This is a genomic window from Serratia sp. 4542 (assembly GCF_016805595.1).
Lineage (GTDB): Bacteria > Pseudomonadota > Gammaproteobacteria > Enterobacterales > Enterobacteriaceae > Serratia > Serratia nevei.
On sequence record NZ_RXKV01000002.1, the window covers coordinates 114,606 to 227,009 of the forward strand.

A 112,404-nucleotide genomic window follows, 5' to 3' on the forward strand; every position below is an offset into this window, starting at 1 on the left:
CAGCCACGATCTGCGCCAGCCGGTGCACGCCATGGGCTTTCTGATCGAAGCCATCATCCACAAAAACCGCGACGACAGCCTGACGCCGCAGCTGCTGGATCTGCAGCAGAGCGTGCGTTCGGTGCATTTGATGTTCAATTCATTGCTCGATCTCAGCAAGATCGAATCCGGCAACGTGCGCACCGCCGCCACCCATGTGGATATCGGCGCCCTGCTCGACTCGGTGATCACCCTGTTCCGCGAAGAGGCCAACAGCCGCGCCCTGGCGCTGCGCACCTGGCGGCCCAAACGGCGCATCAGCGTGATGGGCGATCCGCTGCTGGTGCGGCAATCGCTGATTAACCTGATCCAAAACGCCCTGCGCTACACGCAACAGGGCGGCGTGCTGATCGCCATCCGCCCGCGCGGCGCCGAGTGCCTGGTGGAAGTGTGGGACACCGGCGTGGGCATCGCCGACGAAGAGAAAAGCAAAATCTTCTCCCCTTACTACCGCCCCGAACTGGCGTGGAAAATCGACAGCGCCGGCCACGGGCTGGGGCTGGCGGTGGTGGCGCGCTGCGCCAAGCTGATGAAGGTGAAGTACGGCATGCACTCCGTCGAAGGCAAAGGTTCGCGCTTCTGGATGCGCTTCACGCAATACATCGGCGAAGATAAAGCGCCGGAAACCGCGGCCGCCTACGACAACACCGCCACGCCCATCCGCTATGCGCCGCTGCGCGGCGCCTGCCTGGTGGTGGACGACGATCCCTTGGTGACCTCCGCCTGGGAGAGCCTGATGAGCACCTGGGGCATCACCGTGCGCTGCGCGGCCTCCGCCGAGGAAGCCTTCGCCATTGTCGACGACGGTTTTACGCCGTTCGCCGTGCTGTGCGACCAGCGCCTGCGTTCCGGCGAGAGCGGTTTCGACATCCTGAAAGCGCTGTTCGAACGCCTGCCGGACGTGAGCGGCGCGATGGTCAGCGGCGAGTTCAACTCGCAGATATTGCAAGAGGCCGAGCAGGAAGGCTATCTGGTGCTGCGCAAACCGCTGGAGCCGGCCAGGCTGCATGCGCTGCTGACGCAGTGGGGGGCGGCATCTTAGCGGGCCAGATGACGCAGCAGGCCTTCAAGGTTACGCTCCCCCTCCGGGGTTTGCGCACCGGCCTTCAGCCCGCCGCGAATCAACCGCTCCGCGGCCGGGCGTGCGAACAATCCCGCCCAGGCGTCGTGCTCGCGATAAAAACCGGCCTGCAGATCCGGCGCAGGCATCGCCTGTTTGGCCGCCGCAATCACGCCCTCTGGCAATGCCGCGATGTTGCGCGCTAACCGATCGACGAAATCATCAAGCTCGGCGGCAGGCAAGGCGCGGTTAATCCAGCCATAACGCTCTGCGGTAGCGGCATCGATGAGATCGGCACCCAAGATCGCCTCCAGAGCGCGGCCGCGCGTCATTCGGCTCGTCAGATACTGCGTCGCGCCACCGCCGGGCGTAATGCCCATCAAGGCCTCGCACTGGGCCAGTCCCGCCGTTTCCCGTGCCGCGAAAGCCATATCGGCCGCAGCCACAAACTCGGCGCCGCCGCCGCGCGCCAGCCCAGCCAGCTTAACGAGAGTGACCTGCGGCTGGCTGCGCAGCAGTTCGCCAAACGCCTGGAACGGATTAAGCCCCTCCGGCGCGTTGCTCGCCAGTTCGTCGAAAGCGTGCGGCTCATCGATCAAGGTCATGTCGACGTGAGCAATGAAAAACTCTGGGTTCGCGCTCTGGAACACCAACACGCGCGTATCCGGATCGTCACGCACCGCGAGCAATAAACGGCTGATTTCCGACATCAGCGCCACATCAAGCACGTTTACCGGTGGGTTATCGATAGCGATCGTCATCACGCCGTGCACATGAGACAGCCTGAGTTTGCTGAAATCTGTATCTGTCATCTCAATGTCCTTTTACCTGGGGTACAAGTGCGGGTTATTCGCGCCCTGTTTCGAATGGTATACTTTGCATACCTGGCGTCAATTACGCACCTTAAGCATCCCAGGGATGCAGGAGGATACCGATGGATAAGACCGATGTTGTTTACCGCGCCGACTGCCCAAGCCGCATCGTGCTCGATCAGATTGCCGATAAATGGTCCATGATGGTGCTGGAAGTGCTGCGCGAGCCGCAGCGTTTCAACGCCATCAAGCGCCGTCTGGATGGCGTCACGCAACGCGTGCTGACCCAGACCCTGCGCAAACTGGAACGCAACGGCATGGTGCATCGCAAAGTCTTGGATGGGCGAGTGCTTGGCGTCGAGTATTCGCTGACGCCGCTCGGCAAATCCCTGCAGGGGCCGTTCTCGATACTGTTCGACTGGACGTTAGGGAATATTGAGGCGATTCAGGAGTGCCAGCGCAAGTATGATGAGCAGGACGGGTGATGCGATCCCCAAAGTCTTTCACTTGCAGGTAAACGAGGGTTAGGCAGCCATCGGGCTATCAGGGCATGATGAATCGCTTAAACAGCAGCTGCTGGATGTCCTGATGGTGTGACAATGGAGTCAATACAGTGCCTTACGGTACGCGTGTGCTCAAAGGCCACCTGCTGTTCCAATGCAATCCCTTAATGTTGAGCACTGTAATGCTTAAAGCCCATCCAACAGCTGTTCCTTCGAGAACACACGCCCTTCCGCTTTATCCTTCGCTGACAGCATCAGTAATTTCAGCAGAGCAATGGCGTTCTCTCGCTTCTGCTGCTCATAGGATTCTATAACGTAGTTGATGGTCTCTACTTTCATCGTATCCCAGTCGCTATCAATCATACCAAGGTCTGAACATAGGCCATATTTCGACCACAAACAATGTTCGGCTTTACCCAAGGCTGGAAGCATGGCGGAAAAGATATGGCCAAATAAAGAAAAACCCCCTGTAAAAACAGAGGGTCTTAGTCACTACGGCCTAGTTACGAACAGGCTGCAGGAAGTGTTAAATCACTCCCACTCAATCGTCGCCGGTGGCTTGCCGCTGATGTCGTACACCACGCGGGAGATGCCGTCCACTTCGTTGATGATGCGGTTGGAGACGCGGCCGAGGAAGTCATACGGCAGGTGCGCCCAGTGCGCGGTCATGAAGTCGATGGTTTCTACCGCACGCAGGGAGACCACCCAGTCGTATTTGCGGCCGTCGCCCATCACGCCGACCGAACGCACCGGCAGGAACACGGTGAACGCCTGGCTGACTTTGTTGTACAGGTCGGCTTTGTGCAGCTCTTCGATGAAGATGGCGTCGGCGCGGCGCAGCAGATCGCAGTACTCTTTCTTCACTTCGCCCAGCACGCGCACGCCCAGACCCGGGCCCGGGAACGGGTGACGGAACAGCATGTCGTACGGCAGGCCCAGCTCCAGGCCGATCTTGCGCACTTCGTCTTTGAACAGCTCTTTCAGCGGCTCGACCAGGCCCAGCTTCATCTCTTTCGGCAGGCCGCCCACGTTGTGGTGCGACTTGATCACGTGCGCTTTGCCGGTGGCGGAAGCGGCGGATTCGATCACGTCCGGGTAGATGGTGCCCTGTGCCAGCCATTTCACCTGCTCTTGCTTGCAGGCTTCTTCGTCGAACACTTCAACGAACACGCGGCCGATGATTTTACGCTTGGCTTCCGGCTCGTCCACGCCCGCCAGCGCGGTCAGGAAGCGGTTTTCCGCCTCGACGTGCACGATGTTCAGGCCGAAGTGGTCGCCGAACATTTCCATCACCTGCTTGGCTTCGTTCAGGCGCAGCAGACCGTTGTCGACGAATACGCAGGTCAGGCGTTTGCCGATGGCGCGGTGCAGCAGCATCGCGGTCACGGAGGAGTCGACGCCGCCGGACAGGCCGAGGATCACGTGGTCTTCACCCACCTGCTCACGGATACGCTCAACCGCATCTTCGATGATGGTGGCCGGGGTCCACAGGGCTTCACACTGGCAGATGTCCAGTACGAAACGCTCCAGCATGCGTTGGCCCTGGCGGGTGTGGGTCACTTCCGGGTGGAACTGCACGCCGTAGAAGCGTTTTTCTTCGTTGGCCATAATGGCGAACGGACAGGTATCGGTGCTGGCGATGGTCACGAAGTCGGACGGGATCGCGGTCACTTTGTCGCCGTGGCTCATCCACACGTCCAGCAGCGGTTTGCCGGCCGGGCTGATGGCGTCTTCGATGTCGCGCAGCAGCGCGCTCTCTTTGACGATTTCCACCTGCGCGTAGCCGAACTCGCGTTCGTTGGAGCCCTGCACATGGCCACCCAGCTGCATCGCCATGGTCTGCATGCCGTAGCACACGCCCAGCACCGGCACGCCGGCGTTGAACACGTAGTCCGGGGCGCGCGGGCTGCCGGCTTCGGTGGTGCTTTCCGGGCCGCCGGACAGGATAATGCCGCTTGGGTTGAATTCGCGGATCTGCTCTTCGCTAACGTCCCAGGCCCACAGTTCGCAGTAAACGCCGATTTCGCGCACGCGGCGGGCGACCAGTTGGGTGTATTGCGAACCGAAGTCCAGTATCAGGATGCGATGCTTATGGATATTTTGTGTCATGTGAGGCGAATTCCAGCAACAAGAGAAAAAGAGCGAAAATGTGTGTTTCGGGATGGGGCTTAACGCCCCACCCCGGCCTCTCACTCAGGAGAGGTTAAGGCATTAGCCCATGCGGTAGTTCGGCGACTCTTTGGTGATGGTCACGTCGTGCACGTGGCTTTCCTGAATGCCGGCGCCGCTGATGCGCACGAACTCCGCCTTGGTGCGCAGATCGTCGATGGTGGCGCAGCCGGTCAGGCCCATGCAGGAGCGCAGGCCGCCCATCTGCTGGTGCACGATGGCTTTCAGCATGCCTTTATAGGCCACGCGGCCTTCGATACCTTCCGGCACCAGTTTGTCGGCGGCGTTATCGGTCTGGAAGTAACGGTCGGAGGAGCCTTTGGACATCGCGCCCAGCGAGCCCATGCCACGGTAAGATTTGAACGAACGGCCCTGATACAGCTCGATTTCGCCCGGGGATTCTTCGGTGCCCGCCAGCATGGAGCCGACCATCACGCAGGATGCGCCCGCAGCGATCGCTTTGGCGATGTCGCCGGAGAAGCGGATGCCGCCGTCGGCGATAACCGGGATGCCGGTGCCTTCCAGCGCTTCCACCGCGTCGGCGATGGCGGTGATCTGCGGTACGCCCACGCCGGTCACGATGCGGGTGGTGCAGATGGAGCCTGGGCCGATACCCACTTTCACCGCGCTCACGCCGGCTTCAGCCAGCGCTTTGGCGCCCGCAGCGGTCGCGACGTTGCCGCCGACGATCTGCAGATCCGGGTATTTGGCGCGGGTTTCGCGGATGCGCTGCAGCACGCCTTCGGAGTGGCCGTGCGAGGAATCGATCAGCAGGACGTCAACGCCTGCCGCCACCAGCGCGTCAACGCGCTCTTCGTTGCCGGCGCCGGCGCCGACCGCCGCGCCTACGCGCAGACGGCCATGCTCGTCTTTACAGGCGTTCGGTTTGCGTTCCGCTTTCTGGAAGTCTTTAACGGTGATCATGCCCAGCAGGTGGAAGCTGTCATCCACCACCAGCGCTTTTTCTACGCGCTTTTCGTGCATCTTCTGCAGCACCACGTCGCGCGCTTCACCTTCTTTCACGGTGACCAGGCGATCTTTCGGCGTCATGACCGCGGTGACCGGCTGGGTCAGATCGGTCACGAAGCGCACGTCGCGGCCGGTGATGATGCCGACCAGCTCGTTGTCTTCGGTCACGACCGGGTAACCGGCGAAGCCGTTGCGCGCGGTCAGCTCTTTCACTTCCTGCAGCGTGGTGGCCGGGGTAACGGTCTGCGGGTCGGTGACTACGCCGCTTTCATGCTTCTTCACGCGGCTGACTTCTTCAGCCTGGCGCTCGATAGACATGTTTTTGTGGATGAAGCCCAGGCCGCCTTCCTGCGCCAGCGCGATGGCCAGGCCGGATTCGGTAACGGTATCCATGGCTGCGGACAGCATAGGGATGTTCAGGCGGATGGTTTTGGTCAGTTGAGTGCCGAGCTCTGCGGTGTTAGGCAGAACCGTGGAGTGGGCTGGAACCAGGAGGACGTCGTCAAACGTCAGAGCTTCTTTAGCGATACGTAGCATGGGCAATATCTCACCAGGGTGGGCTGTGAAAAAGATAAAATATTGCCGCGGCATTATACAGAGCGGAATCGGTTGCCTCCAGCACTTTCTTGCAAAAAGTCTTGATTACCTTTTTCAGCCATGTAGTATCGACCAATTAAGTGATTGTTTTGAAATTTGATCTGGGTCACATGTCGCTACCTGTTTCGCCTTCCATTTTTACCGTAAGCCGCCTCAATCAGACGGTTCGCCAACTGCTGGAAATGGAAATGGGGCAGATTTGGCTCTCCGCCGAGATCTCCAACCTCTCCCAGCCCGCCTCCGGCCACTGGTATTTCACGCTGAAAGACGACCGCGCCCAGGTGCGCTGCGCGATGTTCCGCAACAGCAACCGCCGCGTCACCTTCCGGCCGCAAAACGGCCAGCAGGTCCTGGTGCGCGCCAGCATCACGCTGTATGAACCGCGCGGCGACTACCAACTGATCGCCGAGAGCATGCAGCCCGCCGGCGACGGCCTGCTGCAGCAACAGTTCGAGCAGTTGAAACAGCGCCTGAGCGCCGAAGGGCTGTTCGATCAGCAATTCAAGCAGCCGCTGCCCGCCCCGGCCAAACGCGTCGGGGTGATCACCTCCGCCAGCGGCGCGGCGCTGCACGATATTCTGCAGGTATTGCAGCGGCGCGATCCGTCACTGCCGATCGTCATCTACCCCACCTCGGTGCAGGGCGCGGAAGCGCCGATGCAGATCGTGCGCGCCATCGAGACCGCCAACCGCCGCGACGAATGCGACGTGCTGATCGTCGGCCGCGGCGGCGGTTCGTTGGAGGATCTGTGGAGCTTCAACGACGAACGCGTGGCGCGGGCGATCTTCGCCAGCCGCATTCCGATCGTCAGCGCCGTCGGCCATGAAACCGACGTCACCATCGCCGACTTCGTCGCCGATCTGCGCGCGCCGACCCCTTCCGCCGCCGCCGAACTGGTCAGCCGCAATCAGCTTGAGCTGTTGCGCCAGCTGCAGTCGCAGCAGCAGCGGCTGGAGATGGCGATGGATTACTACCTGGCGCAGCGCCAGCAGCAGTTCACCCGCATTCACCACCGTTTACAGCAGCAGCATCCACATCTGCGCCTGGCACGCCAGCAGACGCTGCTGTTCAAGCTGCAGCGCCGGATGGAAGACGGCATGCAGCAACAGCTGCGCCTGGCCGCCCGCCGCAGCGAACGCGCCCAGCAGCGGCTGGCGCAGGTGCAGCCGCAGGGCCGCATTCACCGCTACCAACAGCGCGTACAGCAGCAGGAATACCGCCTGCAGCAGGCGATGGAGCGGCAGCTCAACGCCTACCGCCAGCGCTTCGGCGTGGCCTGCAGCCAACTGGAAACCGTCAGCCCGCTGGCGACGCTGGCGCGCGGCTACAGCGTGACGCAAACCCCGCGCGGCGAGCTGCTGAAAACCACCAAGCAGGCGCAGGTCGGCGAACTGCTGAAAACCCGCCTGCAGGATGGCTGGGTGGAAAGCGAGGTGAAAACCATCACCGTCGCCAAGAAGCCGCGCAAGAAACGCGCGGCCGAGTAACCCCTACTCCAGCGTAAAACGCTCGCCCGGTTCGCCGTTTACCCACAGCGCGCGCGTCTCGCCTTCCGGCAGGCTGAGCGCCAACGTGCGCCAGGCCGGGCGGAAACGCCCTTCCGTCGTGATATCCAGCATGATGCGCTGATTGTCGCAGCGCATTTCCCAGCGCAGCCACAGCGCATCGCCCTGCCGCCAGCCTTCGCTTTCACCGTCGTCCTCAAACAACAACCCACTACTTGCACCGCAGCCCTTGAGCGGAAACAGCCACAGCTCGCGCCGATCGTCGGCGGCCACGTCCACATGCGCCAACCGCTGCGACAGCGGCAACGCCGCCCCGGCGCGCACCAGCAGCGGCAGACGCTCCAGCGGCGCCGCCAGCGTTACCGTTTGGCCGCCGCCGAACCACTGGCCGCTGTAGAAGCAGTACCAGCCTTCGCCGTTGTCCGGCAGATACACCGAACGCCGGCGCTGCCCCGGCTCCACCACGCTGGCCACCAGCAGATCGCGGCCGATCAGAAAATCGTCGTTCTCGTCGAAGGTGCGCGCATCCTGTTCATGATCGAGGAAGGTCGGGCGCAGCATCGGCTCGTCGTCGGCGCAGGCCTGCCATAGCAGGGTGTAGAAATACGGCAGCAGCCGGTAACGCAGGTTGATCGCCTCGCGCACCGCCGGGGTGGCGGCCGGGTACATCCAGGGCTCGTTGACCGTGGCGTCGTCGTTCCAGGAGTGGATAGTGAAACGCGGATGCATCACGCCGTTTTGCACCCAGCGCACCAGCAGCTCCGCGTCCGGCTTGTCGCCGGAGAAGCCGCCGACGTCGTGGCCGAGGTTATACAGCCCGGACAGGCTCATGCCCAGCCCCATGCGGATGTTGTAGCGCAGCGTCTGCCAGCTGGTGCGGTTGTCGCCGCTCCAGGTCTGCACGTAGCGCTGCATGCCGGCGCAGCCGGAGCGCGAGATCAGGTACGGCCGCTTCTGCGGCGCGAAGCGCTGCTGGGCCTCCATCGAGGCGCGCATCATCAGCAGCGGCATCACCGGGCGGATGTGCTTGATGGCGATCGGCCGCCCGAAGCCGTGGCAGCGCGCTTCACCGTCCCACACTTCGTATTCGTTGTTGTCGTTCCAGGTCGAATCGATGCCCATCTCCAGCAGCTGCTGCGTGACGCCCTGCTGCCACCAGCGCACCGCCGCCGGGTTGGTGAAGTCGAGGTGCGATCCCTCATCGTCCCAGAAGCTGGAGCGCTCGGGCGCGTCGCTTTGCGAATCGCGGATAAACAGCCCCTGCTGCGCCACCGCCTGATACTGCGGGTGATCCTGCAGCAGGCACGGCTTGATGTTGGCCGCCAGCCTGAGACCGGCGTCGTGAAACGCCTGGCTCAACTGCCTGGGCTGCGGCACCTTGTCGTAATTCCAGTTGAACACGTAGCGCTTGTTGTTGATCGAGGTGTAGCCCGACGACAGCTGGAAAGAGTCGCAGGGAATGGCGTGTTGACGGCACAGCACAATGAACTGCTGCAGCTGCTGCTGGGCATCCGGCGCGTCGGTGTAGTGCATGGTCGAGCCGCTGTAGCCCAGGCTCCACTTCGGCCCGAAGTGGGTGCGGCCGGTCAGGCGCACGAAGGCCTTGGTGACGTCCACTACCTTCGGCCCGAGGAACAGGTAGTAATCCAGATCGCCCGCTTCGGCCTGATAGCGGCGATAGGCCGCGTGGTAGTTGTCGATCTCGTTGCCCAGATCCAGCCAGCAGCTGCTCAGGTTATCGTAAAACAGGCCGAAGCTCGCCTCCGGCCCGCGGGTGATGGTAAACGGAATGTGTTTGTACAGCGGATCGGTGCTGGCGGCGTTGTAGCCCATGGCGTCCAGATTGCGCATCTCGAAGCGGCGGCCGGTGCGTTCCAGATCGCCGGCTTTCTCCCCCAGGCCGTAATAGCGCTCATCGGCGAAACGCCGCTGGTAGTGCGCCACGCCGTCGCCGTGTGCATTGAGCAGGTAGGCGCTGGTTGGCCGATCCGCCGCCAGCGGCCGCCACTCGCCGGCGGCATTGCAATACTCCCACGCCAACCACAGCGGTTGATGCACCGTCACGCGCAGCCGCGGCGTGCTGACCACCAGCCTATCGCCCTCCTGGCGAAGCTGATAGCCCGGCAGGCTGAAGCCGTCGACGCTGAGCCGATCGCGCCCCTCCCAGGGCACATCCTCCTGCGGCGCGATGCTCCAGGTGCGATCCAGCGCCAGCCCGCCCTCACGTTTGATCAACACGCGGAACAGATCGTTTTCCAGCACGTACAGGCAGAAACGGTGGCGTTCATCGACCAGCAGCTCAACGTGGTCGGCATGCTGCGCCGCCAACGTCCAGTTTTTCAAGGTTTTCATAAGCATTCCACTTAGCTGTGTGAAGGTGTTTTCTTACCGCCGCGTTCGGCGATCAGGGCAATCAGGAACAGGGCGCCGATCAGGTCGAAGAAACCCATGGCGATGAACAGCGGGTTGAAGCCGATGGTGTCGGATACCGCGCCGATCAGCAGCGTGAACAGGAAGCTGGCGATCCAGGCACTGGAGCCGCGCATACCATTGACCGTCGCCATCTGATTTTTATCGAACGACTCCACCACCAGCGCACTGAGCATGCAGGAGATCACCTGGTGGCCGAAGCCGCCGATCGAGATCAGCGCGATCGCCACATAGGGATCTTGGGTGATCGCCACGAACGCCAGCGACACCATCAGGAAAGCGCCGGTCACCGAGCTGGCGACCACCGAGTTGACGCGGCTGCAGCCGAACCATTTGCGGTACAGGGTGGTGAGATAGCCGCTGGCGACGCTGCCGATATCCGCCGCCAGGAACGGCAGCCAGGCGAACATCGCGATCTGTTTCAGGTCCATGCCGCGTTCGGTAGCCAGGTACAGTGGCACCCAGAAGCTGAAGACCGCCCAGGCCGGTTCAGCGAGAAAGGCCGGGATGGCGATGCCGTAGAACTTCTTGTTCTTGCACAGGCTGGCCAGCGAGGTGAGGAACGGCAGCTTCGGCAGCACCGGCTCGTTGTCTTCGCGGATCAGATCCAGCTCTTGCTGGCTGAGGTTCGGGTGCTGCTGCGGCGAGTGGTAGAACAACCACCACAGCACCACCCAGATCAGCGCCAGCGCGCCGGAGAACAGGAAGGCGCCCTGCCAGCCGAAGGAGACGTGAGCGATGACGATGATCGGCGGCGCCAGCATGGCGCCGATGGAGAAACCGACGCCCGCCCAGCCGGCGGCGATCGGCCGTTCCCGCTTCGGGAACCAGTCGGAGATCGCCTTGGCGTTGGCCGGGGTGGCCGCCGCCTCCGCGCCCCCCATGAAGAAGCGCAGAATGGCCAGTTGCAGCCAGCTGCCGGCGCCGGCGTGCAGTATGCATACCACCGCCCAAATGCTGGCGCAGATCAGAAAGCCCATCTTCAGGCCGATAACGTCGATCAGCCAGCCGCAGATCGGCTGAAACACCGTGTAAGCCAGCTGGAACGACGCCACCACCCAGGCATATTGCTCGGTGCTCATGTTCAGGCTGGTTTTCAGCTCCGGCGCCAAAATGCCCAGCGAGTTACGGGTGATGTAGTTGACCGTGACGCCCAGCAAGAACAGCGCCAGCATCCACCAGCGCAGCGATTTGAACTTGCGCCGGCCGCTCTGCGCGACCGCCTGATTGATCTCCACACTCATCGGTTCTCTCCCCGCGGCCGCCGGCGACGGCAACGCGCGTTTTAGTAGGGTACGTTGTGCTATCAAACAAGGGACGGTGAAAACGGGTCGGCGCCGTAGCATTGGCCGACAGAAAATCACAACCCCATGATTTATTTTTTGTTTTCTTTTTCGCACACCGTTAAAATTGGACCGACAGGTCGCTAAAATTGGTGTACCAATGCAGACTACTCAGCGAGAGCGCGCAGCGAAACGGGGTTTTTTGCAAAGATTTTCACAGGCGGGTGAAAAAATAGTCATAATGGGCATGAAAGCCGGTCAAGACGCTGAAAATCCGCGGTGAAAATATTCTCATGGACGAATTTGAAGGAGATCACAGAATGAACGGAAAGCTGAAAATTCAGGAGATCGCTCGCCAAACCGGATTGTCGATCAGCACCGTTTCCCGCGTGCTGGCGGGCAAGGCCAACACCAGCGCCGAGGCGCGCCGCAAGGTGCTGGACTGTGCGCAGCAAAACGGCATTCTGCAGGGTATTTCCAGCGGCCGGCTGATGCTGAACAACGTGATGGTGTTCGCGCCGCAGCGCGCGTTCGACGTGCGCACCGACATCTTCTACTACAAGGTCATTCAGGGTATCGCCGCCGCGCTGATGGAGCACGAGGTGCGCATCCGCTACTGCGGGCTGGAAGAGCAACACAGCGACGGCGCGCTGTTTCTGGAAAAGATGAGCGACCCGCACACCGAAGCGGCGCTGATCATCGGCATCGACGACGAGCATATCCACACCCTGGCCGCCGATCTGCACAAGCCCTGCGTGCTGATCAACTGCAGCGATCGGCAGATGCGGCTGGACAGCGTCTCACCGGATCATCAGCTGATCGGTGATTACTCCGCCAGCTACCTGTTCCAGCAGGGGCACAGCCATATCCTCAATCTGCAGTGTCTGCGCCGCCACACCATGGAGCTGCGGCTGGCGGGCATCCGGCAGGCCTACGCCCGGCATCATTTGCCGTTCGACGACGGCCGCCATCTGGTCACCACCTCCGGCTTCGGCAGTGAAGAGGCCGAGCAGGCGCTGGCCACCTATCTCGACGGCCTCCTCGGCCACTCCCCGCTGCCGACGGCGATCCTGGCCGGCGGCGACTACATGGCGGTCGGGGCGGTCAAGGCGCTCAACAAGCGGGGCCTGAGCGTGCCGGGCGACGTCTCGGTGATGAGCACCGACGGCTTCAACCTGGCGGAAATCCACGATGTGCCGCTGACCTCGGTGCAGGTTCCGCGCGATGAGCTGGGCTACGAGGCGATCCAACTGCTGCAGCGGCGCATGCTGCGCGCCGACGCGCCGCCGTGCAATCTGCTGCTGCACGGCCGGCTGGCGGTGCGCGCCTCGGTGCGGCGCATCAGCCCGCACAAGACCGCGCCGGCGGTGAGCACGCATGACCACAGGCTTTATGACGAGTAGGCTACACTTAGGCACAGTGCATTCATTCGATGAGGTAAAATTTTTGCCTAAGGAGAGCCACTATGCCAGCCCAGCGCATGCGTTCCGTCATTCCTCCCTACATGCTGCGCCGCATCATTGAACACGGCAACGCCCCGCAGCGCGACTGCGCGCTGCACACGCTGAACCACGTGCAAAGCCTGCTCGGCAACAAGCCGCTGCGTTCGCCGACCGAGAAAAACGCCCGAGCCGGCGAAGCGCTCCGCGATATCTACGATGCCCAGAACGGTACCCAGCTGCCCGGCAAACAGGTGCGCAAAGAGGGCCAGCCCAGCAACCACGACGTGGCGGTGGACGAGGCCTACGACTATCTCGGCGTCACCTACGATTTCTTCTGGCAGGCCTACCGCCGCAATTCACTGGATAACCAGGGGCTACCGCTGGTTGGCAGCGTGCACTACGGCAAGGAGTACCAGAACGCCTTCTGGAACGGCCAGCAGATGGTGTTCGGCGACGGCGACGGCGAGATCTTCAACCGCTTCACCATCGCCATCGACGTGGTCGGCCACGAGCTGGCGCACGGCGTGACCGAGAGCGAAGCCGGGCTGATCTACTACCAGCAGTCCGGGGCGCTCAACGAGTCGTTGTCCGACGTATTCGGCTCGTTGGTCAAGCAGTTCCACCTGCAGCAAACCGCCGATAAAGCCGACTGGCTGATCGGCGCCGGGCTGCTCGCCAAGGGCATCAAAGGCAAAGGGCTGCGCTCGATGTCGGCACCCGGCACCGCCTACGACGATCCGCTGCTGGGCAAAGACCCGCAGCCCGCCAGCATGAAAGATTATATCCAGACCAAGGAAGACAACGGCGGCGTGCACCTCAACTCCGGCATCCCCAACCGCGCCTTCTACCTGGCGGCGACGGCGCTGGGCGGCTTCGCCTGGGAGAAAGCCGGCTACGTCTGGTATGACACGGTGTGCGACAAAGCGCTGCCGCAAAACGCCGACTTCGCCACCTTCGCCCGCGCCACGGTGAAACATGCGCTAGCGCGTTTCGACCAGAGCGTGGCGGACAAGGTGCAGCAAGCCTGGCATCAGGTGGGGGTGGAATAATGAAACCGCTGCCGACGCTCAATCAGGATACGGTCATTGAGCTGGCGCGCGAGGGAGGCTTCGCCTACATTCCCAAACTGGCGGGCCAGCGCCGCATCGCGCTGGCCGATATCACGCCGGAGCAGCGGCAGCGCCTGAATCAGTTGCTGAACCAGACGCTGCCCTATGCGCAGGAAGAAGGCCAGCCCACCTCCCCCGGCTGCGGCGACCAGCGCTACTACCGCGTGCAAATCAACTACACCAGCCCCACCCTGAGCACTGAGATCGTGCTGTTAATCCCGGAAAGCAGCGCGCCGCAGGCGCTGGTGGATCTGTGGAAAACCGGTCAGGTGGATGAGTGAGGGCTTACAGCGGCTGATAGCTGAAATTCACCCGTTTTTTGGAGATCAGCCCGTGCCCGTTCTGGCATAGGTAATCCACCGCCCCGCAGGCTTTCAATTCTTGCAGCGGCTGCCCGCACTCCGGGCAGCTCGCCAGCTGCCGATAATCGCTCTGGCAGGTTTCACAATGGTAGTGACCCGCTACCCACTTCATGGTCTGACGGCAGTGCGGACAGTGCGCTTCCATAACGACTCCAGGTTAAATCGCGCCCCATGAGCGCAAGAAATAGATCCCCAACGCGGTGGTGAAGAACGAACCGACGGTGGTGATGGCGATAATGTTGGCCGCCAGCGTGGCGTTGCCGCCCATGGCGCGCGTCATCACATAGCTGCCCGAAGCGGTCGGCGTGGCGGAAAACAGAAAGATAATGCCCAGCGCCGCCCCCTGAAACCCGCACAGCCAGCCGGCCAGCGTCATCAGGCACGGCACCAGAAACAGCTTGGCCGCCGACGACAGCGCCGCCACGTTGGACGAGCGGAACATGGCGCGAAAATCCAGGCTGGCGCCGGTGCACAGCAGCGCCAGCGGCAGCGACAGCGCGGAGATATAGCTGCCGGTCTGGCGGATCACGGTCGGGATGCCCAGCCCGGTTTGCGCATACAGCAGCCCGCACACCAGGCCGATGATCAGCGGATTGGTAACGATGCTGCGCAGCAAAGACAGGTGGCTGATTTTCTTGCCCTGCCCGCCCTGCAGGCTGCGCGTGAGGGTGATGACCGACAGTATGTTGAACAGGATCACCGTCACCGTCAGGTACAGCGAGGCGAGCGCAATGCCTTCGCTGCCGTAGGCGGTCATGGCGTAGGCCAGGCCGACGATGGCGGTATTGGCGCGGAAACCGCCCTGTACAAACACCCCGCGCTCACGCGGTTCTTTCACCAGCCACTTGGCGGCCAGCTCCAAGAGCAGGAAGGTCGCCAGCGTGCCGACCGCGCCGAACAGCACCAGCGGCAGGTTGCCGAGCAGCTGCGGGTGGTTGGTGGCGATGCTGAAAAACAGCAGGCACGGCAGCGCCAGATTGAACACCAGGCGGGTCGCGCCGTCGACAAAGCGGTCATCCATCAGGCGCCAATGGCGCAGCAGGATCCCCAGCAGCATCATCAACAGATTCGGCACGGTGACGTTAAACGCAAAACTCCAGGTTTCCCAGGACATGGTGTTCCTTCAGGCAGGCGAGGTAATCTTCAGATAATAAAACGATTTCGGGCCAATAAAAAAGGGGCGCGGCATCACTGCCGCGCCCCACATGAGCGATTACTTGCTCTTTTTCAGGTGGCTCATCAGGCGCTTGCGCTTACGCATCTGGGTCGGCGTCAGCAGGTTGCGTTTGCCGGCGAACGGGTTGTCCCCCTCTTTGAACTGGATGCGGATCGGCGTCCCCATCACGTTCAGCGAGCGGCGGAAGTAGTTCATCAGATAGCGTTTGTACGAATCGGCCAGATCGCTGACCTGGTTGCCGTGGATCACCACGATCGGCGGGTTGTAACCGCCGGCGTGGGCGTATTTCAGCTTCACGCGGCGGCCGCGCACCAACGGCGGCTGGTGATCGTCAACCGCCATCTGCATGATTTTGGTCAGCATCGAGGTATTTACGCGGCGGGTTGCGCACTCGTAGGCTTCCTGCACCGATTCGAACAGGTTGCCGACGCCGCTGCCGTGCAGCGCGGAAATAAAGTGCACGCGCGCGAAGTCGACGAAGCCCAGACGCAGGTCGAGCATCTCTTTCACGTGCTCGCGATCTTCTTCGCTCATGCCGTCCCACTTGTTGACCGCAATCACCAGTGAGCGCCCACTATTGAGGATAAAGCCAAGCAGCGAGAGATCCTGATCGGAGATGCCTTCACGCGCGTCGATCACCAGCAGCACGACGTTGGCGTCTTCAATCGCCTGCAGGGTTTTGATCACCGAGAACTTCTCGACGGTTTCGGTCACCTTACCGCGTTTACGCACCCCGGCGGTGTCGATCAGCACATATTCGCGTTCGTCGCGCACCATCGGAATGTAGATGCTGTCGCGGGTGGTGCCCGGCATGTCATACACCACCACGCGCTCCTCGCCGAGGATGCGGTTAGTGAGCGTAGACTTACCAACGTTCGGACGACCGACGATCGCCAGCTTGATCGGCAGATCCTGCGGGTTGAACTCTTCTTCCGGCTCTTCGTCTTCTTCGCCTTCCAGCGTTTCGCCGTTTTGCTCGGCCCAGTAAGCGGCGTTGGCCTCTTCCTCGGTCAGCTCGACGTCTTCCGGTTTTTCCGGCACGAACGGCACCAGCACGTGTTCGATCAGCTGGGTCACGCCACGGCCGTGGGAAGCGGCGATAGCGAACACTTCACCCAGGCCGAGCGAGTAGAAATCGGCGGTGGCGGTATCCGGATCCAGGCCGTCGGTCTTGTTGGCCACCAGGAAGGTCGCCTTCTGGCGGCTGCGCAGGTGCTGAGCGATGCCCTGATCCGCCGGCATCAGGCCGGCGCGGGCGTCGACCATGAACAGCACGATGTCCGCCTCTTCGATCGCCAGCAGCGACTGACCGGCCATGCGCGTTTCGACGCCGTCTTCGGTGCCGTCGATACCGCCGGTATCGACGATGATGAATTCATTGCCTTCGATTTCAGCACGACCATACTTGCGGTCACGCGTCAGCCCCGGGAAATCCGCCACCAGCGCATCGCGCGTATGGGTTAAACGGTTGAACAAGGTGGATTTACCCACATTCGGGCGCCCGACCAGCGCGACGACAGGTATCATTGTTGAAGCCTCATTACTTAATAATCAATGCGTTACTGCACTGTGGATAGACACCAGCGGTGCAGCTTATAAAAATACGAAACGGCCCCTGAACATTCAGGAGCCGTTTTCAAGCCTTGCGACGAGCGGCGTTAGCGGGTGAAAGCGTAAACTTTCCCGCCGCGAGCCTGGATGACCAGCTTGTCGCCGGCCACCATCGGCGCAGACAGGAAGCCGGAGCTGTCCACTTCCTGCTGGGCGACAAAACGGCCATCGGTGGTGTTGATCCAGTGCAGATAGCCTTCGGCGTCACCGGTCACCAGATAACCATTATACATCACCGGCGGCGTCAGGTTGCGGTGCAGCAGATCGCTCTGCGTCCACACGGTCACGCCGCCTTCGGTGCTGAGCGCGACGACGCGATCGTTTTGGTCGATCAGGTAGATGCGGCCCGCGTCGACGATGAAATCGTTCACCGACCCCAGCTCGCGTTTCCAGATAATCTGGCCGGAACGCAGATCCAGCGCCGTCAGGTTGCCGTTGTAGCCCAGCGCGTAGACCACGCCATCAACGATCACCGGCGTGGTGTCCACGTCGTTCAGGCGATCGATTTCGGTCGCGCCGCTCGGCTGAGAAATGCGCTGTTGCCAGATCAGTTGACCCTGCTGCATCAGCACGGCGCTGACGCGGCCGTTGTCACCGCCGACGATGGCGGCGCCAAAGGCGACGGCCGGCGCGGATTCACCGCGCAGCGACAGCGAAGGCATGTCCAGGTTAACCGTCCATTTTACCGCGCCGTCGGCCTCGTTCAACGCCTGCAGCATGCCGTTGGAGGTGTGCACCAACACCATGCCGTCGCTGACAACCGGACGGGAGATCGCTTCGCCGGCCACTTTGGTCTGCCAGGCGATGGCGCCGTCGGCGGTGTTCAATGCGTAAACCACCGCTTTTTCGCTGCCGACGTAAACCTTGTCACCCGCGACCGTCAGGCCGCCCGACAGCAGCGCAGACAGGTTGCTGGAGAAGAAACCGGTCTTCTCGGAGAGATTGACCTTCCACTTCTCGTTGCCGCTGTCGGCGTCCATCGCTTTCACGATGCCGAAGCGATCGGCGGCGTAAATGGTGCTGTCCTGATAAGCCGGACGCAGGTGGGAGTAATACTCACCGATACCGTCGCCCACCGAGGTGCTCCACGCCTTGTTCGGCGTAAACTGATTTTCAACTTTCGGCAACGGCGACATGGTAACCACGTCTTCTTCGCTGTTAAACAGCGAGCAACCACTCAGCAAGGCAGCGGAAACCAGTCCGACCAAGAGTGTTTTACGCAATTGCATGGGAATTCCCCTTAGCTGGACAAGTTATTCAATTTCATGCGCAGCAGAACCTGCAGCGCCTGAGAAGCGTTGGATTCAATGCCTTTGCTGTAAGCTTCGCGCGCGCCCTTGGCGTCGCCCTTGGCCAGCAGCACATCGCCGCGCACATCCTGCATCATCGCCGCCCAGCCTTCGCCTTTCACGCCATCCAGCGTTTTCAGCGCTTCATCCAGCTTTTTCTCCTGCAGCTGGACGCGCGCCAGACGCAGATCGATCATTGCCAACAGGTTGTCGTCTTTGGTCTGGCCCTGCGCCAGCGCCAGTTGTTGTTCCGCCTTGGCGAAATCATTCTGTTCGACAAAGTGCTTGGCCAACTGCAGCGCGGCCAATACGCCGTAGCTGTTGCCGTTAGCCTGGACAAATTTCTCCGCGGCAGCCACGTCATCCGGCTTGCCGGCCGCCAGACGATCGCTGGCTTCCTGATAGGATTGCGACGCTGCCATCATGTTGGAGTTTTCATGGCTCTGCCAGTAACGCCAGCCAACCAGGGCACCAATTCCGAGCACCACGCCCACCGCCAGCGCTTTGCCGTTCTCGGCAAAGAACCGACGCAGTGCGTCGACTTGTTCGTTTTCAGTGGTATAGACTTCCACGGTGTCCTTCTCCTTAACCTAACATCAAAGCCAGACGCGCAGCGACTTCGCCTTGCGCCAGCGTTTCTTGTTCACCACTGCGCAGGTCTTTCACCACCACCTGCTGCGCCGCCACTTCGCTCTCACCCAGGATCAGCGCGATGCGCGCGCCCCATTTGTCCGCACGGGTGATCTGCTTCTTGAAGTTGCCGCCGCCGTAATTGGTCATCAGCTTCAGCTGCGGCGCCGCGTCGCGCACCTGTTCAGCCAGCTGCATCGCCGCGCTTTGGGTGCCCGCGCCGGAAGAGATGACGTACACGTCGATAGCCGACGGCGCCTTGAATTCCGGGTTAACCGCCTGCACCAGCAACACCAGGCGCTCGAGGCCCATGGCGAAACCGACCGCCGGGGTAGCACGGCCGCCCAATTGCTCGACCAGGCCGTCGTAACGGCCGCCCGCGCAGACGGTGCCCTGCGCGCCCAGGCTGGTGGTTACCCACTCAAACACGGTGCGGTTGTAGTAATCCAGACCGCGCACCAGGCGCTCGTTAACGGTATATGGGATACCTGCCTGCGCCAAAAGTTCACACAGACCGGCGAAGTGAGCACGGGATTCTTCGTCCAGGTACTCGGACAGGCGCGGCGCGTCGTTCAACAGCGCCTGCACCTCAGGATTTTTGGAATCCAGCACGCGCAGCGGGTTGCTGTACATGCGGCGTTTGCAGTCTTCGTCCAGCACCTCGACGTGCTGCTCCAGGAACGCCACCAGCGCGTCGCGGTAGTTGGCGCGCGCCTCCAGCGAGCCGATGGAGTTCAGCTCCAGCTTGACGTGCTCGGCGATGCCCAGCGCTTTCCACCAGCGGGCGGTCAGCAGGATCAGCTCGGCGTCGATGTCCGGGCCTTGCAGGCCGAACACTTCCGCGCCCAGCTGATGGAACTGACGGTAGCGGCCCTTCTGCGGGCGCTCGTAGCGGAACATCGGGCCGATGTACCACAGACGCTGTTCCTGATTGTACAGCAGACCATGTTCGATGCCGGCGCGCACGCAGCCAGCCGTCCCTTCCGGACGCAGCGTCAGGCTTTCGCCGTTGCGGTCTTCGAAGGTATACATCTCTTTTTCCACGACGTCGGTCACTTCGCCGATCGCGCGTTTGAATAACGGGGTCTGCTCTACAATCGGCAACCGGATTTCGCTGTAACCGTAGCTGCCCAGCACCTGCTTGAGGGTGCCTTCAATACGCTGCCATAATGCCGTTTCTTCCGGCAGGTAGTCGTTCATGCCGCGAATGGCTTGAATGTTCTTTGCCACGTGAGTTCTCTGTCCGTTGTCTGTAAAAATGAACCTGATTATAGGGACTTTGCCGCCCGGTATTCAACGCGGATGCGGTTTTCTGCCCTTCAGGTTCATAAACAAGCGGGCCAACAGGCCCGCCGTGTAGCAATAACGCTTATTTTTCCAGCAGGTTGACCGTGATGCGGTTGCTTTCGTCCATCATCGCGGCCTTGGCGCGAATTTTCGCTTCCAGCTGGTCGATCATCTGTTCGTTGTCGAAACGCTCTTTCTGGCGCACGCCGTCTTCATAGAAGCCGCTCTTCTTGTGGCCGCCGGTCACGCCCATGGTGGACACCAGCGCTTCGCCCGGGCCGTTCACCACGCAGCCGATGATCGAAACGTCCATCGGCGTGATGATGTCTTCCAGGCGCTGCTCCAGCGCGTTCACCGTGCCGATCACGTCGAACTCCTGACGCGAACAGGTCGGGCAGGCGATGAAGTTGATGCCGCGCGCGCGGATGCGCAGCGACTTCAGGATATCGAAACCGACCTTCACTTCTTCGACCGGATCCGCCGCCAGCGAGATGCGCAGGGTGTCGCCGATGCCTTCAGACAGCAGCATGCCCAGGCCGATGGCCGATTTGACCGACCCGCTGCGTGCGCCGCCGGCTTCGGTGATGCCCAGATGCAGCGGCTGATCGATGCGCGAGGCCAGCAGGCGGTAAGATTGCACCGCCAGGAACACGTCCGACGCCTTGACGCTGACCTTGAACTGGTCGAAGTTGAGGCGATCGAGGATGTCCACGTGGCGCATGGCAGATTCCAGCAGCGCTTCCGGCGTCGGTTCGCCGTACTTTTCCTGCAGATCTTTCTCCAGCGAGCCGCCGTTGACGCCGATGCGAATCGGGATGTTCTTGTCGCGGGCGCAGTCCACCACCGAGCGAATGCGCGATTCGTTACCGATGTTGCCCGGGTTGATGCGCAGGCAGTCTACGCCGTATTCGGCAACCTGCAGCGCGATGCGATAATCGAAATGGATATCGGCGACCAGCGGCACGTTGACCTGCTGCTTGATCAGCTTGAACGCCTCGGCGGCGTCCATGGTAGGAACCGAAACGCGGACGATGTCGACGCCCACGCGCTCCAGCGCTTTGATCTGATTAACCGTTGCTTCAACATCGGTGGTACGGGTGTTGGTCATCGACTGCACGGCAATCGGCGCGCCATCACCAATAGGCACCTTGCCGACGTAAATGCGTGTAGATTTTCGACGGTTGATGGGCGCTTGGTTATGCATTACTTACTCTCCATTGCTGCTCTGACATCACGACCGGGGCCGCGCGATTACTGCGCGGCGACGGTCAGGCGAGCAACACGGTTTGACTTAACGAACCGGCTTAAATCAACCGGTTTACCCTGATACTGGATCTGTACTGCCGCCGGCGCGCCGATGGTCAGCTTATACGGCGCGGTGCCGGCCAGGTTCAGCTTGCCGCCCTTCTTCTGGGTGCCGCTGAACAGCGTTTTACCGCTCGCGTCGCTCACCTGCAGCCAGCAGTCAGCGGAGAAGTCCATTACCAGCGCGTTCGGATCGGCTGCCGGCGCAGCCACGCCCGCATCGGCGGTCGGCAGCGGCGCTTGTGCCGCCGGGGTGGTTTCCGGCAGGGTAGTCTGGCTTGGCGACACCACGGCAGGCTGCTGCTGAGCCGTGCTCGGCACCTGAGCGGTAGCCGCCGGTGCCTGAGCCGCTGCGCCGGCATCGGCCGGCGCAGCGCTGTTGTCGGTCAACGGCACGTTGGTGCCAGCGTCGGCGTTGCCGTCGGTCAGCGGCACGGACTGCCCTTCGTTATTCTGTGAAAGCTGCGCGGAGGACTGATCGGCCATGGTGGCGATCTCTTCCTGCTGGGCCTTGTGGTTTTGCCACCACCAGGCGCCGGTCAGGCCGATCACCACAAACACGATAAGCCAGGTGAAGCTCATCAGCCAGCCGTCGCGTTTCTTGCGGCGCTTGCCCAGCGAGAAGCTTTGCATCGGCGCCACTTTCGCCATCTTCAACGGCGCCTGCTTGGCCAGCATCGGCAGCAGTTCGTCTTCCGGCAAATGCACCAGCTTGGCGTAGGAACGGATGTAACCGCGCACGAAGGTGGACGCGAGGTCAGCAGACACGCTGTCTTCCTCAATATCGCGCACGGTGGACATTTTGAGACACAGGCGTTCTGCAACGGTCTGTTGGCTCAGCCCGAGTTGCTCACGGGCCTGACGCAGGCGCTGGCCCGTCGTCATGGATACGGTTTTATCTTGGGAGGCTTCAGTATTCATTAGCTAAGAACTGCTGGTACTGTTTGGATTGTGGAAAACTTCGCGCTAGCTGCTTGCCATAGCGTTGAACGCTATCCTGACGGCCGGCTAACGCGGCGAAACGAATCTGTAACCATAAGCTGCTGGCGCTGGCCGGCAGAACATGCTGATAAACATCCAATAAAAGTTGCGACTGGGCGCGCTTCCCTTCTCCAAATTGCTTTTCGGCCTCCGCCAACAGCGGAGTGCCTTTGTCCGGATCGACCTTCAGCGCGCGGCTCAACAGCGTGCGCGCCTCATCGTTTTGTCCGGCCTTGAGAAAACAGTAACCTGCGTTTTCCAGGCTGTCGGCGACCTGGCCATAATCGGGCGCCAGCGCCGCAGCGCTAAACTGCTGTTGCGCCGGTACATACTGCCCTAAACCGCAAAGAAACGCACCGTAATTATTCAATACGGTGCCATTGCCTGGCGCAAGTTTGAGCGCTTGCCGATAACGCTGTTCGGCCGCGGCATTTTCACCGATCCGCTGCTCATAGAGCGCCATGCCCAACTGCGTGCGGTAATCCTGCGGGGCCGCGTCCAGCGCCTTTTCCAGGTTCTGGCACGCGGCGTCCATGTCGCCTTGCTGCAGGTACTCCAGGCCCAGCTGCAACCGCGTCTGGCCCGCCTCAGAGACTTGTGCATCCTTTTCCGGCGCTGAACCGGAACACCCGGCCAACACCCCGGCCGCCAGCCACACACCCCACAGTTTCAGCTTCATGCCCGCATTCATTTCCTTATCGGCCGTCAGCTAACGCCCGCCAGCGACACGCTTGCGCATAACAGGCTGTTAGATAACAAAAAATGGTGCTATAGGGTTCAGACCGCCCGTACGTTGATAGGTTCCCCGGCCATTTTCTTCTTCAGGGTACGCTTGGTACGGTCGATCACTTCACCCGCCAGTTGCCCGCAGGCGGCGTCGATATCGTCACCACGGGTTTTACGAACAATAGTCGTAAAGCCGTATTCCATCAACACCTTGGAGAAACGATCCACCCGGCTGTTGGAGCTGCGGCCGTAGGGGGCGCCCGGGAACGGGTTCCACGGGATCAGGTTGATCTTGCACGGCGTGTCTTTCAGCACTTCCGCCAGCTGATGCGCATCGTCGGTGCTGTCGTTGATATGATCCAGCATCACGTACTCGACGGTCACGCGGCCCTGATTGGCGTTGGATTTTTCCAGATAGCGACGCACCGCGGACAGGAAGGTCTCGATGTTGTACTTGCGGTTGATCGGCACGATCTCATCGCGGATGGTGTCGTTCGGCGCATGCAGCGAGATCGCCAGCGCCACGTCGATCATGTCGCCCAGCTTGTCCAGCGCCGGCACCACGCCGGAGGTAGACAGGGTCACGCGGCGTTTGGACAGGCCAAAGCCGAAGTCGTCCAGCATGATTTCCATCGCCGGCACCACGTTGTTCAGGTTGAGCAGCGGCTCGCCCATGCCCATCATCACCACGTTGGTGATCGGGCGTTGGCCGGTCACCTTCAGCGCGCCGATGATCTTCGCCGCGCGCCACACCTGGCCGATGATTTCCGACACGCGCAGGTTGCGGTTGAAGCCCTGCTGCGCCGTTGAACAGAATTTACACTCCAGCGCGCAGCCTACCTGCGAGGAGACGCACAGCGTCGCGCGGTCGGCTTCCGGGATGTACACGGTTTCGACCTGCTGATCGCCGACTTTAATCGCCCACTTGATGGTGCCGTCGGCCGAACGCTGTTCTTCCGCCACTTCCGGCGCGCGGATCTCCGCCACGCGCTGCAGCTTGCCGCGCAGGACTTTGTTGATGTCGGTCATCTGCTCGAAATCGTCGCAGCAGTAGTGGTAAATCCACTTCATCACCTGATCGGCGCGGAACGGTTTCTCGCCCATTTCGGCGAAGAACTCGCGCATTTGCTGGCGGTTCAGGTCCAGCAGGTTGATTTTGGCCGCAGCCGGTTGCTCCACGTTAACGGAGGGGGTAGTCAGCGAATTATTTTCAGACACGGTGTGCTCGGACGTGATGGGTTCTAACATAATGATCTCTGGCCTCGTTATTACACGTTATGGCGCTAAAGAATGGACAGTAAGTTGTGCATTTCAGCCCGCATGATTCGGGTGGCGGCACTAAAAACACGCCCCTGACAAGTCGTCTTATCAGGGGCGCGGCATTGTACAAATTTTAGTAGCGGGTGGCTACGGCTGAAAGGCATTCAGGGCATTTTTATTGTTTCAGCCGGTGAATGCCTGGTTATCAGCCAAGAAACGGCACGATTAACGTGCGCAGATTTCGCTTTCGTTGAAGAAGTAAGCGATTTCGCGCTGTGCAGATTCAACGGAGTCGGAACCGTGCACGGCGTTAGCGGTGAAGCTGTCCGCGTAGTCGGCACGCAGGGTACCGGCCAGCGCGTTGTCCGGGTTGGTTGCGCCCATGATGTCGCGGTTGCGCTGCACGGCGTTTTCAGATTCCAGAACCTGCACCATGATTGGGCCGGAGGTCATGAACTCAACCAGACCGTCGAAGAATGGGCGGCCTTTGTGCTCAGCGTAGAAGCCTTCAGCTTGCTCGCGAGTCAGACGCAGCATTTTAGCGGCGATGATTTTGAAACCGGCGCGCTCGAAACGCGCATAGATAGCGCCGATGTCGTTGTTGGCTACAGCGTTTGGTTTAACGATGGAAAAGGTACGTTCTACGGTCATGATGGCCTCTGTATGACTTCCAAAACAGGCCGGTCTGCAATGTTGCCGGCCTTCTCAAGTGGCGCAGATTATATGTGCGCCGTTAACGCTTGCCTACGGGAAAATCAACATTTCATTAAAAAAATATGATCTTCATGGGCCATTTTCGACAACGTGGTGGCGCTACTGGGTCTTGTCGGTAGACGGGATCAAATTGCGCAGCCAGCTGCCCCAGCGGCGCTGATAAAACGGCTGCGTATGGGAGATCAGATAGTGGCTGATGCCGCGCTCTTTCTCCGACACCAGGCAGAAATCCACCGGTTCGTCGTTCGGCGCCGTTTCGCTGGCGACGCTGCCGGCCTCGTTGATCAACGCCTCGATCTCCGCCGGCTCGGCGTCCACTTCCAGCCCGATCAGCAAATTCGGCTTCTCGTCCGCCGCCTGGTCGTGCATCAGCGCCAGAAACGCGCGGCGCACCGGCTTGCGCTGGCTGAACAGCGTGGTCAACGCGTCCACCATCGCCGACGGATATTCCTCGGGCTGCCCTAGCAGGATTTGGGTCTCTTTGTCGACGTAATGCTCCACCGGTTTGACGACGCCGCCGGTCGCCAGCAGCATCGCCACCTCTTCCGGATAGAACTCCTTGCCGTACTCCGCCTTCGGGTTGAGGAACAGATCCGCGCCCTGGGTGATTTCGAACAGCACCCGCGCCGGCATGGCGATAAACGGCTGTTCGTCCTCAACGGCCTTCTGCAGCGCTTCCAGCGAGGTGAAGAACGGAATGATGCTGCCGCCGTCCTGCTTTTCCCAATGCTGGATATTGACCGGCGTATCCGCGTTCAGCGCGATGTCGCCGTCCTGCTGCACCTGCTCGCTGTCGCCGAGGATCAGCACCGTGGCGTCGAGCAGTTCACGGAAGAACGCCGGGCGGTGGGCCGGCTCCGTCACCGCCAGCTTCAGCAGGCGTTCAAGTTCGTTCTCGCTCGGGGCGGCATCGTGATGATGGGCACTCATGGCAAACTCCAGGGATCAAATAGCGAGGCCCAGCATGCTGGGCCCCGAAGATAATGCGCATTCTAGCGCCCGACGTAGCGGGCGTTCAATTATTTGGCTTTGCTCAGCAGCAGATTGGCCAGGGTACGCACGCCCAAACCGGTCGCGCCGGCCGACCACTGCTCCACCGCGCCTTTGCGGTAGGTGGCGGAACAGTCGATGTGCAGCCAGCCTTGCTGGTAATTCTTGACGAAGTGCGACAGGAAGGCCGCCGCGGTGCTGGCGCCGGCGGTGTAGGCCGGGCCGGCCACATTGTTCAGCTCGGCGAAGTTGGACGGCAGCTGGCTGCGGTGGAACTCGGCCAGCGGCAGACGCCAGAACGGCTCTTGCTCGGCGGCGGCGCTGCTCAGCAGCTCCTGCGCCAGCGCGTCGTCGAAGCTGAACAGCGCATGGTAGTCGTTGCCGACCGCGGTTTTGGCCGCGCCGGTCAGGGTGGCGCAGTCGATAATCAGCTGCGGGTTCTGCTCAGAAGCGTCGATCAGGCCGTCGGCCAGCACCAGGCGCCCTTCCGCATCGGTGTTCATCACCTCAACGGTTTTGCCGTTGCGGTAGCGAATAATGTCGCCCAGCTTGAAAGCGTTGCCGCTGACCATGTTGTCGGCGCAGCACAGGTACAGCTTCACGCGCTGCTTCAGGCCGCGCGCCGCCGCCAGCGCCAGGGCGCCGGTGATGGTGGCCGCACCGCCCATGTCAGCCTTCATCGAGTCCATAAAGGCGCTCTGCTTCAGGCTATAACCGCCGGTATCGAAGGTGATGCCCTTGCCGACCAGGCAGGCAAACACCGGCGCGTCCGGGTTACCGGTCGGGTTGAAGTCGAGCGCCAGCAGTACCGGTGGGCGCTCGGAGCCGCGGCCGACGGTGTGGATGCCGGCATAGTTCTGCTCGCGCAGATCTTCACCCTTGGTGATGCGGTAGCTGACGGCATCACAGCCGACGTCGCACATCAGATCGACGGCGCGGGTCGCCAGCTGCTCCGGCCCCAGCTCTTCCGCCGGCATATTGATGGTGTCGCGCACCCAGTCTACGATCTTCAGGCGCTTATCCAGCTCCTGACGCGCGGCTTCCGGCAGCTCGGCCCATTCGACGTTGCGCTGCCCTTTCGGCCCGCGGTAGCCCTGCCAGAACGCCCAGCTGTTTTCCAAGTCCCAACCGTCGCCGGCGAGTTTGACTTTTTTGATGCCCTGACCGTCAATTTTGCGGCCGGCACGCTGGATCGCACCCAGTTTGTCGGCGCCGGTCAGGTGGATGGTCATCCCTTCGCCGTTGGTGCTGAGCAGCGCTTTTTCACCCCAACGGGCGTCGGCAGGTTGTTGCGACAGCGTGACCTGCATGAATTCTGTTGTCATAGCCTTCTTACTCCGGATTATTCTTTTATTAATCTTGTCGGATACAAAATAAACGGGCCGCCCATGGCAGCCCGTTACGCTATTTACTCCGCTTCATCTAACCAGACCAGCAGGATCGCTTCCAGTATTTTTTCGTTGGAAGCCTGCGGATCGTCGTCGAACTCTTCCAGATCGCAGATCCACTGATGCATGTCGGTAAAACGCACGGTTTTCGGATCGGTGTCCGGGTATTGGTCGTACAGGGCTTCGCCGATTTCTCGGCTGTCGGTCCACTTCAGTCCCATTATGATCTCCGGGTTGGCGCTGCGGCTAACAATTAATGCTCACGCGCGTGGTTGACGGTGTAGCGCGGCATTTCGACCACCAGATCTTCGTCGGCGACCAGCGCCTGGCAGCTCAGACGGCTTTCCGGCTCCAGCCCCCACGCTTTGTCCAGCATGTCGTCTTCCAGCTCGCTGCTCTCTTCCAGCGAATCGAAACCTTCACGCACGATGCAGTGGCAGGTGGTGCAGGCGCAGGATTTCTCGCAGGCGTGCTCGATTTCAATGCCGTTGCGCAGCGCAACGTTGAGGATCGACTCCCCTTTTTCGGCTTCCAGAACCGCCCCTTCCGGGCAAAGATCTTGATGGGGTAGGAAAACAATTTTAGGCATGGTTAAACCTCATCCACAGAATGGCCAGCCAGCGCGCGGCGAATGGAAGCGTCCATGCGGCGCGCGGCAAAATCTTGCGTTTGTGCATCTAATGTTTTGATGGCGTCTTCGATAGCGGCGGGATCTTCCCCCTGCACCGCCTGCTGCAACGCCTGGGTGGCGGCGGCGATCGCCTGGCTTTCCGCCTCGCTCAGCAGCGCGGCGTCGGTGGCCAGCGCGCCCTGCAGGCTTTCCAGCACCCGCGCGGCTTCCACGCGTTGCTCCGCCAGCTTGCGCGCGCCCACGTCGCTTTGCGCGTTGGCCATCGAATCCTTGATCATGCCGGCGATTTCGCCGTCCGACAGGCCGTACGACGGCTTGACCTGGATCGAGGCCTCAACGCCGGTGGATTTCTCCATTGCGGTGACGCTCAGCAGACCGTCGGCATCCACCTGGAAGGTAACGCGAATGTGCGCCCCCCCGGCAGGCAGCGGCGGCAGGCCGCGCAGCGTGAAGCGCGCCAGCGAACGGCAATCCTGCACCAGCTCGCGCTCACCCTGCAGCACGTGGATCATCATCGCGCTCTGGCCGTCTTTGAAGGTGGTGAACTCCTGCGCGCGCGCCACCGGAATGGTGGTGTTGCGCGGGATCACTTTCTCCACCAGGCCGCCCATGGTTTCGAGGCCCAGCGACAGCGGGATCACGTCCAGCAGCAGCATGTCGCTGTCCGGCTTGTTGCCCACCAGAATGTCGGCCTGGATCGCGGCGCCGATGGCGACCACTTTATCCGGATCGATCGACGTCAGCGGCGTGTGGCCGAAGAAGGCCCCCACCTGCTCACGCACCAGCGGCACGCGGGTGGAACCGCCGACCATCACCGCTTCCAGCACCTCGTCCGCGGCGACGCCGGCGTCTTTCAGCGCGCGGCGGCAGGCCATCAGCGTACGTTTCACCAGCGGAGCGATCAGCGCTTCGAACTGGGCGCGGGTCACCTCGCCCTGCCAGCCGGCCACCTCGACGCGCACGCTGTCGGCATCGCTCAACGCGATTTTGGCGGCGATGGCGGCGTCCAGCAGCTGGCGCTGCACGCCATGGTCGCTGCGATCGGCCACGCCGGCCTGCTCGCGCAGCCAGTCGGCCAGCAGGTGATCGAAGTCGTCGCCGCCCAGCGCGGAATCGCCGCCGGTGGCCAGCACTTCGAACACGCCGCGGCTGAGGCGCAGAATGGAGATATCAAAGGTGCCGCCGCCCAGATCGTAAACCGCGATCACCCCTTCCTGGCCGGAATCCAGCCCGTAGGCGATCGCCGCCGCGGTCGGTTCATTCAGCAGGCGCAGGACGTGCAGGCCGGCCAGACGCGCCGCGTCTTTGGTGCCCTGGCGCTGCGCGTCGTCGAAGTAGGCAGGAACGGTGATCACCACGCCATCCAGCTCGCCTTCCAGCGCCGCTTGCGCGCGCGCGGACAGGGCCCGCAGGATATCGGCGGAGACGCCGACCGGGTTAACCGGGCCGGCGGCGGTGACGATCAGCGGCAGGCCGTTGTCGCTGGCCTGGAATTGATAAGGCAGGTTCGGGTAACGTTGCTGCACGTCCGCCAACGAGCGGCCCATCATGCGTTTGATGGAGCTGACGGTATTGGCCGGATCCTGCGCCGCCTGTTGGCGCGCCTCCCAGCCGACGCGCTGCGCGTCCGCCTGATAATGCACCACCGAAGGCAGCAAATGGCGGCCCTGTTCGTCGGCCAGCGTTTCCGCTTGCCCGCTGCGCACCGTGGCGACCAGCGAGTTGGTGGTGCCTAAGTCGATGCCGGCGGCCAGACGTCGCTGGTGCGGCGCGGCGCTGAGGCCAGGCTCACTAATTTGTAATAAGGCCATGTTGAAGCTTCCACAATCAGAATCAGAAGGTGTTACTCAAAACCCAGCAGTTTTTCTTCGAGTTGTTCAACCTGTTGCTGGAGTTTGTCCAAAAAGCGCAGCTTGCGCACGGTGTCGGCGGCATCCGCCCACTGTTCACTGTCCAACTGCTGCAGCATCAGCGCGCTGCGCTGCTTGATGGAGACGGCCAGCCGCGCGCCGAAATCGGCCAGCAGGCTTTCCGCCTCCGGCTTGCGCTCAATGGCGTCGAGCTCTTCGCGCAGTTCCAGCTGTTCCATCAGGAACGCGGTGTCGCGCATCGTATGCTGTTCGTTGCCCAGATCGAAGCCGTGCAAAGATAGCATATACTCCGCGCGTTTTAACGGGTGCTTCAGCGCCTGGTAGGCTTCGTTGATGGTCGCCGCCTGCTGCAACGCCATCAGGCGTTCGCGCTCCGGCTGGTTGGCGAAACGATCGGGGTGGAATTGGCGCTGCAGATCCTGGAAGCGGGACGCAAGCAGGCTGCCGTCCACGGTGTAGCGAACTGGCAGCCCGAATAAAGTAAAGTAATCCATAGCGTGCTCTGGGCGTTAGCGGATGAAGTTCCCCCGCCGAAACGGGGGAGCACGATGGACTGTCAGACGTTGAAACTCTCGCCGCAGCCGCATTCGCTTGAGACGTTCGGGTTGTTGAACTTGAAGCCTTCGTTCAGGCCTTCCTTAACGAAATCAAGCTCGGTGCCGTCAAGGTAGACCAGGCTCTTGCCGTCGATGATCACCTTGATGCCTTTGTCTTCAAACACGATGTCGTCATCGTTGGCTTCGTCAACAAATTCCAGCACGTACGCCATCCCGGAGCAGCCGGAAGTTCGCACTCCCAGACGCAGGCCGAGACCTTTGCCGCGGTTCGTCAAAAACGCCTGAACACGCTGCGCAGCGCTGTCGCTCATGGTAATAGACATCACAACCTCACACTTCACATCAAAGCCCGGCGCGGCCGGGCCGACTCAGACAAATTACTTGGCGCTGTGCTTGCTCTTATAGTCGGCAATCGCTGCTTTGATGGCGTCTTCAGCCAGGATCGAGCAGTGAATTTTGACCGGCGGCAATTCCAGCTCTTCGGCGATCTGGGTGTTTTTGATCGCTTCAGCCTGATCCAGCGACTTGCCTTTCATCCATTCGGTCACCAGCGAGCTGGAGGCGATGGCGGAACCGCAGCCGTAAGTTTTAAAGCGCGCGTCTTCGATGATGCCTTCATCGTTAACCTTGATCTGCAGCTTCATGACGTCGCCGCAAGCCGGCGCCCCTACCATGCCGCTGCCGACGGTAGGATCTTCGTTGTCGAAAGAACCCACGTTGCGCGGGTTTTCATAATGATCGATTACTTTTTCGCTGTAAGCCATGACCTTGCTCCTGAAACCTGAGAATTAATGATGCGCCCATTCGATGCTGTTGATGTCCACGCCCTGCTTGAACATCTCCCACAGTGGGGACAGATCGCGCAGACGGCCGATGGATTTACGCACCAGTTGAATGGTGTAGTCGATCTCTTCTTCCGTGGTGAAACGCCCCAGGGAGAAACGGATCGAGCTGTGCGCCAATTCATCGCTCATGCCCAGCGCGCGCAGCACGTAGGACGGCTCGAGGCTGGCGGAGGTACAGGCTGAACCGGAGGAAACGGCCAGGTCTTTCAGCGCCATGATCAGCGACTCGCCTTCAACGTAGTTGAAGCTGACGTTCAGGATGTTCGGTGCGCCGTGCTCCAGATCGCCGTTCAGATACACTTCTTCCATATCTTTCACGCCGTTCCACAGACGATCGCGCAGGGTGCGCAGACGCGCCATCTCTTCGGTCATCTCTTCTTTGGCGATGCGGTAAGCTTCGCCCATGCCGACGATCTGGTGGACAGGCAGGGTGCCGGAACGCATGCCGCGCTCGTGACCGCCGCCGTGTACCTGCGCTTCGATGCGGATGCGCGGCTTGCGGCGCACATACAGCGCGCCGATGCCTTTCGGGCCATAGATTTTGTGGCCGGAGAACGACATCAGGTCGACTTTCAGCTTGCTCAGATCGATAGGCAGTTTGCCCACGCTCTGGGTGGCGTCAACGTGGTAGATGATACCGCGCGCGCGGCACATTTCGCCGATCGCTTCGATGTCCTGCACCACGCCGATTTCGTTATTGACGTGCATGATGGAGACCAGAATGGTGTCATCGCGCATCGCCGCTTCGAGATCCTGCAGGCTGATGATGCCGTTGCTCTGCGGCGCCAGGTAGGTCACTTCAAACCCTTCGCGCTCCAGCTGACGGCAGGTGTCCAGCACGGCTTTGTGTTCGGTTTTGCTGGTGATGATGTGCTTGCCTTTTTTCTGGTAGAAATTGGCAGCGCCTTTGATCGCCAGGTTGTCGGATTCGGTCGCCCCGGAGGTGAAGACGATTTCGCGTGGGTCGGCGCCCACCAGTTCGGCGATTTGGTTACGGGCGATGTCTACCGCCTCTTCCGCCTGCCAACCGAAACGGTGGGAACGGGAAGCCGGGTTGCCAAAAGTGCCGTCCAGGGTCAAAAACTGCATCATCTTCTCAGCAACGCGCGGGTCAACCGGCGTCGTTGCTGAGTAATCCAGATAAATCGGTAATTTCATTGCTCTTGTGCTCCGTACATCACTTCCAAAAACTAAAATAATTTCGCCAGCTGCTTATGCGCGCAGATTAACGTTGATAGTTTCTTGCGGACGACCGTTGGCCGTGCGGCGCGTATCGTTGTTTTGACGATCCGCCACCACCAGCACTTCCTGGTTATTGACCAGTTCTGCCAGCGTAATGTTGTTCAGGAACCCGCTGATGCGCTCGCTCAGATCGCGCCACAGGGCGTGGGTCAAGCAGCGATCGCCGCCCTGACAGCCTTCTTTGCCCTGGCAACGGGTTGCATCTACCGATTCATCGACGGCAGTGATGACAGCGCCAACGGCGATCTCACCCGCGTCTTTACCCAGCAGATAACCACCGCCCGGACCACGCACGCTGGCCACCAGGCCGTTCTTGCGCAGACGGGAGAATAATTGTTCCAGATAAGAGAGCGAAATACCCTGGCGTTCGGAAATGTCCGCCAGTGGTACCGGCCCTTCCTGGGAATGCAGCGCTACGTCAAGCATAGCGGTTACGGCATAACGGCCTTTGGATGTCAGTCTCATAGCTCAATGGTTACCTGTTGGTCAAATATGGCCGAAAGTCTGACATTCCTGAGTAAAACAGTCAACTATTTAACCTAGTAATTGACTCAAGTATTAGCACGTTTTGAACTTAGCAAGAACAAAGGTATATAAAATACATGTTATAACCTTTGGATAACTAATACTATTGTCGCCCACCGTTATGCCACATCAATTAATTACCTTGATGTTTATCCTGTTTCTCGATCGACGTCAGCATGCCGCGCAGGATATTCAGCTCCTGCCCTTCCGGGCGCGCGCGGGTGAACAGCCGACGCAGGCGGCTCATCACCTGCCCCGGATGGGACGGGCGAATAAAGCCGGTGCGCTGCAGCGTCTGCTCCAGGTGCTGATAGAAACGCTCGAGGTCGTCCACCAGCGGATACGGCGTCTCTTCCAGCTGCGGCGCGCCCGCCTGTTGGCGATCGAGGTAAGCCACGCGCACTTCGTACGCCAGGATCTGCACCGCCATCGCCAGGTTCAGCGAGCTGTAGTCCGGGTTGGCCGGAATGGCGACGTGGTAGTGGCACTTCTGCAGTTCATCGTTGGTCAACCCGACGCGTTCGCGGCCGAACACCAGCGCCACCGGCGCGTGTTCGCCCTCGTGCACCGCGCGCACGCCGCATTCACGCGGCTCCAGCATCGGCCACGGCAAGGTGCGAGAACGTGCGCTGGTGCCCACCACCAGGCTACAGCCGGCGATGGCGTCATCGAGGGTATCGACGATAGTGGCGTTGCCGATCACGTCGCTGGCACCGGCGGCCAGGGCGATGGCCTGAGAATCGGGTTTGATCAGCGGATTAACCAGATAAAGGTTGGTTAAACCCATGGTTTTCATGGCTCTGGCGGTCGAGCCCATGTTGCCGGTATGTGAAGTCTCTACCAGAACAATGCGGATATTGTGCAGCATACAAACTCTGAGCGTGGCGGAAAATCGCAGCATCTTAACACAGCCATAGGCAATTTGCCGAACAGCTGCTATACTTCGCGCCGTTTCCTGTTCTTTAACATCCTAGTTGGAAGATACCCATGCATCCGATGCTGACTATCGCCGTGCGCGCTGCGCGCAAGGCCGGTAACCTGATTGCCAAAAACTACGAAACCCCGGACGCTGTAGAAGCGAGCCAGAAAGGGACCAATGACTTCGTCACCAACGTCGATCGCGATGCAGAGCATCTGATCATCGACGTCATCCGCAAGTCTTATCCGCAACACAGTATCGTGAGCGAAGAACGCGGTGAGCTGATCGGCGAAGATCGCGATGTGCAATGGGTGATCGATCCACTGGATGGCACTGCAAACTTCATCAAACGTTTCCCTCATTTCTCCGTTTCCATCGCCGTACGCATCAAAGGCCGTACTGAAGTGGCCGTGGTTTACGATCCGATGCGCAACGAACTGTTCACCGCCACTCGCGGCCAGGGCGCACAGCTCAACGGTTACCGCCTGCGCGGCACCAACGCCAAAGATCTGGATGGCACCATCCTGGCGACCGGCTTCCCGTTCAAGGTCAAGCAGCACGCAACGCCTTACATCAACATCGTCGGCAAGCTGTTCACCCAGTGCGCAGACTTCCGTCGCACCGGTTCCGCCGCGCTGGATCTGGCCTATGTGGCCGCCGGCCGCGTAGACGGGTTCTTCGAAATCGGCCTGAAGCCGTGGGATTTCGCCGCGGGCGAACTGCTGGTGCGTGAAGCCGGCGGCCTGGTGACCGACTTCGTCGGTGGCCACAACCACTTCAGCTCCGGCAACGTGGTTGCAGGCAACCCGCGCGTAGTGAAAGCCATGCTGGCCACCATGCGTGAAGAACTGAGCGAAGCGCTGAAGCGTTAATCGCCAGAAGCGAATCGAAAAAAAGCGCTGCCGATGCAGCGCTTTTTTTATGCCCGTTAGCGGGAGAAGGGCCGGATGCCGCCGCCGAATTCCGGCTGCGCGCTGACGTACAGCAACAGCCCTGCAGCCAACAGGATCAGGCCGCCGGCTAACGCCAGCGCCCCCCAGGCCACCGCGCTCCAGGCGGCGGGGGCACGCGAACGGCTGAGGCGCACCGCCAGCCGGCGGCTGTAATGCACCAGCAGCGCCAGCATCGAGATGGTCAACGAGGTGCCGAACGCCATCGCCAGCGCGGAGATCACTCCCCAGCCGAACACGCCGATCACCTTGGAGAACAGCAGCACCAAAATCGCCCCCGAACAGGGGCGCATGCCCATCGCCAGCACGATGGCGGCCTGAGTGCGCCAGTCGCTTCCCGCCTGCAGCTCGCTGTCGCTCGGCAGATGCCGGTGGCCGCAGCCGCAGTGGGCGCTGTGCACATGATCCGCCGCCAGCGGCGTCAGGCTGTTGATGCGCAGCGCCGGCGCCGGGCGCATCGCCTTGATCGCCGCAAACAGGCGTTTCAGCGCGCGCCAACTCAGCAGCACGCCAAGCAGCATCACCAGAATAAAACTGCCCTTCTCCAGCCAGAAGCTGCTTTGGTGCAGCTGGCGCGAAGAGAGCTGCAATACCACCAGCATCAGCGTGACCAGCGCGATCGCTACCCCGCCCTGTACCAGCGAGGCGGCGAAGGTCAGCTTCAGACTGCTTTTCAGCCGCGCCGGATGGGTAGCCAGGTAGGTGGCGATCACCACTTTGCCGTGCCCGGGGCCAAGCGCATGCAAGACGCCATAGCCGAGGCTGAACAGCATCAGTGCCAGCCCGGCCTGCTGCGGCGCGGCCTTCACCTGCTGCAACAATCCCGCCATCTGCTGGTGCAGCGCTTTTTGCCATACCACGCTCTGCATCAGCAGCTGCGGCCAATAGTGCCACGCCAGCAGCGCGGCGGCCGCCAACGCCAGCGTGAATGGCAGCAGCGGCCACAGGCCGAAGGCCCAGTGGCGTCGGCTCGTCGTCGGAGGTGAGAAATTTAACGACATTGCAGCGTCACCCGCTGGGCGAACTGCTGCCCCAGCGCCAGGTCTTCACCGGGCGAGTCGTTCTTGTCGAGCGACAGCGCATAGGCCTGCAGCGACGCATTCGGCTTCGGCGTCATCAGCTTGTAGCTGCACAGCTGCGCCATCTCCGGCGGCAGATGCAGCGCATTTTGGTCTTTATAGGTCATATCCACGAAATAAGTCGGATCGTAAGTAGAAAGTTCGAACGGCTTGCCCGCCAGCGGCTGTGGCTCGGCCAACGGCAGCACGAACTCCAGCACCGCCTGATTGCCCTGGCGCGACAGGTGATATTCGCTGGGCAAGTTCAGGTATTTCACCGGCTTGCCGTCGCGGTAAAGATCGGTGAAATAGTGCTGCCCCAGCACGTTGGCCATCACTTCCGCCGCCAGCTTTTTCCACACTTCCGAATCGCTCTTGGCGTTTTTCGCATCGTAGAGCAGATCCGCCGAGGTGATTTCATCCATCACCCACACCATTTTCAGGCCGACCAGCCGCTGGTCTTTGGCGACGAAGGTGGTATTCATGTCGATAAAGCTGTGCGGATGCGCGATCGCACCGGCGCTGAACACGGCGCCGAAGGCAGCCAAAAGACGACGTAACTTCATCATTATCCTGTCTTACCTGCATTTGTTATAACGTAACACAAATAAATACCGAACGGCCCGCCTCTCCCGGCGATATTTGTGACGAAAGTTGTAAGCCGAAGTAAAAGGCGCGCGGTAACCCTGCCATTACAAAGCCTTTTGCTATGCTTAGGCATAATCGCAACCTTTTATGCCGGAAGGTGATAATGAGCCTGGACACCTCTCCCGTGCCCGAGCTCTCCGGACAACAACGGCGCTGCCATCTGCTGCTGATGCTGTACACGCCGGAGCCCGAGTTACAGCTGGAGACCCTGAGCCGAATCAACGGCGTCGCCCCCCCGATAACCCGGCAAGATATAGCCGAGGTGGCCAGTGAAATCCAGCGTTTCCACCACCTGGAGATCGCCGTCGATCACGATCGTGGTTACCAACTGCGGGGCAGCACGCTCGACCAGCGCCTGTGCCTGATCCATTGGCTGCGGCGGGCCCTGCGCTGCAGCCCGCAATTCGTTGAAGGCGATTTCGCCCCGCGCCTGCGGCACGCGCTGGCGGCCGATGCCGCCCCGGCGTCTGCGCTGGCAGAGGCGATCGATGCCTGCGAGCCGCTGCTCAACCGCCGCTTCGATGCACGCGACCGCCAATTCCTGCAGCATTATCTGCTCTACTGCGCCTGGCAAAATCGCCTGCGGCAGCATCCGCGTTTCGACGCCGTTCAGCGTGACTGGCTGCGGCAAAAACCGGAGCAGCAGGCCGCCGCCTGGCTGCATCAGGCCTGCAACCGGCTGTTTAATCAGCCGCCGCAGGCAGACGAGCGCGATTTTTTGGCGCTGACGTTTACCATGTTGAAAAATCACAGCTACCACAGCAACGACTCCGCGCAGGAACAGCGGCTGATGGCGGCCATCGACAGCATGGTCGAGCGCTTCCAGCAACTTTCCGGCATGGCCTTCAGCAGCAAAACTGAGCTGGTCAGCCAGCTGTTTGCCCATCTGGCGCCGGCGCTGGAGCGCTGCCGTTTCGCCATCGGCATCGACAATATGCTGCTGGAAGAAGTGGTGCGCAAATACCCGCGGCTGATGCGCACCACGCAGGAAGCGCTGAAACCGCTGGAGCAGGAGTACGGCGTGCATTTTTCCAACGAGGAGGCGGGCCTGGTGGCCATCAGCTTCGGCGCCTGGCTGATGCAGGACAACGCGCTGCAGGAAAAACAGGTGCTGCTGCTGACGCTGGACAACCCGCAGTTGGAAGAAGAAGTGGAATACCAGATTCGCGAGCTCACGCTGCTGCCGCTGAACATCAAGTATCTGCCGCTGAACGACTATCTGCGCGGCGGCGCGCCGCAGGGCGTCATGCTGGTGATCACCCCTTATGCGGCGGTGCACAGCGATCCGCACCCGCCGCTGATCTATACCGAACTGCCGCTGGAAACCCGGCAGCGCCAGGCGATCCGCGCGCTGCTGGAAGCCCCTTAATCAGCGGCTGACGCTGACCGCCGGCGGCCGGATGAACAAGGCCGGCACCGCGACCGCCGCCATCACCCAGAATACCCCGCCCTGCCAATGTTCGAACAGGAACCCGGCAATGACCGTCATGACGGCGATGCCGCCGCCCATCGCCAGCGCCGAATACACCGCCTGCAGCCGGATCACCTCTTGCCCCTGGCGCGCGGCGATAAAGCGCATCGCCGCCAGATGGCAGACGGTGAAGGTGCCGCAGTGCAGGATCTGGATCAGCAGCAGCCAGCCCAGTTCGGTGCTGTAGGCCATCAGGCTCCAGCGCAGCACGCCGCAGCAGGCGGAGAGCAACAGCAGGTTGCGCGCATTCCAGCGGCGGAACAGCACGTTGCTGCTGGCGAAAATAATCACCTCCGCCACCACGCCCAGCGACCACAGATAGCCGATGGTCGAGGCCGAATAGCCGGCTTCCTGCCAGTAAATGGAGCCGAAGCTGTAGTAGCCGGCGTGCGCCCCCTGCAGCAGCGTGACGCACAGCAGGAAGCGCCAGACCGGCCCTTCTTTCAGCAGTGCCCACAGCGAGCGCTCGGCTCCGCTGTGCGTGCGCGCTTCGCCCTGCGGCATGACGCTCGGCTTCAGCAACATGCCCAGCAGCATCGCCAACACGCTGAAGATCAGGCTGTAAAGAATCGCGTTATGGCCCCACACCGCCACCAGCTGCCCGGTCAGCGCCGAGCCGATGACGAACGCCAGCGAGCCCCACAGCCTTACCCGGCCGTAGTCCATGCGGATCTGCTTTTGCCAGGTGCCGGCCAACGCGTCGGTCAGCGGTACCAGCGGCGAGAAGAACAGGTTGAAGCCCGCTATCACCAGCATCAGCCAGCCCCAGCCGTTGCCGAAGCAAAAGCCGACCGCGAAGGCCAAGGTCAGCAGCGCCAGCAGGCGCAGGGCGGAGACTAAATGAGAGGGATCTTTAACGCGGGGTGCAATCAGTAAACTGCCGAGGAAGCGGGCCACCAAGCCGGCGCCGAGCAACATGCCGATGGTTTCGGGTGCGATGCCCTCGCCTTTCAGCCATACGCCCCAGAACGGTAAGAAGATGCCATAGGAAAAGAAGTAGGTGAAATAACTGAGAGCGAGCCAACGCGTTGATTGCAGAACCATGATCCCTCCGGAATGAGGGCAATACTTTGACAGAGCTCACACCGCCCCGCAATCGTCATTCCACTTCAATGCGTTAGAGTGCCAGACAGTTCACAGTTTGCTGCTGGCGGGCATAAAAAAACCCGCCGCAGCGGGTTTTGTCGGGCGAAAGCGGGATTATGCGTAAACCGGCAGGCGGGCGCAGATATCCAGCACTTTCTTCTTGGTGCGTTCGATGGTGGCTTCATCGTTGATGTTGTCCAGCACATCGCAGATCCAACCGGCCAGTTCGCGCACGTCGGCCTCTTTGAAGCCGCGACGGGTCACGGCCGGGGTGCCGATACGCACGCCGGAGGTAACGAACGGGCTCTTCGGATCGTTCGGCACGCTGTTTTTGTTGACGGTGATGTTGGCGCGGCCCAGGGCAGCGTCCGCTTCTTTACCGGTCAGGTTTTTGTCGACCAGATCCAGCAGGAACAGGTGGTTATGGGTGCCGCCGGAGACCACTTTGTAGCCGCGCTGCAGGAACACGTCCACCATCGCCTTGGCGTTGACCGCCACTTGCTGCTGGTAAACCTTGAACTCAGGCTCCATCGCTTCTTTCAGCGCCACCGCCTTGCCGGCGATCACGTGCATCAGCGGGCCGCCCTGGCCGCCAGGGAACACGGCGGAGTTCAGCTTCTTGTACAGCTCTTCGTCGCCGCCCTTCGCCAGGATCAGGCCGCCGCGCGGGCCCGCCAGGGTTTTGTGGGTGGTGGTGGTGACGATGTGCGCGTGCGGTACCGGGTTCGGGTACACGCCGGCGGCGATCAGGCCGGCCACGTGCGCCATGTCGACGAACAGGTAAGCGCCGATGCTGTCGGCGATTTCGCGCATTTTGGCCCAATCAACCACGCCGGAGTAAGCGGAGAAGCCGCCGATGATCATTTTCGGCTTGTGGGTTTGCGCCTGCTTGGCCAGATCGTCATAGTCGATTTGGCCTTTGTCGTCGATGCCGTAAGGCACCACGTTATACAGTTTGCCGGACAGGTTGACCGGGGAACCGTGGGTCAGGTGGCCGCCGTGCGCCAGGTTCATGCCCAGAATGGTGTCGCCCGGCTGCAGCAGCGCGGTGTACACGGCGAAGTTAGCCTGGGAGCCGGAGTGCGGCTGCACGTTGGCGTAATCGGCGCCGAACAATTCTTTGGCGCGATCGATAGCCAGCTGCTCAACGATATCCACGTATTCGCAGCCGCCGTAGTAACGCTTGCCCGGATAGCCTTCAGCGTATTTGTTGGTCAGCTGGGAACCCTGAGCCTGCATCACGCGCGGGCTGGTGTAGTTCTCAGACGCGATCAGCTCGATGTGCTCTTCCTGACGCACCACTTCCTGCTCCATGGCACGCCACAGTTCCGCATCGTAATCGGCAATGTTCATTTCACGCTTTAACATCCGGCATCTCCTGACTTAAATCAGCTAACTAAAAAATCACCAAATAACTACCCGTTTGGGTTCTGGGCCACAGTGTAAACCGTTTCGCCCCACCGAAGATAGGTCTTGACAGAGGTTTTTACGCAAACGATTGGCATAAGGTGGCGCAAGGCTTTGATCCGCGAAACGCCGCCGTTTATCAACGGACATTTCCTCATGCGAACGATGCGCTTTTTTCATGTTCTGTGAGCGCGATCGACGCCCGAAGAACACCGCAACGAAAACAAGGGTATTTACAAGCGACGCGGAACCCAATAAGATGCATTTAAAATACATCATTACAATTATCGTCAAGATCCCAACCCAAGGAGCGCTTCCATGCTGGATAGCCAAACCATCGCCACCGTGAAATCCACCCTTCCCCTGCTGGCTGCGACCGGGCCGAAGCTGACCGCCCACTTTTACGATCGCATGTTCGCGCACAACCCGGAATTGAAAGACATTTTCAACATGAGCAACCAGCGCAACGGCGATCAGCGTCAGGCGCTGTTCGACGCCATCTGCGCCTATGCCGCCAACATCGAGAACCTGGCGGCGCTGCTGCCGGCGGTGGAGCGCATCGCGCAGAAGCACACCAGCTTCAATATCCAGCCGGAGCAGTACAACATCGTCGGCGGTCACCTGCTGGCGACGCTGGACGAAATGTTCAGCCCGGGTCAGGAAGTCCTGGACGCCTGGGGCAAAGCCTACGGCGTGCTGGCCAACGTATTTATCCAGCGTGAAGAGCAGATTTATCAGCAGAGCGAAACCGACAACGGCGGCTGGCGCGATCTGCGCGCATTCCGCATCCTGAAGAAACAGCCGCAGAGCGACGTGATCTGCAGCTTCGTGCTGGCGCCGGTGGACGGCGGCCGGGTGGCGGACTTCAAACCGGGGCAATACCTGGCGGTCTACATCAAGCACGACAGCCTGGAGCATCAGGAAATTCGCCAGTACTCGCTGACCACCTCGCCGAACGGCGAGTTCTACCGCATCGCGGTGAAGCGCGAAGATCAGGGGAAAGTGTCCAACTACCTGCACCAGCAGGCTCAGGAAGGCGACGTGATCTACATCGCCCCGCCGCACGGCGACTTCTTCCTCGACGTGGCGCCGACCACGCCGGTGGCGTTGATCTCCGCCGGCGTCGGCCAAACCCCGATGCTCGGCATGCTCAACACCCTGCACGACAACCAGCATCAGGCGCAGGTCCACTGGCTGCACGCGGCGGAAAACGGCAGCGTGCACGCCTTTGCCGATGAGGTAGCGGATATTGCCGGGCGTATGCCGAATCTGAGCCGCCATGTGTGGTACCGCGAGCCGGCTGCCGATGACGTGGAAGGCCGCGACTACCACAGCCGCGGATTGATGGATTTGAGTGCGCTGCAAGGCAGCCTGGCCGATCCGCAGATGCACTATTACTTCTGCGGCCCGGTGGCCTTCATGCAGTTCGTGGGCAAACAACTGCTGGAGATGGGCGTAGAGGCCGAACGCATCCACTACGAATGTTTCGGCCCGCATAAGGTGCTGTAATGCTTGCGGAGCGCGGCTGTCAGACCGCGCTCCCCCCTCATTTCGCCTGCAGCTGGCGCGCGTCCTGCACCTGCTGCACCGTCACCGGCGCCGCCTGGTTGCCCCAGCTTCCCCGCAGATAGCTCATCAGATCCGCCGCCTGCCGATCGTTCAACGCCCAGCCGTAAGCCGGCATGTCGAACGCCATCGCCTGCTGCGTGGCCGGAGTATGCGCCCCTTCCAGCACTACCCGCAGCGCGGTCAGCGGATTGTCCGCCGTTACCGTGGCATTGCCCGCCAGCGCCGGAATGGCAAAATCGGTGCCCTCGCCCTTGTTGCCGTGGCAGGTCGAGCAGTACATCGCGTAGGTCGCCTTGCCGCCCGGATTATTCGCCTGCACGGCAGGCGCAGCGGCTTTGGCGGCGGTTTCCGGCGCCAGGCTGCGCAGGTACACCGCGATGGCGTTCAAATCGCCGTCGCTGAGATACTGCGTACTGTGGGTCACCACCTCGCTCATCGGCCCGGCGACCGCCGCATGGCGGCTGCGGCCGGTTTTCAGCAGCGCCGTCACCTCTTCCGGCGGCAGGCCGCGCAGATTGGAGGCGTACCAGCCGTCCAGCTCGGCGCCGCTCAGGAACACCGGCTCCTTACCGTCCAGCCCCTTCTCCTGCATCGCCCAGCCGCGCGGCGTGTGGCAGCTGCCGCAATGGCCCGCGCCCTGCACCAGGTAGGCGCCGCGGTTCCACTCGGCGCTTTGCTGCGGATCTGCCTGATACGGCTGGTCGTCGTGGAACAGCTGGTTCCACACCGCCAGCGGCCAGCGCATCGACAGCGGCCAGCTGATGTCGCTGTCCCGGTTGGCGACGTTCTGCGCCGGCACCTCATTCATCAGGTAGTCATACAGCGCGCGCATGTCTTCCGCGCTCATTTTGGCGTACGAGGTATACGGCATCGCCGGGTAGAGCCGGTGACCGTCTTTGGCTATCCCCTGGCGCATGGCGCGATCGAACTCTTCGAACGAATAGGCGCCGATGCCGTGCAGCTTGTCCGGCGTGATGTTGGTGGCGTAGATAGCCCCGAGCGGCGTCGGGAACTTCATGCCGCCCGCCAGTTCAGCGCCGCCCGGCGCGGTGTGGCAGGCGGTGCAGTCGCCGGCCTTGGCGACATATTCCCCGGCCGACATCGCCTGGGCCGAGCCGCCGGCCGCCAGCAGGCTCAACAGGTACAGCGAACGCAGACTCATGCTCCCTCCTTGGCGGCAACCTTGCCGTAGGCCAGTTCGTTCACCGCGCGCCACGCCTGATCGATCGCCGAGTTGGCGTACGGGCTCCAGTCAGAATCGGAGTTGGCGATAACGATCTTGCCGATCGGCTGCCGCGCCGTTTCGATGATTTTCTTGGCTTCTTCTTCATCGTCAAACAGCCCGTTGAGGAAGTAGGAATAACCGTGCGACCAGCGGTTGACGGTGATCGCCTGAATATCGCGCTGATGGTCGAAACCCGCCTCGCCCAGCATGCCCTGCAGCTGTTCGCGGATCATCTGCTCATGCACCTCGAACGGCGTGCCCAGCAGCAGCGCGCGCCCTTTGCGCGACTGCTCGCGCGGGCTGAGGCCGCTGCCCGGCAGCGTCGGCACGTACACCATATGCAGGCCGATTGGCCGATCCGGATCGCGCGGGTGCTGATACCCGCCCATGCTCACCGGGTAGTCCAGCTTCACGCGGCTGTACGGCGCGGCCGGCGAATAAATTTCGTGCACGCCCAGCTTGATGAACGGTTGCCAGTTGCGGATCACCACTTTGCTGTACACCAACGGCGCCTTGACGTTCTGCTTGAGCGCCTCCTGCTGCTCGTGTGACATCTCCGGCACCAGGTACGGGATCATCATGTTGTAGCCGGCCATCACCACCTGCCCGGCGCGCACCTTGGTCATCTTCTCGCCGGTCATATAGGTGACTTCCACCTTGTCGCCGACGTTGGCCGCGTGCAGCCCGGTGCTGTTCAAACGCAGCTTCACCGGCGACTCCGGCCGATCGAGCTGGCTGTAGTCGAATTTGGCCAGCACCACGTCGTTCATGTCTTTGCCGGCCGGCGCCACCGCCGGGATCAGCTTGCGCACCATCAGGCGCGTCAGCGTGGCGTTGCCGTCCGGGAAGTGAAACACGTAAGGATCGTCGAGGTCCGCCTGCGACTCTTCGTCCAGCGGCGGCAGATTCATGCCGCCGAGGCCCGGCAGATCGCAGATACGCGCATCGCTGCACGACGTGCCGTCGATGCCCACCGCCTGGAAGTCGTTGGTGGTCTGCTGGAAATAACGGATCGCCAGCTCGCTCAGGCCCACTTTTTCACGCAGGAACTGGGTGTAGCTGTGGGTATCAAGCCATTCGACCTTCTGCTCCAGCGTCATCTCCGGCAGATAATCTTTCTCCACCGTATGCAGTGCGATCAGCGCCTGGCGATCGCTTTCCGGCAGCGGGAAATCACCGATGAACGCTTCATAAGAGCGGCCGTTGAGGCGATCGCGCGGAATGTCGTCCGCCACCGTGCGGCCCGGATCGCCGCTCACCACCTTGTCGACGCCGAAGTTCTTGCGATCGAAGTAAACCCCGCGGCTCAGGTTCAGATCCGGGTAGAAAGTGGTGTCAAACGCCTGCTCCAGTTGGTCGATATCGACGCCGAGCTTGCGCAGCAGCCCCATCGCCACCGGGCTGAAGTTGGAGCGCGGCGACTGCAGCGATTCGCTGCCGCCGTAGCCGAGCAGCATGCCGTCGTCGGTGTTGAATTCGTTGCGCTTGGCGTGGCCGCCGAAGTCGTCATGGTTGTCGATCAGCAAAATGCGCTGCTGCTCGCCTTTCAACTGCTGCCAGAAGCAGGCGGCCGCCAGCCCGCTGATGCCGGCGCCGACCACCACCAGATCGAACTCTTCAACGGCGGGTACGCTGCCGAAATCAAAGGTTTTACCGTCGCGCCCCAGCTGGTGCGCATGCTCGAACGAGCCCGGATGGTTACCCCGCAGCCCGGTCAGCGCCGGCGGGTAGTACAGGGTTTGATTGGCGGTTTGCGGCGACGCGCGCAAGATTTGCAGCGGCGTCAACCCGGCGGCGATGGTGATCGCCACCCCGTTGAGAAAATCGCGTCTGGTGATACCCATATAGGCTTCCTTTCAATTTTTATTATCATCGGCCGGCCGGGGCCGGCCCGAAGGCCGCGCTATTGTGCGGATAATTATTGTAAAATCAATGTTTGAACATCACATGACGAATGGCGGTGTAATCCTCCAGCCCGTACATCGACATGTCCTTGCCGTAGCCGGACAGTTTCTGGCCGCCGTGCGGCATTTCACTCACCAACATGAAGTGGGTGTTCACCCAGGTGCAGCCGTATTGCAGGCGGGCGCTTAAGCGATGCGCGCGCCCCACGTCGCGGGTCCACACGGACGACGCCAGCCCGTAGTTGGATTCGTTCGCCCAGGCCAGCACCTGCTCTTCGTCGTCGAACGGCGTCACCGTCACCACCGGGCCGAACACCTCGCGCTGCACGATCTCATCCTCCTGGCGCGCGCCGGCCAGCAGCGTCGGCTGGAAGTAGTAACCCGGCCCTTTCACCTTCTCGCCGCCGGTCACCACCTGCACGTGCGGCAACGCTTTGGCGCGCTCGACAAAACCGGCGACCCGCTCCAGATGCTGGGCGGTGATCAATGGCCCCAGCTCGGTGCTCTCGTCGTCCGGCGCACCGATCTTCAGGCTGGCCACCGCCTCGCCCAGCCGCTTCACCAGCTCGGGATAAATGCTTTTCTGCGCGTAGATGCGGCACGCGGCGGTGCAATCCTGCCCGGCGTTGTAGAAACCGAAGCCGCGAATGCCGTCCACCACCTGCTGCAGATCGGCGTCGTCAAACACCAGCACCGGCGCCTTACCGCCCAGCTCCATATGGGTGCGCTTAATGCCAGCGGCGGTGTGGGCGATGATGTGCTCGCCGGTGGCGATCGAGCCGGTCAGCGACACCATGCGCACCTTGTCATGCCCGGTCAGCCGATCGCCGACGCTTGCGCCGCGGCCGAACAGCACGTTGAGCACGCCCGGCGGGAACAGCCCGGCGGCCAGTTCGGCCAGTTTGAAAGTGGTCAGCGGCGTCTGCTCCGACGGCTTGATCACCACGCAGTTGCCCGCCGCCAACGCCGGCGCCAGTTTCCAGGCCGCCATCATCAGCGGGTAGTTCCACGGCGCGATCGAGGCCACCACGCCGAGCGGATCGCGGCGGATCATCGAGGTATGCCCGGCCAGATACTCGCCGGCCGCCATGCCGGTCAGGCAGCGGCTGGCCCCGGCGAAGAAGCGAAACACGTCGGCCACCGCCGGCAGTTCGTCGTTCAACACGCAGTGATAAGGTTTGCCGCAGTTGAGCGACTCCAGCCTGGCGAAAGTCTCGGCATGCTCGTCGATCAGATCCGCCAGCTTGAGCAGATGCTCGGCGCGCGCCTTCGGCGTGGTTTGCCCCCAGGCGGCGAACGCGGCGTCCGCCGCCAGCACCGCGCGATCGACCTGCTCCGGGCTGGCCTCCGCCACCTGCGCAATCACTTCGCCGGTCGCCGGGTTATACACCGGCTGGGTCGCGCCCTGGCCATTCACCAGTTGGCCGTCAATCAACAGTTGGCTTTGCATAGGGTTATCCTTTTATCAGAGGTCGGGTAAGGAAATTATTTGCCGCTGCCGGCGACGCTTTCCCCACCTTTGGTCAGGTAGTAAGCGCCGAGGATCGGCAGCATGGTCAACAGCATTACCGACAGCGCCACCACGTTGGTGATCGGCACGTCGCGCGGGCGACCGAGCTGGTTCAGCAGCCACAGCGGCAGCGTGCGCTCGTGGCCGGCGGTAAAGGTGGTCACGATGATTTCATCGAACGACAGCGCGAACGCCAGCATGCCCCCGGCCAGCAGCGCCGAGCCGAGGTTCGGCAAGATCACGTAACGGAAGGTTTGCCAGCCGTCGGCGCCGAGATCCATCGACGCTTCGATCAGGCTGTACGAGGTGCGGCGGAACCGGGCGATGACGTTGTTGAACACGATCACCACGCAAAACGTCGCATGGCCGACGACGATAGTCAGGATACCCGGCTCGATGTTCAGCGCCTTGAACGCCGCCAGCAGCGCCAGACCGGTGACGATCCCCGGCAGCGCGATCGGCAGCAGCAACAGCAGCGAAATGCTGTCCTTGCCGAAGAAATCGCGCCGATACAGCGCCGCCGCCGCCAGCGTGCCGAGCACCAGCGCGATGGCGGTCGCCAGGCAGGCGATCTGCGCCGACAGCAGCACCGCATCGATGATGTCCTGCCGCCCGGCGGCAACGTTGAACCAGTGCAGCGTGAAGCCCTTCGGCGGGAAGCTGAAGGCGGCATCCTCGGTGTTGAAGGCGTAGATGGCGATGATCGCCAACGGGAAATGCAGGAAGATCAGTCCGCCCCAGGCGGCCAGCTTCAGCCCTAAGGGCGCGCGTTCAGAGTGCATCGAAAGCCCCCAGACGTTTGACGATGGAAAGGTAAATGGCGATCAGGACGATCGGCACCAGCGTAAAGGCCGCGGCCATCGGCATATTGCCGATCGCACCCTGCTGGGCGTACACCATGCTGCCGATGAAATAGCCCGGCGGCCCCACCAGCTGCGGCACAATAAAGTCGCCCAGCGTCAGCGAGAAGGTGAAGATCGATCCGGCGGCGATGCCCGGTACCGCCAGCGGCAAAATGACGTGGCGGAAGGTCTGCGCCGGCCGCGCGCCCAGATCCGCCGAGGCGTGCAGCAGCGAGGGCGGCAGGCGCTCCAGCGCTGCCTGGATCGGCAGGATCATGAACGGCAGCCAGATATAGACGAACACCAGAAAACGCCCCAGCCCCGAGGTCGACAGCGTGTTGCCGCCGACGCCGGGCACCGTCAGCAGCGAAGCCAACAGCGGCTCCAGCCCCAGGTGCTGCAGGAACCACTGCGCCACGCCATCCTTCGCCAGCAGCAGGGTCCAGGCATAGGCTTTAACGATATAGCTGGCCCACATCGGCATCATCACGGCGATGTAAAAGAACGCTTTAACGCGGCCGCTGGTGTAGCGCGCCATGTAATAGGCGATCGGGAACGCCAGCGCCGCGCTGGCCAGCGACACCAGCACCGCCATGGTCAGCGTGCGCAGGATGATGTCGTAGTTGGCCGGGTTGAACAGCGCCGCCAGGTTGGCGAAGGTCAGATCCGGCGTCACCGCCATGGTGAAATCGTCGAAGGTGTAAAATCCTTGCCACAGCAGCGTCAGCAGCGAACCGAGGTACACCGCGCCGAACCACAGCAGCGGCGGCACCAGCAGCAAAAGCAGATACAGCGTCGGCCGGCGATAAAGCCAGGTCGACAGCGCGCGCACGGTACCGCCGCGCGCCGAGGGGGAATCGATGCTCATGTCCATCTCACCTCTCCTCCAGCAGCGGTACCATCGCCGCGCGCGGCCAGCAGGCGACGATCGGCTGGCCGATCTGCCGCTGTTGCCCTTCGGCGATCCACTGTGGATTGGCCTGGCTGACCAGCAGCTTTTCGCCGCCGTTCAGCGCGATTTCATACCGCGTGGCCGCGCCCTGGTAATGGATTTCCTGCAGCGTGCCCTGTACCTGGATCTCGTCCTGCGCCGCGCCGCCATGCTCCAGCAGGCGGATATGTTCCGGCCGGATCGAGAAGGTCCGGCTTTCGCCGAGCAGGCGCTGCGCCAGCTCGCTGCGCACCACGTTGGAGGTGCCGACGAACTCGGCGACGAACGGCGTCTTCGGCCGCATGTAAAGCTCGCGCGGCGTATCCACCTGTTCGATGCGGCCGTTATTGAACACCGCCACCCGATCGGACATCGACAGCGCTTCGCTTTGATCGTGGGTGACGAAGATAAAGGTGATGCCCAGCTGGCGCTGCAGCTTCTTCAGCTCGCCCTGCATCTGCTCGCGCAGCTTGAGATCCAGCGCGCCGAGCGGTTCGTCCAGCAGCAGCACCCGCGGCCGATTGACCAGAGCGCGCGCCAACGCCACGCGCTGCCGCTGGCCGCCCGACAGGTGCGCCGGCTTGCGTTCGGCAACGAAACCGAGCGCCACGCTCTCCAGCGCCTCTTGCGCCCGCGCCAGCCGCTCGCGTTTGGCGACGCCCTTCACCATCAGGCCGTAGGCGACGTTTTCCAGCACCGACATGTGCGGGAACAGTGCGTAATCCTGAAACACGGTGTTCACGTCGCGCTGATACGGCGGCAGGTTGGCGGCTTCCTGGCCGTGGATGCGAATCGAGCCGGAAGTGAGCTGTTCAAAGCCGGCGATCAGGCGCAGGCAGGTGGTTTTGCCCGAGCCGGATGGCCCGAGCATGGAGAAAAATTCCCCGTCCTGAATGTCGATGGATACCCGATCCACGGCGCGAACATCGCCGAAAGTCCGCGAAACATCGATGAATTGCACGGCAATGGTCATTTTTTGTGCTCCATACTGATGTGGTTCGGGCGCAGCGGGCTGCGCCCCGCGGCTTAGCGGCCGCCCATGATGGCGATGTAATCCTGGGTCCAGCGGCTGTACGGCACGAACTTGCCGCCCTGCGCCTGCGGCGTTTTCCAGAAGGCGATTTTGTCGAACTGGTTGAAGCCGTTGGTTTCGCAGCCCTTCTCACCCAACAGCGCGCTGGCCTTGCAGCCCGCCGGTGAAGCCGGCACCGATCCGAACCAGGCCGCCACGTCGCCCTGCACCTTCGGCTCCAGCGACCAGTTCATCCACTGGTAGGCGCAGCTCGGGTGCTTGGCGTCGGCATGCAGCATGGTGGTGTCCGCCCAGCCGGTCACGCCCTCTTTCGGGAACACGGTGGCGATCGGCTGCCCCTCGCCCTTCAGGGCGTTGGCCTGATACGGCCAGGCGCTGGAGGCCACCACGCCTTCGTTTTTAAAGTCGCTCATCTGCACCGAGGTGTCGTGCCAGTAGCGGTGGATCAGCGCGTGCTGGCTGCGCAGCAGCTTCAGCGCCGCCTGATACTGCTCTTCGTTGAGCTGATAAGGATCGCTGATGCCGAGCTGCGGCTGGGTGGCCTTCAGGAACAGCGCCGCGTCGGCGATGTAGATCGGGCCGTCGTAAGCCTGCACCCGGCCCTGGTTGCTCTTGCCGTCCGGCAGGTTCTGCTGCTGGAAGATCACCGCCCAGCTGTCCGGCGGCGTCGGGAAGGTTTTGGTGTTGTACATCAGCAGGTTCGGCCCCCACTGGTACGGCGTGCCGTAGGTTTTGCCGTCCACGGTGTACCAGGCGCCGTTCAGCAGGCGCGGATCGATGTTCTTCCAGTTCGGGATCAGCGCGGTGTTGATCGGCTGCACCCGCTTGCCGAAGATCAGGCGCAGCGAGGCGTCGCCGGAGGCGGTCACCAGATCGTAGCCGCCCTTGGCCATCAGGCTGACCATTTCATCGGAGGTGGCGGCGGTCTTCACGTTCACCGCGCAGCCGGTTTGCTTTTCAAACTGGGTGACCCAGTCGTAGTTTTTGTCGGACTGGCCGCGTTCGATGTAGCCGGGCCAGGCGATGATATCCAGCCGGCCTTCGCCTTTGCCCAGCGACTGCGGCAGATCGGCCGCCTGGGCCAGGCCGCACAGCACGGTAAGACAGAGCGCGGAGACGGTGGTGGTGACTGCGGTAGTTTTTCTCATCGTAATTACCCCTGTGTTGCGTATCTGTGTGCGGCAGGGAACGGCTGCCGCCTGATTTTGCTTTATAGAACCGCTAGAAGCTGGCTTTGAACTTCGCCATTACGTGCCTGACAACGCTGTAATCCTGTAGTGAATCGCTGGACAGATCCTTGCCGTAGCCGGAGCGTTTCAGGCCGCCGTGCGGCATCTCGCTCGCCAAGGTGAAATGGGTGTTGATCCAGGTGCTGCCGTACTGCAGATGGGCGGCGATGTGCAGCGCCCGATCGATATTTTGCGTCCACACCGACGAAGCCAGCCCGTATTCCGAGTCGTTGGCCCACTCGACCGCCTGCTCCAGGTGTTCGAAGCGCGTGATGCTGACCACCGGGCCAAACACCTCGCGCTGCACGATTTCGTCGCTTTGCAGGCAGCCCGCCAGCAGGGTCGGCTGGTAGTAGAACCCCGGCCCGGAGTGGGCCGCGGCGCCGGTGATCAATTCGATATGCGGTTGGCTGAGCGCTCGCTCGACGAAGCTGGCGACGCGATCGCGCTGGCGGCTACTTATCAACGGGCCGATCTCGTTGTCCTGATCGCGCTTGCGGGCAAAGCGCAGGCTGGCAACCGCCTCGCCCAGCGCGTCCACCAGCTTGGGATAGATGCCCGCCTGTGCATAGATGCGGCAGGCGGCGGTGCAGTCCTGGCCGGCGTTGTAATAGCCGTAGGTGCGGATGCCGTTGACCACCTCGTCGAGATCGGCGTCGTCGCAGACGATCACCGGCGCCTTGCCCCCCAGTTCCAGGTGGGTGCGCTTGACGCTTTTGGCCGCCGCCTGAAGAATTTTTTGCCCGGTGACGATATCGCCGGTGACCGACACCAGCCGCACCTGCGGGTGCCCCACCAGCAGGCTGCCGACCCCTTCCCCGCCGCCGTAGACGATATTCAGCACGCCCGGCGGCAGGATCTCCTGCAGCGCCGGCACCAGCGCCAGAATGGTCAGCGGCGTATGTTCGGAGGGTTTAAACACCACGGTATTGCCCGCCGCCAACGCTGGCGCAATCTTCCACGCCGCCATCATCAGCGGATAGTTCCAGGGGGCGATCGAGGCCACCACGCCGATCGGATCGCGGCGGATCATCGAGGTGTGGCCCGGCACATACTCGCCGGCCAGCTGCCCTTGCTGCGTGCGCACCGCGCCGGCGAAGAAGCGGAACACGTCGACCGCCGCCGGCAGATCGTCATTGAGCGCCTGATGCAGCGGTTTACCGCAGTTGAGGGCTTCCAGCTGCGCCAGCTGCGGCGCCTGCCGCTCGATGGCGTCGGCGATGCGCAGCAACAGAGCGGCGCGCTGGGCCGGCGTGGTGCGCGACCAGTGGCCAAACGCCTGCTGCGCGGCTTTCACCGCGCCGCCGACCTGCGCCGAAGAGGCTTCGGTCAGGGCGATCAGCATCTCGCCGTTAGCCGGATTGACGATGCACTCCTGCTGGCCTTCGCCGTCGACCAACTGACCGTTAATGAACTGCTGACAGGACAAACCTGAGAGAACCTGCACATCTGCCATCGCCTGACGCCCCTAAGTGACAAAAACGTTAACCAAATGTGAATAAGTTAGTTTTAATCAGCCTAAGCGAGCCTCTGGCGGGCAACAAATTCTAAATACTGAACGCCGCGTTCGATTAAATCGAATGCTTAAGCCCGGCGGCGTGTTTGCTGCCATTCTCGCGCGCGATGGTAAGGAACGGCGTCACCAGCTCCGGCCGCGCGCTGCCGCGCCGCCACGCCAGCCCGATATCCAGCGGCTCCAGCAGATCGTCCAGTTTGCGCGCTTCGATCATGTTGCCCTCGAGCGACCAGGCGCGGTACGCCATGTCCGGCTGGATGGAGACCCCCATCCCCGCCGCCACCAGGCTGCGCACCGCCTCGGTCGAGGCGGTCTTCATGGCGATCTCCGGCTTCAGCCCGGCGCGCGACCAGATGCGCCGCGCGTGCACGTCCATTTCATCGGCGTTGAGCTGGATCAGCGGCTGTTTGGCCACGTCCGCCAGGCTGATGCTCTCGTGCTCCAACAGCGGGTGCAGCGGCGGCAGCCACAGGCGATACGGCGAGTGCATCAGCACCTCAGTCTGCAGCGCGTCGCGGTCTTCGATGTTCGACAGGATCAGCACGCCGATGTCGATCTCGCCGCTGACCAGCAGATGCTCGATATACGGGCGCTCGTCTTCAACCACCTGCACGGTGACGTTGGGATAGGCCGATTTAAAGCGCGTGAGCAGCTCCACCAGGAAGTAGCCGGCCACCAGGCTGGTGACGCCGACGGTCAGCTTGCCGGTCAGGCTTTCGGTGCCGATCTGCAGGCTGCGCTTGGCGTTGTCCACCGTCGCCAGGATCAGATACGACTGGCGCAGGAACTGATGCCCCTGATGGGTCAGCGTCATGCCCTTGGCATGGCGATCGAACAGCCGCACGCCGATCTCGGTTTCCAACTGCTGGATCGCCAGCGTCAGCGAAGACTGGGAGACAAACACCGCCTGGGCGCCGGCGGAGATCGACCCGGTTTCCGCCACCGCGATAAAGTGGCGGATTTGGCGTAACGTCATCATCCCCATCGCCTTTCAAGCCGCTGCGTTGTTGTCTGCGTGCGCTTACCCCAGTCACTTACTTGAGTAAGCTCCTGGGGATGCACGCCCTTGCCGCCTAGCCGCAACTTGAAATTCATTGGGGATCACCTCAATCAAGATAGTTAGATTGATTGTAGATCCCGCGAGAAAAGCGATCGGAAAAAGTATCAAAAACGCGATAGCGTTCGCTTTTTTAGAATGCCGACGGGCAAAAAGAGGGAAACGGCGAGGCGAAGAAGCATGATGCGCGGGGAGCAGAAATGACAAGGGCGCAGCACGCTGCGCCCTGGATGGCCGATGACCCTGCGGAGGATCAGATCGCTTCTTCGTCCTGCTCGCCGGTACGGATACGCACCACGCGCGCCACGTCGAAGACGAAGATTTTGCCGTCGCCGATCTTGCCGGTCTGCGCGGTCTGCATGATGGTTTCCACGCAGGTGTCGACGATGTCGTCGGCAACCACGATCTCGATCTTCACCTTAGGCAGAAAGTCGACCATGTACTCGGCACCGCGATACAGCTCGGTGTGGCCCTTCTGGCGGCCGAAGCCTTTCACTTCGGTGACCGTCATACCGGTGATGCCCACTTCGGCCAGCGCTTCGCGGACGTCATCCAGTTTGAACGGCTTGATAATCGCGTCGATCTTTTTCATCTTCTTTCCTTTTACCAATTTTTGCGGCCAAAACCGGATGTGATGGGGTAGCGGCGGTCTTTGCCGAAGTTACGGGCGGTGATGCGCGGCCCGACGGCGGCCTGACGCCGCTTGTATTCGTTGATATCCACCAGGCGGATCACCTTGCGCACGATCGCTTCGTCGAACCCTTCGGCCACCAGATCGGCAACCGACTTGTCGCGTTCAACGTAGCCTTCCAGGATCGCGTCCAGGATATCGTACGGCGGCAGGCTGTCCTGATCGACCTGATCCGGCGCCAGCTCGGCGGACGGCGGACGATCGATCACCCGCTGCGGGATCACGTAGGACACGGTGTTACGGTATTCGGACAGCTTGAACACCAGCGTTTTCGGCACGTCCTTCAGCACGTCGAAACCGCCGGCCATATCGCCGTACAGCGTGGCGTAACCCACCGCCATTTCGCTCTTGTTGCCGGTGGTCAGCACGATGCTGCGGCGTTTGTTGGACAGCGCCATCAGCACCACCCCGCGGCAACGCGCCTGCAGGTTTTCTTCGGTGGTGTCGCGCTCGGTGCCGGCGAACATCGGCGACAGCTGGCCCATAAAGGCGTCGAACATCGGTTCGATGGAGACGATATCGAACTCCACGCCGAGGATTTCCGCCTCTTCCTTGGCGTCGGCGATGCTGATATCCGCGGTATAGCGGAACGGCATCATCAGCGCCTGCACCTTGTCTTTACCCAACGCATCCACGGCGATCGCCAGCGTCAGCGCCGAGTCGATGCCACCGGACAGGCCCAGCACCGCGCCTTTAAAGCCGTTTTTGGTCACGTAGTCGCGCACCGCCAACACCAGCGCTTGGTACACCTGCGCCAGCTGCGGCAGCTCAGCGGCCGGATCGGCCATCGGCACCACGGCCAGCTCATTGAATTCCAGACGAGTCACCTGCTCGTCGAAGGCCGCCAGACGGTGGGTCATGGTGCCGGCGGCGTCAAATACCTTGGAGCAGCCGTCGAAGATCAGCTCATCCTGGCCGCCGACCTGATTGAGGTACACCAGCGGCAGCTGGGTGCGCTGGCAGTGGCCGGCCATCAGCGTTTTGCGGATATACGGCTTTTCGCGGTTATACGGTGAGGCGTTGATCGACAGGATAATTTCCGCGCCGGCCGCCTTGGCGGCGTCGATCGGCTCAGGGAACCACAGATCTTCGCAAATCAGCAGACCCAGACGGTAGCCTTTCAGCTCCACCACGCAGGTGTCGTTGCCGGCGTGGAAATAGCGCTTCTCATCGAACACGCCGTAGTTCGGCAGCTGCTGCTTGAAGTAGCGGGTCAGCAGGCGGCCTTCGGCAAACAGCGACAGCGCGTTATACAACTTGTCACCTTCGCGCCACGGGTGGCCGACCAGGATCGCCGTCTCGGCGGAGGCTTGCTGCAGGCGCAGCAGCTGCGCGTCGCAGCGCTGATAGAAGTCATTGCGATACAGCAGATCTTCCGGCGGGTAGCCGGACAGCGCCAGTTCGCTGAACATGACCAGATCGGCTCCCGCCTTCTGCTGCTCCTGCACGATTTGCAACATGCGTTCGGTGTTGCCTTCAATGTCGCCGACCAGCAGGTTCAGCTGGGCCAGGGCGATGGAAAGTGATCTGCTCATTTGTGTACGATCCCGCTTAATACGTTCCATGGTGCTCTACGCCGGGGCGCGCCGCGGCAAAGAGAACGGAGTGTAAATCATTCCGCCGGATTTGTTGAGAACCTGCGTGGCAGGCGCCGGCGGCAAACTGTCATTCTTTAAAATCGTTGGCGTCCAGCTCGTGGCGCGACAGCAATTTGTAAAACTCGGTGCGGTTGCGGCCCGCCATGCGCGCGGCCTGGGTCACGTTGCCCTTGGTGATCTGCAGCAGCTTGCGCAGGTAGTGCAACTCGAACTGGTTGCGCGCTTCGGCGAAGGTCGGCAGCGCGGTGTTTTCCCCTTCCAGCGCCTGCTCCACCAGCGCTTCGCTGATCACCGGCGCCGAGGTCAGCGCCACGCACTGCTCGATGACGTTGACCAGCTGACGCACGTTGCCCGGCCAGCTGGCGGTCATCAGCCGCTTCATGGCGTCGGTCGAGAAGCTGCGCACGAACGGCTTGTGCCGCTGAGCCGCCTCGCGCAACAGGTGGTTGGCCAGCAGCGGGATATCTTCGGCGCGTTCGTTGAGCGCCGGGATCTTCAGGTTCACCACGTTGAGGCGGTAGTAGAGATCCTCGCGGAACTCGTTCTTCGCCATCGCCTTTTGCAGATCGCGGTGGGTGGCGGAGATGATGCGCACGTCAATGTCCAGATCGCGGTTGCTGCCCAGCGGCCGCACCTTGCGCTCTTGCAGCACGCGCAGCAACTTCACCTGCAGCGACAGCGGCATATCGCCGATCTCGTCGAGGAACAGCGTGCCGCCCGCCGCCGCCTGGAACAGCCCTTCGCGGCTGCTGACCGCGCCGGTAAAGGCGCCCTTGGCGTGGCCGAACAGTTCGGACTCCAGCAGCTGCTCCGGCAGCGCACCGCAGTTGATGGCGATAAACGCCTTGCCGGCGCGCGGGCTGGCGGCGTGGATCGCCTGCGCCACCACCTCTTTACCGGTGCCGCTCTGGCCGTTGATCAAGACGCTGACGTCGGACTGCGCCACCATTTTCACCTGCTCCAGCAGGCGCAGCATCAGCGGGCTGCGGGTGACGATGTCTTCGCGCCAGGCCTCGTCGCCTGCCGGGGTGGCCGACAGCGCGAGCGCTTCGTCGATGGCCTTATACAGCGCATCGCGATCCACCGGTTTGGTGAGGAAGCTGAACACCCCCTGCTGGGTGGCGGCCACCGCATCGGGAATCGAACCGTGCGCGGTGAGGATGATCACCGGCATGCCCGGCTGATGCTTTTGGATCTCGGCGAACAGCGCCATGCCGTCCATCTCGTCCATACGCAGATCGCTGATCACCAGATCGATCTGTTCGCGCGCCAGCAGGCGCAGCGCTTCCTGGCCGCTTTCGGCGGTGGTGACGTGAAAACCTTCGCTGGTCAGACGCATGCCCAGCAGCTTCAGCAGGCTGGGATCGTCGTCAACCAAGAGCAAATTGGCCGGTTTGCGTGCGGTCATTGCGCGTGGGACTCCTTATTGGCAGGGTGCGGCGTATAGGTGTCTTCCGGTTCAACCGGCAGCGCGGTGCCTTTTTCCGGTTCGTCCTGCGATTCAGCCCCTTTGGCGGCCGCGCCGTTTTTACCGGCGGCTTCGCCCTTTTGCGAACCTGCGCTGTTGTCCGGGATTTCCCCTTGCAGCTGCTTGCGCGAAGAGAGCTGGCGCTCGATATCGGTCAGGTTCTCCAGCTTGCGCGAGGTGTCCTGCAGCTGCGATTGCAGACGCGCCTGGCTCTGGCGCAGCGAATCGATCTGACTGTCGCTGCTCTCCTGCAGATGCTGATAGCGTGCTTTCTCATCGAACAGCGTGATCTGCAGCAATTGCTGCTGGCGCCACAGCTGCGTCAGCGGACGCAGTGAACCGGGGAATTCCATCCGGTAGCTGTTGATCCTGTCGATGATTTGGCGGCGTTCGCCGGAGGTCGGCTGCGCGCTGCCCAGCAGGATGCTCTGTTTGAAAACGCCGGACCAGCTGTCGCCAGGCACCGTTTTCGCCAGCGCACGCGCCTGGGTCGACCCGATGCGATCGGCGCAGTCCATCGCGCGCAGCCAGTAGAGCGAGTTAGCCAGCGCGTCCTTATCGTCCAACTGCCACAGGGTATCGCAAGCCGCGGTGCGGTAATCGATTACCTTGGTATCCGGGATCGCCTCTTGCTGCTGAGGGTTCAGGCCACCGCTGACGGCGCGATCGACGCAGCCCGCCAGCAACAGCGGCATAAAGAAGACGGCGCCCAACCAGCTGATCGGGCGTTTGCCGAGCGGCGCTCTGTGCGTGGCACGCGGTGAACGTTCGGTCTGTGAAAGACGAAGGCGTTTAGACCATGTGTACATTATTTATTCATTCTCGGCGGTTAACGGCAGTTCAATGCGGAAGCAGACGTCTGCACCGGCGACCGTCGCCAGTTGCAGCTCACCGCGCATGCGACGGATACAGTCCTGAGCGATGCTCAACCCCAGTCCGCTTCCTTTTACCGCCCCTTTTCGCTGGTGACTACCCTGGAAAAAAGGCTCGAAAATCATGGCTCTTTCAGCCTCGGGGATCGGCGTGCCGGTATTGGCGACGTCGATTTGCACCCGTTGTCCAACCTGACGGCTGCGGATCCAAATGTTACCGGATTCCTTGCCGTAGTGCACCGCATTGGAGTAGAGATTATCCAGCACGCGCATTAATAGCGTAGGCTCTGCCCAGCAGATTTCCGCCTCCAGCGTAATTTCGGTGGAAATCATCTTCGCCCGCGCCGGCAAACTGTGCGCGGCGACCACCAAATCGACCATTTCGCGCAGCTCGACGTTCTCGTGTTCCGCCGGGCCATCGGCCAATTTGCGGTTGTAATCCAACAGCTGTTCGATCAGCTGCTGCAGATGGCGGCTGCTGTTGTCGAGGATCGCCACCACCTCTTTCTGATCGGAAGTCAGCGGCCCCGCTACCTCGTCGGCCAGCAGTTCGGTGCCTTCACGCATGCTGGCCAACGGCGTTTTCAGCTCGTGTGAAATATGGCGCAGGAACTCGTGGCGCTGCGACTCCAGCCACGCCAGCCGCTCGCTCAGCCAGATGATGCGCTGCGCCAGCGAACGCAGCTCGCGCGGCCCTTTGAACGACGCGGTGCTGCCCAGCGCACGCCCTTCCCCCAGGCGGTTGATCATCCGCTCCACGGCCTTGACCGGCCCGATGATCATGCGGGTGAACAGCACCACCAGCAGCACGCTGACCAGGAACAGCAGCAGCGCCTGCCAGCCGAAGAACTGGCCGCGCTCGGCAATGGCCTGCTGCAGCTGCTGGCCACGCGAGAACACCACCGCGCGCGTGGCCTGCACCATTTCGGCGTTGGAACGGGAGAACGACTCGAGCAAGGCGGAAGCCTCTTGGTCCGGCCCGCTGTTATGGCATTTGATCGCCGCCAGCTGGGTCAGCAACTGGCGCAGCGTTTGGTAGTAGCGCTCGTCCGGCAGGATCGGCGCGTGGGCATCCAGCATCTGCGAATACTGCTTGCGCTGGTTCTGGTACAGCTTCTGCAGCGTAGGATCGACCAGCACGCAGTACTGACGATAGCTGCGCTCCATCTCCAGCGCCACGCTGGTCATCGCCTCGCTGCGCCGCGCGTCCACCAGCGTGGTGCGGTTGATGTCCGCCGCCTGCGCGCTGAGGTGATCCAGACTCTGGTAGGCCTGATAGGCCAGCACCAGCAGCGGCAACAGCACCAACAGGAACGCCAGCAGCACCAATTGCCGCAGCGAACGGGGGAATAAACGCCATTTTTTCAACGAAATCATCTCATTCTCTCAGCTCTGTCACGATGCTAACTGACTCGCCGGAAAGAGAAAAGCCCGGCAAGGGAGAATCCTGAACGCACAAGGAAAAAGCTGCGGGTTCGGTGAACCGCGCCCATAGGCCTGGCCTGCCGACGGCATGCGGCCTCGGTAACATCAACCGGTGTGAAAGCAAGAGTGTGGGGAGAGCGTCTGCGTTCGAGGGCATAGGCAACGAAACAGGGATAAGCGCAGCATTGAGAATTGACATCGGGGCAAGAAACTTGCCCCAACGCAAGGAAAGTGTGGATGCCCTTAAGTCTCGTCCCCAGGGTGATGTAGCGCAGCGGCTGGCATCGAACAGGACGAATAGCATCCGTAAGTATCCAGGATTGATGAACCCTTCATCACAGTTGGATACAGGCGGTGCCTCACTCCACGTGTCGCCCGATGCTTGATAAAGCCGTTTGCACGGTCTGTTATCGGTTTGGTTGGACGATAGGCACCATTTCTTTGGCATCATTCGGAGGCTTATGAGGCGATTTGCCGTCTAATTACGGCGCCGTCATAAAAAGTTGAATGAGCAACCGACGAGAATAATGCACGTTGCGTGCCAACTTTGCAATAAAAATAATAACAACATGATTTTATTAAAAAATAAAATTATACCAGTAAGTTTCTTTGCGCATCACGCCCCGATGAGCGATGAAAAAAACGCCGCGCTGTCGCCAAATGCAGACAACTAAAGCCAAACCCGATTACCACCAATAAAATCAATTAGTTAAATGTCTCCATTTAGCGACAGAGAAAATAGCGCCTGTCGCAAAATGCAGACACTGCCGCCAATCGCCGAACGCCGGCCATAAAAAAGGGCGCAATTGCTTGCGCCCTCTGTACGGTGGTGGCCGTTTTTAGCCCAGTTGCTTACGGGCGTTGCGGAACATGCGCATCCACGGGCTGTCCTCGCCCCACTCTTCCGGGTGCCAGGAGTTGCTGACCGTGCGGAACACGCGTTCCGGGTGCGGCATCATCACCGTGGCACGCCCGCTGGCGCTGGTCACGGCGGTAATGCCGTTCGGCGAACCGTTCGGGTTAGCCGGGTAAGCTTCCGTCACCTGACCGGCGTTGTTGACGAAACGCAGCGCCACCAAACCGTGGCTTTCCAGCGCCGCCAAATGCGCCGCATCGCGCACTTCGACATGCCCTTCGCCGTGGGAAACGGCGATCGGCATACGCGAACCGGTCATGCCCTGCAGGAACAGCGACGGACTGGCCGCCACTTCCACCAGGCTGAAGCGCGCCTCGAAACGATCCGACAGATTGCGCACAAAACGCGGCCAGTGTTCTGCGCCCGGGATCAGCTCGCGCAGGTTGGACATCATCTGACAACCGTTGCACACACCCAGCGCCAGCGTCTGCGGACGGTGGAAGAACGCTTCGAACTCGTCACGTACCCGCTCGTTGAACAAGATAGACTTCGCCCAACCTTCGCCGGCGCCCAGGACGTCGCCGTAAGAGAAGCCGCCGCAGGCCACCAGCGTGTGGAAGTCCTGCAGATCGCGGCGCCCTGCCAGCAGATCGCTCATGTGCACGTCCACCGCGTCAAAGCCGGCGCGGTGGAACGCCGCCGCCATTTCAACGTGGGAGTTCACCCCTTGCTCGCGCAGCACCGCCACTTTCGGGCGAGCGCCCTTGGCGATGTACGGCGCGGCGATGTCTTCCTCCGGTGCAAAGGTCAACTTCACGTTCAGGCCGGGATCTTGTTCATCCTGCTTGGCCTGATGCTCCTGATCGGCGCACGCCGGGTTGTCGCGCAGGCGCTGCATCTGCCAAGTGGTTTCCGCCCACCAGGTGCGCAGCGTATTGCGGCTTTCGCTGTACAGCGCCTTGCCGTGTTGGGTGATGACGAAACGATCGCCGGCCTGCACGCTGCCGATGTGATGCACGTTGTCGATCAGTCCGTGCTGAGCAAACGCCTGCTTCACGTCGTCGAGACGTTCGGCGCTCACCTGGATCACCGCGCCCAGCTCTTCGTTAAACAGCACCGCCAGCGCATCGTCGCCGAGGCCGTCGAGGTTGACGTCCACACCGCAGTGACCGGCGAAGGCCATCTCCGCCAGCGTCACCAGCAGGCCGCCGTCGGCGCGGTCGTGGTAAGCCAACAGCGCTTGCTCGGCCACCAGCTGCTGCATGGCGTTGAAGAAGCCCGCCAGCTGCGCAACGTTGCGCACGTCGGCCGGTTTGTCGCCCAGTTGGCGGTAAACCTGCGCCAGCGCGGTGGCACCCAGCGCGTTATGGCCATTGCCCAGGTCGATCAACAGCAGCGCGCTGTCGCCCTTATCGGTGCGCAGCTGCGGCGTCACGGTGTGGCGCACGTCCTCCACACGGGCGAAGGCGGTGATGACCAGCGACAGCGGCGACGTCATTTCGCGCTGTTCGTTGCCTTCCTGCCAGCGGGTTTTCATCGACATGGAGTCTTTACCCACCGGGATGGTGATGCCCAGCGCCGGGCACAGCTCTTCGCCCACCGCTTTCACCGCTTCGTACAGGCCGGCATCTTCGCCCGGGTGGCCGGCGGCGGCCATCCAGTTGGCGGACAGCTTCACGCGCTTCAGGCTGCCGATATCGGTGGCAGCCAGGTTGGTCAGCGCTTCCCCGACCGCCAGGCGGCCGGAAGCGGCGAAGTCCAACAGCGCCACCGGCGCACGTTCGCCGAGCGACATTGCTTCGCCGTAGTAGCTGTCCAGGCTGGCGGTGGTGACCGCGCAGTCGGCTACCGGGATCTGCCACGGGCCGACCATCTGGTCACGCGCCACCATGCCGGTAACGGTGCGATCGCCGATGGTGATCAGGAAGGTTTTCTCCGCAACGGCCGGCAGATGCAGCACGCGTTTCACCGCGTCGGCCAGCGTGATGTTCTCACGCTGCACCGCCTCGCCACTTGCCTGCAGACGGGTAACGTCGCGGGTCATTTTCGGCGTCTTGCCGAGCAGTACGTCCAGCGGCATGTCGATCGGTTGGTTGTCGAAGTGACGGTCGTTCAACGTCAGGTGCTGTTCTTCGGTCGCTTCGCCGATCACCGCATAAGGTGCGCGCTCGCGGCGGCAGATCTCGTCGAACTGCGCCATCTGCGCCGGGGCAATCGCCATCACGTAACGTTCCTGCGATTCGTTGCACCACACTTCCAGCGGGCTCATGCCCGGCTCGTCGTTGAGGATATCGCGCAGCTCGAAGCGGCCGCCGCGGCCGCCGTCGCTCACCAGCTCCGGCATGGCGTTGGACAGGCCGCCGGCACCGACGTCATGGATAAACAGGATCGGGTTCTGGTCGCCCAGCTGCCAGCAGCGGTCGATCACTTCCTGACAGCGGCGCTCCATTTCCGGGTTGTCGCGCTGCACCGAAGCGAAGTCCAGATCGGCATCGGACTGGCCTGACGCCATCGACGAGGCCGCGCCGCCGCCCAGGCCGATATTCATCGCCGGGCCGCCCAGCACCACCAGCTTGGCGCCGACGGTGATTTCCCCTTTCTGCACGTGATCGGCACGGATGTTGCCGATGCCGCCCGCCAGCATGATCGGTTTGTGGTAGCCGCGCAGTTCGACGCCGTTATGGCTGTTGACGCGCTCTTCATAGGTACGGAAGTAGCCCAGCAGCGCCGGACGACCGAATTCGTTGTTGAACGCCGCGCCGCCCAGCGGGCCTTCGGTCATGATATCCAGCGCGGTAACGATGCGTTCCGGCTTGCCGAAATCCTGCTCCCACGGCTGTTCAAAGCCGGGAATACGCAGGTTGGACACCGAGAAGCCCACCAGGCCGGCTTTCGGCTTGGCGCCGCGGCCGGTAGCCCCCTCGTCGCGGATCTCGCCGCCGGAGCCGGTCGCGGCGCCCGGCCACGGCGAGATCGCCGTCGGGTGGTTGTGGGTTTCCACCTTCATCAGGATGTGCGCTTCTTCCTGATGGTAATCGTACTTGCCGTTGTCCGGCGCGGCGAAGAAGCGGCCGACCTGCGAGCCTTCCATCACCGCGGCGTTGTCTTTATACGCCGACAGCACATAGTCCGGCGTCTGCTCATAGGTGTTCTTGATCATCTTGAACAGCGATTTAGGCTGCTGTTCGCCGTCGATGATCCAATCGGCGTTGAAAATCTTGTGGCGGCAGTGCTCGGAGTTGGCCTGCGCGAACATATAAAGTTCGATATCCGTCGGGTTGCGCCCCAAACCGGTAAAGGCATTCAGCAGGTAGTCGATCTCGTCCTGCGCCAGCGCCAGGCCGAGCCGGACGTTGGCCTGCTCCAGCGCGGTGCGCCCTGCGCCCAGCACGTCGACAGACTGATACGGCGCTGGCTGATGGTGCGCGAACAGCTGTTCGGCCTGTTGCAGCTCGCTGAAGACGGTTTCCATCATGCGATCGTGCAGCAGCGCGGCGAGCTGGCGCCACTGGGTTTCCGTCAGCTCGGGCGCCTTGACGTAGAACGCCAGGCCGCGCTCCAACCGCAGCACCTGCTGCAGACCGCAGTTGTGGGCGATGTCGGTGGCTTTGGAAGACCAGGGAGAAATGGTGCCCGGACGCGGCGTGACCAGCAGCAACCGGCCTTCGGGAGCGTGTTCGGCGAGAGAAGGACCGTACTTGAGCAGCCGCTGAAGTTTGGCGTGTTCTTCGGCACTGAGCGGTGCGCTAACATCGGCAAAGTGGACATACTCGGCGTAGATATCACTGACGGGCAGGTGGGCGTCCTGGCAGCGGGACAGCAGTTTGGTAATGCGAAAAGCCGATAAAGCGGGCGAACCACGCAGAATTTCCATAATCAAAGTTCTCTCGTCTTCGAAGCGGCGGATAAGACGCTTCATTGGGCGCAACAGGGGAAAACGCGCGCCATTATAGAGAATCCTCGCCGCCGACGAAACCGTTTGCGTAGGGATTATTGATAAAAGCGTGCCGCACCGTCGAATTGTCATAACGTGTCAATAAAGTTGCACACTGGCGTTTTGTTGCGCAAAATGCCCCCCACACTGGTGATTTAACCATGAGAAAAGTCGCGGTTGTCGTCGCCGGTGTACCTGTGCCACCACTGGATAACTATTTGAAACGTCTTAAAATAAACTACATCCTCATCGGCGTTGTCACCCTGCTTCTGGCTCTCGCGCTGTGGCCCAATATCACCTGGCGCAGCGGCCAGGGCGGGCAACTCCAGGAGATCATTTCCCGCGGCGAGTTGCGTATCAGCACGCTGAATTCACCGCTGACCTATTTCAACACCAAGCAAGGGCCGGGTGGGCTCGACTACGAACTGGCCAAGCGCTTCGCCAACTACCTCGGGGTGAAGCTGGTGGTGATCCCCCATCAGAACATCAATGACCTGTTCGACGATCTGGACGATGACGACGCTGACCTGCTGGCGGCCGGCCTGATCTACAACCAGGAGCGCCTCAGCCGCGCGCGTACCGGCCCGGCCTACTATTCCGTTTCCCAACAGCTAGTGTACCGGCTGGGCACCCCGCGGCCGAAAAACTTCGCCGACATTAAAGGCAAGCTGGCGGTCGCCTCCGGTTCCGCGCACGTCAGCACGCTAAAGCAGCTCAAGCAGGATAAATACCCGGATCTCGCCTGGGAGTCCTCCAGCGATCTCACCTCCAAAGAGCTGCTGGAGCGAGTCGCCGACGGCAAGCTGGACTACACCCTCGGCGATTCGGTAACCATCGCGCTGCTGCAGCGCATCCATCCGCAGCTGGCGGTGGCGTTCGACGTCACCGACGAAGAACCGGTCACCTGGTATCTGAAACGCGACGGCGACGACAGCCTGTACGCGGCGATGCTGGATTTCTACAGCCAGATGGTGGACGACGGCACCCTGGCGCGGCTTGAAGAGAAGTACCTCGGCCACGTCGGCAGCTTCGACTATGTGGACACCAAAACCTTCCTGTCGGCCATCGATTCGGTGCTGCCCAACTTCCGCCCGCTGTTCGAGAAGCACGCCAACGAGATCGACTGGAAGCTGCTGGCGGCCATCGCCTATCAGGAATCGCACTGGAATCCGCAGGCCACCTCGCCCACCGGCGTGCGCGGCCTGATGATGCTGACCCGCGCCACCGCCGACGGCCTGGGGGTCAACGACCGCCTCGATCCGGAAGAGAGCATTCAAGGCGGCGCCCTTTACTTGCAACGGCTGATGGCCAAGGTGCCGGACAGCGTGCCGGAAGACGAGCGCATCTGGTTCTCGCTGGCGGCTTACAACATGGGCTGGGGCCACATGCTGGACGCGCGCAAGCTGACCAAGACGCAAAAGGGCAACCCAGACAGCTGGGTCGACGTCAAGCAGCGCCTGCCGATGCTCAGCCAGAAGCGCTACTATCCGCAGCTGACCTACGGCTATGCGCGCGGGCGTGAAGCCTACAACTATGTAGAAAACATCCGCCGCTACCAGGTCAGTCTGGTGGGCTATCTGCAGGAAAAAGAGAGAAAGGCGGCGCAAGCGGCCGCCGAGCAAGAGGCGTTGGGGAAAGGCTACCCGACGGTGATGCCGGAACTGGCGCTCAACTACTGATTATTCCGGCTTATCCGCCGCCCGCTGCGCCAGCCTGAGCGCTTTTTTCTGTTCACGGCGCAGACGGAAGAAATTGCTCAGGGTGGCGGCGCATTCGTCCGCCAGCACGCCCGAGACGATCTCCACCTGATGGTTCATGCCCGGATGGCGCAGAATGTCCACCAGTGAACCGGCCGCGCCGGTTTTCTCGTCGGCGGCGCCATACACCAGCCGGCGGATACGGCTGTGCACCATCGCACCGGCGCACATCACGCAGGGCTCCAGCGTGACGTACAGCGTGGCGTTCAGCAAACGGTAGTTTTGCAGCACCGCGCCGCCCTGGCGCAGCGCCATGATCTCGGCGTGTGCGGTAGGATCGTGTCGGCCGATCGGGCGGTTCCAGCCCTCGCCGATGACCTGATTGTCCAGCACCAGCAGCGCACCCACCGGCACCTCGCCCTCTTCCTGCGCGCGCAGGGCCAGCTGCAATGCCTGACGCATCCAGTACTCATCGTTATATTCAGTCATCGCATAATTCCTCGTGCGCTTTTGCGGCGGGCATTATACACACTAGCCTCCCTTTGTCGTAGCCGCCCGCCAATGGCTATACTGGCCGAATCAGCGTGTGATTCAGGGACCAGAAGCATGAAACTCAGTAAAAAGAACGCGGTCGTGGTGCGCAAGGCGCTGGACGGTTGGGTGGGAGAAGGCGCCTTGACGCCCGAACAACGGCAGCAACTGCTGCAGCATGTGGCCGTGCAGCCTTTCGACTGGCGGCGGCTGGCGCGCTATGCGTTTCTCGCCGCGCTGGCCTCGCTGCTGATCGCCGTCACCAGCCTGTTCGCCGACAGCGAACTGCTTGCATGGCTCAGCGGCCTGTTCCGCTTCGACGCGCCGGTGCGCATGGCGATCGCCGGCGTACTGGCGGCGCTGGCCTACGTCTGGGCGCTGCGTCGCCGCCGGCGCCACCCGGAAAAACGCTATGGCAATGAGGCGGCGCTGTTTGTCGCCGTGTTGCTTACCGCCTGCGCCTTATGGCAGCTGGGGGTCTGGCTGGATAACGGCAGCGGCCGGGTTTCCGTGCTGCTGCTGTTCGCCGCGCTGCTGTACGGCGCGATCGGCTGGTTCAGCCGCTCCGGGCTGGTGTGGTGGTTCGCCCTGCTGTCGCTCGGCAACGCCTTCGGCGCCGAGACCGGCTACCTGTCCGGCTGGGGCGCCTACTGGCTCGGCATGAGCTACCCGATTCGCTTTATCGCCTTTGGTGCGGTGCTGATCGCCGCCGCGCTGCTGTTGCGGCCGCTGTTGGCGCAACGCGGCCTGCAGCGGGTGTCGCTGGCGATGGGCCTGCTGTACCTGTTTATCGCCCTGTGGCTGCTGTCTATCTTCGGCAACTACGGCGATCTCGACAGCTGGTACAGCGCGCGCCAGATCGAGCTGTTCCACTGGAGCCTGCTGTTCGGGCTGGCTGCCCTCGCCGCCATCTGGCTGGGGTTGAAGCATGACGACGCCATGCTGCGCGGCTTCGGGCTGACCTTCCTCGGCATTAACCTGTATACCCGTCTGTTCGAGTTTTTCTGGGACAGCATGCCGAAGGCGGTTTTCTTCGTGCTGCTCGGCCTGAGCCTGTGGGCGCTGGGGCATTATGCGGAGAAGATTTGGCAGCTGGGGCGCAAGCCGCACGACGTGACCGACGACTGATCGTGGTGCCGATAAAAGCAGAAAGGGCGGAATCTTCCGCCCTTGGTTTATTCCAGCTGCTGCAGCTCGCCCTGCTTGCTTACCCGCCAGCGGTGCTCGCAAAAGAACAGCAGCGGATTATCCTGCTTGCTGTCGCTGTAGCCGCTGTACAGCTTCAGCGGCGCACCGAGCCGCTGCTCCAGCTGCACCACTTTCTGCGCTCCCAGGCAGCGCAGGGTCAAGACCCAGCCGCCGCAGCGGCGCGTGATGCGGCTGCCGATCAACCGCACCCGCGGCAGAAACGCCGAATCGCGATACACCTGCTCCACCAGCCGCTCCGGCGAGCCGGTAATCAGCCACACTTCGGCATCGTGCTCCTCCAGGTACTGCCGCAGCCGCATTTGCACCACCGGAAATGCGGTCACCTTCTGGCGAAAGACCTCGATAAACTGCCGCTCCAGCGCCTTTAGCGTCGTTTCGGAACGCCCAAAAGTGATCGCCCACAGCAGCAGGCTCATCGGCCAACGCGCGGCGCGCCCCAGCAGCAGCAGCGCCAGACCGATCGGCAGCAGCAGCGGTATCACCAGCAACAGGTTCAGCGGTAAGCGGCGCAGCAGAAAACGCAAGAAACTGCCGAACATATCCTCCTGATGCAGGGTGCCGTCCAGATCGAAAAAGACCACGCGGCGCCCCTCTGCGGCCGGTTGTTGCTGCTTGTCGCTCAAACGCTACTCCTCGGGATCGTTGAACCCCATCATCCAGGTGAAGAGAAAACCGGCGATAATCGTAATCAGCATCCCCGCCAGATACAACATCACCTTACCTGAGACGATGGTCAACGCCAAAGGCAGCCCCGAAATGCCGAAGGTGATCACCGTCGCCACCTTCCAGTAGCTGATGAGCGCGCCGCCGACCGCACCGCCGAGGCAGGCGCCGATAAACGGCCGGCCCAGCGGCAGCGTCACCCCGAAGATCAGCGGCTCGCCGATGCCGAGAATGCCGACCGGCAACGCCCCTTTGATCACCTTTTTCAGCCGCGCATTGCGGGTTTTCAACAGCACCGCCAGCGCCGCCCCCACCTGCCCGACGCCGGCCATCGCCAGGATCGGCAGCAGCGGGTTGGAACCGTGCGCCTGCACCAGCTCGACGTGGATCGGCACCAGCCCCTGATGCAGACCGGAGAGCACCAGCGGCAGGAACAGCCCCGAGAGCAGCGCTCCCACCAGCAGCCCGCCCTTGTCGATCGCCAGATTGGCGCCGTGGGCGATGGCGTCGGAGATAATGCCGCCGATCGGCTGCAGAATCAGGATCGCCAGCGAGGCGGTGACCAGCGTGGTCAGCAGTGGGTTAAGGATCAGTTCGACCGATTCCGGCAGCAGCGTGCGCAGGCGTTTCTCCACCCAGCACATCAACGCCACCACCAGCAGCACGGCGATCACCCCGCCGCGCCCCGGCTGCAGCGCCTCGCCGAACAAGGTAATCTGCGCCAGCGCCGGGCTGGAGAGAATGCCGGCCATCACGCCGCCCATCGCCTGAGAGCCACCGAATACCCGCGCGGCGTTGACCCCGACCAAAATGTTCATGATGGCGAACACCGCGCTGCCGAAGATCGCCAACAGCCCCAGCACGTTCGGGTAGTCCACCGCCAGCTGGCCGGCGATGTCAGGCCGTTTCAGCAGGTTGATGATGCCGGTGATCAGGCCCGAGGCGATAAACGCCGGGATCAGCGGAATAAAGACATCGGCCAGTTTTTTCAGCGCGCCGCTCATCGGCGCAGCGTATTTTTGCTTGGCCTGCGCCTTGGTGCGGGCCGCGTCACCGACGGCGACGACGGGCTGCGCGCTTCCGCTCAGCAATTCGCGCATGGCATCCACCACTTTGGCGGCGGCGCCTGGGCCAACGATAAACTGATGCTGCTCACCCTGTTTGATATAGCCCTTCACGCCGGGCAGCTGCCTGAGGGCGGCCAGATCCAGGCGCTGTTCGTCGCTGACCTCGACGCGCACCCGCGTCATGCAGTTCTCCAGTTTGAGGATATTACCCTCGCCCCCCACGCCCGCCAGGATCTGTGTCGCCAATGCCGTTGTCTTGTCCATCGCCGCCCCCACCGTGAATTAACGCGCCAGCGCCGCGCGCAGGTAGCCGTCGTGCCGCTGCAGCCGCTGCTGCGCCTCTTCGGCGCTGACGCCGGCTAAAAGCATCAGGATCGCCGGTTTGACTTCGAAGCCGGTCTGCGCCAGCGCCGCCTCCGCCTGAGCGCGTTCGGCGCCGGTGGCCTCCACCACGATGCGGCAGGCGCGATCCACCAGTTTGACGTTGGTGGCCTTCACGTCCACCATCAGGTTCTGGTAAACCTTGCCCAGCTTGACCATCGCGCCGGTCGACAGCATGTTGAGCACCAGCTTCTGCGCAGTGCCGGATTTCAGACGCGTCGAGCCGGTCAGGGCCTCCGGCCCCACCACCGGCGAGATCGCCACCTGCGCTTCGTGCGCGATCGGCGAATCCGGGTTGCAGGAGATGGCCGCCGTCGGGCAGCCCAGCCCGCGCGCATAGCGCAGTGCGCCAATCACATAAGGCGTGCGCCCGGAGGCCGCCAACCCCACCACCATATCGACGGCGGTGAGGTTCAGCGCCCGGAGATCGGCTTCGCCCAAAGCTTCGTCGTCTTCCGCCCCTTCCACCGCTTTAAGCAACGCGCCCGGCCCGCCGGCGATCAGCCCCACCACCACGCCGTGCGGCACGCCGAAGGTCGGCGGGCACTCGGAGGCATCCAGCACGCCCAGGCGGCCGCTGGTGCCGGCGCCCAAATAAATCAGCCGCCCACCGGCCTTCAACGCCGCCGCCGCCAAATCGACCGCCTGCGCAATCGCCGGCAGCACCTTTTCGATCGCCTCCGGCACCTTGCGGTCTTCCTGGTTAAAGCAGCGGACCATCTCCAGCGTCGACATCTCATCCAGCCTCATAGTGGCCGGGTTGCGGGTTTCCGATACCAGTGCGCCTAAGTTCATCTGTTCACCTTTGAATTTTTAATTCACAAAATTAAATCAATATTTGAATATTTTATTCAACAAAGCGAGCGCTATTTGCTATTTTAACGACGAGCTCACAAAAATTTTCACCGCGCGTTTTCGCCGCCTGCGTGGCAAAATGGCCGCTGGTTTCCAGGGAAAGATCAATGAGTACCCTTCTGCGCATTCGCCAGATGTATCCGACACTGGCGCAAAACGACCGCAAGCTGGCGGATTTTTTGCTGAACAACGCCGAGCAGGCGCGCCATCTCAGCTCGCAAAAGCTGGCCCAGCTGGCCGGCATCAGCCAGTCGAGCGTGGTGAAGTTCGCCCAAAAGCTGGGCTATAAAGGTTTCCCGGCGTTGAAGCTGGCGCTGAGCGAGACGCTGGCCCAGCCGCAGGCCGAGCCGGTCGTGACCGTTCACAACCACATCCTCAGCAGCGACACGCTGAAAACCGTCGGTGAAAAGCTATTGGCGGAAAAGCAGGCGGCGCTGCGCGCGACGCTGGACATCAACAGCGAAGAGCGGCTGCATCAGGCGCTGGACATGCTGCGCCAGGCGCGCCGGGTAATGCTAATTGGCATCGGCGCTTCCGGGCTGGTGGCCAAGGATTTTTCCTTCAAGCTGCTGAAAATCGGCGTGATGGCGGTGGCCGAAGCGGACATGCACGTTCAGCTGGCGGCGGTGCAGGCGCTGGACAAACGCGATCTGCTGCTGGCTATCTCCTTCAGCGGCGAACGGCGTGAAATCAATCTGGCGGCGGAAGAAGCGCGCCAGGCCGGCGCCAGGGTGCTGGCGCTGACCAGCTTTTCTCCCAACGGCCTGCAGCAGCGCGCGGATCACTGCCTCTACACCATCGCCGAAGAGCCCCACACCCGCAGCGCGGCCATCTCTTCCAGCACGGCCCAGTACGCTCTCACCGATCTGCTGTTTATGGCGCTGATTCAACACGATCTCGATCATGCCCGCGACCGCATCAAGCACAGCGAACAGTTAATGAAAAAGTTGGTTTGAGGCGTACATACAATCACAATTGCCTTTGCAACCTCCTCAGTGACAGTACGGATGCTGAGATATTACTTTATTGAGCAAGCTTATTACTTCAACGATACCGGCAAACGCAATATTTATTGCTGACACATTATCTACTAATGTTACAATGTGGACAGTGATTAACTTGATTACGTATAGAAAAGGAATTTATTTTGAAAACCCTCTTAAAATCAACATTATGCTATTTCTTATTCTTACCATTCCTTACCATTGCCAGCGTCGGTTTCTTATCCCCAAGTGGTGTTAATAAAGATTTCGCTGACAAAGTAGATTTTGCAATGATCAATGTTTATAACGCAGACCAACTGCGAGAAAACCTCGTCATTGCCAAAGAGCATAATTTGAAAATTTTCTTGGATCTGGGACCATCCATCAATACAGCCAGAGAGACTAAAGATATTAACGTAAATTATCACGATGGAAACGGCAGTGTTCAAAAAAAAGTGTTCACTCCACAGGAGAAAAATAAACTAAGGAAATTACCTGAACCCGATGAACTAAATACGAGACTAAATCTGTACATTCCTATCATCAAAGAATACCCAGGTACCGTTGCGGCTATCTTTCTTGCTGACGAACCCTATTTAAACGGATTAAATAAAAAAGACCTCGAACTTGTCGCAGAGAAAACGCGGAAAATATTAAACGACAACAATTTAAAAAAAATAAAACTAGGCGTTATCTTTGCCAGTGCAATGTTTGATCGTGATTTTGCAAAAATGATGGATGGAAACTCGTCAAAATACGTTGTCAATATTGATAGTCATTATAAAAGCATTATGGAAAAGAAACCGACTAACGATGAGTTGCAATGGGTTGAAGCGATTAAAGCCAATCGACTGACAACTTATGACTCAGCTGGGAATCTCTATACACAAGGGGGAATTCCTAAAGGGTTCGACATTTACACCTTTGATTTTTATCTCTCGACTATACTGTTAGATAATCTTTATGAAAACGTCATCACTTGGTTGAAAAATAAAAATCTCAGCACCAGCTGTGAAATACTTCAAGAAAAAACCATCAGCCAACTTAGAAATGAACTGAGCTTCTTCAACGATGGGCCGGTTTCAACTTCTAAAAAAGAAATGGATAGCGATCAACATCTGCTAGATGCTTTATATCAATGTCGTATGGAAACGGTCACCAAACTCTTGAAGGCAGAAATAGAGAAAACATCACCTAAGGCAGAAATTATCCTTATTTCTGAATCCAGCAGCAATGGTGCAATGGAATTTGACGCACAGGGAAACATTGAGAAATATCAACCGGAAAAACTGGTGGAACTACGTGTCTTACAAGAAGTACAAAGAGCAAAGAAATTCTATCAAGATAATGCCAACAGCAATGTTTCCGGCATCATGTTTTTCCTATATGCCAATGAATATGATAAGACGATAAAGATTAACATTGGTGGCGCAGCTGGCATGCCAGCGGTATTGAGCGAAATTTACTCTATCAAACAATGATCCGCTAATAAGGGAGCTTCGGCTCCCTTTAATCATGGGGGTTTATATCTAACCAGCAACGTCAGAACACTACAAACGCTGTCACTCTTATCCGCCGACCACGACTCTCTATCCCCCATCGCATCAAATTCAGCAATAGTTGATGAAAAACCTGGTTTAACCGGTATAATCGCCGCTGCGAAAATACCCCTGTTAATAATGAGAGATACGTCATGGCCCTGCTAATCACACGCAAATGCATCAACTGCGACATGTGCGAGCCGGAATGCCCGAACCAGGCGATTTCGATGGGCGATGAGATTTATCAGATCGATACCGATCGCTGCACCGAGTGCGTCGGCCATTATGATACGCCGACCTGCCAGCAGGTTTGCCCGATCGACAATACCATCATCACCGATCCGCAGCATCGCGAGAGCAACGAACAGCTGTGGGACAAGTTCGTGGTGTTGCACCACGCCGATCGCATTTAATCCGTCGCAGGACTGACAAGGGCGCCACAGGCGCCCTTTCTCTTTTCAGCTTTCGACGATCACCGTCGCGCAGGCGTAGCGCCGTTCGTCGGCCAGCGAAACGTGGATCGCGGCGACCCCCATCTCCCCGGCCAGCTCGGCGGCGCGGCCGTGCAAACGAATATTCGGCTTGCCCAACGCATCGTTGAACACTTCGAACTGATTGAACGCCAGGCCGTTGCGAATGCCGGTGCCGAACGCCTTGGCGGCGGCCTCTTTCACGGCGAAACGTTTGGCCAGAAAGCGAATCGGCTGCTGGTGCTGCTGATACAGCGCCCACTCGGCGTCGCTCAGCACGCGGCGTGCCAGACGATCGCCGCTGCGCTCCACCACCGCTTCGATACGCGCCATCTCGACGATGTCGGTACCCAGCCCGAGCACCGCCATTACCGGCGCGCTTCCCGCATCAGCACTTTCATGTCGGCAACTGCGGCCGGCAGCCCGCACATCACCGCCTGGCCGATAATTGCATGGCCGATGTTCAGCTCGTGCATTTCCGGCAGCGCGGCAATCGGCTGCACGTTGTGGTAGGTCAGGCCGTGGCCGGCGTTGACCTTCAGCCCCTTCTCGGCCGCGTAGGCGGCGGCTACCGCGATGCGGCGCAGCTCGGCCTGTACCGCCAGCTCGCCCTGCGCTTCGGCGTAGGCACCGGTGTGGATCTCGATATAAGGAGCGCCCACCGCCACCGCCGCGTCGATCTGGCGATGATCGGGATCGATGAACAGCGAGACCAAAATGCCCGCCTGCGCCAGGCGCTCAACCGCCACGCTCATTTTGTCCAGCTGGCCGGCGACGTCCAGGCCGCCTTCGGTGGTCACTTCTTCACGCTTTTCCGGCACCAGGCAGCAGAAGTGCGGCTTCAGCTCAATGGCGATATCCAGCATCTCGTCGGTCACCGCCATCTCCAGATTCATGCGCGTCTGGATGGTCTGGCGCAGCAGGCGCACGTCGCGGTCGGTGATGTGGCGGCGGTCTTCGCGCAGATGCACGGTAATGCCGTCGGCCCCCGCCTGTTCGGCAATGAATGCCGCCTGAACCGGATCCGGGTATTGGGTTCCGCGCGCGTTACGTAACGTGGCGATGTGATCGATATTGACGCCCAGCAGCAAATCAGCCATGACAACCTCTAAATACGATTTTCAGTGCCAGCAGTTTACACGCGGGCGCAGGGCGGCAAAAGGGGAAAAGGTCAGGCGTCGTCGACCGGCGTATTCGGCTGTTTGCGCACGAACTGGCGGAACAGTTCGCGGCTCTTCAACGGCTTGCCGCCGAGGTAGGGTTTCAGCGCCATACGGGTGAAACGCTTGGCGGCGCGCAGCGTCTCGGCATCGGGAAACTGCCGCTCCGCCAGCGCGCGCAGTTCGCGCCCGGTGAAGCTGTAGTGATCCACCACCAGGCTGGCGATAAAGCCTTTCTCTTCGCGGTAACGATAGGTCATGGCATCATCCACCGGCAGGCCGCTGCCGGCGCAGTGCAGGAAATCGAGGCCGTAGCCCAGGTGATGCAGCAAGGCCAGTTCGAACTGACGCAGCGCCTGTTCCGGCGAGCTGTCTTCCGCCGCCAGCGCCTGCAGGCATTGCAGATAGTCGAAGAACAATACCGAATAGTTGGTTTCCTGCTCCAGCACGCGCGCCAGCAGTTCGTTCACGTACAGGCCGCTGTAAAGCATCATGCCGCTGAGGGGTAAACCGAGGGAGACCGCTTCGGCGTTGCGCAGCGTTTTCACTTCGCCGCGGCCGCCCCAGCGCACTAACAGGGGGGTAAAGGGTTGCAGGCAACCCTTCAGATTGGAGCGGCGGCTGCGCGCGCCTTTCGCCAGCAAGCGCACCCGCCCATGACCTTCGGTAAACAGATCCAGCATCATACTGGTTTCACTGTACGGCCGCCCATGCAGGACGAAAGCGCGCTCCCAGCCGTCCACGGATCGTTACTTCAGATCGTCAACATAGCCCAGGCTGCGCAGCGCACGTTCGTCGTCCGCCCAACCGGATTTCACTTTCACCCACAGCTCGAGATGCACTTTGGCGTCGAACATCTGTTCCATGTCCTGGCGCGCTTCGATGCCGATGGTTTTGATCTTGGCGCCTTTGTTGCCGATGACCATTTTCTTCTGGCCTTCGCGCTCGACCAGGATCAGGCCGTGCACATCGTAGCCGCCGCGATCGTTAGCCACGAACTGTTCGATTTCCACCGTCACCGAATACGGCAGCTCTTCGCCCAGGAAACGCATCAGCTTCTCGCGGATGATCTCGGACGCCATAAAGCGCTGCGAGCGATCGGTGATGTAGTCTTCCGGGAAGTGGTGTTCCGCTTCCGGCAGCAGCTTGCGCACGATGCCGGCGATGGTGTCGACGTTCATCCCTTTCTCGGCGGAGATAGGCACCACGTCGAGGAAGTTCATCTGCTGGCTGAGGAACGCGATGTGCGGCAACAGCTTGGATTTGTCGGTGACGTTATCGACCTTGTTGATCGCCAGCAATACCGGGCAGCGCAGGCTGCGCAGCTTGTTGACCACCATTTCGTCGTCGGCGGTCCAGTTGGTGCCTTCGACCACGAAGATCACCAGTTCGACGTCGCCGATCGAGCTGCTGGCCGCGCGGTTCATCAAGCGGTTGATGGCGCGTTTTTCTTCGATGTGCAGCCCTGGGGTGTCGACGTAGATCGCCTGATAGGCGCCATCGGTGTCGATGCCCATGATGCGGTGACGGGTCGTCTGCGGCTTACGCGACGTAATGGAAACCTTCTGCCCCAGCAGTTGGTTCAGCAACGTCGATTTGCCCACGTTCGGGCGGCCGACGATGGCGATAAACCCGCAGTGTTGTTTTACTTCGCTCATTCAAGCTCCAGCTTTTTCAGCGCTTGTTCCGCTGCCGCCTGCTCGGCTTTACGGCGGCTCGAGCCGGTGCCTACCACGGGCTCGCTCAAACCACTCACCTGGCAGTGGATGGTAAACTCTTGGTCGTGCGCTTCACCGCGAACCTGCACCACCAAATAAGAAGGCAACGGCAGATGACGCCCCTGCAAAAACTCCTGCAAACGGGTTTTCGGGTCTTTCTGCTTATCACCGGGGCTGATTTCGTCCAACCGGCTGCGATACCAGTCCAAAATCAGACGCTCGACGGTCTGGATGTCGCTGTCCAGGAACACGCCGCCGATCAATGCCTCCACCGTATCCGCCAGGATTGACTCGCGGCGGAACCCACCACTTTTCAATTCACCCGGCCCCAGCCGCAGACATTCGCCCAGGTCAAACTCGCGCGCCATCTCCGCCAGCGTGTTGCCGCGCACCAGCGTGGCACGCATGCGGCTCATATCGCCCTCGTCTACGCGAGGAAAGCGGTGATAGAGCGCATTGGCGATGACAAAGCTCAGAATCGAGTCACCCAGAAACTCAAGACGTTCATTGTGTTTACTGCTGGCGCTGCGGTGAGTCAAAGCCTGCAGTAAAAGCTCCTGCTGTTGAAAAGTGTAGCCCAGCTTCCGCTGCAGCCTGTTTATTACGATGGGGTTCATGAGTTACCAATAGATCAAGAATGCGTCAAAAACTTGCAGCATACGGAACAGGCCTGCTTCGCCGAAAGCCGATCCAAAGCTGTTTCGTTTGCAGTGGCTCCCAGCAGGAGCCAACTTTTTATCGCTCGAGAAAGTATTCTACAACGAGTGGAAACATAATGCTGTGTTTATATCCCCTTAATCTTTCACGCCGCAGTAGGCTGCGGCGTGAAATAGACAGAGAATAAGTCAGCGATTAATGAATGCCGCCGATCCGGCTGAAACGCACGCCGGTAGGCCACTCACCTTCCTGCTTTTCAAAGCTCATCCAGATGGCCGTGGCTTTACCCACCAGATTTTTCTCCGGCACAAAGCCCCAGTAGCGGCTGTCCGCGCTGTTGTCGCGGTTGTCGCCCATCATGAAGTAATGCCCGGCCGGCACCACCCACTCCGCCAGCGGTTTGCCCGGCTGTTGGTAGTAAGCGCCCACCTGATCCTGCGTGCCCGGCACGGTCAGGATGCGGTGGGTCACGTTGCCCAGGCTCTCCTGACGCTCGCGCAGACGAATGCCGCCCTGCGGCACGTTGTCGTTCAGCGGGATTTGGTAGAAGCCGTTGCTGGCCTCGCCCATGCCGCTGCGGCTGAACAGCTGCACGAAGTCGCTCGGCTGGGCGTCCGCGTAGGTCACCGCCAGCGCGGTATCGCAGGACTGCCCGCTGTTGCAGGACGGCTGCACCGTAACGCGCTTATTCACCGGATCGTAAGTAATACGATCGCCCGGCAGGCCAATTACGCGCTTGATATAATCGAGCTTCGGATCCAGCGGATATTTAAATACCGCAATATCGCCGCGCTTCGGATGGCCGGTTTCAATGAGCGTGGTCTGGGTAATCGGATCTTTAATGCCGTAGGCATATTTCTCCACCAGAATGAAATCGCCAATCAACAGCGTCGGCATCATTGAGCCGGACGGGATCTGGAACGGTTCGTAAATAAACGAACGCACCACAAAGACCAGCAACAGCACCGGGAACACCGATGCGCCAGTCTCTACCCAACCGGGCTGCTTCGCCACTTTCGCCAGCGTTTTATCGTCTACGGCGCCCGCGGTCTGCTCGTTGACCGCCGCGATCTTCGCGCGGCGGGCCGGCGCCCATTTAAAGCGCTCGAAGCACCAGATGATCCCGGTGACCAGGGTGGCCAACGCCAGGATCAGGGCAAACATATTCGCCATGCAAACTCCCTCGTTTCGCGAACTCGTCGCGGTTACTTGCCGTCTTTACCGACGTGCAGAATGGCCAGGAACGCTTCCTGCGGCAGCTCGACGTTACCGACCTGCTTCATGCGTTTCTTACCGTCTTTCTGTTTCTGCAGCAGCTTTTTCTTACGGCTGACGTCACCGCCGTAGCATTTCGCCAGCACGTTTTTACGCAACTGCTTCACGGTGGAACGCGCGATGATGTGCGTGCCGATCGCCGCCTGAATCGCGATGTCGAACTGCTGACGCGGGATCAGATCTTTCATCTTCTCCACCAGTTCACGGCCGCGATACTGCGAGTTGTCGCGGTGGGTGATCAGCGCCAGCGCATCCACGCGCTCGTTGTTGATCAGCACGTCCACGCGCACCATGTCGGAAGCCTGGAAGCGCTTGAAGTTGTAATCCAGCGACGCATAACCGCGCGACGTGGACTTCAGGCGGTCGAAGAAGTCGAGCACCACTTCCGCCATCGGGATTTCATAGGTCAACGCCACCTGGTTGCCGTGGTAGACCATGTTGGTCTGCACGCCGCGCTTCTCAACGCACAGGGTGATGACGTTGCCCAGGTATTCCTGCGGCATCAGCATGTGGCATTCGGCGATCGGCTCGCGCAGTTCCTGGATATTGTTCAACGGCGGCAGCTTGGACGGGCTGTCGACGTAGATCACTTCTTTGCCGGTGGTTTCCACTTCGTAGACGACCGTCGGCGCGGTGGTGATCAGATCCAGATCGTATTCACGCTCCAGACGCTCCTGAATGATCTCCATGTGCAGCAGGCCGAGGAAGCCGCAGCGGAAGCCGAAGCCCAGCGCGGTGGAGCTTTCCGGCTCGTAGAACAGGGAGGCGTCGTTGAGGCTCAGTTTGCCCAGCGCATCGCGGAAGGATTCATAGTCGTCGGAGCTGATCGGGAACAGACCGGCGTACACCTGCGGCTTCACTTTCTTGAAGCCCGGCAGCGCTTTATCCGCCGGCTGACGCGCCTGCGTCAGGGTATCGCCCACCGGCGCGCCGAGGATGTCTTTGATCGCGCAGACCAGCCAGCCCACTTCGCCGCAGTTCAGCACGTCGCGATCGACCTGCTTCGGCGTGAAGATGCCCAGGCGATCGGCGTTGTACACCTGGCCGGTGCTCATGACCTTGATCTTGTCGCCCTTGCGCAGCGTGCCGTTCTTGACGCGCACCAGAGACACGACGCCCAGGTAGTTATCGAACCAGGAGTCGATGATCAGCGCCTGCAGCGGCGCATCCGGATCGCCCTGCGGCGGCGGGATGTCGCGCACCAGGCGCTCCAGCACCTCGGGCACGCCGACGCCGGTTTTGGCCGAGCAGCGCACCGCATCGGTAGCGTCGATACCGACGATGTCTTCGATTTCCTGTGCGGCGCGATCCGGATCGGCGGCCGGCAGGTCAATCTTGTTCAGTACCGGCACCACTTCCAGATCCATTTCGATCGCGGTGTAGCAGTTGGCCAGCGTCTGGGCTTCTACGCCCTGACCGGCATCCACCACCAACAGCGCGCCTTCGCAGGCCGCCAGCGAGCGGGAAACTTCATAGGAGAAGTCAACGTGGCCGGGGGTGTCGATAAAGTTGAGTTGATAGGTCTGCCCATCCAGCGCCTTATAATCCAGCGTCACGCTCTGCGCTTTGATGGTGATGCCGCGCTCGCGCTCCAGATCCATAGAATCGAGCACCTGCGCGGCCATTTCACGGTCGGACAAGCCACCGCAGATTTGGATAATGCGGTCAGACAGCGTCGACTTACCGTGGTCAATATGGGCAATAATGGAGAAATTTCGTATATGCTTCATTATAAAAGTTTTTCTGCCTTGGTATTTCTGAATTACTCGCCTATAGAAACCCGCATGGACCTAAAGCGACAGTGAATGGGTTAGGCCGTCTTGCACCTGAATCGCTGCATTCTACATGCCACACCACTGAAAACCTAGCGATCGGTGCAGTGAAGGCATTCTATTATGCGCAGCTAAATGTTACAGGGCACCCCGGCGGGTGAAAACAGATGTTAACGCGGACGATACGGCCTGAACCCAAGGCTTGCAGGTGATCCGTGGCCGTCAAACTCCGGCGCTAATACATAACCGGCCGCAGCGCAATAAACCCTCTCCGAAATTATAAGAAAAGAATATTTGGATCAACCTCTTAGAATTCCATTTCGCCCCTCTTCCTTTAGGAAAAACCCCATATACGCCACCACCGCCCCTCGGATAGAAAGGGCATGAACTCCGCGACAAAACATTATTCCGGGCACTACATCGGCAGCCCACCGGGGTTCAGCAGCATATCTGCGTACGTTGATTGGAAGGTGCATATGATCGATAAAGGGCAAATGCTGAGCCGGCACGATTTTTCGAAGGTCAACTGGGGCATTCTGGCGGCGGCGGCGCTGCTGTTTAGCGTGGGAGCCGCGCTGTTGGTGCTGCCGCTGCTGAGCAGCATTGATGAGAGTGAAGTCATCACGCTGTTGCAGGCCGGCGCGGGCACGGTTTTACTCGGCTGTACGCTGCTGGCGCTGCGGCACTATCTGCGCCCGACGCTGACCTATCGCCTGTACGAGCACGGCGTGCGGGTCTTTGACGGCCACCATCACAAAGAGCGCTTCATCCCGTTTGAGAAGATCGGCGACATCTATCGCTTTCGCGGCGGCAAAGCTTTTGGCGGGCTGTTTGACGTCACGGCGTTCCGCGCCGGCGCGGATCAGCCCTGGTGTACGGTTTTCAGCAACGTCGCCCATTCGTGGCGGCTGGCGGACGTGATCGTTGACCAACAGCTGCAGCAGCGCGGGCCGCTGGCATTGAATGCGCTCTATCAGGGGGAAGTGGTGCCGTTTCACACCGTTGAGGGCGACGCACGCTGGCTGTGGCAGCTGCTGCTGGGCAAACGGCAAGGTACGCCGACTGAAACGCTGCGGCTAAGCGCCACCTTGCTGGCCACGGAACGGGGAAACGTGCCGCTCGAGCAGATCCGCGCGGTGGAAAACCATCCGCAGCTCGGCATCCGTTTGCTCGACGGCCAGGGAAATGTGCTGTTCGCGATTAACTACGATTCGCTGCTCAGCGCCGATCTGTTTATCGCGCTGTTGGAGCATATGATCCACAACCGCATCCCCGCCTATCACAACCCGGCGATGACGCGGCCGTCGATTTAAATCAGCGGGGAGTTTTCCGCCTGCATGCGCATCGCGGTAGGCGGCAGCCCAATCTGCAGCACCACCGGCTGGTAATCGGCCTGCTCGCCCAGACGCCGGGCCAACCGGCGCGCCAGCATAAAGGCCGCCCCGCCGCCCAGCACGGCGCCGACTGCCGCCGAGGCGTCGCTGCCGAAACAATATTGCAGCAAGGTGCCGCCCAGCATCATGCCCAGCAGCGGCGTCAGGTAAACCAGCATAGCGGAGCGCAGCAGGCTGCCTTCCGCAATGCCAACTTCGACACGCTGCCCCGGTTCGAGCGGCTGATCGATATGCACCTGCAGCTGATGCTCGGTTTCCGGCACCAGCTCGTTCAACGCGCGCGCGCCGCAGCCGGAGCGCGCGGTACAGCTGCCGCAGCCGGCCTTGGGTTCACAGCGCAGCAGCGCTACGCCCTGTTGCCACGAAACCACCGTGGCCCACTCTTTCATCATTACGGCGATACCTTGAAAGAAATGCTGTCGGCGATGCGTTTGGCCGTAGCCGGCGGCAATTCGCCCACGATAGTGATTTCGTTACCCGCGCGCACTTCGGTCTGAATGGTACGGCGCCCCTGACGGTAGTATTGCTGCCCGGCTCCGCTGCCCGCCGGGCTGACGTTGACCGAGAAGCTGAACAGACCGTCGCTGTAAAGCCGGGATTCGACCGGCACGGCAACGTTCGGCAATTTGCGACGATTGCGCGCCACCTCGTCCACTCCGGCCGGCAGCCAGCCGGTGCTCCAGCTGAGCTGGACGTTTTCCACCGCCGGTAGCGACAGCAGCGGCGGCAGGTTGGCTTTGAGCAGCCCCTGCATCGCGCCCTGCACGTCGGCGCCGACCGCGAAGGAGATCACCCGATATTGCTCCAGCGTTTCGCCGTCGCGATCGAGCAGATCCACCCGCAGCGGCAGCTTGGTGTCCTCGTCCATCCAGACGATGTAGCTGTAGCGGGAACCGTCGCGCGCCACCACGCGCAGCACTTCACACGGCCGATCGGCGATGCGGGTGCTGCCCACGGAGATGAAGTCGTAGTACTTGGCCAGACGGGTGAAATCGGCATAGACGATCGCCGGCAGCGCATCGACGATGTGATCGCCGGTGAGCGTGAACGGCTCCAGGCCAGGCTCGAAGTAGCTGATCCCGCCGCCGCGCTGCAACACCTCGCGGCGCGGGCCGTCCATATGCAACAGCTGGCCGAGCGGCACGTTGCCGATCACCGCATGGCGATAGCGCAACGACTCGATTCCCTGCTTGCTGATGCTGATGTAGGCGAGCTCGTAATTGAGAGAACGGCTGGCGCTGCTCATCTGTTGCAATAACGCCCCGGACGCAGTTGGCTGCGCCGGGGCGATGCTGGAATAGAGCAGGCTGCCCGTCAATAAACAAACGGAGAACCAGATTTGCTTCATTACTGCTGTTGCATTCCTAAAGACTGAGTTCCGGGAACTTGAATGGCAGCCTGTTGCGGGTTGCTTTGTTCAAGCTGCAGCTGATCCGAATGCAGGCGACGTTGCAGTTCATAGTCCTGCAGCATGGCGTTGATACGCTTGCGCTGTTCCTGCACCTGCTGCTGTTGGCCGCTGCCGGTGGAGAAGCTGTCGGCCGGGACGCCCAGGCTGACCGGTGAGGCCTGGCCCATGATCGGCAGCGTGGTGAAGGCCGGCGATTCGGACGCGTTCGATGTCGCAGCAGGTTGGTTATAGTGCTGTACGCCGACGATCACCGCCAGCGACACGCAGGCCGCCATACCGATTTGCGTAATCTGGCTCGCCCAAGGACGCACTTTGTCCCAGAACGGCATTTTCTGCCAGGTGTGAGGCTGCGGCTGAGATTCCTGAACGGCGGAAGGCACCAGCCGGGCGGGTTCTTTCTCAAGTGCAGCGGCTACGCGATCGGCGATGTCGAGATGCATCACTTGCCCGACATCACCTCGCAGTGTGTCACGTATCAGGTGATAGCTCTGCCAGCTTTGTTGAAGCGTTCGATCTTGCGACAGAGAACTCAACAGCTCGCTGTCGAACGATTCACCATCCATCAGAGCGGAAAGCTTTTCTTTCTGCATGCCTAAGTACCCTTCCTGTGCCCGCCATTGCTAACGCTGGATCAGCGGTTGAACTTTATTATCGATAGCTTCCCGGGCGCGGAAAATACGCGAACGTACGGTTCCGACCGGGCAATCCATGATGGCAGCTATCTCTTCGTAGCTTAGACCATCCAACTCCCGCAGGGTAATCGCCATGCGAAGATCCTCAGGGAGCGACTCAATGGTACGGAAAACTATCTGTCTCAGCTCTTCTGACAACATTAAGTTCTCAGGGTTCGAAATTTCTTTCAGTGCGCCCGCACTTTCGTAATTTTCCGCATCGTTAGCGTCCACATCACTGGATGGCGGACGGCGCCCCTGAGCAACCAGATAATTCTTTGCCGTGTTCACGGCGATTCGATACAACCAGGTATAAAAAGCGCTGTCGCCACGGAACGATTCCAGTGCGCGATAGGCCTTGATAAACGACTCCTGCACCACATCGGGCACATCGCCCTGCGGCACATAGCGGGAAACGAGACTCGCCACCTTATGCTGATAGCGCACTACCAGTAGGTTAAACGATTTCTGATCGCCCTTTTGGACCCGCTCGACCAGAACTTGATCCGTTAACTGCTCGCTCATCCGAGGTAAACTCTCCCCAAATCCGTCTCCACGCGTAAAATTGTACTGCCAGCCATACATTATTTTCCTGAGCAAGCACTCGCTTGGAGTTCATATAGAACACGAAGTTCCATATCGCCATTGTTTTTTCTGTTGATGTCGCCCTATCCGTGGCTTTTGCCCGGACAGTTAGGCTAACATGAAATTCACTCTTCTTCTGCACACATCATACGTTATGCAACCATCATCTGAACATGTTAGCGATGTACTGATCGTCGGCAGCGGCGCTGCGGGCCTGTCACTGGCGCTGCGCCTGGCGCAGCATTGCAAGGTTACCGTTCTCAGCAAGGGGCCGCTCAGCGAGGGCGCCACCTTTTACGCCCAGGGCGGGATCGCCGCGGTGTTCGATGAGACGGACAGCATTGCCTCACACGTTGATGACACTTTGATTGCCGGCGCCGGCCTGTGCGACAAAGAGGCCGTCGAATTCATCGCCGGCAACGCGCGCCACTGCGTGCAGTGGCTGATCGATCAGGGCGTGCTGTTCGACACCGAGGTCAACGCGCAGGGCGAGGAGCATTATCACCTCACGCGCGAAGGCGGCCACAGCCATCGCCGCATCCTGCACGCCGCGGATGCTACCGGTAAGGAAGTAGAGACCACGCTGGTGGGGAAAGCAAGCGCTCACCCCAATATTTGCGTGATGGAGCGCCGCAACGCGGTTGACCTTATCACCTCGAACAAAATCGGCCTGCCGGGCACCCGCCGAGTGGTGGGCGCTTACGTCTGGAACCGCGAGCTGGAGCGGGTGGAAACCTACCGCGCCAAAACGGTGGTGTTGGCCACCGGCGGCGCAGCCAAGGTATACCAATACACCACTAACCCGGACATCTCCTCCGGCGACGGCATCGCCATGGCCTGGCGCGCCGGCTGCCGGGTCGCCAACCTGGAGTTCAACCAGTTCCACCCGACCTGCCTGTTCCATCCTCAGGCACGCAACTTCCTGCTGACCGAAGCGCTGCGCGGTGAAGGGGCTTACCTGAAGCGCCCGGACGGCAGCCGCTTTATGCCCGATTTTGACCCGCGCGGCGAACTGGCCCCGCGTGATATCGTCGCCCGCGCCATCGACCATGAAATGAAGCGCCTGGGCGCCGACTGCATGTACCTGGACATCAGCCACAAGCCGGCGGAGTTCATCACCCAGCACTTCCCGATGATCCACGAGAAGCTGCTGACGCTGGGCTTCGATCTGACCCGGCAACCGATCCCGATCGTCCCGGCGGCGCACTACACCTGCGGCGGCGTGATGGTCGATCAGCACGGCCGCACCGATCTCGACGGGCTGTACGCCATCGGCGAGGTCAGCTATACCGGCCTGCACGGCGCCAACCGCATGGCGTCGAATTCGCTGCTGGAGTGCCTGGTGTACGGTTGGTCGGCGGCGGAAGACATTCTGCAGCGCCTGCCGTTCATTCAGCAGGCCAAACAGGTGCCGCACTGGGATGAAAGCCGGGTGGACGATGCGGACGAACGGGTGGTGATTCAGCACAACTGGCACGAGTTGCGGCTGTTCATGTGGGATTACGTCGGCATCGTGCGCACCACCAAGCGGTTGGAACGCGCCCTGCGCCGCATCAACACGCTGCAGGCGGAAATCGACGAGTACTACGCTCACTTCCGCATCTCCAACAACCTGCTGGAGCTGCGCAATCTGGTGCAGGTGGCCGAGCTTATCGTGCGCAGCGCCATGGCGCGCAAAGAGAGCCGCGGCCTGCACTACACGCTGGACTATCCGGATCTGCTGCCGGAAGCGCTGCCGACCATTTTGCAGCCTTAAACTCTGCGACAGGGCGCCTAATCGGCGCCCTTTTCTTTTCAGTAGAACAGGTAGAAGTCGGCGATCAACCGGCGGAAATCGTCGGTATAGCTGCCATCGGCCTGCTTGATCGCCAGCGCCTGCTCCCGCAGCGGCGTTTCCCGCCGCGTCAGCGCCAGCAGCACCCGGTGCAGCGGCGTATCGGCCCGATCGCTGACGTTCACTTTCGCCGCCGTCTGCCAGCCGTTTTGCTGCGCCAGACGTTCGAATTCGGCGCCGATGTCATGCGGCAGCACCACGCAGAACGTTCCCTGTTCCACCAGCAGCTGTGCCGCACAGGCCAACAGCGCATCGTGCGTCAGGGTTTCGGTGTAGCGCGCGTTGTGGCGCGCCTGGTCGCGGCAGGCCACCGCCGGCTCGAAATAAGGCGGATTACTGACGATCAGATCATACTCAGCGGCATGCTGCTGCGCATAATGGTGAATATCCTGCGCATGCACGCGGATGCGCTGCGGCCACGGCGACTCCGCCGCATTTTCGCGCGCCTGGCCGGCGGCGGCTTCATCCAGCTCCACCGCGTCAATGGTCACTTCGTCGCCGCTGCGCTGCGCCAGCATCAGCGCGATCAGCCCGCTGCCGCTGCCGATGTCCAGCACCCGGCGCGCCTGCCCCAGCGGCGCCCAGGCGCCGAGCAGCACCCCGTCGGTGCCCACTTTCATGGCGCAACGATCGTGGGCGACAAAGAATTGTTTAAAGGTAAAACCCCCGCGGCGCGGGGTAAAATCGGCTTTCGATCGCTTGCTCACACTCACCACCTGGCTATAAAACTGGCGTAGCATAAGGCAATCTGATCGACGGGAAAAGAGCGGCTTTCCGCTTAAATAGGTGAAGATCGCGGCCAACCCGTCTATAATCGGCGCCCCAAGTAGAGGTAGACCATGACAGCAACCACTTTTTCCGAACTCGAACTCGATGATCGCCTGATCGACGCGCTGCGCGACAAAGGCTACGATCGCCCCACCGCCATTCAGGCCGCTGCGATCCCGCCGGCGATGGACGGGCGCGACGTCTTAGGTTCGGCTCCGACCGGCACCGGCAAAACCGCCGCCTTCCTGCTGCCCGTGTTGCAGCACCTGCTGGACTTTCCACGCAAAAAATCCGGCCCGCCGCGCGTACTGATCCTGACGCCAACGCGTGAACTGGCGATGCAGGTCGCCGATCAGGCGCGTGAATTGGCTGCTCATACCTCGCTGGATATCGCCACCATCACCGGCGGCGTCGCTTATATGAACCACGCGGAAGTGTTCAGCGAAAACCAGGACGTGGTGGTCGCCACCACCGGCCGTTTGCTGCAATACATTAAAGAAGAGAACTTCGACTGCCGCGCGGTGGAAACCCTGATCCTCGACGAAGCCGACCGCATGCTCGATATGGGCTTCGCGCAGGACATCGAAACCATCTCCGCCGAAACCCGCTGGCGCAACCAGACGCTGCTGTTCTCCGCCACGCTGGAAGGCGAAGCGATCCGCGAATTCGCCGAGCGCATCCTGAAAGAGCCGGTGGAAGTGGAAGCCGATCCGTCGCGCCGCGAACGCAAAAAGATCCTGCAGTGGTACTACCGCGCTGATGACGTGCAGCACAAAACCGCGCTGCTGATCCACCTGCTGAAGCAGCCGGACGTGCAGAAATCGGTGATCTTCGTGCGCAAACGCGAGCGCGTGCACGAGCTGGCCACCTGGCTGCGCGAAGCGGGCATCAACACCTGCTATCTCGAAGGCGAAATGGTGCAGGCCAAACGCAACGAAGCGGTCAAACGCATGATGGATGGCCGGGTTAACGTGCTGGTCGCCACCGACGTTGCCGCACGCGGTCTGGATATCCTCGATATCACCCACGTGTTCAACTTCGACATGCCGCGCACGGCGGACACCTACCTGCACCGCATCGGCCGTACCGGCCGCGCCGGGCGCAAAGGCACCGCCATTTCGCTGGTGGAAGCGCACGACCATCTGCTGCTGGGCAAAGTGGGCCGTTACCTGAATGAGCCGCTGAAAGCGCGCGTGATCGATGAGCTGCGGCCGAAAACCAAGGTGCCGAACGAGAAGAGCAACGGCAAGCCATCGAAGAAAGTGCTGGCCAAACGCGCGGAAGATAAAGCGAAGAACAAAGAAAAGGCCAAGGTGAAAGTGCGCCACCGTGACGCCAAAAACGTCGGCAAACGCCGTCAGGCGAAGGCCAAACCGGCCGGCGACGCGGAATAACCCCCGCTGCCTAAGAAAAAACCGCCTGTACAGGCGGTTTTTTTATGGGCGTTTACTGCTGCGCGTAGTGCGTGGCCAGGCGGTGCCCCTGCAGCCATTTATCCAGTTCGCGGAACTGCGCCTTCAGTTCGTCATTCTGCAAATGCGCCGGCGTTTGCGAGAAATAAAACTGGAACGCGACGCCCTGCTGGTTGCGCGCCCGGGCATCGGCTCCGGCCTGCAACAGCAGCAGCGCCAGGTGCGGCGCGTTAATCTTCGCCGCCAGATGCAGCGGGGTATCCCCCAGCCGGTCGCTCAAGGTGGTGTCCGCCCCGGCCGCCAGCAGCAGCCGCAGTTGCTCTTCACGCCCGGCCAGCACCGCCACCGCAAGCGGCGTGGCGCCGGTAACGGCATTACGCACGTTCACCTGCGCCCCTTTGGCCAGCAACAGCCGCAGGTACTGCGCGTCTTGCAGCATCGCCGCGGTGTGCAGCGCGCTGTTGCCGTCCAGCCCCGCCGCCGCCGGGTCGGCGCCGAGATCCAGCAACGCCTGCACGCTATCCGGCTGCTGCGAAAGCACCGCCCACTGCAACAGCGTGACCTGCCGATCGCCCCGTTCGCGCAAGCGATCCTGCGTGGCCTGCGCATGGATACCCTGCGTATCGCCACGCGCCACCGCCTGAGCCAGCGCCAGATTGCTGTGGCCGTCAAACGGCGAAATCTCCTGCCCCATCTGTTGCTCCTTAGCCATCATCAGTAAACCGGTCACCGCGACCAGCGCCAGTAAGGCTATCGCCAGCGCCCGCCGCAAGCGACGCCCTTCAGGCATTGGCCTTCGCCTCCCACGGCTTTTGTTCCGCCATCGAGCTTATCACCTTGTCGATGCCGTGCGCCGTCAGGCTGCGATCCAGATGCTTGCTCGGCCGCCAGTCATCGATGCCGGTCAGGGTATCGTTGTTGGCCAGGGTGATGTTGTGGCCGATGGCGTCCGGGATCAGCGAGGTCGACTCCTGGGTGCTGGTCAGCATGTCATATTGTTCGCTGTAACGGCGAATACCGCCGGCTTCGGCATCTTTCTTCGCCGCCGCCGGATCGATGCCCAGGCGATTCAGGGTGTAATCCGAGACCCCGGCCGCGTTGAAGGTGACCGCGACGGTGCCGGTCGCCAGCGCCGCCGTGGCCGCCAGGCCGCCGCCGAGCGAATGGCCGGCGATCACCAGCGCATCGCCGAAGGCCGCCTTGGCGCTTTTGGCAGCGGCAACCGCCTGATTGTACTGCACATCGTCATAGCCCGTCGCCTGCCGCACGTTGCTCAGCCAATCGCGCCAGTCGTTGGTGCCGGCGAACGCCAACACATACTGCTTGTCGTTGCTGTAAATCCCGGCCTGGAAACCGCTGCCCGCGTCGTGCAGGCTGGCGGGATCGATGCCGAAACCGAGCAGCGCGCTGTCGCTCAGGCGGTTGAACCCGGCGGCACCCTGGCCAGTGAGTGAGTAAACGTCCTTGGCCAACAACGCCAACGCATAATCCCCCTCCTGCGATTGCTGCCCCCGCGTCACGCCCGGCGCTGCCGCCGCCGTCGGTGCCGCCGCTGAGATATCGCCGACCAGCGTATTCAACAGATTCTGCGCGTTCAGCGTGTTCTGAGAGGGAGAGGCCACCGGCGCCGGATTTGCCGGCGCTGCCGCAGGCTGCGCCGCCGTCGCCGTCTCGGCAGCGGCGCGAGGCGTAGGGATCGCGGCCACCGGGGATACTGCAGAGGTAAAACTTAAAGGCATACTCATGCCGACTCCTTGTCGATAGACTTTTTATTGAGCACCTGAATAGGTGCTGATTTAGCTATCGGCAGGTCGGATGAGTTCTGTATTAGAAATGCTTATCTTTGTACAGAATGTGATCCACGTTCGGTTTTCGGCCGCCAAACGCCAGAAAGGGAGCCGAAGCTCCCTGATTGACTGCGCCGCAAATTACAGGCTTTCGGTAAAGGTGCGGGCGATAACGTCGCGCTGCTGTTCCGGCGTCAGGGAGTTGAAGCGCACCGCATAGCCGGACACGCGGATGGTCAGCTGCGGGTATTTTTCCGGGTGCTTGACCGCGTCTTCCAGGGTTTCGCGACGCAGCACGTTGACGTTCAGGTGCTGACCGCCTTCCACGCGCACGGTCGGCTGCATTTCCAGCGGCACTTCACGGTATTCGATCTGGCCCAGGTCGCTCACCGCGACAACCTGATCTTCCGCGTAGTTGGCCTTGGCGCACACGCAGCGAGCTTCCGCTTTTTCATCGTCCAGCAGCCAGAAAGAATTCACCAGCGCCTGGTCATTCGCTTTGGTAATTTGAATACCGGTAATCATTATGTTGCCTCCGTACAAGGGCGTAAAAATTCACGTCGTGAGAAAACCCAATTCTGGTTTCGGCCATTTGGTAAAACCATTGTTGTCTTGTTGTTCTGTATACCAGCCTGACCGGGCCAGTTCCTTGATTAAAGTCAATTTTTACCGGGTAGGCACGGGGCGTGAAGGGGCAAATTTATGTTTTATATCAATTTTCCCACTGCGGCAAAAACCAATTATTTTTGTAAATTTTCAAAAATAATTGCATGAGACACGGCGGCGAGAAATGAAAAGCGGGTTTCGCTGCGCGTGCCGAAACGGTAAGCTATAGCCCATGAATTGCTAAAGAAAACAAAGGAGAGCGTTTATGGCCACCTCCCTCACCTGGCATGACGTGATCGGCAAAGAGAAAGAGCAGCCCTATTTTGTTGAAACGCTCGCCTTTGTTGCCGCTGAACGCCAGGCCGGTAAGACCATTTATCCACCGCAGAAGGACGTGTTCAACGCTTTCCGCTATACCGAGCTGGCGGACGTCAAGGTCGTCATCCTCGGCCAGGATCCGTATCACGGCCCCAATCAGGCGCACGGCCTCTCTTTCTCGGTGCGCCCCGGCGTGCCGGCGCCGCCGTCGCTGGTGAACATGTATAAAGAGCTGGCGACCGACATTCCCGGCTTCGAACGCCCGGATCACGGCTACCTGCAAAGCTGGGCTGAACAGGGGGTGCTGCTGCTCAACACCGTGCTAACGGTGGAAGGCGGCCGCGCGCACTCGCACGCCAACCTGGGCTGGGAAACCTTTACCGATAAGGTGATCGCCGCCCTGAACGAGAACCGTGAAGGCGTGGTGTTCCTGCTGTGGGGCTCGCACGCACAGAAGAAAGGCAACTTTATCGACCGCAACCGCCACCATGTGCTGAAGGCGCCGCACCCGTCGCCGCTCTCCGCCCACCGCGGTTTCCTCGGCTGCCGTCATTTCTCGCAGGCCAATCAGCTGCTGGAGCAGCAGGGGCTCACGCCGATCGACTGGATGCCGCGCCTGCCGCAGGCGTAGTACAGAGACAAAAAAGGCACCCTAGGGTGCCTTTCTTTATGCCGTTGCCGGGGCGATTACGCCTTGGCTTTGGAGACTGCAACCATCGCCGGACGCAGCAGGCGGCCGTTCAGCGTATAGCCTTTCTGCATCACCATCATCACGTGGTTCGGTTGGTGATCGGCGGATTCCATCATGCTCATCGCCTGATGCACTTCCGGGTTGAACGGCACGTTGACGTCGCCGACGATTTCGATGCCGTACTTGCGCACCACGTCCAGCAGCGATTTCAGCGTCAGCTCGATGCCTTCGATCATCGCGGCCAGTTCCGGGTTGTTTTTATCCGCCAGATCCAGCGCGCGCTCCAGGTTGTCGATCACCGGCAGCAGATCGCCGGAGAATTTCTCCAGGGCGAACTTGTGCGCTTTCTCGACGTCCAGTTCGGCGCGGCGGCGGATGTTTTCCGCTTCCGCTTTGGCGCGCAGCAGGCTGTCGCGCTCGTGCTGCTGAGCTTCCGCCAGTTGGGCTTCCAGTTCGGCGATACGCGCATCGCGCAGATCGACGCCTTCCGCCGCTTCCGGCAGCGTATCATCGTGATGAGCGTGTTGTTCCATTTCTTCCGAGACTTGCTCGTTTGGCGTCTTCTGTTCTTTACTACTCATGAATATCTCCGCGTTTTAGCATTAATCTCGCAACTTGGCTTATTATGGGGATCAAAACCGGGGTTTCAAGTCAACCGGTCACAATGTGGGGCATAAACGGGTCCCGGTGAGGAAAATCACAACAAATGAATAAAAAATTCGCCTGTATTGGCATTGTTGGCCACCCGCGTCACCCTTCAGCGCTGGCAACCCACGAGATGCTGTTCCACTGGCTGGTCGCCCGCGGCTATTTGGTGATGGTCGAACGCCAGATCGCCCATGATTTGGGGCTGAAAGACGCCGTGACCGGCAGCCTGGCGGATATCGGCCAGCGCGCCGATCTGGCGGTGGTGGTCGGCGGCGACGGCAACATGCTCGGCGCCGCGCGCGTGCTGGCGCGTTACGACATCAAGGTGATCGGGGTCAACCGCGGCAACCTCGGCTTCCTCACCGATCTCGATCCCGACAACGCCCTGCAGCAGCTGGCGGACGTGCTGGAAGGCGAATACATCGACGAACAGCGTTTCCTGCTGGAAACCATCGTGCATAAAGAGCACCAGCAGTGCCGCATCAGCACCGCCATCAACGAAGTGGTGCTGCACCCCGGCAAAGTGGCGCACATGATCGAATTCGAAGTGTACATCGACGATCGCTTCGCCTTCTCGCAGCGCTCCGACGGCCTGATCATCGCCACGCCGACCGGCTCCACCGCCTACTCGCTCTCCGCCGGCGGGCCGATCCTCACCCCGTCGCTGGAGGCGATCGCGCTGGTGCCGATGTTCCCACACACTCTCTCCGCCCGGCCGCTGGTGATCAACGGCGACAGCACCATCCGCCTGAAGTTTTCGCAGATCGGCAGCGATCTGGAGATCAGCTGCGACAGCCAGATCGCGCTGCCTATCCAGGAAGGCGAAGAAGTGCTGATCCGCCGCAGCGATTTCCACCTGAATCTGATTCACCCGAAGGACTACAGCTATTTCAACACGTTAAGCACCAAGCTGGGCTGGTCGAAAAAATTGTTCTAAAATCTGCGCCGGCCACTTTACTGTATATAAAACCAGTTTATACTGTATGAAACTACAGTTATGTGTTTATACACAGGAAGGTTCCCATGCTGGCGCAATTAACCATCAGCAACTTTGCTATCGTTCGTGAGTTGGAAATCGATTTTCAACCGGGTATGACGGCGATCACCGGTGAAACCGGCGCCGGCAAATCCATCGCCATCGATGCGCTGGGGCTGTGCCTCGGCAACCGCGCCGACGGCAACGTGGTGCGCCTGGGAGCCGCCCGCGCCGACATCTGCGCCCGCTTCTCGCTGGCGGACACCCCGTCCGCGCGCGAATGGCTGGAACAGAACCAGCTGGACGACAGCAACGAATGCCTGCTGCGCCGGGTGATCAACGCCGACGGCCGTTCGCGCGGCTTTATCAACGGCACCGCCGTGCCGCTGTCGCAGCTGCGCGAGCTGGGGCAACGCCTGATCCAAATCCACGGCCAACACGCCCATCAGCTGCTGCTCAAACCGGAGCACCAAAAAGCGCTGCTCGACGCCTACGCCGACGAACCCGCCCTGCTGGCGGCGATGAGCCAGGCCTACCAACGCTGGCACCAGAGCTGCCGCGAGCTGGCGCACCATCAGCAGCAGTCCATCGAGCGCGAAGCGCGCAAGCAGCTGCTGCAATACCAATTGAAAGAGCTGAACGAATTCGCGCCGCAGGCCGGCGAGTTCGAACAGACCGACGCCGAGTACAAGCGCCTGGCCAACAGCGGCCAGCTGCTGACCCTCAGCCAGCAGACGCTGCAGCTGCTCGCCGACAGCGACGAGAACAACATGCTCAGCCAGCTCTACAGCGCCAAGCACCTGCTGCTCGAGCTGGCCGGGCTGGACGACAAACTCGGCGGCCTGCTGGACATGCTGGAAGAGGCCTCTATCCAGATCAGCGAAGCCAGCGACGAGCTGCGCCACTACGCCGATCGCATGGATCTCGATCCCAATCGCCTGCACGAGCTGGAACAGCGCCTGTCGCGCCAAATCAGCCTGGCGCGCAAACACCAGGTTGCGCCGGAAGAGCTGCCGCAGCTGCATCAGCAGTTGCTGGATGAACAACAGCTGCTTTCGCAGCAGGAAAGCGACCATGAGCACCTGAACGAGGCGGTCACCCTGCATCACCAGCAGGCGCTGGCGCTGGCGGAGCAGCTGCACCAAAAACGTCTGCATTACGCCGCCGAGCTGACCACGCTCATCACCGACAGCATGCAGGCGCTCTCCATGCCGCACGGCAAGTTCAACATCGATGTGCGCTTCGAGCCGCAGCATCTGAGCGCCGAAGGGGCCAGCCGCACCGAGTTCTGCGTCTCCACCAACCCGGGGCAGCCGCTGCAGCCGCTGGCGAAGGTCGCCTCCGGCGGTGAGCTGTCGCGCATCGCGCTGGCCATTCAGGTGATCACCGCCCGCAAGATGGAAACCCCGGCGCTGATCTTCGATGAGGTGGACGTGGGCATCAGCGGCCCGACCGCCGCCATCGTCGGCCGCCTGCTGCGCCAGCTCGGCGAATCCACCCAGGTGATGTGCGTGACTCACCTGCCGCAGGTGGCCGGATGCGGGCATCAGCACCTGTTCGTCAGCAAGCAGACCGACGGCACGGTCACCGAAACCCAGATGGCGCCGCTGGATAAGCGCGCCCGGCTGCAGGAGCTGGCGCGCCTGCTCGGCGGCAGCGAAGTCACCCGCAATACGCTGGCGAACGCCAAAGAACTGCTGGCGGCATAAAAAAGCTCAACTTTTTCACTTTCCTGCGGTCTGACAGTGACGCTGTTGACCCGAAAGATATCTAAAGTGCGGCGCGGCGGTGATCTTAAGCTTCCTCAACGGCCTGAAACAGGCCAAGCGCTTGAGGTGCTGAAAGAAAGCCAACGCGTCGCAACTTGAAAGATGAAGGGTATAAAGGTTTCCAACTGCCGCAAGGTCTATTATCATCGGCATCCTATGCCCTAAAGGAATGTGATTACTATGCGCTGTAAAACGCTGACTGCCGCCGCTGTAGTTCTTGTGATGCTGACTGCAGGCTGTTCTACTTTTGAAAAGGTGGTTTATCGTCCTGACATCAACCAGGGGAACTACCTGACGTCGACCGACGTGGCGAAAATTCAGAAAGGGATGACCCAGCAACAGGTCGCTTACACATTGGGCACCCCAATGCTGCAAGACCCGTTCGGGACTCAGACGTGGTTCTATGTGTTCCGTCAGCAGCCTGGCCATGAAGACATCACCCAGCAGACGCTGACGCTGACCTTCGACAGCGCAGGCGTGTTGACCGATATCCAAAACAAACCGGCGCTGACCAAGTAATCGGCGCCGCCCGCTCTTCCGGCCCATGAGGGGGCATGATGTTCCTCATGACAGTCGCAGGCTGCAACGCGGAAGAGAAAATCAGTTTCAGATAAAAAATAAGGCGCTATAAGCGCCTTATTTTTTTGCCTTTTCTGCCCGTTGCCGGCGCAGCTCTTTCGGATCGGCTATCAGCGGCCGGTAGATCTCCACCCGGTCGCCGTCGTTCAGCGTATCGCCCAGCTTGGCCGGGCGGCTGTAGATGCCGATTTTGTTGCTCTTGAGATCGATATCCTGGCGCAGCTCCAGCAGGCCCGAAGCCTGGATCGCCTGCTCGACGCTGCTGCCCTCGGCCAGTTTCACCTTGCGCAGGTACTGACGCTCCGGCAAGGCGTACACCACCTCGACCTGGATGTCAGACACTGTAGACCTCTTTCGCCCGCTGGGTAAATGCCTGCACCATGCTGCCCGCCAGCTCTTTGAACACCTTGCCGAACGCCAGCTCTATCAGTTTGTTGGTGAATTCGAAATCCAGGTGCAGCTCCACCTTGCAGGCCTCTTCGCTCAGCGGCGTGAACTGCCAGCCGCCCATCAGCTTGCGGAACGGACCATCGACCAGTTGCATATTGATGCTCTGGTTATCCAGCAGCGTATTGCGCGTGGTAAAAGTCTTGCTGATACCGGCCTTGGCGACGTCCACCGCGGCGGTCATTTCGTTGGAGGTAGCGTTAAGCACCCGGCTGCCGGTGCAGCCTGGCAGAAAATCGGGATAAGAATGAACATCGTTAACCAACTGATACATCTGCTCGGCGCTGAACGGCACTAATGCAGACCGACTGATCTGGGGCATATCATTTCCTGTGAGACATAAAACGTACAGATAATACCATTTATCTGGCGGCAAACAAAAAATCTGCTAAGGGATGGGGGCGCCAAAAATGCGAGAAATTGCGCAGGTGCTGAACGGGAAAGGATTTCTTTCGCTGAAGCATCCAGTATAATGAACGCACTATGACAAAGAAAAAAGCACACAAACCCGGTTCCGCCACCATTGCTCAAAACAAGCGCGCGCGTTTCGAATACTTCATTGAAGAAGAGTTCGAGGCGGGCCTGTCGCTGCAAGGGTGGGAAGTTAAATCGCTGCGTGCAGGCAAAGCCAACCTCAGCGACAGCTACGTGACGTTCCGTGACGGTGAAGCCTATCTGTTTGGCGCCACCATCACTCCGCTCAACGTGGCTTCGTCGCATGTGGTGTGCGATCCGACGCGTACCCGTAAACTGCTGCTGAACCGACGCGAGCTGGATACCCTGCTCGGCCGCGTCAACCGCGATGGCTACACCGTGGTGGCCTTGTCCCTGTATTGGAAAAATGCCTGGAGCAAGATCAAGATCGGCGTAGCCAAAGGTAAGAAAGAGCACGACAAACGCGATGACATCAAAGATCGCGAATGGCAGACGGCGAAAGCCCGTATCATGAAGCACGCCAATCGTTAAGCCGCTGGCTTATCGAGGTAAACTTCTGGTATACTGCATAAAGTTACTTGGGGCTGATTCTGGATTCGACGGGATTTGCGAAGCCCTAGGAGCATGCCGAGGGGCGGTTGGCCTCGTAAAAAGCCGCAAAAAAATAGTCGCAAACGACGAAAACTACGCTTTAGCAGCTTAATACCCTGCTTAGAGCCCTCTCTCCCTAGCCTCCGCTCTTAGGACGGGGATCAAGAGAGGTCAAACCCAAAAGAGATCGCGTGGATGTCCTGCCTGGGGCTGAAGCGTTAAACTCAATCAGGCTAGTCTGTCAGTAGCGTGTCCATCCGCAGCTGGCCGGCGAATGTAAAGATTGGACTAAGCATGTAGTGCCGACGGTGTAGTAATTTCGGACGCGGGTTCAACTCCCGCCAGCTCCACCAAATACGTCGCCAGTGAACCAGATAGACCCGGCGATAATAGCGAAAAAGCCCACAACTTCGGTTGCGGGCTTTTTTGTATCCGTAATCGTTCGAGTTTATCCGGCTAAATCTGGAGACTGTTGGTATGCGGTTTGATATACGCTAAATTGATACCAATTACGTACAACCAATAGATGGAAGACTCCGTGCATAGCGTGGACTACATAAGTATAAAAACCAGAGCCCAGCAAATGGCAGAATAGCAGCAAATTGCCTTAGAGAGCATTTTCGCAGCCGTCGAGGCCAATTGGTTTGCCCTTAAGCGAACAAGGATAACTGCGGACTAGCCAAGGATATCTGGCGATCTTAAGAAAGTTGTTTTCCGAGGTCTGTAGTTATCCTAATTCAGGAAATTAAGGCAAGAATGGTGATTGAAGCATTAGTATGGCAATAGTAGAGTGCATTCCAGTTTCAGTTAGTTGACGGATCAACGCACCCCAGTTTGGGTAGCTCGCAAGAAACTACTGTTTACAGTTAACCAAGGGAGTTCCAACCGTTTAGCTATACGCTTCTGAGGCAGACAACCTTGATTATGGAGAATAAATACCTCGATAAACCATACCCTTTTACTTATAAAAAAATACCCATTAAGCAGATGACGATCATTATTTTCGAAAAAAAGCCACCCTAACAGACGTTTAGAATGTAATTTCTACAGCTGCGCCGTGATTAGGTAAACATATCACTTCTGTTCAGATGGACGAATTCAGTAAGCCACTCTACTACCTAAGGTTACAACATAAAAGGTTGGTTAGAGCTAGTTTCAATTGGAAGATATCGTTCCTTATCGCCTCGCAAGATATGCCCGTCCAGAAAAAGGCTACGTAGCTGAGCTGTCGACGATATGCGCATTTTTATCATGGCGTTCCGTTTGTGCGTGCTTATAGTTTTATATGCAACATTAAATTTCTTGGCCAAACACTTGATACTATCCCCTTCAATGATACCTGTAATTATAGCTATTTCACTAGGTGTGAGGTTTGACATGGGAGGACCTATGTAAAACTGGGAATTATATGAGGCAAAATTCTCTCCATCAAAAAATCGTGTCAAAAAACTAACAAAGCAACTTATGTCAATTTTTTTTGGTATCTGCCAGCCAGCCTCCCCCCGCTCAAAATTATTGAATTTATTTATAAACATGGTCGGTTTTGAAGACCAGAGCAGACACTTTACTGACGGATGATAAGTGGCCATGAAGTGAGTGAACTCTCCCCAGTTATTATAACTCTCATTCTGACCGAAGGCCTCCATCAAATAGACATCGGCAGGCCCTTTCCTCAGCGCCAAACACATTAGTGCGGATAGACTGGATACCACATCGGTAACATTTATTCTTTCAACAAAATATTTACTTAATACCTGAACCATACTCTCCCGATAAAAAACCACCGGATCCATCACTACAATATTTATCTTTCTGTTGTTTTTCTTCAAGATTGCGATGCCCATGTAATAACCATATACTTATGACCCCGAGCGCAAGTAGTTTCGAGATTAAACGAGCCCTACATGATAATCATGTCGCGAGTTTTTATCTGCTAAAGCGTTTTATCGAGGTATAAGATATAGATAATGCTACTCGTAAACGAACGTCACGCCAATAATGGACTGAACATTGCCTGCTACCACTTGCCCATTGATTCGTGCATAGGAAGCCGTTAGTCCCAAACTTTGGGGGCTGGTACCGACCGTACCGAGAGAGACATTCTTATTGGTAGCTACAATGCCATTACGGTTAGACAGTTGTACGCCAACGCCAGTAGCCGGATTTGAAGATGACGTATTGGTAAATATGGTGCTTGCCGTATCAGCAGTTGTGCCGGTCAGATAATAAGCCAGCTGTTGGTTTTGTCCGCAATGGACAGTCAGCGGTACAGCAGCCGTGCCGGGGTAATCCGGCAAGGTAACCGTCACATTGCGCGATGACACGTCGCAACCACCAGTGGGAACCACCACTGTGTTATTAGCATAAATATTCCATGTGAAACGGTCTATTGTGCCATTTTGTTGACCGGTTTGAGGGTTTGTTGAATATTTATACATATTTAATCTGGCAATCAAACTACCCTTATTAATTAATACTCCTGACGCCGCTGAAATAGGCTTCAGAAATAGCATAACATTCCATGGCTGATATGAACTGGTTGTAAATGCGGTCTCTTTGGTTCTATTAGTAACTGGCAGTGGATAGCTTGAATTATAATACTTCACCGTTCCTGTGAAATTTTCCAGCGCCCCACCATAGGCGCTGCCGTCATTTAAAGCCACCCAGTCAATATAGGATTGTGGAAGTTCATTTCGACAACTTATGCTTGAGTTTAGGTCTACAACGAGGTTCTGACCAGCCTGTACGCTAGGCGTTAAGTTAGCATAAACAGTGAAAGTTCCTGCCCCTCCTCCAGAGCTAGAATTAATTACATTTCCTGTAGCATCCTTACAAGCAAAAGCATTAGCGCCGGATGAATATGCCATTAGGCATACAGAAGCCACGAGGGCAGCAACTTCTTTTTTCTTCAACACTTTATTTAGTTTTGAAACCAGTGTCATGACGTGACTCCTCAATTTAGGCGTAAGTGTATGTGACATTAATTACGGCCTGAATACTGCCTTGCTTGGCGTTGCCATTAACTGATAACGCACGAACCTGTAATGGCAGACTCGCTGACTGTGTGGAATCATCAACCTGAACCGCCTTGGTTTTTCCGTTGTTTAGGTTATTGCCACTGGTGTCCTGCAGTTCCAATTGAAGATTGGTTGCCCCACCTTGATTTTTGTAATATCCCGTGCTGTCCGTTGTCCCCGTGAATGTTGCCGTGACTCTCGAAGTGCCTATTGGACAATTGGTCAAATTCAGCGTTACCGGATGCCAGGCTGAACCCGAGCCGGCCTGTATATAATTAAATGTAAACAAGTCGCCCAAGTCTACCGTCGCCGATGGCGTTGATACGGTGCAGGGCTTGGCCACTACGCGTCCGTTGACCGTAATGGTCACGTCAGCTGCATGCGCGGCGAATGTTGTAGTAAAAAGCAACGCCCCCGCCAGCATAATGTTCTTGATAATGATCATCTTCAGACTTCCTTACTGAAACTCTAAGGTGAAATTGGCCGTCGCTGTCACTGTTCCTGCCATCACGGGAGCGCGCGTTGCCATTAAGCGTGCATAAAAGCCCAACGTATTGGGCTGGCCCGCCGTCAATGTCGTCCACTTCAGGGAGTCCTGAGCCGCATTTAATGGAATCGGAGTCTTGTCGCGATCCAGTATTTGCACTCCAATACCGCTTGCGGCGTTTGTTCCAGCATCAATCTTTAACAGGGTAGTGTTGTCGTTGTCAGAGGTTCCGACATACCCCACGCGAACTGCCGTCGCGGAACTGCCGCACTTGTCGAAGACAATCTTGAAAGGTATGGATGGCGTGACGGCCCCAACCCGGTTGAATTGCTTGGCCGCATTGCTCAACAAATCCACCGTAAAATCCTGAGAGTCAACAGAGACCGAGCAGGCATTGTCTTTTAGATAACCTGTGATGGTGATAGTACTGTCCGCCGCATGGGCATATCCCGCAACCAACGGCAACAAACACAGGATTGGAAGGTATTTTCTCATTGCGTCATCATCTCCTGCTTATCACCGGCAAATGGCAGAGGCATAGCTCAAAGCCTGGTTTTGACTGTCAGCCGGCAAACTGTACGTCGCCGTGCAGCGTTCATTTTCGCTATTGCCCCACCTCACGTTGACGGTACCTTTTGGCGCAAGGCCGGTAAGGTAAACTTGCCCGCCATCTGCCACGATGCTGCCTGACTGACCATCTCCGTAAGAGGCTACAGAGCCGAACGGGACTGGCTTGCCGTTGTTTGTCAATGTCATAAGAACCTTCAGCCCGACTTTGGCCTTGAAGTCCGCACGCACGACAGCTCCCCGTGTAGGAACGACGCTTAATACCGGTTCCTCCAGTTCGACGTTGTTCGCCAGTGTATTCGTGTTCAAGGATATCCGATTCTCGCGGTAGTCCATCGCATAAGGGAGCACGGCATAACCACGCCAATCTGTACGCACCCCTGTTTGATTCTCGACAGAAACGTGTTTCGCCCCCGGCGCCTTGATAAGCACCATGGTGTCATTGAGTGGCTGGCTGAAGGTGATGCCATTTTCGTGGGCAAGTACGCCACCACTGGCACCATAGTAAATCTGCTTATAGTCACCGCTGTGGCTATAACCGACGTTGGCGTTGCCGTAAGCGCCGCGGTAATTCAGCGCGGCGTTACCCGTTGCGCCGCTGTTACCATTACCGCCGCTGTTATAGCCCGATTGCACGCTATAACTCAGGTTGTTATCTTCCAGCAGCGTCCCGTAAAGGCCGGCCGTATTTGTCGTACGTCCCTTGAAGTCTGTCGACGTGTTGTAACTGGCATTGGCATTTCGGAATACTGACCGGGTATCCGAGCGCATCCAGTGGCTGAACGGAATATTAATGTTGAAAGCAAGCAGTTGGTCTTTATCGTCGGACCAGGCATTTTTGGACAGACTATAACTCAGGCTCCAGCTGATATCCTGAATGGTGCTGTTATAACCAATCTGCAGCTGTTCATCTGAACGGCTGGTATTCCAGTAGCTTTGATGACTGCCAGTCAGGTATATCGTCGATGTCCGTCCAACCTGTTGCGTCACCGTCGCCTGCAAACGACCGCGCTTGCTGTAGTTCAGATTGTAATAATCCGTCAGCTTTGGTTTGATATTCACGATCCCGTCTTCACTAATCACGGAGTAACCGCTCATGCGTCGCCACGCGGTGTCGGCCAGAGAATAGAAGCCCCGAGTAGAATAACGGTATCCGACCAGTTGGAAATTGGTCCCTAACTCATTGAGCGATTTGTTATAGAGAAAACGCAGAGATTGTCCCTGATGCTTGCTGCCGTCAGGCAAGGTGGCATTCGCCTGCGTAATATCTGAAGATACCGCCCCGAGGTAGCCCAGGTTTTTTCCCACCCCGAGGTTAAAGGCACGATAGTCGTTTGAGGCACGTGTGCCGCCATAGACCGTCCAGCCATCGGGTAATCCCCAAAGCGCCGTTCCCTGGAAAAACTTCGGCTTGTCTTGTTGTTCATTACCACTGCGGAACTGCCCTGCAGTCACCGCGTACTTCACCTGTCCTTCACGCTGCAACATCGGGACGGATGAGAAGGGAACGGTAAAGACCTGAACGGAGCCATCCGCCTCTTTCACCGTCACCTGCAGATCGCCACTGTTTCCTGCCGCATACAGATCACCGATAGTGAATGCGCCGGCGGGTACCGTGGTCTGATATATTTCATATCCGTTCTGCTTGACCGATACGCGTGCGGTACCACGTGCTATTCCATGTATAACAGGAGCAAAGCCGCGTTGACTGTCGGGCAGCATATTATCGTCTGTGGCAACCTGAAGGCCGCGGAAGTTGATACCTTCAAAGATATCACCCGCAGTATAGCCATCACCCATCGTCAGCCGGCTGCGCCAGGATACAATGTCACGTTCAAGCCAGGTATTGACATGTTGCCAGCGATTTTCGTTATATCCCGTGCCGCTGCTGTAACTCCAGGTTGAGTTATCCCGCAGGCGCCATGCCCCCAGGTTGAGACCCGTTTGCAGATTGAGATAGGCGTAATTGCGGGTGCCGCCATTGTGACTGCGCACTTCACTGCCGGTATAGTTGTAATTGAGCAAACCGGCCGTAATACCATTATCCCAAAGCTCGGGAGCTATGTACCCTCTCGCCTGATTTCCCATGAAAGCCTGAGGAATGCTGATGGAAAGACGCTGGCGACCGACATCGAATGAGCTTGCAGCATCAGCAATAAGCCGTGTGAAAGGCACGCAGGCCGTGCTCTTCATTACGGCAATATCTGGAATAGTCAAGGTATTGACGCCAAGTGAAGCCAGCTGAGAGCGAGTGAGACACGGTTCCAGCTTGCTACCGTCATCACTTTTATCAAAGGTGATGTCTCGCGTCGTCACGTAACCCTCGTTCATGTAAATGTCGACACGATAGGTACCCGGCGGCGCATCAAGCCCCTTTTCGAAACTGGAGAGATCGGCAACCGATGCCGGGTCGTCAGCCAGGAACCGGGGATTGAAGTAGTTGTCTGCGCGCGCGGAAAATGTCAAAGCCACCAAGAGCAATGCCAGCGGCGTAAGCATTGCTTTGTTTAGCGCCCGTTCCCGGATGTGGTATTTTTTCATGTTATCCGTGCCTGCTCCATAAACCAGGTGACTTGTCGCTACCGCACGCCGTCATCAATGCCGGTGCTGCGTTACCTGCGTTATTGAATCCATTGTTTTAGTGAATGACTCAGATCGTTACTGCAAGGTGCCTTTCATCACAGACGTGAGCGCACCGTAATCATTAATCGTGCGATATGTAATTGCACTGCCGGCATCGCCCGGCAGTTTCACCGTTGCCTCCCCCATAGGCGGGACCATGACATTGGCTAATGAACGTGTGCCGGCATTCAATTCCGTGACGGTCAGAAAATAGGGTGTTGGATTATTCAGTACCAGTGTGTTCGCATCGCGTTTAAACGTCAGTTTTCCGGGGGCCTGATCAGGCGCCATACTGAGATTTTGTGGGCGATACAACAATTTGATTCGGCTCGTTATCGCCAGTTGAAGCGTATTTTCTTTCTGTTTTGCCTTGTCCAGAGAGGGAATGGCTTTGACGTTGACCCAGAAAAGACTTTCGCGGTCTTTAGGCAAGGCGTTATTGGTTGCATCAATAATACGCAGCGTATTTTCTTTTTTCCCCTGCATGAGGAACAACGGCGGAGTAATAACGAACCGGCCTTCTTTTTGACCATCATCGTTCTCGACCCAGGATTGAATAAGAAAGGTGTCTTTATCATTATTGTTGCTCACACCCAGAGTGACCTGTTTCTGTTCTGCCGGATAAATAACGCGTGTTGCCCCAAGAGCCACGCCCGCTTCAGCATGCGGAGTACAAAATACGACTGCCAAAGCCAGCAGTGAACCCATGACGTTTCCGGTCGCTTTCATTTTAATCACGTTAACCTCTTGGGCGGATAACCGCCGTTTTAACCTTTTGCGCGCGCTTATCTCATCCGAGATAAAAGTTTCATACGCGAAAACGAATGTTTTATTGGTATGTCAAAGAGAACCAAGCCTGGGCATTTGCAGCACCACCGATAACCGTATTGCCGGTTGCCCGATATTTGGCAACAAATTGCAAGATACGCGTTCCTTTAGTCAGCGGTTTCCAAGACTGAGGTTCTGAATTAATGGGTATGAGTTGCCCCTGTTCATCGAACAGGGCGATGCCGACGCCAGACGCAATTCCCTCGCCTTCGCCAACCGACAGAACATCAGGGTTTTTGCCATCGGTTACGCCGTGAAAGACGATACCGACGCGATCGCTGACATTGGGATTACAATCCTGGAGATGCAAACTGAACGGCACCGGATCGGCGTCATCCCCTGCATCCTTGAAACGGTTACTGCTAACCTGTCCCATGCGAACAACCAGTTGCCTGTCACCCGCCTCAACCGTACAGGCTTCAGCGATGAGCTCCCCCTGAAAGCGCATCTGTCCTCCAGGAAGCGTGACGTTCCACTTGTTGCCGGCGATAGACAGAGGAGCAATGAAAAGCAGGCAGAGTCCCAGTCTGGTTTTGAGCATCGCTTATTCCCTCTTCGATAGCTGAAAACAGGCCGTCCTGGCCTGATTAAGCATCCTTGCAGACCGGTATTACTGGTACTGAACTTTAAAGTTGGCGTTCGCGTTGGCAGTACCAGGAGTGGCAGCACCGGTGGCGATGTAACGCGCCTGGAATGGCAGAGTGTTGGTACCGTCAGTCAGAGTGGCAGCAGTACTGAAGGTTGCACCGTCGAATGCCAGCGCTTTGCCTGCACTGTCCAGCACCTGCACACCCACGTTGGTAGCACCACCCGCAGAGGAGCTTTCCAGTGCCAGAGCAGTTGGGTTCTCAGCATTGACAGCAACACCAGAGAATGCAATGGCCGCTTTGGTAGCAACGGTGGTATCGCAATCGTTCAGCTGAATGTTGAAGCCTACAGCAGAGCTGGTTTTACCCGCCTCGCTCAGCGTGGCAGTTTTGACCTGGCCCAGCTGGACGGTTTGGTCTACAGAACCGGCATCAACGGCGCAAGCAGCGTTAACTACTTCACCTTTAAAGTGAACGGTACCACCGTTAACGGTAGTAGTTGCTGCATGAGCCAGGCCAGCAGTCATCAGAGAGGCGGCAATCAAGGTGTTGATAAGACGGATCTTACGCATAAGTTCAAAACTCCATGTCTTGGTAAAAGGCCAATAATTGGCATAACAACTTGATTCAAATGAGCATTTTTTCTGTTTGTCTCGCGCCAAATCGAACACGGAAAGACAAAAAAAGTAGTCAAAATGAACCAAATTGTATCATTTGGAGTTAAATATTGTTTTTTGCATAATTCCAGTTAAATGTTTCGAAATAAATATGCATTGTAGTCAAACAAGCTGTAGAGGCGATTGATGGGATAATATAAGAATGGATAAAGTATGGATTGCGACTGCAAAGAATTTTGCACTCTCAGATGTTTCTGCTGCGGTTGGCTAGTTAGGTAACTAATAAAAGCGGATATTCTGTTAAAAAAAAGAATCCAAGAAGAATTGACTTGGCGCAAATTATAGACGAAACTAATTACAATTTGGTTCATTTTGACTAATTCCTCTACAATTCCTTTTGCCAAACCTCTGCAAACCGACGATGATTGCTCGAGGTATATAACACTGTGTGTTGAATGTTTCTATGTCCCAAATAGTCCTGTATCAGCCGCGTATCTGTCCCCCTGTTAGCCAAAGCATATCCGCATGAATGCCTCAACATATGTGGATTAAGAGAGACGGCGATACTTGCCAAGGAACCGAACTTCTTCATCATGTTATAAACTTGTTGGCGAGAAAGAGGACCGCCTTTTTGCGAGAGAAATATCCAAGGTGATTCGCAGCCACGCCATGTTACTCTTTCCTCTAGCCAAGCTTTTAGAAGCTTTATCTCTGAAGCCAAAAGTGGATGCGTTGTTTTTAAGCCGCTTTTTAGCCTGTTTACGTGCACGACTTTATCAATGAGATTGATATCCGAAAATTTTAAGTGGCAGAGCTCACTAACCCTGAAACCATGAATAAAACACATTTGAATAAAACACTCATCTCGCTTAGGGAAACTTCCTTTACGAGATGCCTCAAGCAAGCGATCTATTTCATTTTGTGTAAGATATTTTCTTTTCTTCACAGAAACACCTCCATATTTTAGGCCGTGTGAAAAATTACCGTCGATTTTCAAGCTTCTTGATATCAATAGTATTATCTCAAGTGAAACATAGTTAGGCAATATAATTAAGGTATAAATCAAGATGGTTTAATCCGTGTATTAATATCACAGCCTATTTATTGAACGACATAACTTAATTGCGGACACCATCTATTTTTCAAGCTATCTTTTCCATGCATAATAACTTTTAAATAAAAAACGAATCACATTCCAATATGGAAACATCTGATTTCATCATGTCAATAAAAATGACTATACATACTACTTATCACTCTCCCGTCTATTAAACCCGACTAAGAATGCATTTCACATCAGCATTGACCTGTTCGCGTCGTTGGCTAATACACTGCGACCTGGGTGATCCACTAATACGTTCTTCTATTTATCTCATATACTGAGCACAAAAAGATTGTGTGGTGTGGAAGTGGCTGAAGTGAAAATTTCAAAGCTCCTGTGCAAGTGTAAGCATCCAGTAAATCGAATTATTCAATTTTAGAGATCTTTCGGCATATAGAATGTGTCCTTTAAAGAGATCATCATGCGCAAAGCCCATTTTACTGAGCATCAGATCATCCTCGTACTGAACTCCGTCGAAGCAGATTGGACCGTCAAAAATGTTTGCCGCGAAGCAGGAATATCTGAGGCCTCGTACTACAACTGAAAAGCAAAGCGCGGCGGGAATTCACCCTATGATATTAAATAAATAAAATATTTTAAGGAGGAAATAAAACGAGTATGCTTACATTTTCTGGTATTAGGTTTCTTTGTTGTGCAATTTCCTCGCGGTTATCGCTTTGTCCCTTCGTTATTCAAACGTCATCGTTCGCTTCCTTTCAGTGGCGATTACCCTTTGGTGAGCTGATACGTGCTTAAGCCACATTCCCAAATATCCGGCATGCCCGCAGGCATGCCGGACGCCCCTCACCGCCCCTCTTTCTCCCCCAGGAAGAAATACCACAGCGGTATGGAAAGCAGCAGGGTGAACACCAGCGTATACAGCAGCACCATCAGGCTCTGCATGATCACCATCTGGGCACTCCAGGCGCCGATCGGCAGTTGGAATTGCTCGACGGTGCCGCCAAGGATCGCTCGGCCCATCACGCAGCCGACCGCCAGCGCCACGGTCGCCACCGCCGCGCGGAACTTACGCACCTCGGCGCGGCGGGCGGCCGCTTCCGGCGTTTCGTCCCGGTGGCTTTGCCGTTGGCCGCGCCAGCGCCACACGTCCACCAGTAGCAATGCCACGAGGCTCACGCCCATCACCGGCAGGCAATACCCCAGTACGGAAGCCACCAGCAGCGTGACGGCACGCGCCGGCAAGGAAAGTGCCAGCCAGGCGGCGACCAGCGTATGCACCGGATGCTGCGCCCCCGCCGCCGGGCGGCGACTCCACCACATGCGGTAACCCAACGCAATCATCAAGCACAGCCCAAGGCCGAACGCCGCCAGCAGCAGCTGATTCGGCAAGCCGAACAGAATGCCCATGTGGGCGTCGATGCCCCAGCGGGTCAGCTTGGCGATGAGCGGGAAGGTGTCGAACCGCACCTGATCGATGACGGCGAAGCTTTGCGGTGCGATGGCAACCGCGTCCACCTGCGTTGGCCAGCTGCGATCCACTTCGGTTACCGTCCAGGCTTTGCCCTCGCCTTTCGGCTGGCGCAGCTCGACCTTGGCGGCGCCTATTCCAGCGGCGCGCGCAGCGTGCAGCGCCCGATCCCAGTCGCCGTTTAGCGCATTGCTCTGCGCGGCAGGCCCCATCTTCATGCCCGGCATCATCCCGCGGTGCTCGGCGTGCGGATCGGCCGGCGTCTGCGGAGCATCGGCCTGCAAGCTGGTGTTGACCTGCGGCGTCAGCCAGCCCAGGTTGGCCCGCAGCGCGTCGATGTTGCCGCCGGCCCACTGCGACCAGGTCAGCCCGGTAGCCGAGAAGAACAGCAGCCCGGCCAGCAACGCCACGCCCAGCGTGATATGCCAATGGCGGCTGGCGGCGAAGCCCCCTTTCGCCCTTTTCAGCTTGCGCTTCGGCCGCGTCGCCAGCCACAGCGCCACGCCGCCCAGCGCGGCCACCCACAGCCAGGAGGCCGCCAGCTCGCTGTAGTTGCGCCCCAGATCGCCGAGCAGCAGGCTGCTGTGCAACTTATCCAGCCAGGTGCGCAGCGGCAGCACGCCGGAGGTGCCGTACACCGTCATATCGCCCTTGATCGCCAGGGTATAAGGATCGACAAACAGCGCGCGCGACTCGGAAGCGCCCAGATCGGCGCCCGCGACCTGTACGCGCGTGGTGTCCATTGCGCCGGGTGCCGGGCGCACGGCGTAAATGCGCGCCTCGTCACCCACCGCGCGGCGGGCGGCGGCGATCTGGTCAGCCAGCGATCTCGCCTGCCCGTGCGGTTCGGTGAAAAGCGCATCGCGATACAGCGCCTCTTCAAGCTGCGGCGTCAACACATACAGCGTGCCGGTCAATGCAGCGACCAGAATAAAAGGAGCGACCAGCAGGCCGATATAAAAATGCAGCCGTCTGATCAGGTTCAGCATCGCGCCACGCGGCGATGCGGCAGGTGGAGTTTTGGTTATTGAAGACATGGCCTTTCTCGTTTTTCAAACTGTGCGCGCAGGCAAACCGTCCGCAGCGATACGGACGGCGTTACCCATGATCAAGCAATAGGGAAAAACGGTTGGCCGGGCGGCCCGCGCGGGCTCGGCCGCAGAATAAGGCGCCGAATGGGCGGAGAAACGATGCGCGGCGCGCAAGGCAGGCGCGCGATGCGCGCCATCAGCCACAGCAGCGGGACGAATGTCCACAGCAGCAGCGGCACGTGGATCAGCAGCTCGCAATAGCCGCAGAAAATCATCTCCGCAGGATCCATGCCGTGGTGGCCGGCATGCTCGGCAGCGGGCATCGCCATCGCGTGCATGTCGTGCGGCATGGCGGCGTCCGTTTGCATCATGCCGCCCATCATCGGGTGGTGCATCAGCGATTTCGACACCACCGGCGCCACAAACAGCAACAGCACCGCCATAATGGCGATGCAGGCGGTAAAGCGTTGCTGTAGCTGACGTGGCACTCTCATCGCGGCGGCGAATTAACCCGGTCGGTGGCGAACAAGCGGCCAGTGTAACCCGCGATGCGCGATGAGGTGAAAAAAAAGTCAGGTTTGTCTTACGCGCCCCCGGCGGCGGCGATCACAGCACCCGCGAATAGACCCGCGAGGCTTCGCCCCAGGGGTGATACCCGAGCCCGTTATAAACGAAGCCGCTACGCTCGTAGTACCCTTCCAGATCGGTGCACAGGTGCAGCTGCGGGAAGCCCAACCGGCGGGTTTCCGCCGCCACATGCTCAATCAGTTTGGCGCCGTAGCCACGGCCGCGCTGCACTTCCTCTACATAGAGCGCGCACAGCCAGGGATACAACTCCCCACGGCTGATAAAGTCGTTGGTGATGAGCCCCGCGCAGCCGAGGATCTGGTCATTTTCCATCAGCAGGTACCACTGCGGCAGTGGGTTGGCGGCGCCGAGGCTGCGGTTGATGGCGTCTTCATACATCATCAGCGTCTCTGCCGTGGCCCAGTGCCGCTGAAAATACGCAATGGCGCGCGGCGCCAGCTCGGGCGCTTGCCGCACCGAAATCATGTCCATCGTCATTCCCGTTATTCATGTTGTCAGCGTAGAATTATGCAGCAATATGCACGGTTTGGCAGCGGCATTCCGCCGCCGTCATTCACTAAGGAGTCATCATGACGCAAAACATCTATGACAATCAGGCCTTCTTCGACGGCTATGCGCAGCTCAGCCGCTCGCAGCACGGCCTGGACGGCGCGCCGGAATGGCCCGCCATCCGCCGCATCCTGCCGGATTTGCAGGGCAAAAGCGTGGTCGATCTCGGCTGCGGCTACGGCTGGTTCTGCCGCAGCGCGCGCGAACAGGGCGCAGCCAGCGTGCTGGGGCTGGACGTTTCGGAAAAAATGCTGGCCAAGGCGCGGGAGATGACCGCCGACGCGGGCATCGAGTACCGTCGGCAGGATTTGGCGCAGCTGCAGCTGCCGCCGGAAAGTTACGATCTGGTCTACAGCTCGCTGACGCTGCACTACCTCGAGGATCTGGCCGCGTTGTTCGCCACGGTTTACGCCGCGTTGAAACCCGGCGGGCAGTTCATCTTCACCGCCGAGCACCCGATTTACACCGCCCCGGCGCAGCAGGGCTGGCTGACCGACGGCAACAGGCAGAAATCCTGGCCGGTGAACGGCTACCAGCGAGAAGGCCAGCGCGTTTCCAACTGGCTGGCGGAAGGTGTCATCAAGCAACACCGCACGCTCGGCGGCTATATCAACCCGCTGGCGCAGCAAGGGTTTATCATCCTGCATTTGAACGAATGGGGCCCCAGCGCGCAGCAAATCGCCGCTAATCCGGCGCTGGACGAAGAGCAGGAGCGCCCGATGATCTTCATTCTCGCCGCCCGCAAACCCGCCTGATTGATCCGCAGTAAACCGTTCACATCACCACAGTTGGGGAGGCTGCCTCCCCCAACGGCTATTATGCCGGCAGCGCCGCCCCGTGCGCCGCGAAGTGCGTCAGCGCCTCGCCTTCCATACGATAGCGCACCCACTCGCCCTGCGGCTGCGCGCCGATGCTGAGGTAGAAATCGATGGCCGGTTGGTTCCAGTCCAGCACGCTCCACTCCAGGCGGCCGCACTGCCGTTCGCACGCCAACTGGGCGATGTGCCGCAGCAGCTTTTTACCGGCGCCCGCGCCGCGATGCTTCGGCGCCACGTACAGATCTTCCAGATAGATGCCGTTTTTACCTAGCCATGTGGAGTAACTCATAAAGAACACCGCATAACCCGCCGGCTCGCCGTTCACCGTACAAATCAGCGCTTCGGAACAAGCGCCCGGCCCAAACAGGCTGCGTTCGATATCTTCCACGCTGGCCAGCACCTGCTCGCGCGCCTTTTCGTACACTGCCAGCTCGATAATCATATCCAGAATCAGTTTGGCGTCGCTTTTTTGCGCCGGGTAAATCTCGATGGTCATGGCAAATCCTGAGTGTGTTGATGACTGTGCTTGCCAGCATATCGCGCCTCAAATACTGTATGAACTGCATTTTCATCAACAGGTAATGAATATTATGCATCTGGATTTGAAGCGTCTCGATCTCAACCTGCTGCTGGTGTTTGAAGCGGTCTATCGGCTGCGATCGGTGACGCGCGCCGCAGCAGAGCTGGCCCTCAGCGCGTCGGCGCTGAGCCACGCGCTGATCCGGCTGCGCAAGGCGCTGGCGGACGAACTGT

The 112,404-nt window shown here is 59.8% G+C and carries 105 protein-coding genes, 1 other RNA gene and 2 pseudogenes (2 of these 108 running past the window's edge); 26 read left to right on the top strand and 82 right to left on the bottom strand.

The genetic code is table 11. From position 1 onward, the window contains the following. Positions 1 to 1,081 carry the 3' portion of a hybrid sensor histidine kinase/response regulator gene (locus tag EKL15_RS01625; protein WP_100396684.1) on the top strand. The gene continues 704 nt to the left of window position 1, outside the view, so 1,081 of the gene's 1,785 nt are visible here — the last part of the coding sequence; its start codon lies beyond the left edge, outside the window; it ends in the stop codon at positions 1,079 to 1,081. On the opposite strand, the gene EKL15_RS01630 is transcribed toward EKL15_RS01625, so the two are convergent. Next, positions 1,078 to 1,911 carry an enoyl-CoA hydratase/isomerase family protein gene (locus tag EKL15_RS01630; protein WP_100396683.1) on the bottom strand — a complete coding sequence of 278 codons (834 nt, stop codon included), beginning with the start codon at positions 1,909 to 1,911 and terminating at the stop codon, positions 1,078 to 1,080. The genes EKL15_RS01625 and EKL15_RS01630 overlap by 4 nt on opposite strands. Before the next feature lie 122 nt (positions 1,912 to 2,033). Here EKL15_RS01630 and EKL15_RS01635 point away from each other — a divergent pair, with 122 nt between their 5' ends. Next, the gene (locus tag EKL15_RS01635) at positions 2,034 to 2,396 is read left to right on the top strand and encodes a helix-turn-helix domain-containing protein (protein ID WP_060388328.1); all 363 of its coding nucleotides are present in this window, start codon (positions 2,034 to 2,036) and stop codon (positions 2,394 to 2,396) included. Positions 2,397 to 2,600: 204 nt separating this feature from the next. Here the strand turns inward: EKL15_RS01635 and EKL15_RS01640 are convergent. From EKL15_RS01640 to guaB, 3 genes and pseudogenes are all read right to left on the bottom strand, one after another. Beyond that, a pseudogene (locus EKL15_RS01640) lies at positions 2,601 to 2,732 on the bottom strand (type II toxin-antitoxin system Phd/YefM family antitoxin); the annotation flags it as partial. Positions 2,733 to 2,945: 213 nt separating this feature from the next. Then, a complete protein-coding gene (gene guaA, locus EKL15_RS01645) occupies positions 2,946 to 4,523 on the bottom strand; it encodes a glutamine-hydrolyzing GMP synthase (RefSeq protein WP_025303899.1) in 1,578 nt (525 codons plus the stop codon). 102 nt (positions 4,524 to 4,625) lie between these two features. After that, positions 4,626 to 6,089, bottom strand: coding sequence for an IMP dehydrogenase (gene guaB, locus EKL15_RS01650; protein ID WP_004941460.1), 1,464 nt, complete (start codon positions 6,087 to 6,089; stop codon positions 4,626 to 4,628). A 170-nt stretch (positions 6,090 to 6,259) separates the two neighbouring features. Between guaB and xseA the strand changes: the two genes are divergently transcribed. Then, positions 6,260 to 7,636: an exodeoxyribonuclease VII large subunit gene (xseA, locus tag EKL15_RS01655; protein WP_055312720.1), complete on the top strand. Its 1,377-nt coding sequence runs from the start codon at positions 6,260 to 6,262 to the stop codon at positions 7,634 to 7,636. A gap of 3 nt (positions 7,637 to 7,639) precedes the next feature. On the opposite strand, the gene EKL15_RS01660 is transcribed toward xseA, so the two are convergent. Together EKL15_RS01660 and EKL15_RS01665 are read right to left on the bottom strand one after the other, a co-directional pair. After that, positions 7,640 to 10,006, bottom strand: coding sequence for a TIM-barrel domain-containing protein (locus tag EKL15_RS01660; RefSeq protein WP_100396644.1), 2,367 nt, complete (start codon positions 10,004 to 10,006; stop codon positions 7,640 to 7,642). An 11-nt stretch (positions 10,007 to 10,017) separates the two neighbouring features. Further along, entirely contained in the window at positions 10,018 to 11,328 is a 1,311-nt protein-coding gene (locus EKL15_RS01665) for an MFS transporter (protein ID WP_100396643.1), read from the bottom strand. 359 nt (positions 11,329 to 11,687) lie between these two features. On the opposite strand from EKL15_RS01665, the gene EKL15_RS01670 reads away from it, so the two are divergent. The 3 genes from EKL15_RS01670 to EKL15_RS01680 all read left to right on the top strand — a co-directional run bounded on the left by EKL15_RS01670 (position 11,688) and on the right by EKL15_RS01680 (position 14,199). Next, positions 11,688 to 12,770, top strand: a complete 1,083-nt coding sequence (locus EKL15_RS01670; RefSeq protein ID WP_100396642.1) for a LacI family DNA-binding transcriptional regulator — start codon at positions 11,688 to 11,690, stop codon at positions 12,768 to 12,770. A 62-nt stretch (positions 12,771 to 12,832) separates the two neighbouring features. After that, positions 12,833 to 13,858 (top strand): M4 family metallopeptidase, encoded by a 1,026-nt coding sequence (locus tag EKL15_RS01675; protein WP_049194908.1) that lies wholly within the window; start codon positions 12,833 to 12,835, stop codon positions 13,856 to 13,858. Continuing rightward, the gene (locus tag EKL15_RS01680; RefSeq protein WP_033635587.1) at positions 13,858 to 14,199 is read left to right on the top strand and encodes a protealysin inhibitor emfourin; all 342 of its coding nucleotides are present in this window, start codon (positions 13,858 to 13,860) and stop codon (positions 14,197 to 14,199) included. Before EKL15_RS01675 ends, EKL15_RS01680 begins: the two co-directional genes overlap by 1 nt. A 4-nt stretch (positions 14,200 to 14,203) precedes the next feature. Here the strand turns inward: EKL15_RS01680 and EKL15_RS01685 are convergent, their stop codons facing one another. The 22 genes from EKL15_RS01685 to trmJ all read right to left on the bottom strand — a co-directional run bounded on the left by EKL15_RS01685 (position 14,204) and on the right by trmJ (position 34,177). After that, positions 14,204 to 14,425 (bottom strand): zinc ribbon domain-containing protein, encoded by a 222-nt coding sequence (locus EKL15_RS01685; protein WP_060424924.1) that lies wholly within the window; start codon positions 14,423 to 14,425, stop codon positions 14,204 to 14,206. Positions 14,426 to 14,437: 12 nt separating this feature from the next. Then, the gene (locus tag EKL15_RS01690) at positions 14,438 to 15,394 is read right to left on the bottom strand and encodes an AEC family transporter (protein WP_033648913.1); all 957 of its coding nucleotides are present in this window, start codon (positions 15,392 to 15,394) and stop codon (positions 14,438 to 14,440) included. Positions 15,395 to 15,493: 99 nt separating this feature from the next. Further along, positions 15,494 to 16,984, bottom strand: a complete 1,491-nt coding sequence (gene der, locus EKL15_RS01695; RefSeq protein ID WP_019452357.1) for a ribosome biogenesis GTPase Der — start codon at positions 16,982 to 16,984, stop codon at positions 15,494 to 15,496. 131 nt (positions 16,985 to 17,115) lie between these two features. Beyond that, positions 17,116 to 18,297, bottom strand: a complete 1,182-nt coding sequence (gene bamB, locus EKL15_RS01700) for an outer membrane protein assembly factor BamB (protein WP_060424928.1) — start codon at positions 18,295 to 18,297, stop codon at positions 17,116 to 17,118. Between the two features lie 11 nt (positions 18,298 to 18,308). Next, positions 18,309 to 18,929: a YfgM family protein gene (locus EKL15_RS01705; RefSeq protein WP_033635592.1), complete on the bottom strand. Its 621-nt coding sequence runs from the start codon at positions 18,927 to 18,929 to the stop codon at positions 18,309 to 18,311. 13 nt (positions 18,930 to 18,942) lie between these two features. Then, the gene (gene hisS / locus EKL15_RS01710; RefSeq protein WP_060424931.1) at positions 18,943 to 20,217 is read right to left on the bottom strand and encodes a histidine--tRNA ligase; all 1,275 of its coding nucleotides are present in this window, start codon (positions 20,215 to 20,217) and stop codon (positions 18,943 to 18,945) included. Positions 20,218 to 20,356: 139 nt separating this feature from the next. Beyond that, a complete protein-coding gene (gene ispG / locus EKL15_RS01715; protein WP_016929756.1) occupies positions 20,357 to 21,478 on the bottom strand; it encodes a flavodoxin-dependent (E)-4-hydroxy-3-methylbut-2-enyl-diphosphate synthase in 1,122 nt (373 codons plus the stop codon). 47 nt (positions 21,479 to 21,525) lie between these two features. Then, the gene (rodZ, locus tag EKL15_RS01720) at positions 21,526 to 22,500 is read right to left on the bottom strand and encodes a cytoskeleton protein RodZ (protein ID WP_060441127.1); all 975 of its coding nucleotides are present in this window, start codon (positions 22,498 to 22,500) and stop codon (positions 21,526 to 21,528) included. After that, positions 22,490 to 23,239 carry a type IV pilus biogenesis/stability protein PilW gene (gene pilW, locus EKL15_RS01725; RefSeq protein ID WP_203088693.1) on the bottom strand — a complete coding sequence of 250 codons (750 nt, stop codon included), beginning with the start codon at positions 23,237 to 23,239 and terminating at the stop codon, positions 22,490 to 22,492. The genes rodZ and pilW overlap by 11 nt, the downstream gene beginning before the upstream one ends. Positions 23,240 to 23,337: 98 nt before the next feature. After that, positions 23,338 to 24,534, bottom strand: a complete 1,197-nt coding sequence (locus tag EKL15_RS01730) for a bifunctional tRNA (adenosine(37)-C2)-methyltransferase TrmG/ribosomal RNA large subunit methyltransferase RlmN (protein ID WP_004941426.1) — start codon at positions 24,532 to 24,534, stop codon at positions 23,338 to 23,340. A gap of 237 nt (positions 24,535 to 24,771) precedes the next feature. Beyond that, positions 24,772 to 25,197, bottom strand: coding sequence for a nucleoside-diphosphate kinase (gene ndk / locus EKL15_RS01735; RefSeq protein ID WP_004941424.1), 426 nt, complete (start codon positions 25,195 to 25,197; stop codon positions 24,772 to 24,774). Between the two features lie 162 nt (positions 25,198 to 25,359). Further along, positions 25,360 to 26,190 carry an enhanced serine sensitivity protein SseB gene (sseB, locus tag EKL15_RS01740; protein ID WP_038874537.1) on the bottom strand — a complete coding sequence of 277 codons (831 nt, stop codon included), beginning with the start codon at positions 26,188 to 26,190 and terminating at the stop codon, positions 25,360 to 25,362. 89 nt (positions 26,191 to 26,279) lie between these two features. Then, complete coding sequence (gene pepB / locus EKL15_RS01745) at positions 26,280 to 27,575, bottom strand: aminopeptidase PepB (protein ID WP_198509101.1); 1,296 nt, start codon at positions 27,573 to 27,575, stop codon at positions 26,280 to 26,282. A gap of 83 nt (positions 27,576 to 27,658) precedes the next feature. Continuing rightward, positions 27,659 to 27,859, bottom strand: a complete 201-nt coding sequence (gene iscX, locus EKL15_RS01750) for a Fe-S cluster assembly protein IscX (protein ID WP_006327336.1) — start codon at positions 27,857 to 27,859, stop codon at positions 27,659 to 27,661. Between the two features lie 32 nt (positions 27,860 to 27,891). Then, positions 27,892 to 28,227 carry an ISC system 2Fe-2S type ferredoxin gene (gene fdx / locus EKL15_RS01755; RefSeq protein WP_004941417.1) on the bottom strand — a complete coding sequence of 112 codons (336 nt, stop codon included), beginning with the start codon at positions 28,225 to 28,227 and terminating at the stop codon, positions 27,892 to 27,894. Between the two features lie 2 nt (positions 28,228 to 28,229). Continuing rightward, positions 28,230 to 30,080 carry a Fe-S protein assembly chaperone HscA gene (gene hscA / locus EKL15_RS01760; RefSeq protein ID WP_100396640.1) on the bottom strand — a complete coding sequence of 617 codons (1,851 nt, stop codon included), beginning with the start codon at positions 30,078 to 30,080 and terminating at the stop codon, positions 28,230 to 28,232. 32 nt (positions 30,081 to 30,112) lie between these two features. Beyond that, positions 30,113 to 30,634: a co-chaperone HscB gene (gene hscB, locus EKL15_RS01765; protein ID WP_004941412.1), complete on the bottom strand. Its 522-nt coding sequence runs from the start codon at positions 30,632 to 30,634 to the stop codon at positions 30,113 to 30,115. 62 nt (positions 30,635 to 30,696) lie between these two features. After that, entirely contained in the window at positions 30,697 to 31,020 is a 324-nt protein-coding gene (gene iscA, locus EKL15_RS01770; RefSeq protein WP_004941410.1) for an iron-sulfur cluster assembly protein IscA, read from the bottom strand. 54 nt (positions 31,021 to 31,074) lie between these two features. Further along, on the bottom strand, positions 31,075 to 31,461 hold the full coding sequence (gene iscU / locus EKL15_RS01775; RefSeq protein WP_004941408.1) for a Fe-S cluster assembly scaffold IscU: 387 nt from the start codon (positions 31,459 to 31,461) through the stop codon (positions 31,075 to 31,077). Positions 31,462 to 31,485: 24 nt separating this feature from the next. Next, positions 31,486 to 32,700 carry a cysteine desulfurase gene (gene iscS / locus EKL15_RS01780; RefSeq protein WP_015378780.1) on the bottom strand — a complete coding sequence of 405 codons (1,215 nt, stop codon included), beginning with the start codon at positions 32,698 to 32,700 and terminating at the stop codon, positions 31,486 to 31,488. 54 nt (positions 32,701 to 32,754) lie between these two features. Continuing rightward, on the bottom strand, positions 32,755 to 33,249 hold the full coding sequence (gene iscR, locus EKL15_RS01785) for a Fe-S cluster assembly transcriptional regulator IscR (protein WP_004941404.1): 495 nt from the start codon (positions 33,247 to 33,249) through the stop codon (positions 32,755 to 32,757). A 193-nt stretch (positions 33,250 to 33,442) separates the two neighbouring features. Continuing rightward, positions 33,443 to 34,177 (bottom strand): tRNA (cytosine(32)/uridine(32)-2'-O)-methyltransferase TrmJ, encoded by a 735-nt coding sequence (gene trmJ, locus EKL15_RS01790; RefSeq protein WP_025303916.1) that lies wholly within the window; start codon positions 34,175 to 34,177, stop codon positions 33,443 to 33,445. A gap of 119 nt (positions 34,178 to 34,296) precedes the next feature. Between trmJ and suhB the strand changes: the two genes are divergently transcribed. Continuing rightward, positions 34,297 to 35,100: an inositol-1-monophosphatase gene (gene suhB, locus EKL15_RS01795; protein WP_004941400.1), complete on the top strand. Its 804-nt coding sequence runs from the start codon at positions 34,297 to 34,299 to the stop codon at positions 35,098 to 35,100. A gap of 56 nt (positions 35,101 to 35,156) precedes the next feature. Here the strand turns inward: suhB and EKL15_RS01800 are convergent, their stop codons facing one another. Continuing rightward, the gene (locus EKL15_RS01800; protein ID WP_049200710.1) at positions 35,157 to 36,179 is read right to left on the bottom strand and encodes a nickel/cobalt transporter; all 1,023 of its coding nucleotides are present in this window, start codon (positions 36,177 to 36,179) and stop codon (positions 35,157 to 35,159) included. Continuing rightward, positions 36,170 to 36,805, bottom strand: a complete 636-nt coding sequence (locus EKL15_RS01805) for a DUF1007 family protein (RefSeq protein ID WP_033651572.1) — start codon at positions 36,803 to 36,805, stop codon at positions 36,170 to 36,172. The genes EKL15_RS01800 and EKL15_RS01805 overlap by 10 nt, the downstream gene beginning before the upstream one ends. Before the next feature lie 182 nt (positions 36,806 to 36,987). Between EKL15_RS01805 and csiE the strand changes: the two genes are divergently transcribed. Then, on the top strand, positions 36,988 to 38,253 hold the full coding sequence (csiE, locus tag EKL15_RS01810) for a stationary phase inducible protein CsiE (RefSeq protein ID WP_203088695.1): 1,266 nt from the start codon (positions 36,988 to 36,990) through the stop codon (positions 38,251 to 38,253). Here the strand turns inward: csiE and EKL15_RS01815 are convergent, their stop codons facing one another. Next, positions 38,254 to 39,399, bottom strand: a complete 1,146-nt coding sequence (locus EKL15_RS01815; RefSeq protein ID WP_038874523.1) for a 3-phenylpropionate MFS transporter — start codon at positions 39,397 to 39,399, stop codon at positions 38,254 to 38,256. Positions 39,400 to 39,555: 156 nt separating this feature from the next. Beyond that, entirely contained in the window at positions 39,556 to 40,809 is a 1,254-nt protein-coding gene (gene glyA, locus EKL15_RS01820; RefSeq protein ID WP_025303922.1) for a serine hydroxymethyltransferase, read from the bottom strand. Positions 40,810 to 41,166: 357 nt separating this feature from the next. Here glyA and hmpA point away from each other — a divergent pair, with 357 nt between their 5' ends. After that, entirely contained in the window at positions 41,167 to 42,357 is a 1,191-nt protein-coding gene (gene hmpA, locus EKL15_RS01825; RefSeq protein WP_060425028.1) for an NO-inducible flavohemoprotein, read from the top strand. A gap of 37 nt (positions 42,358 to 42,394) precedes the next feature. On the opposite strand, the gene EKL15_RS01830 is transcribed toward hmpA, so the two are convergent. The 15 genes from EKL15_RS01830 to purL form a co-directional block, all read right to left on the bottom strand. Then, a complete protein-coding gene (locus tag EKL15_RS01830) occupies positions 42,395 to 43,579 on the bottom strand; it encodes a cytochrome c (protein WP_203088697.1) in 1,185 nt (394 codons plus the stop codon). After that, the gene (locus EKL15_RS01835; protein ID WP_060425032.1) at positions 43,576 to 45,486 is read right to left on the bottom strand and encodes an FAD/NAD(P)-binding protein; all 1,911 of its coding nucleotides are present in this window, start codon (positions 45,484 to 45,486) and stop codon (positions 43,576 to 43,578) included. The genes EKL15_RS01830 and EKL15_RS01835 overlap by 4 nt, the downstream gene beginning before the upstream one ends. An 85-nt stretch (positions 45,487 to 45,571) precedes the next feature. Further along, entirely contained in the window at positions 45,572 to 46,996 is a 1,425-nt protein-coding gene (gene patD, locus EKL15_RS01840) for an aminobutyraldehyde dehydrogenase (protein WP_110158346.1), read from the bottom strand. A gap of 35 nt (positions 46,997 to 47,031) precedes the next feature. Next, positions 47,032 to 47,838, bottom strand: a complete 807-nt coding sequence (locus EKL15_RS01845) for an ABC transporter permease (protein WP_038874514.1) — start codon at positions 47,836 to 47,838, stop codon at positions 47,032 to 47,034. Further along, complete coding sequence (locus EKL15_RS01850) at positions 47,828 to 48,772, bottom strand: ABC transporter permease (protein ID WP_033644105.1); 945 nt, start codon at positions 48,770 to 48,772, stop codon at positions 47,828 to 47,830. Before EKL15_RS01850 ends, EKL15_RS01845 begins: the two co-directional genes overlap by 11 nt. Before the next feature lies 1 nt (position 48,773). Continuing rightward, positions 48,774 to 49,802: an ABC transporter ATP-binding protein gene (locus tag EKL15_RS01855; protein WP_033651579.1), complete on the bottom strand. Its 1,029-nt coding sequence runs from the start codon at positions 49,800 to 49,802 to the stop codon at positions 48,774 to 48,776. A 53-nt stretch (positions 49,803 to 49,855) separates the two neighbouring features. After that, positions 49,856 to 51,010: a putative ABC transporter substrate-binding protein YdcS gene (gene ydcS, locus EKL15_RS01860; protein ID WP_033635611.1), complete on the bottom strand. Its 1,155-nt coding sequence runs from the start codon at positions 51,008 to 51,010 to the stop codon at positions 49,856 to 49,858. Positions 51,011 to 51,083: 73 nt separating this feature from the next. Next, positions 51,084 to 52,547, bottom strand: coding sequence for a gamma-aminobutyraldehyde dehydrogenase (locus EKL15_RS01865; RefSeq protein WP_203088699.1), 1,464 nt, complete (start codon positions 52,545 to 52,547; stop codon positions 51,084 to 51,086). 115 nt (positions 52,548 to 52,662) lie between these two features. Then, positions 52,663 to 53,586, bottom strand: a complete 924-nt coding sequence (locus EKL15_RS01870) for a LysR substrate-binding domain-containing protein (protein WP_038874511.1) — start codon at positions 53,584 to 53,586, stop codon at positions 52,663 to 52,665. Between the two features lie 331 nt (positions 53,587 to 53,917). Further along, entirely contained in the window at positions 53,918 to 54,256 is a 339-nt protein-coding gene (gene glnB / locus EKL15_RS01875; RefSeq protein WP_004847623.1) for a nitrogen regulatory protein P-II, read from the bottom strand. Between the two features lie 11 nt (positions 54,257 to 54,267). Continuing rightward, the gene (locus EKL15_RS01880) at positions 54,268 to 55,890 is read right to left on the bottom strand and encodes an NAD+ synthase (protein ID WP_025303930.1); all 1,623 of its coding nucleotides are present in this window, start codon (positions 55,888 to 55,890) and stop codon (positions 54,268 to 54,270) included. A gap of 130 nt (positions 55,891 to 56,020) precedes the next feature. Continuing rightward, the gene (gene glrR, locus EKL15_RS01885; RefSeq protein ID WP_025303931.1) at positions 56,021 to 57,361 is read right to left on the bottom strand and encodes a two-component system response regulator GlrR; all 1,341 of its coding nucleotides are present in this window, start codon (positions 57,359 to 57,361) and stop codon (positions 56,021 to 56,023) included. Beyond that, positions 57,358 to 58,230: a two-component system QseEF-associated lipoprotein QseG gene (qseG, locus tag EKL15_RS01890; protein WP_197803554.1), complete on the bottom strand. Its 873-nt coding sequence runs from the start codon at positions 58,228 to 58,230 to the stop codon at positions 57,358 to 57,360. Before qseG ends, glrR begins: the two co-directional genes overlap by 4 nt. A 3-nt stretch (positions 58,231 to 58,233) precedes the next feature. Continuing rightward, positions 58,234 to 59,670, bottom strand: a complete 1,437-nt coding sequence (locus EKL15_RS01895) for a HAMP domain-containing sensor histidine kinase (protein ID WP_049200747.1) — start codon at positions 59,668 to 59,670, stop codon at positions 58,234 to 58,236. An 887-nt stretch (positions 59,671 to 60,557) separates the two neighbouring features. Beyond that, complete coding sequence (purL, locus tag EKL15_RS01900) at positions 60,558 to 64,451, bottom strand: phosphoribosylformylglycinamidine synthase (protein WP_198509104.1); 3,894 nt, start codon at positions 64,449 to 64,451, stop codon at positions 60,558 to 60,560. A 275-nt stretch (positions 64,452 to 64,726) separates the two neighbouring features. Between purL and mltF the strand changes: the two genes are divergently transcribed. Further along, positions 64,727 to 66,187 (top strand): membrane-bound lytic murein transglycosylase MltF, encoded by a 1,461-nt coding sequence (mltF, locus tag EKL15_RS01905; RefSeq protein WP_084827256.1) that lies wholly within the window; start codon positions 64,727 to 64,729, stop codon positions 66,185 to 66,187. Here mltF and tadA read toward each other — a convergent pair whose 3' ends face one another. Further along, positions 66,188 to 66,694, bottom strand: a complete 507-nt coding sequence (gene tadA / locus EKL15_RS01910; protein WP_015378796.1) for a tRNA adenosine(34) deaminase TadA — start codon at positions 66,692 to 66,694, stop codon at positions 66,188 to 66,190. A 117-nt stretch (positions 66,695 to 66,811) separates the two neighbouring features. On the opposite strand from tadA, the gene EKL15_RS01915 reads away from it, so the two are divergent. Beyond that, a complete protein-coding gene (locus EKL15_RS01915) occupies positions 66,812 to 67,864 on the top strand; it encodes a DUF2157 domain-containing protein (RefSeq protein ID WP_100396633.1) in 1,053 nt (350 codons plus the stop codon). A gap of 47 nt (positions 67,865 to 67,911) precedes the next feature. Here EKL15_RS01915 and yfhb read toward each other — a convergent pair whose 3' ends face one another. From yfhb to murQ, 3 genes are read right to left on the bottom strand one after another with little or no spacing between them, the layout of a single operon-like run. Then, positions 67,912 to 68,568: a phosphatidylglycerophosphatase C gene (yfhb, locus tag EKL15_RS01920; RefSeq protein ID WP_100396632.1), complete on the bottom strand. Its 657-nt coding sequence runs from the start codon at positions 68,566 to 68,568 to the stop codon at positions 67,912 to 67,914. A gap of 3 nt (positions 68,569 to 68,571) precedes the next feature. Further along, the gene (locus EKL15_RS01925; RefSeq protein WP_070914445.1) at positions 68,572 to 69,939 is read right to left on the bottom strand and encodes a PTS transporter subunit EIIC; all 1,368 of its coding nucleotides are present in this window, start codon (positions 69,937 to 69,939) and stop codon (positions 68,572 to 68,574) included. Positions 69,940 to 69,957: 18 nt separating this feature from the next. After that, positions 69,958 to 70,851, bottom strand: coding sequence for an N-acetylmuramic acid 6-phosphate etherase (gene murQ / locus EKL15_RS01930; protein ID WP_084827254.1), 894 nt, complete (start codon positions 70,849 to 70,851; stop codon positions 69,958 to 69,960). Between the two features lie 167 nt (positions 70,852 to 71,018). On the opposite strand from murQ, the gene EKL15_RS01935 reads away from it, so the two are divergent. The 3 genes from EKL15_RS01935 (at position 71,019) to EKL15_RS01945 (ending at position 73,848) form a co-directional block, all read left to right on the top strand. Beyond that, positions 71,019 to 71,867 (top strand): MurR/RpiR family transcriptional regulator, encoded by an 849-nt coding sequence (locus EKL15_RS01935; RefSeq protein WP_033654299.1) that lies wholly within the window; start codon positions 71,019 to 71,021, stop codon positions 71,865 to 71,867. A gap of 191 nt (positions 71,868 to 72,058) precedes the next feature. After that, positions 72,059 to 73,375 carry a hypothetical protein gene (locus EKL15_RS01940; RefSeq protein ID WP_100396631.1) on the top strand — a complete coding sequence of 439 codons (1,317 nt, stop codon included), beginning with the start codon at positions 72,059 to 72,061 and terminating at the stop codon, positions 73,373 to 73,375. Between the two features lie 212 nt (positions 73,376 to 73,587). Further along, on the top strand, positions 73,588 to 73,848 hold the full coding sequence (locus EKL15_RS01945; protein ID WP_100396630.1) for a YfhL family 4Fe-4S dicluster ferredoxin: 261 nt from the start codon (positions 73,588 to 73,590) through the stop codon (positions 73,846 to 73,848). A 45-nt stretch (positions 73,849 to 73,893) separates the two neighbouring features. On the opposite strand, the gene acpS is transcribed toward EKL15_RS01945, so the two are convergent. The 7 genes from acpS to lepA form a co-directional block, all read right to left on the bottom strand. Further along, positions 73,894 to 74,274, bottom strand: a complete 381-nt coding sequence (acpS, locus tag EKL15_RS01950) for a holo-ACP synthase (protein ID WP_019452319.1) — start codon at positions 74,272 to 74,274, stop codon at positions 73,894 to 73,896. Next, complete coding sequence (gene pdxJ / locus EKL15_RS01955) at positions 74,274 to 75,005, bottom strand: pyridoxine 5'-phosphate synthase (protein ID WP_047730060.1); 732 nt, start codon at positions 75,003 to 75,005, stop codon at positions 74,274 to 74,276. The genes acpS and pdxJ overlap by 1 nt, the downstream gene beginning before the upstream one ends. A 71-nt stretch (positions 75,006 to 75,076) precedes the next feature. Then, positions 75,077 to 75,808 (bottom strand): DNA repair protein RecO, encoded by a 732-nt coding sequence (recO, locus tag EKL15_RS01960; protein ID WP_203088701.1) that lies wholly within the window; start codon positions 75,806 to 75,808, stop codon positions 75,077 to 75,079. A 6-nt stretch (positions 75,809 to 75,814) separates the two neighbouring features. Continuing rightward, complete coding sequence (era, locus tag EKL15_RS01965; RefSeq protein ID WP_004929162.1) at positions 75,815 to 76,723, bottom strand: GTPase Era; 909 nt, start codon at positions 76,721 to 76,723, stop codon at positions 75,815 to 75,817. Then, positions 76,720 to 77,400, bottom strand: a complete 681-nt coding sequence (gene rnc / locus EKL15_RS01970) for a ribonuclease III (RefSeq protein ID WP_004929158.1) — start codon at positions 77,398 to 77,400, stop codon at positions 76,720 to 76,722. The genes era and rnc overlap by 4 nt, the downstream gene beginning before the upstream one ends. A 235-nt stretch (positions 77,401 to 77,635) precedes the next feature. Then, entirely contained in the window at positions 77,636 to 78,613 is a 978-nt protein-coding gene (lepB, locus tag EKL15_RS01975; protein WP_033644122.1) for a signal peptidase I, read from the bottom strand. 32 nt (positions 78,614 to 78,645) lie between these two features. Next, positions 78,646 to 80,445, bottom strand: coding sequence for a translation elongation factor 4 (gene lepA, locus EKL15_RS01980; protein ID WP_033635625.1), 1,800 nt, complete (start codon positions 80,443 to 80,445; stop codon positions 78,646 to 78,648). Positions 80,446 to 80,963: 518 nt separating this feature from the next. Between lepA and EKL15_RS01985 the strand changes: the two genes are divergently transcribed. Then, positions 80,964 to 81,800, top strand: a complete 837-nt coding sequence (locus EKL15_RS01985) for a hypothetical protein (RefSeq protein WP_100396629.1) — start codon at positions 80,964 to 80,966, stop codon at positions 81,798 to 81,800. Here the strand turns inward: EKL15_RS01985 and rseC are convergent. From rseC to rpoE, 4 genes are read right to left on the bottom strand one after another with little or no spacing between them, the layout of a single operon-like run. Next, positions 81,797 to 82,273: a SoxR-reducing system protein RseC gene (rseC, locus tag EKL15_RS01990; RefSeq protein WP_004929144.1), complete on the bottom strand. Its 477-nt coding sequence runs from the start codon at positions 82,271 to 82,273 to the stop codon at positions 81,797 to 81,799. The genes EKL15_RS01985 and rseC overlap by 4 nt on opposite strands. Continuing rightward, entirely contained in the window at positions 82,273 to 83,229 is a 957-nt protein-coding gene (gene rseB, locus EKL15_RS01995) for a sigma-E factor regulatory protein RseB (protein ID WP_025303948.1), read from the bottom strand. The genes rseC and rseB overlap by 1 nt, the downstream gene beginning before the upstream one ends. Continuing rightward, a complete protein-coding gene (gene rseA / locus EKL15_RS02000) occupies positions 83,229 to 83,882 on the bottom strand; it encodes an anti-sigma-E factor RseA (protein WP_060441113.1) in 654 nt (217 codons plus the stop codon). The genes rseB and rseA overlap by 1 nt, the downstream gene beginning before the upstream one ends. A 30-nt stretch (positions 83,883 to 83,912) precedes the next feature. Then, a complete protein-coding gene (gene rpoE, locus EKL15_RS02005) occupies positions 83,913 to 84,488 on the bottom strand; it encodes an RNA polymerase sigma factor RpoE (protein WP_004929136.1) in 576 nt (191 codons plus the stop codon). A gap of 214 nt (positions 84,489 to 84,702) precedes the next feature. Between rpoE and nadB the strand changes: the two genes are divergently transcribed. After that, positions 84,703 to 86,304: an L-aspartate oxidase gene (gene nadB, locus EKL15_RS02010; protein ID WP_019452310.1), complete on the top strand. Its 1,602-nt coding sequence runs from the start codon at positions 84,703 to 84,705 to the stop codon at positions 86,302 to 86,304. A 38-nt stretch (positions 86,305 to 86,342) separates the two neighbouring features. On the opposite strand, the gene EKL15_RS02015 is transcribed toward nadB, so the two are convergent. Next, a complete protein-coding gene (locus tag EKL15_RS02015; RefSeq protein ID WP_100396627.1) occupies positions 86,343 to 87,122 on the bottom strand; it encodes a tRNA1(Val) (adenine(37)-N6)-methyltransferase in 780 nt (259 codons plus the stop codon). Positions 87,123 to 87,221: 99 nt separating this feature from the next. Here EKL15_RS02015 and srmB point away from each other — a divergent pair, with 99 nt between their 5' ends. Further along, positions 87,222 to 88,544, top strand: coding sequence for an ATP-dependent RNA helicase SrmB (gene srmB, locus EKL15_RS02020; RefSeq protein ID WP_016929798.1), 1,323 nt, complete (start codon positions 87,222 to 87,224; stop codon positions 88,542 to 88,544). A 52-nt stretch (positions 88,545 to 88,596) separates the two neighbouring features. On the opposite strand, the gene EKL15_RS02025 is transcribed toward srmB, so the two are convergent. The 3 genes from EKL15_RS02025 to grcA all read right to left on the bottom strand — a co-directional run bounded on the left by EKL15_RS02025 (position 88,597) and on the right by grcA (position 90,874). Further along, complete coding sequence (locus EKL15_RS02025) at positions 88,597 to 89,352, bottom strand: ankyrin repeat domain-containing protein (RefSeq protein ID WP_203088703.1); 756 nt, start codon at positions 89,350 to 89,352, stop codon at positions 88,597 to 88,599. Next, positions 89,345 to 90,307, bottom strand: a complete 963-nt coding sequence (locus tag EKL15_RS02030) for a DUF2974 domain-containing protein (RefSeq protein ID WP_100397051.1) — start codon at positions 90,305 to 90,307, stop codon at positions 89,345 to 89,347. The genes EKL15_RS02025 and EKL15_RS02030 overlap by 8 nt, the downstream gene beginning before the upstream one ends. Positions 90,308 to 90,490: 183 nt before the next feature. Further along, positions 90,491 to 90,874 carry an autonomous glycyl radical cofactor GrcA gene (gene grcA, locus EKL15_RS02035; RefSeq protein ID WP_004929114.1) on the bottom strand — a complete coding sequence of 128 codons (384 nt, stop codon included), beginning with the start codon at positions 90,872 to 90,874 and terminating at the stop codon, positions 90,491 to 90,493. Positions 90,875 to 91,220: 346 nt separating this feature from the next. On the opposite strand from grcA, the gene ung reads away from it, so the two are divergent. Next, positions 91,221 to 91,904: a uracil-DNA glycosylase gene (gene ung, locus EKL15_RS02040; RefSeq protein WP_033635636.1), complete on the top strand. Its 684-nt coding sequence runs from the start codon at positions 91,221 to 91,223 to the stop codon at positions 91,902 to 91,904. A 56-nt stretch (positions 91,905 to 91,960) separates the two neighbouring features. Here the strand turns inward: ung and grpE are convergent, their stop codons facing one another. Further along, on the bottom strand, positions 91,961 to 92,545 hold the full coding sequence (grpE, locus tag EKL15_RS02045) for a nucleotide exchange factor GrpE (RefSeq protein ID WP_025303955.1): 585 nt from the start codon (positions 92,543 to 92,545) through the stop codon (positions 91,961 to 91,963). A 125-nt stretch (positions 92,546 to 92,670) separates the two neighbouring features. Here grpE and nadK point away from each other — a divergent pair, with 125 nt between their 5' ends. The 3 genes from nadK (at position 92,671) to bamE (ending at position 95,876) form a co-directional block, all read left to right on the top strand. Next, positions 92,671 to 93,549, top strand: coding sequence for an NAD(+) kinase (gene nadK / locus EKL15_RS02050; RefSeq protein WP_100397052.1), 879 nt, complete (start codon positions 92,671 to 92,673; stop codon positions 93,547 to 93,549). Positions 93,550 to 93,635: 86 nt separating this feature from the next. Continuing rightward, a complete protein-coding gene (gene recN / locus EKL15_RS02055) occupies positions 93,636 to 95,297 on the top strand; it encodes a DNA repair protein RecN (RefSeq protein ID WP_100397053.1) in 1,662 nt (553 codons plus the stop codon). A gap of 240 nt (positions 95,298 to 95,537) precedes the next feature. Then, on the top strand, positions 95,538 to 95,876 hold the full coding sequence (bamE, locus tag EKL15_RS02060) for an outer membrane protein assembly factor BamE (RefSeq protein ID WP_004929101.1): 339 nt from the start codon (positions 95,538 to 95,540) through the stop codon (positions 95,874 to 95,876). A 117-nt stretch (positions 95,877 to 95,993) separates the two neighbouring features. Here the strand turns inward: bamE and EKL15_RS02065 are convergent, their stop codons facing one another. Then, positions 95,994 to 96,278, bottom strand: a complete 285-nt coding sequence (locus EKL15_RS02065; protein ID WP_004929098.1) for an RnfH family protein — start codon at positions 96,276 to 96,278, stop codon at positions 95,994 to 95,996. Beyond that, positions 96,271 to 96,705, bottom strand: a complete 435-nt coding sequence (locus EKL15_RS02070) for a type II toxin-antitoxin system RatA family toxin (RefSeq protein ID WP_004929096.1) — start codon at positions 96,703 to 96,705, stop codon at positions 96,271 to 96,273. The genes EKL15_RS02065 and EKL15_RS02070 overlap by 8 nt, the downstream gene beginning before the upstream one ends. Positions 96,706 to 96,866: 161 nt before the next feature. On the opposite strand from EKL15_RS02070, the gene smpB reads away from it, so the two are divergent. Next, complete coding sequence (smpB, locus tag EKL15_RS02075) at positions 96,867 to 97,349, top strand: SsrA-binding protein SmpB (protein WP_016929804.1); 483 nt, start codon at positions 96,867 to 96,869, stop codon at positions 97,347 to 97,349. A gap of 49 nt (positions 97,350 to 97,398) precedes the next feature. Beyond that, positions 97,399 to 97,762: a transfer-messenger RNA gene (ssrA, locus tag EKL15_RS02080) on the top strand. A 771-nt stretch (positions 97,763 to 98,533) separates the two neighbouring features. Here the strand turns inward: ssrA and EKL15_RS02085 are convergent. The 9 genes from EKL15_RS02085 to EKL15_RS02125 form a co-directional block, all read right to left on the bottom strand. Further along, a complete protein-coding gene (locus EKL15_RS02085; RefSeq protein WP_060441107.1) occupies positions 98,534 to 99,253 on the bottom strand; it encodes a LuxR C-terminal-related transcriptional regulator in 720 nt (239 codons plus the stop codon). 126 nt (positions 99,254 to 99,379) lie between these two features. Next, positions 99,380 to 100,351, bottom strand: a complete 972-nt coding sequence (locus EKL15_RS02090; RefSeq protein ID WP_072271068.1) for a fimbrial protein — start codon at positions 100,349 to 100,351, stop codon at positions 99,380 to 99,382. A gap of 16 nt (positions 100,352 to 100,367) precedes the next feature. Then, positions 100,368 to 100,850 (bottom strand): fimbrial protein, encoded by a 483-nt coding sequence (locus EKL15_RS02095; RefSeq protein ID WP_060441183.1) that lies wholly within the window; start codon positions 100,848 to 100,850, stop codon positions 100,368 to 100,370. Positions 100,851 to 100,883: 33 nt separating this feature from the next. Next, complete coding sequence (locus tag EKL15_RS02100; RefSeq protein WP_060441106.1) at positions 100,884 to 101,408, bottom strand: fimbrial protein; 525 nt, start codon at positions 101,406 to 101,408, stop codon at positions 100,884 to 100,886. A gap of 21 nt (positions 101,409 to 101,429) precedes the next feature. Continuing rightward, on the bottom strand, positions 101,430 to 104,021 hold the full coding sequence (locus EKL15_RS02105) for a fimbrial biogenesis usher protein (protein WP_100397065.1): 2,592 nt from the start codon (positions 104,019 to 104,021) through the stop codon (positions 101,430 to 101,432). A 117-nt stretch (positions 104,022 to 104,138) separates the two neighbouring features. Then, a complete protein-coding gene (locus EKL15_RS02110) occupies positions 104,139 to 104,810 on the bottom strand; it encodes a fimbria/pilus periplasmic chaperone (RefSeq protein WP_060441104.1) in 672 nt (223 codons plus the stop codon). Positions 104,811 to 104,931: 121 nt separating this feature from the next. Then, complete coding sequence (locus EKL15_RS02115; RefSeq protein WP_203088705.1) at positions 104,932 to 105,471, bottom strand: fimbrial protein; 540 nt, start codon at positions 105,469 to 105,471, stop codon at positions 104,932 to 104,934. Between the two features lie 69 nt (positions 105,472 to 105,540). Next, positions 105,541 to 106,089, bottom strand: a complete 549-nt coding sequence (gene fimA, locus EKL15_RS02120; protein WP_089186389.1) for a type 1 fimbrial major subunit FimA — start codon at positions 106,087 to 106,089, stop codon at positions 105,541 to 105,543. Between the two features lie 430 nt (positions 106,090 to 106,519). Then, a complete protein-coding gene (locus tag EKL15_RS02125) occupies positions 106,520 to 107,080 on the bottom strand; it encodes a tyrosine-type DNA invertase (protein ID WP_072271062.1) in 561 nt (186 codons plus the stop codon). A gap of 577 nt (positions 107,081 to 107,657) precedes the next feature. On the opposite strand from EKL15_RS02125, the pseudogene EKL15_RS02130 reads away from it, so the two are divergent. Beyond that, positions 107,658 to 107,777: pseudogene (locus EKL15_RS02130) on the top strand (transposase); the annotation flags it as partial. Between the two features lie 263 nt (positions 107,778 to 108,040). Here the strand turns inward: EKL15_RS02130 and EKL15_RS02135 are convergent. The 3 genes from EKL15_RS02135 to EKL15_RS02145 form a co-directional block, all read right to left on the bottom strand. Beyond that, the gene (locus EKL15_RS02135) at positions 108,041 to 109,702 is read right to left on the bottom strand and encodes a DUF2534 family protein (RefSeq protein WP_203088707.1); all 1,662 of its coding nucleotides are present in this window, start codon (positions 109,700 to 109,702) and stop codon (positions 108,041 to 108,043) included. 71 nt (positions 109,703 to 109,773) lie between these two features. Further along, entirely contained in the window at positions 109,774 to 110,190 is a 417-nt protein-coding gene (locus EKL15_RS02140; protein WP_194243131.1) for a DUF2946 domain-containing protein, read from the bottom strand. Between the two features lie 112 nt (positions 110,191 to 110,302). Further along, positions 110,303 to 110,755 (bottom strand): GNAT family N-acetyltransferase, encoded by a 453-nt coding sequence (locus tag EKL15_RS02145; RefSeq protein WP_149571756.1) that lies wholly within the window; start codon positions 110,753 to 110,755, stop codon positions 110,303 to 110,305. 98 nt (positions 110,756 to 110,853) lie between these two features. On the opposite strand from EKL15_RS02145, the gene EKL15_RS02150 reads away from it, so the two are divergent. Next, on the top strand, positions 110,854 to 111,588 hold the full coding sequence (locus EKL15_RS02150; RefSeq protein WP_203088709.1) for a bifunctional 2-polyprenyl-6-hydroxyphenol methylase/3-demethylubiquinol 3-O-methyltransferase UbiG: 735 nt from the start codon (positions 110,854 to 110,856) through the stop codon (positions 111,586 to 111,588). Positions 111,589 to 111,649: 61 nt separating this feature from the next. On the opposite strand, the gene EKL15_RS02155 is transcribed toward EKL15_RS02150, so the two are convergent. Next, a complete protein-coding gene (locus tag EKL15_RS02155) occupies positions 111,650 to 112,147 on the bottom strand; it encodes a GNAT family N-acetyltransferase (protein WP_033649791.1) in 498 nt (165 codons plus the stop codon). An 85-nt stretch (positions 112,148 to 112,232) separates the two neighbouring features. Between EKL15_RS02155 and EKL15_RS02160 the strand changes: the two genes are divergently transcribed. Continuing rightward, positions 112,233 to 112,404 carry the start of a LysR substrate-binding domain-containing protein gene (locus EKL15_RS02160; RefSeq protein WP_169318699.1) on the top strand. 755 nt of this gene lie beyond the right edge of the window, so 172 of the gene's 927 nt are visible here — the first part of the coding sequence; it begins with the start codon at positions 112,233 to 112,235; the stop codon falls past the right edge of the window.

What these genes read in the sequence shown, in the direction of transcription:
- EKL15_RS01630 (WP_100396683.1), bottom strand. Translation starts at nt 1,911, where the DNA reads ATGACAGATACAGATTTCAGCAAACTCAGGCTGTCTCATGTGCACGGC.
- EKL15_RS01635 (WP_060388328.1), top strand. Translation starts at nt 2,034, where the DNA reads ATGGATAAGACCGATGTTGTTTACCGCGCCGACTGCCCAAGCCGCATC.
- guaA (WP_025303899.1), bottom strand. Translation starts at nt 4,523, where the DNA reads ATGACACAAAATATCCATAAGCATCGCATCCTGATACTGGACTTCGGT.
- guaB (WP_004941460.1), bottom strand. Translation starts at nt 6,089, where the DNA reads ATGCTACGTATCGCTAAAGAAGCTCTGACGTTTGACGACGTCCTCCTG.
- xseA (WP_055312720.1), top strand. Translation starts at nt 6,260, where the DNA reads ATGTCGCTACCTGTTTCGCCTTCCATTTTTACCGTAAGCCGCCTCAAT.
- EKL15_RS01660 (WP_100396644.1), bottom strand. Translation starts at nt 10,006, where the DNA reads ATGAAAACCTTGAAAAACTGGACGTTGGCGGCGCAGCATGCCGACCAC.
- EKL15_RS01665 (WP_100396643.1), bottom strand. Translation starts at nt 11,328, where the DNA reads ATGAGTGTGGAGATCAATCAGGCGGTCGCGCAGAGCGGCCGGCGCAAG.
- EKL15_RS01670 (WP_100396642.1), top strand. Translation starts at nt 11,688, where the DNA reads ATGAACGGAAAGCTGAAAATTCAGGAGATCGCTCGCCAAACCGGATTG.
- EKL15_RS01675 (WP_049194908.1), top strand. Translation starts at nt 12,833, where the DNA reads ATGCCAGCCCAGCGCATGCGTTCCGTCATTCCTCCCTACATGCTGCGC.
- EKL15_RS01680 (WP_033635587.1), top strand. Translation starts at nt 13,858, where the DNA reads ATGAAACCGCTGCCGACGCTCAATCAGGATACGGTCATTGAGCTGGCG.
- EKL15_RS01685 (WP_060424924.1), bottom strand. Translation starts at nt 14,425, where the DNA reads ATGGAAGCGCACTGTCCGCACTGCCGTCAGACCATGAAGTGGGTAGCG.
- EKL15_RS01690 (WP_033648913.1), bottom strand. Translation starts at nt 15,394, where the DNA reads ATGTCCTGGGAAACCTGGAGTTTTGCGTTTAACGTCACCGTGCCGAAT.
- der (WP_019452357.1), bottom strand. Translation starts at nt 16,984, where the DNA reads ATGATACCTGTCGTCGCGCTGGTCGGGCGCCCGAATGTGGGTAAATCC.
- bamB (WP_060424928.1), bottom strand. Translation starts at nt 18,297, where the DNA reads ATGCAATTGCGTAAAACACTCTTGGTCGGACTGGTTTCCGCTGCCTTG.
- ispG (WP_016929756.1), bottom strand. Translation starts at nt 21,478, where the DNA reads ATGCATAACCAAGCGCCCATCAACCGTCGAAAATCTACACGCATTTAC.
- rodZ (WP_060441127.1), bottom strand. Translation starts at nt 22,500, where the DNA reads ATGAATACTGAAGCCTCCCAAGATAAAACCGTATCCATGACGACGGGC.
- pilW (WP_203088693.1), bottom strand. Translation starts at nt 23,239, where the DNA reads ATGAAGCTGAAACTGTGGGGTGTGTGGCTGGCGGCCGGGGTGTTGGCC.
- EKL15_RS01730 (WP_004941426.1), bottom strand. Translation starts at nt 24,534, where the DNA reads ATGTTAGAACCCATCACGTCCGAGCACACCGTGTCTGAAAATAATTCG.
- ndk (WP_004941424.1), bottom strand. Translation starts at nt 25,197, where the DNA reads ATGACCGTAGAACGTACCTTTTCCATCGTTAAACCAAACGCTGTAGCC.
- sseB (WP_038874537.1), bottom strand. Translation starts at nt 26,190, where the DNA reads ATGAGTGCCCATCATCACGATGCCGCCCCGAGCGAGAACGAACTTGAA.
- pepB (WP_198509101.1), bottom strand. Translation starts at nt 27,575, where the DNA reads ATGACAACAGAATTCATGCAGGTCACGCTGTCGCAACAACCTGCCGAC.
- iscX (WP_006327336.1), bottom strand. Translation starts at nt 27,859, where the DNA reads ATGGGACTGAAGTGGACCGACAGCCGAGAAATCGGCGAAGCCCTGTAC.
- fdx (WP_004941417.1), bottom strand. Translation starts at nt 28,227, where the DNA reads ATGCCTAAAATTGTTTTCCTACCCCATCAAGATCTTTGCCCGGAAGGG.
- hscA (WP_100396640.1), bottom strand. Translation starts at nt 30,080, where the DNA reads ATGGCCTTATTACAAATTAGTGAGCCTGGCCTCAGCGCCGCGCCGCAC.
- hscB (WP_004941412.1), bottom strand. Translation starts at nt 30,634, where the DNA reads ATGGATTACTTTACTTTATTCGGGCTGCCAGTTCGCTACACCGTGGAC.
- iscA (WP_004941410.1), bottom strand. Translation starts at nt 31,020, where the DNA reads ATGTCTATTACCATGAGCGACAGCGCTGCGCAGCGTGTTCAGGCGTTT.
- iscU (WP_004941408.1), bottom strand. Translation starts at nt 31,461, where the DNA reads ATGGCTTACAGCGAAAAAGTAATCGATCATTATGAAAACCCGCGCAAC.
- iscS (WP_015378780.1), bottom strand. Translation starts at nt 32,700, where the DNA reads ATGAAATTACCGATTTATCTGGATTACTCAGCAACGACGCCGGTTGAC.
- iscR (WP_004941404.1), bottom strand. Translation starts at nt 33,249, where the DNA reads ATGAGACTGACATCCAAAGGCCGTTATGCCGTAACCGCTATGCTTGAC.
- trmJ (WP_025303916.1), bottom strand. Translation starts at nt 34,177, where the DNA reads ATGCTGCACAATATCCGCATTGTTCTGGTAGAGACTTCACATACCGGC.
- suhB (WP_004941400.1), top strand. Translation starts at nt 34,297, where the DNA reads ATGCATCCGATGCTGACTATCGCCGTGCGCGCTGCGCGCAAGGCCGGT.
- EKL15_RS01800 (WP_049200710.1), bottom strand. Translation starts at nt 36,179, where the DNA reads ATGTCGTTAAATTTCTCACCTCCGACGACGAGCCGACGCCACTGGGCC.
- EKL15_RS01805 (WP_033651572.1), bottom strand. Translation starts at nt 36,805, where the DNA reads ATGATGAAGTTACGTCGTCTTTTGGCTGCCTTCGGCGCCGTGTTCAGC.
- csiE (WP_203088695.1), top strand. Translation starts at nt 36,988, where the DNA reads ATGAGCCTGGACACCTCTCCCGTGCCCGAGCTCTCCGGACAACAACGG.
- EKL15_RS01815 (WP_038874523.1), bottom strand. Translation starts at nt 39,399, where the DNA reads ATGGTTCTGCAATCAACGCGTTGGCTCGCTCTCAGTTATTTCACCTAC.
- glyA (WP_025303922.1), bottom strand. Translation starts at nt 40,809, where the DNA reads ATGTTAAAGCGTGAAATGAACATTGCCGATTACGATGCGGAACTGTGG.
- hmpA (WP_060425028.1), top strand. Translation starts at nt 41,167, where the DNA reads ATGCTGGATAGCCAAACCATCGCCACCGTGAAATCCACCCTTCCCCTG.
- EKL15_RS01830 (WP_203088697.1), bottom strand. Translation starts at nt 43,579, where the DNA reads ATGAGTCTGCGTTCGCTGTACCTGTTGAGCCTGCTGGCGGCCGGCGGC.
- EKL15_RS01835 (WP_060425032.1), bottom strand. Translation starts at nt 45,486, where the DNA reads ATGGGTATCACCAGACGCGATTTTCTCAACGGGGTGGCGATCACCATC.
- patD (WP_110158346.1), bottom strand. Translation starts at nt 46,996, where the DNA reads ATGCAAAGCCAACTGTTGATTGACGGCCAACTGGTGAATGGCCAGGGC.
- EKL15_RS01845 (WP_038874514.1), bottom strand. Translation starts at nt 47,838, where the DNA reads ATGCACTCTGAACGCGCGCCCTTAGGGCTGAAGCTGGCCGCCTGGGGC.
- EKL15_RS01850 (WP_033644105.1), bottom strand. Translation starts at nt 48,772, where the DNA reads ATGGACATGAGCATCGATTCCCCCTCGGCGCGCGGCGGTACCGTGCGC.
- EKL15_RS01855 (WP_033651579.1), bottom strand. Translation starts at nt 49,802, where the DNA reads ATGACCATTGCCGTGCAATTCATCGATGTTTCGCGGACTTTCGGCGAT.
- ydcS (WP_033635611.1), bottom strand. Translation starts at nt 51,010, where the DNA reads ATGAGAAAAACTACCGCAGTCACCACCACCGTCTCCGCGCTCTGTCTT.
- EKL15_RS01865 (WP_203088699.1), bottom strand. Translation starts at nt 52,547, where the DNA reads ATGGCAGATGTGCAGGTTCTCTCAGGTTTGTCCTGTCAGCAGTTCATT.
- EKL15_RS01870 (WP_038874511.1), bottom strand. Translation starts at nt 53,586, where the DNA reads ATGATGACGTTACGCCAAATCCGCCACTTTATCGCGGTGGCGGAAACC.
- glnB (WP_004847623.1), bottom strand. Translation starts at nt 54,256, where the DNA reads ATGAAAAAGATCGACGCGATTATCAAGCCGTTCAAACTGGATGACGTC.
- EKL15_RS01880 (WP_025303930.1), bottom strand. Translation starts at nt 55,890, where the DNA reads ATGAGCAGATCACTTTCCATCGCCCTGGCCCAGCTGAACCTGCTGGTC.
- glrR (WP_025303931.1), bottom strand. Translation starts at nt 57,361, where the DNA reads ATGACCGCACGCAAACCGGCCAATTTGCTCTTGGTTGACGACGATCCC.
- qseG (WP_197803554.1), bottom strand. Translation starts at nt 58,230, where the DNA reads ATGTACACATGGTCTAAACGCCTTCGTCTTTCACAGACCGAACGTTCA.
- EKL15_RS01895 (WP_049200747.1), bottom strand. Translation starts at nt 59,670, where the DNA reads ATGATTTCGTTGAAAAAATGGCGTTTATTCCCCCGTTCGCTGCGGCAA.
- tadA (WP_015378796.1), bottom strand. Translation starts at nt 66,694, where the DNA reads ATGACTGAATATAACGATGAGTACTGGATGCGTCAGGCATTGCAGCTG.
- EKL15_RS01915 (WP_100396633.1), top strand. Translation starts at nt 66,812, where the DNA reads ATGAAACTCAGTAAAAAGAACGCGGTCGTGGTGCGCAAGGCGCTGGAC.
- EKL15_RS01925 (WP_070914445.1), bottom strand. Translation starts at nt 69,939, where the DNA reads ATGGACAAGACAACGGCATTGGCGACACAGATCCTGGCGGGCGTGGGG.
- murQ (WP_084827254.1), bottom strand. Translation starts at nt 70,851, where the DNA reads ATGAACTTAGGCGCACTGGTATCGGAAACCCGCAACCCGGCCACTATG.
- EKL15_RS01935 (WP_033654299.1), top strand. Translation starts at nt 71,019, where the DNA reads ATGAGTACCCTTCTGCGCATTCGCCAGATGTATCCGACACTGGCGCAA.
- EKL15_RS01945 (WP_100396630.1), top strand. Translation starts at nt 73,588, where the DNA reads ATGGCCCTGCTAATCACACGCAAATGCATCAACTGCGACATGTGCGAG.
- acpS (WP_019452319.1), bottom strand. Translation starts at nt 74,274, where the DNA reads ATGGCGGTGCTCGGGCTGGGTACCGACATCGTCGAGATGGCGCGTATC.
- pdxJ (WP_047730060.1), bottom strand. Translation starts at nt 75,005, where the DNA reads ATGGCTGATTTGCTGCTGGGCGTCAATATCGATCACATCGCCACGTTA.
- era (WP_004929162.1), bottom strand. Translation starts at nt 76,723, where the DNA reads ATGAGCGAAGTAAAACAACACTGCGGGTTTATCGCCATCGTCGGCCGC.
- rnc (WP_004929158.1), bottom strand. Translation starts at nt 77,400, where the DNA reads ATGAACCCCATCGTAATAAACAGGCTGCAGCGGAAGCTGGGCTACACT.
- lepB (WP_033644122.1), bottom strand. Translation starts at nt 78,613, where the DNA reads ATGGCGAATATGTTTGCCCTGATCCTGGCGTTGGCCACCCTGGTCACC.
- lepA (WP_033635625.1), bottom strand. Translation starts at nt 80,445, where the DNA reads ATGAAGCATATACGAAATTTCTCCATTATTGCCCATATTGACCACGGT.
- EKL15_RS01985 (WP_100396629.1), top strand. Translation starts at nt 80,964, where the DNA reads ATGATCGATAAAGGGCAAATGCTGAGCCGGCACGATTTTTCGAAGGTC.
- rseC (WP_004929144.1), bottom strand. Translation starts at nt 82,273, where the DNA reads ATGATGAAAGAGTGGGCCACGGTGGTTTCGTGGCAACAGGGCGTAGCG.
- rseB (WP_025303948.1), bottom strand. Translation starts at nt 83,229, where the DNA reads ATGAAGCAAATCTGGTTCTCCGTTTGTTTATTGACGGGCAGCCTGCTC.
- rseA (WP_060441113.1), bottom strand. Translation starts at nt 83,882, where the DNA reads ATGCAGAAAGAAAAGCTTTCCGCTCTGATGGATGGTGAATCGTTCGAC.
- rpoE (WP_004929136.1), bottom strand. Translation starts at nt 84,488, where the DNA reads ATGAGCGAGCAGTTAACGGATCAAGTTCTGGTCGAGCGGGTCCAAAAG.
- nadB (WP_019452310.1), top strand. Translation starts at nt 84,703, where the DNA reads ATGCAACCATCATCTGAACATGTTAGCGATGTACTGATCGTCGGCAGC.
- EKL15_RS02015 (WP_100396627.1), bottom strand. Translation starts at nt 87,122, where the DNA reads ATGCTACGCCAGTTTTATAGCCAGGTGGTGAGTGTGAGCAAGCGATCG.
- srmB (WP_016929798.1), top strand. Translation starts at nt 87,222, where the DNA reads ATGACAGCAACCACTTTTTCCGAACTCGAACTCGATGATCGCCTGATC.
- EKL15_RS02025 (WP_203088703.1), bottom strand. Translation starts at nt 89,352, where the DNA reads ATGCCTGAAGGGCGTCGCTTGCGGCGGGCGCTGGCGATAGCCTTACTG.
- EKL15_RS02030 (WP_100397051.1), bottom strand. Translation starts at nt 90,307, where the DNA reads ATGAGTATGCCTTTAAGTTTTACCTCTGCAGTATCCCCGGTGGCCGCG.
- grcA (WP_004929114.1), bottom strand. Translation starts at nt 90,874, where the DNA reads ATGATTACCGGTATTCAAATTACCAAAGCGAATGACCAGGCGCTGGTG.
- ung (WP_033635636.1), top strand. Translation starts at nt 91,221, where the DNA reads ATGGCCACCTCCCTCACCTGGCATGACGTGATCGGCAAAGAGAAAGAG.
- grpE (WP_025303955.1), bottom strand. Translation starts at nt 92,545, where the DNA reads ATGAGTAGTAAAGAACAGAAGACGCCAAACGAGCAAGTCTCGGAAGAA.
- nadK (WP_100397052.1), top strand. Translation starts at nt 92,671, where the DNA reads ATGAATAAAAAATTCGCCTGTATTGGCATTGTTGGCCACCCGCGTCAC.
- recN (WP_100397053.1), top strand. Translation starts at nt 93,636, where the DNA reads ATGCTGGCGCAATTAACCATCAGCAACTTTGCTATCGTTCGTGAGTTG.
- bamE (WP_004929101.1), top strand. Translation starts at nt 95,538, where the DNA reads ATGCGCTGTAAAACGCTGACTGCCGCCGCTGTAGTTCTTGTGATGCTG.
- EKL15_RS02070 (WP_004929096.1), bottom strand. Translation starts at nt 96,705, where the DNA reads ATGCCCCAGATCAGTCGGTCTGCATTAGTGCCGTTCAGCGCCGAGCAG.
- smpB (WP_016929804.1), top strand. Translation starts at nt 96,867, where the DNA reads ATGACAAAGAAAAAAGCACACAAACCCGGTTCCGCCACCATTGCTCAA.
- EKL15_RS02085 (WP_060441107.1), bottom strand. Translation starts at nt 99,253, where the DNA reads ATGGGCATCGCAATCTTGAAGAAAAACAACAGAAAGATAAATATTGTA.
- EKL15_RS02090 (WP_072271068.1), bottom strand. Translation starts at nt 100,351, where the DNA reads ATGACACTGGTTTCAAAACTAAATAAAGTGTTGAAGAAAAAAGAAGTT.
- EKL15_RS02095 (WP_060441183.1), bottom strand. Translation starts at nt 100,850, where the DNA reads ATGCTGGCGGGGGCGTTGCTTTTTACTACAACATTCGCCGCGCATGCA.
- EKL15_RS02100 (WP_060441106.1), bottom strand. Translation starts at nt 101,408, where the DNA reads ATGAGAAAATACCTTCCAATCCTGTGTTTGTTGCCGTTGGTTGCGGGA.
- EKL15_RS02105 (WP_100397065.1), bottom strand. Translation starts at nt 104,021, where the DNA reads ATGAAAAAATACCACATCCGGGAACGGGCGCTAAACAAAGCAATGCTT.
- EKL15_RS02110 (WP_060441104.1), bottom strand. Translation starts at nt 104,810, where the DNA reads ATGGGTTCACTGCTGGCTTTGGCAGTCGTATTTTGTACTCCGCATGCT.
- EKL15_RS02115 (WP_203088705.1), bottom strand. Translation starts at nt 105,471, where the DNA reads ATGCTCAAAACCAGACTGGGACTCTGCCTGCTTTTCATTGCTCCTCTG.
- fimA (WP_089186389.1), bottom strand. Translation starts at nt 106,089, where the DNA reads ATGCGTAAGATCCGTCTTATCAACACCTTGATTGCCGCCTCTCTGATG.
- EKL15_RS02135 (WP_203088707.1), bottom strand. Translation starts at nt 109,702, where the DNA reads ATGTCTTCAATAACCAAAACTCCACCTGCCGCATCGCCGCGTGGCGCG.
- EKL15_RS02140 (WP_194243131.1), bottom strand. Translation starts at nt 110,190, where the DNA reads ATGAGAGTGCCACGTCAGCTACAGCAACGCTTTACCGCCTGCATCGCC.
- EKL15_RS02145 (WP_149571756.1), bottom strand. Translation starts at nt 110,755, where the DNA reads ATGGACATGATTTCGGTGCGGCAAGCGCCCGAGCTGGCGCCGCGCGCC.
- EKL15_RS02150 (WP_203088709.1), top strand. Translation starts at nt 110,854, where the DNA reads ATGACGCAAAACATCTATGACAATCAGGCCTTCTTCGACGGCTATGCG.
- EKL15_RS02155 (WP_033649791.1), bottom strand. Translation starts at nt 112,147, where the DNA reads ATGACCATCGAGATTTACCCGGCGCAAAAAAGCGACGCCAAACTGATT.